The following is a 113,193-nucleotide window of genomic DNA, read 5'->3' on the forward strand; positions in this document are numbered from 1 at the left end:
GATCCACAGGCCAGTCTGCGAAGACTGCGCCGACCCGCTCGGAATTTTTCACCCACGTCTCGGACGCGGGTCGGAGGACGCATGCTCGAGATATCCCACCTGACCGTTCGCTTCGGCGGCATCACCGCCCTGCACGACGTCGGCTTCGCCGTGGCGCCGGGCGAGATGGTCGGCCTGATCGGTCCGAACGGCGCGGGCAAGACCACCTTGTTCAACTGCCTGACCAGGCGCTACCAGCCCACCGAAGGCGCCATGCGCTACCGGGGCGACGACCTGCTGACGGTCCGTCCCGACGCGCTGGCCGGGCTCGGCATCGCCCGCACCTTCCAGAACCTCGGCCTGTTCCCCCGCATGTCGGTCCGGGACAACGTCCTGGTCGGCGCCCACCACCGGGCCCGCGCCGGTTTCGTCTCCGCGAGCCTGCGCCTGCCGGGGGTGCGCCGGGAGGAGCGGCGGCTGCGCGCCGAGGTCGACGCCCTGCTGGAGCGCTTGGACCTCGCCGACGTCGCGGACCATCCGGCCGAAGGACTGCCGTTCGGCACGCTCAAGCGGATCGAACTGGCGCGCGCACTGGCCGTCGGACCGCGACTGCTGCTGCTGGACGAGCCGGTCAATGGACTCAGCCACGGCGAGGTCGACGTGTTCGCCGAACGCCTGCGCGCCCTGCGCGCCGAGTTCGACCTGACGGTGATCGTCGTCGAACACCACATGGGATTCGTGATGGGCACCTGCGACCGCGTGATCTGCCTGGAGTTCGGCAAGGTCATCGCCGAGGGCGAACCCGAAGCGGTGCAACGCGATCCGGCGGTCATCCGGGCCTACCTGGGGACGGCGGCATGAGCGACGAAGCGTTCCTCACCGTCACCGACCTGCGCGCGGGCTATGGCGCCGCCAAGGTGCTGCACGGGTTGAGCTTCTCGGTGGCCCGCGGCGAGGTCTGCGCGATCCTCGGTCCCAACGGCGCGGGCAAGACCACCTTGTTGCGCGCGCTGTGCGGGATGATCCGGGTCCGCGGGGCGGTCCGGCTCGACGATGCCGAGATCACCGGCCGCACCCCCGAGGCGATCGCGCGCCTCGGCGTCGCGCACGTGCCCGAGGGCCGCGGCACCTTCCTGCCGCTGACCGTTGAGGACAACCTGCGCCTCGGCGCCTATCAGCACCGCGACCGCGTCCGCACCGAGGCCGACCTGCGCCGGGTCTTCGACTTCTTCCCCATCCTGCGCGACAAGCTGCGCGAGACCGCGGGCGGACTGTCCGGCGGTCAGCAGCAAATGCTGGCGATCGGCAGGGCGCTCATGTCGCGGCCCCGGCTGCTGTTGCTGGACGAGCCATCGCTCGGCCTCTCGCCGCTGGTCACCCAGGAGCTTTTTCAGATCGTGCACACCATCAACGAAGAGGAGCGCACCACCGTGATCGTCGTCGAGCAGAACGCGCATCTCGCGCTCGGCACCGCGCACCGGGCGCACGTCCTGGAAACGGGCCGAATCGTCTTGTCCGGCACCGCGGCCCAGATCAAGGCCGACAAGCAGGTCGCCGAATCCTATCTCGGATATCGGGTGTGACCGTGGCCGGATTTCTGCAACAACTCATCGAAGGCCTCACGACCGGGGCGATCTACGCCGGACTCGCTCTCGCGCTCGTGCTCATCTATCGGTTCACCGGCATCGTCAATTTCGCACAGGGCGAGCTCGCCATGTTCTCGGCCTTCCTGGCCTGGCAGTTCGTCCAGAGCGGATTGCCGTTCTGGCTGGCGCTGCCCGCCACACTGGTGGTGTCGTTCCTCGGCGGCATGCTGATCGAACGCGTGATCATCCGGCCCGTCGAGGGCGCGCCGGAATTGACGCTGGTGATCGTCACCGTCGGCCTGTTCTTCTTCGTCAACGCCGCGGCGGGCTGGATCTGGTCCTATCAGGTCAAGTCCTTCCCGAACCCGTTCCCGGAGGGCGCTTTCCGCGCAGGCGGGGTCACCGCCGGGTACGGCAGCATCGGCGTGCTCGCGGTGGTCGCCGCGGTGATGGGGCTGCTGTACTTGCTGTTCCGCTACACCAAGATCGGCCTGGCGATGCGGGCGGTCGCCTGCAACCCGCAGTCGGCGCGCTTGGTCGGCATCAAAGTGGGCACGGTGCTCGCGCTGGGCTGGGGCCTGGCCGCACTGGTCGGCGCGGTGTCCGGCGTGCTGTCGGCGCCGCTGCTGTTCCTCGAGCCGAACATGATGGGCGGCGTGCTGATCTACGCCTTCGCGGCGGCGACGCTCGGCGGCTTCGACAGCCCGGGCGGCGCGGTGGCGGGCGGACTGATCGTCGGCGTCGCCGAAACCCTCACCGGCGCTTATCTCGACGTCATCGGCACCGAACTCAAGATCGGCGTGCCGCTGGTGATCATCCTCGGCGTCCTGCTGCTCCGGCCGCAGGGTCTCTTCGGTCACGCGGTGGTGGAACGGGTATGAGTGACATGGGAACTCAACACACTGCACTCGCGGCGGAGGAAGTGACTCCGACGCCCGAAGCCCCCTCGCGCACCGCGTCGCGGCGTCTTCCGTTGCCGCACTGGTCGTGGCTCGGGATCGGAGCACTGCTCCTGCTCGCCTGTCTCGCACCGTTCCAGCTGGTGCCGTTCCGCACCTTCCAGCTGGCGCTCGCGATGATCTACGCGGTCGCACTGCTCGGCTTGAACCTGCTGGTCGGGCACACCGGCCAGATCTCGCTGGGGCACGGCGCGTTCTTCGCCGTCGGCGCGTACACCAGCGCCGTGCTGCTCGACCGTTGGGACACACCGTATTTCGCAACGCTGCCGGTCGCGGCGGCGGTGGCCTTCGCGCTCGGCTTCGCCCTCGGCATCCCGGCGCTGCGGCTGCGCGGACTGTATCTGGCACTGGTCACCCTCGCGATCGCGATCTTCCTGGTGCCGCTGCTCAAGCGTTTCGAGTCGCTCACCGGCGGTTCCATGGGACTCACGCTGACCAAACCCGCGCCGCCCGCGTGGACCGAACTGGCCGAGGATCAGTGGCTGTACTTCCTGGCGCTGCTCGTCACCGTCGTCAGCTTCCTCCTGGTGGCCGGGTTGCTGCGGTCGCGGGTCGGCCGTGCGCTGCACGCGATCCGCGACAACGAGATCGCCGCCGAGGTGATGGGCGTGTGCTTGGCCTTCTACAAGACGCTCGCCTTCGCGTGTGGCGCCATGCTCGCCGGAGCGGCGGGCTGCGTCTACACCTGGGTGATCGGGTTCGTCTCGCCGGACTCCTTCGCCGTCGGGTTGTCCATCACGCTGCTGGCCGGACTGGTCGTCGGCGGGCTCGGCGGCCTGTGGGGACCGCTCCTCGGCGGGCTGTTCGTGATGTACGTCCCGAGCTTCGCCCAGGACCTGAACCAGGCCGCACCGGGAGTGATCTTCGGACTGCTGATCATCGCGGTCATGTACCTCGCGCCGAACGGATTGGCCGGACTCCTCGGCCGCACGGCGCGCTGGCTCGAACGTCTCGTTCGGAAAGGGAAGAACAATGCGTACTAAGGCAATCCGCGCCGCCGGCGTCGCGGCCGCCGTCCTACTCGCGGTCTCCGGCTGCGGCGGCCGCGGCGATACGGGCAGCACCGTCGGGCAGGGCGAGTGCAGCGGTCAGCAGACCACCGGCATCACCGACAGCAGCATCAAGCTGGGCGGGGTCTACCCGCTGTCGGGACCCGCCTCGGCATACGGCGAACTGCCCAAGGGCGTCCGCGCCTACTTCGACTACCTGAATGCCGAACACGGCGGCATCGGCGGCCGCACCGTCGAGTACCTGGTTCGCGACGACGGCTACCAGCCGCCGAAGACCGTCGAGGAAACCCGGCGGCTGGTGGAGCAGGACCAGGTGTTCGCCGTCTTCCAGACGCTGGGCACCCCCACCTCCTCCGCGGTGTGGGACTACCTGAACCAGCGCACGGTGCCGCAGGTGTTCGTCGCGGGCGGTGCGACGAAGTGGGGTGCGGACGAGAAGCATCCGTGGACCATCGGCTGGCAGCCCAGCTACCGCGCCGAAGGCCGCGCCTTCGCGCAGTACGTCAGGCAGCAGCGCGCCGACGCGACGGTGGCGGTGCTCTACCAGAACGACGACTTCGGCAAAGATCTGCTGAACAGCTTCACCGAGGCCGTCGCGGGCAGCGGCGTCCGGGTGGTGGCCGAGCAGAGCTACGAAGTCACCGACCCGACCGTGGAACCGCAGGTGCGCAATTTGGCCAGCTCGAAAGCCGATGTGCTGCTGAACTTCTCCACACCGAAGTTCGCTTCGCAGGCGCTGGCCGCCGAGCGTCGCAACGCCGAGTGGAACCCGCTGCACATCCTGACCCAGGTCGCGAACACCGTCAGCACGCTGAAGCCGGTCGGCCTGGAGAACGCCCAGGGCGTGGTGTCGGCGGCGTTCACCAAGGACCCGTCCGACCCGCAGTGGGCCGGCGACCCCGCGATGCGCGGCTACCAGGAGAAGCTGGCCAAGTACGCGCCCGGCGCCGACCCGACCAACCAGTACACCCTGGTCGGCTGGTCGGCCGCCGAGAGCTTCCACAAGACGATGGAAGCCGCGAAATGCCCCACCCGCGAGGGACTTCGGGACGCCATGCGCTCGCTGGACGATGTCGGCATCGACCTGCTGCTGCCCGGCATCACGCTGAAGACCGGCGAAGGCGACGCCTTCCCGATGGAGTCCCTGCGCATCCAGAGGTTCGAGGGTGACCACTGGGTGCTGACCGGCGACGTCATCAACACCGGCAGGTAACACTCCCCCACTACGTGCCGCGGCGCACTCCGGCGTCGTCGGCAAGCACGAAGAAAACCGATCGATGAGGATCAACAATGAAACTGCGAAACAGCGTCGTGACCGCAGCTATGGCGGCCGTTGCCGTCGGTGTCTGCGGCGCGGGCGTCACCAACGCCCAGCCCGCCGAGGAACAGGCTGCGGTGCACTACGAGGTCACCCGCCAGGGTGATTCCGCCGTGGTGACCATCGGCGACGGCAAGTTGCGCGTCGTCGCGGACCAGCTGGTGGTCACCGACACGCACGACACCCCGGTCGCGGCCGTGCCGCTCACCTACCGCATGGACGCCATGGCGTACCCGATCGCGGCGCGGGTCGAGGGTGACCGCGCGATCCTGACGCCGTCCCGCGAGGGCGGAACGCCGGTGGCCGCCGTGTCGCCGAACGAGGTCATCAGCACGGATCAAGCGGCCAAGCAGGTCGCTGAATCCTTCACCCCGCGTGACCAATCCGCGCTCGGCGTGTTCGCCCAGCGGATGACCATCAGCGCCGCGGTGAGCGCCGTCGTCGGCGCGGTGCTCGGCGGCGGCGTCGGCTGCCTGCTGGGCGGAGCGGCGGGCGCCACCGTCGCCAGCCCGGTGATCGCGCTGCTGCTCCCCTGGGTCGGCGCCACCATCGCCGGGTGCGTGCTCGGCGCAGCGACGCTGGGCGCGGTGGGCGCCATGGTCGGTCTGATCACGGTGGGCGGTCCGATCGCGCTGTTCTCGGCGTTCCAGTACTTCTCCACCATCATCGCCCCCTGCCCGGCGGAACTGCCCTACTGCAAGGACCCCTCGGTTCCGGCTCCCCCGAAGTAACACCGCAAGAAAAGATCCCGCAGGCCTGTCCGGCGCACAACCGGGCAGGCCTGCGCGGCGGTGCCAGGCGCCGCCCGACGAGGAAGGAAATCATCGTGCGCAGAACAGTTTTCGAGGCCGACCACGAGGCGTTCCGGGAGACCGTCCGGTCCTTCATCGAATCCGAGGTCGTCCCGGAGTACGACAAGTGGTACGCCGACGGCATCGTGCCGCGCGACTTCTACCGCAAGCTCGGCGAACTCGGCGTGTTCGGCATCGAGGTCCCCACCGAATACGGCGGCGCCGGGATCGAGTCGTTCTCCTTCCAGGCGGTCCTGACCGAGGAGATCGCGCGCGCCGCGGTGTCCTTCGGCGGCTCCAGCGTGCATGTGTCGCTGTGCCTTCCGTACCTGAAAGCACTGGCCACCGAGGAGCAGAAGCAGCGCTGGCTGCCCGGATTCGTCAGCGGCGACATCATGTTCGCCATCGCCATGACCGAACCGGGCACCGGCTCGGATCTCGCGGGCATCCGCACCACCGCGACCCTGTCCGAGGACGGCACGCACTACGTGCTCAACGGCTCCAAGACCTTCATCACCGGCGGCGTGCACGCGGACCGGGTCATCGTGTGCGCGCGCACCGCTCCGACCAAGGCGGAGGACCGCCGCTACGGCCTGTCTCTGCTCGTGGTGGACACCGCCTCGCCCGGCTACTCCGTCGGCCGCAAGCTGGACAAGCTGGGCCTGAAGGTCTCCGACACCGCCGAGCTGACCTTCACCGATGTCCGGGTGCCTGTCGAGGATCTGCTCGGCGAGGAGCACCGCGGCTTCTCCTACCTGGGCCAGAACCTGCCGCAGGAACGGCTCAGCATCGCCGTCGGCGCCTACGCCCAGGCCAAGGCCGCCGTGCGCTTCGCGCACCAATACACCAGGGACCGTTTGGTATTCGCCAAGCCGGTGGCCAGTTTCCAGAACACCAAGTTCGAGCTGGCCGCCTGCCGCGCCGAGGTGGACGCAGCCGAAGCAGTCGTCGATCGGGCATTGGCCGCGCACGACCGCGGCGAGCTGACCCCCGCCGACGCCGCCTCGGCCAAGCTGTTCTGCACCGAGACCGCCTCCCGCGTGATCGACCGCTGCCTCCAGCTGCACGGCGGCTACGGCTACATCACCGAGTATCCGATCGCCCGGCTCTACGCCGACAACCGCGTCAACCGGATCTACGGCGGGACCAGCGAGGTGATGCGCATGATCATCGCCAAAGACATGGGCCTGTAACGGGTTTCAGCGCGCGCCCGCCGTCGGCTCGGGCGGGGTCGGCAGCACCTCTTCGGCCACCTCGAGCACGGCGGCCAGCGCGCGCGAGGTGTTGTCGGCCCGCCAGGCCAATGCGGAGGCGAGCGCGGGCACATCGCCGCGCAATTCCTTGTAGACCATGCCGGACCGGTGGATGTGCTGCACCGAGGAGACGGTCAACGTCACGCCGACGCCGGCGGCGACCAGGTCGAGGATGGTGTACGAGTCCGGCGCCTCCTGCACGATGCGCGGTGTGAACCCGGCGTCGAGCGCCGTGCGCACCAGGTGGTCGCGCACGCTCGATCCCTGCGTGCCGGGGAAGGTGACGAAGGCGTCGTCGGCGAGGTCGGCGACATCGATGTCGGGGGCGTCGGCGAGCGGATGCTCCGCGGGCAGCGCCGCGACCAGCCGCTCGTACTGGATCACCCGCACAGCGACGCCCTCGCGCCGCACCGGCAGCCGGACGAAGCCGAGATCCAGCTCGCGCGCCGCGACGAGGTTCAGCGCGGCGCCCGCGTAGGTCTGGCCGCGCAGGCGCACCTCGATGCCGGGGTGCGCCGCGCGCACCGCCCTGGTCAGCGTCGGCAGCGACTCGTGGCTGCTGGCGCCCGCGAAGCCGATCGAGACCCGGCCGACCTCGCCGCGGCCGGAGGCGACCGCCGCCCGCCTGGCCAGCTCGAGGTCGTCGAGCACCTTGCGCGCGTGCGGCAACAGCACCTCGCCCGCGGCGGTGAGCCGCACCGAGCGGGTGTTCCGCTCGAACAGCGCGACCCCGAGTTCCTTCTCCAACGCGCGGATCTGCTGGCTCAGCGGCGGCTGGGCCATGTGCAGGCGCTCGGCCGCGCGGCCGAAGTGCAACTCCTCGGCGACCGCGACGAACCCGGCGAGATGACGGAACTCCACGACGTCCCCATTCGGTAAGAAACGGTATCACTGCATTGCGAATTGAGTATTGGACTATATCGGTCGAACAAGGCACGGTGAGGACAGTTCCGAGCGAAGGAGCCCGATGCCCCGGTCCAAACAGCTGACGATGCGCGAGGCCGTCGCCGCGTTCGTCGACGACGGCGCGACCGTGGCCTTGGAAGGATTCACGCATCTGATCCCGGTCGCCGCTGGTCACGAGTTGATTCGCCAGCGCAGGCGAGATCTGACGCTGGTCCGCATGACGCCCGATATCGTCTTCGACCAGCTGATCGCGGCGGGCGCGGCACGAAAGATGATCTTCTCGTTCACCGGCAACAGCTCGGTCGGCTCGCTGCACGCCATCCGCCGGGCCGTGGAGCACCGTGAACCGCGCGGCATCGAGATCGAGGAGTACAGCCACTTCGGCCTGCTCACCCGCTATCTCGCCGGAGCCGCGAATCTTCCCTTCTACCCGCTGCATTCGTACGCGGGCAGCGATCTGCCCGCGCACAATCCACGCATCGCCAAGGTGGTGTCGCCGTTCGCCGCACCGGACGGCGGGGTCGAGGAGATCTACGTGGTGCCGCCGATCCGGCCCGATGTCGCGATCCTGCACGCGCAGCGCGCCGACCGCGCGGGCAACGTCCAGGCGTGGGGCATCCTCGGCCCGCTGCAGGAGGTGGCGTTCGCATCGACCCGCACCATCGTGGTGGTCGAGGAGATCGTCGACGACGAGGTGATCCGCGCCGACCCGAACCGCACCGTGATCCCCGGCTTCGCGGTCGACGCGGTCGTGGAGTGCCCGCGCGGCGCGCATCCCTCCTTCGTGCAGGGCTACTACGACCGCGACAACGACTTCTACCGGTCCTGGCCCGCGATCAGCAAGGATCCGGCCGCGCTGGACCGCTGGCTGCACGAATGGATCCACGACCTGCCCGATCACGCCGCCTACCTGGACAAGCTCGGCCCCGGCTACTTCGACCGCCTGGTTCCCGAGCCCGCGATGTCCCACCCCGTCGACTACGGATGCACACTGTGACGACCGCGCGCCCCACCGATCGGGCCCACACCACGAGCGAGCTGCTCACCGTCCTCAGCGCCCGCCACCTGCACGGCAAACGGCGAGTCTTCGCCGGTATCGGCCTGCCGACCCTCGCCGTCGCGCTCGCGCAGGCGACCACCTCGCCCGACCTCGAGCAGGTGTACGAATCCGGCGTCTGCGGCGCGCATCCCCCGCGCCTGCCGCAGACCATCGGCGACGCCCCGTTGGCCACCGGGGCCGAGGCGATCCTCGGGATGCACGCGCTCTTCGGATACGTTCTGCAGGGCGGCTATATCGACGTCGGCTTTCTCGGCGCGGCCCAGATCGATCGCTTCGGCAGCCTCAACAGCACCGTGATCGGCGACTACGCGGCCCCGGCCGCCCGGTTGCCCGGCGCGGGCGGCGCCGCCGAGGTGATGGCGAACGCGGACGAGGTCTTCGTGGTGCTGCGGCGCCACGACCGGCGATCGTTCGTCGACCGGCTCGATTTCACCACCAGCCCGGCGCCCGCGGTGGCGCGCCGGGCCGAACCGCGGGTACGCACCCGCGGCCGCGGCGTGGCGACCGTGATCACCCCGCTCGGCGTGCTCACCGCGGACGCCGACGGCGAATTGCGGCTCGGCGCAGTCCATCCCGGCGTCTCCGTCGACCGGGTGCTGGATGCCACCGGCTGGCCGCTCCGCGTCGGCGACACCGTCACCGTCACCGCACCACCTACCGCGGCGGAACTCGATCTGCTGCGCACCACCATCGATCCGACCAGGGTGTATCTCCGATGAACGAATCCACCGTCCTGCGCACCGATCTGTCCGGCGAGCACGCAGGCATCCGCATTCTGCGCATCTCCCGGCCGCAGGCCCGCAACGCATTGAACTCTGCCACGAAAATCCTTCTTGCCGAGGAGCTTTCGTACGCCGACGCGGATCCGGCCGTGCGCGTCATCGTCCTCACCGGCGACGCCGGTGTGTTCGTCGCCGGAACGGACCTGAAGGAGATGAGCACGTACCGGCCCACCGATCTGCTCGCGGGCGAGACCGGCAAGGTGTTCTCGGTGCTCGACGAGCTCGGCACGCCGGTGCTCGCCGCCGTCGAAGGCTATGCGTTCGGCGGCGGATGCGAACTCGCGATGGCGTGCGATCTCGTGGTCGCCGGCGCGTCGGCGCGGTTCGGGCAGCCGGAGATCCGGGTCGGGCTCATCCCGGGCGCGGGCGGGCTGAGCCGCCTGGTGCAGCGAGCCGGACGCGCCCGCGCGCTGCGCATGGTGCTGACCGGCGAGCCGATCGACGCCGTCACCGCGCAGCAGATCGGGATCGTCGCCGACATCGTGCCCGACGGCGCCGCGCTCGACGCCGCCGTCGACATCGCGGCGACCATCCTGCGTCAGCCCCCGTTGAACATCCGCGCCATTCGCGGTGTGGCGCGGCACGCGGAGAACGCCCCGCTGAACACCGCGATCGCTTTGGAACGCACGACTTTTCAGGTGTTGTTCGACACCGCCGACCACGCCGAGGGCATCGCCGCCTTCCTCGGCAAACGCTCCCCGACCTACGAAGGACACTGATGGAACCGATCGAACGCATCCGCATCGTCGGCGCGGGCGCGATGGGCCGCGGCATCGCGCAGGTCGCCGCGACCGCCGGATACCGAGTCGAGCTGACCGACACCGACGACGCCGCGGTGCGCGCCGCGCTCGAGTTCGTCGCGGCGATGATTCACCGGTCCGTCGACAAAGGCATACGCGACGCCGACGAGGGCGCGGCCATCCTGGCACGGCTCACGGCGGGCGCGGCCCCGACCGCACCCGCCGCCGACATCGATCTGGTGATCGAGGCCGTGGTCGAGAGACTTCCGGTGAAGCAGGCGATCTTCGCCGAACTGGAGACCGCGACGCCGAACGCCGTGCTCGCTTCCAACACCAGTTCGCTGTCCATCACCGCGATCGCGTCGGCGCTGCACGACCCCTCGCGGCTGATCGGGCTGCACTTCTTCAACCCGGTGCCGCTCATGTCGCTGGTGGAGGTCGTTTCCGGCCTGCGCACCGCGCCCGAATTGGTCGACACCGCAACGTCTTTCGTGACACGCCTGGGCCACACCCCGATCCTGGCGCGAGACACCCCCGGGTTCCTCGTCAACCACCTCGGGCGCGCCCTGCCCAGCGAGGCGCTGGCCATCCTGTCCGAACAGATCGCCGCGCCGGCCGATATCGACCGCATCGTCCGCGACACGCTCGGCTTGCGGATGGGCCCGTTCGAGCTGATGGATCTCACCGGATTGGACGTCAGCCATACCGTGATGGAGACCGTCTCCGCGGGGTTCTACGGTGATCCGCGGCTGCGGCCCTCCCCGATCGCGGCCGCCCGCGTCGCCGCCGGTCTGCTCGGCCGCAAAACGGGCGAAGGGTTCTACCGCTACCAGGACGGCGCGCCTGCGCTGCCCGCCGAGCCCTTGATCGTGCCGGATGCCGAGGCCACCCCGGTCCACGTCCACAATCACCCCGATTTCGCGGCGGCGCTGCGCCGATCCGGCGCGACGGTGCTCGAATCTCCCGATGCCGAGGCGGTTTCCCTCGTCCTACCGATCGGCGAACCGACTTATCGGGTCGCCGCCCGCTACGGTCTCGACCCCGCCCGCACCCTCGGCATCGATCCGCTCGGGATCGATCGCCGCCGCCTCACCGTGATCGTGCCCGGCGCTGTCGACCCGGTCGTCGCCGCGCCCGTATTGCGCGTCCTGGCCGCCGCCGGTTACCTCCCGACGCCGACTGCGGACGTCACCGCCCCTGTGGCGCAACGGATTCTGGCCGCCATCGTGAACCTCTCCTGCGCCCTCGCCGAACACGGCATCGGCACCCCCGAGGACATCGACCGCGGCGCGCGCCTCGGCCTCGGCTACCCGATCGGACCGCTGGAACTCGGCGAATCCACCGGAAGCGAGCGCGTCACCGCGATACTCGACGGCCTCTACGCCTACACCCGCGATCCACGCTATCGCGTGAGCAGCTGGCTGCGCGCCCGCGCCGAGCAGCGAATTCCCCTGCACACCAGGGGCACCCGCCCCGAAGACCTGCTCCCGAACCGAGGAACCGATGTTCGTTCTCGATGACATGCACCGCGAAATCCGGGCGATGGCCGCCGATTTCGTCGACAGCGAGATCACCCCGCGCGCCCGCGACTGGGACCTCGCCGAAAGCGTCGACCTGTCCATCGTCGAACAGCTGGGCGAGCTCGGATTCCTCGGGCTCGGCATCGCCGAGGAATACGGCGGCACCGAGGTCGACATGCTCTCCTACGTCCTGGTCTGCGAGGAACTGGGACGGGGCGATTCAGCCGTGCGCGGCATCGTCTCGGTGTCGCTCGGCCTGGTCACCAAGTCCATCGCCGCGCACGGCACCGAGGAGCAGAAACGCGCCTGGCTTCCGCGGCTCACCGCGGGACGCGCGCTCGGCTGTTTCGCGCTCACCGAACCCGACAGCGGCTCCGACGCGGCCTCGCTGCGCACCAGGGCGGTGCGCGACGGCGACGACTGGGTGCTCTCCGGCGAGAAGATGTTCATCACCAACGGCACCTGGGCCGAGGTCGCCCTGGTCTTCGCGCGCACCTCGGCCGACGGCGGCAAAGGCCTCACCGCCTTCCTCGTCCCCACGGACACACTGGGTTTCACGGCGACGACCATCCACGGCAAACTCGGACTGCGCGGGCAAGCGACAGCGGCGCTGACGCTCCAGGACGTCCGGGTGCCCGACTCGGCGCGGCTCGGCGCGGTGGGCAAGGGTCTCGGCATCGCCTTGGGCGCCTTGGCCAAAGGCCGCATCTCCGTGGCGGCGGGCAGCGTCGGTGTCGCGCAGGCGGCCCTCGACGCCGCGGTGCGCTACTCGACCGAGCGCATCCAGTTCGGACAACCCATCGCCGCCAAACAGCTCGTGCAGGAACTGCTCGCCGACTCCGCGGTGGACATCGAATCGGCGCGCCTGCTGACCTGGAAGGCCGCCGCGCTGGTCGACGCCGGGGCGTCGCGGGAGGAGGTGCAGCTCGCCTCGTCCATGGCCAAGCTCGCCGCGGGCGAGACCGCCGTGCGGGTGAGCAACAACTGCCTGCAGGTGTTCGGCGGCTACGGCTTCATCGACGAGTACCCGGTGGGCAAATACCTGCGCGACGCGCGCGTGCTCACCCTCTACGAAGGCACCAGCCAGCTCCAGAAGCTCATCATCGGCCGCGCTCTCACCGGCGTCGACGCGATGTGACCGCCACTCCCGAAGGACAACCCATGCCCGACGCAGTCATCTGCGAACCGCTCCGCACTCCCGTCGGCCGCTTCGGCGGCGTGTTGAAAGACATTCCGCCGCAACAGCTCGCCAGCACGCTCGTCGCGGAACTGGTGCGGCGCACCGGCATCGACGGCAGCCGGGTCGACGACGTGATTCTCGGGCAGGCCTCGCCCAACGGCGAGGCGCCCGCCATCGGCCGGATCGCCGCGCTCGACGCTGGTCTCGGCATCGATGTGCCCGGCCTGCAAGTCGACCGGCGCTGCGGCTCCGGACTCCAGGCGGTCATCCAGGCGTGCCTGCAAGTCGGTTCCGGCGGAAGCGATCTCGTGTTGGCGGGCGGCGTGGAGTCGATGAGCCAGACCGAGTTCTACGCGACCGGAATGCGGTGGGGCGTCAAAGGCGACGGCGTCGCGCTCGCGGACCGGCTCGCACGGGCGCGCGTCACCGCGGGCGGACGTGACTTCCCTGTGCCGGGAGGCATGATCGAGACCGCGGAGAACCTGCGCGCCGAATTCGCGATCAGCCGGGCGGATCAGGACGAGCTGGCCGCGCTCTCGCATCACCGCGCCGTCGCCGCCCAGGGCGAAGGACGATTCGCCGACGAGATCGTCGGAATTCCTGTTCCACAGCGCCGCTCGGCACCTTTGCTGGTCGACACCGACGAGCACCCACGCGCCGACACCACGGTCGCGGCGCTGTCCGCACTGCGTCCGATCCGAGCCTCCGTCGACCCCGACGCCACCGTCACCGCGGGCAATGCCAGCGGCCAGAACGACGGCGCGGCACTGTGCCTCGTCACCACCCCGGAGCACGCCCGCAAGCTCGGTCTGCGCCCCCTCGCCCGCTTGGCCTCCTGGGCGGTGGCGGGCGTCGCGCCGCGCACCATGGGAATCGGTCCGGTTCCCGCGACCGAGCGGGCTCTCGCCCAGGCCGGGCTCACCCTCGCGGATATGGATGTCATCGAACTGAACGAAGCCTTCGCAGCCCAGGTGCTCGCCGTACTGCGCCGGTGGGACGTCGAGCCCGACGATCCCCGTCTGAACCCCAACGGTTCCGGCATCTCCCTCGGCCATCCCGTCGGCGCGACCGGAGCCCGCATCCTCGCGACCCTGCTGCGCGAAATGGACCGGCGCGAGGCGCGATACGGCCTCGAGACGATGTGCATCGGCGGCGGACAAGGCCTGGCCGCCGTCTTCGAGCGACTCTCCTGAACGAGTAAGTCCTCCAACCAGTCAGCTGCCGCTGCCGCCATTGGATCCGCCGCCGAGACCACCGCGCTCCGTGGTGGTCGGGGGTTTGGTCCCAATCGGCTGCTGCGGAAGCGTCGTCCGCGGCGGCGACAGGGTAGGCATCCGTGGCCGGCTGAGCCTACTCGCCAACGTGTCCGGATGCCTTGCACTGCAAGGCATCCGGACATGTCGGAGCCTTCATTTGCCCTAGACGAAAGACACTGCAGCTCTATCGGCTGCTCGGCCTTGTTCGCAGCGACGGCCAGCCGGGGATCGATGACGCCTGCCGCCACGCCCTCGACGCCGAGGCTACAGATCGCCTGCGACGATGTTCGCGATATTGCGTTCCGCCAGAGCTGTAATGGTGACGAATGGATTGACGCTGGTATTGCCCGGGATCAGCGAACCGTCGATGACGTAGAGCCCGGTGTAGCCGGGGAGCCGACCGTAGTTGTCGGTCGCCTCGTTCAGCACGCAACCGCCGAGCGGGTGATAGGTGAAGTCGTCGCCCCAGGTCTTGTAGACGCCGAAGAGGTCGGTCCGGTAGATCGTCCCCTCCTTCTTGTTGATCTTGTCGAAGATGCGCTTGGCGGCATCGATGGCGTACTGGTTCTGCGCGGTCTGCCAGCTCAGATCGACCTTGCCGGTACCGGAGTCGAAGGTGAACTGCCCGCGATTGGGGTTCTTGGTGATCGCCAGGTACAGGCTGACGTAGGTCTCCAGCCCCGCAGGGAAGGGCGCGACCTCGGCGAAGGCCGGGCCACCCGCATCGGCCCAGTTGTCGATACCCAGGCACGGCATGCTGGATTGCAGTACGCCGGTGCCGTCCCACATGTGATTGGCGCGGCCCACCATCACATTGCCGTTGTTGCCCCACTTCTTGCCGACGGCATCGGGCAGGTCCGGCAGTTTGCCCTGCGCCTTCATGGCCACCAGCAGCTTCGAGGTGCCGATACTGCCCGCCGCGAAGAACACCTTCTGCGCCACAACGGCTTTGGTCGCCACCGTGGCACCGCTGGTGTCGATCTCGTTCATCTCCACCCGATAGCCGCCCTCCGCGGGCGATACGGCGGTGACGATATGCATGGGCGTGATACGCACCTTGCCGGTCCCGGTGGCCGCGGCCAGATAGGTCTTGTCCAGCGACCGCTTGCCGTGGTTGTTGCCGTAGATGACCTCACCAGCCAGTGCCGACCGGGTGACCTGCTGGGCCTGTTCCTTCTTCATGTACTCGAAGTCGTAGACATTCGGCACGAAGGTCCAGCCGAAGCCGGAGCGTTCTGCGTGTTTGCGCCCCACGCGGGCGAACTGGTAGCACTCCGCGCTCTCGAACCAGGTCTGGTCGATATTGTTCACGCCGAGACCGGCATTGGCGCGCGGGTAGTAGATGTCGTACATCTCATCGGCGTTCACCGAGGGCAAGATGGCCGCGAAGTTCTCCCGCTTGGGCGTCACCGCCATACCGCCGTTGACCAACGAGCCACCGCCGACGCCCCGGCCCTGGTAGACGCGAATCCCGCTGAAGCGCTCGGAATCCAAGACGCCCGTGTACCTTTCGATGTCTTTGTTGTAGCTGCTGCCCGCGAAGTAGCCGACCGGCTGATCGGTGCGGTCGCGCAGCCAGTAGGACCGCCCATCGGGTTTCAGCACGGGACAGAAGATCTTGCCGTCGGAGCCGGGCGTCGTCCACGACCTGCCCATCTCCACCACGGTCACCTCCACACCCGCCTGCGCGAGCCGCAGTGCGGCGACCGATCCCCCGTATCCGCTGCCGATGACGAGCGCGGGAACCTTCTCCCCATCCGCCAGCGGTGCCGCGGTTGCCCGCGCCATCGACCTCCCCACCAGCGCGCCAGCAAAGGTGAAACCTGTTGCAGCTAGAAATCCGCGCCTGCTCACCCCCCAGGACCGATTACCAACAGGCATTTCATGAGTGCGAACAGGCAACGCAGGCTCCTCATCGAGATTTTGATTGGAACCTGTTATAGCGATGTGAAACGCGACCGCGCGGAACTTTCCGGACAAGCCGGAAAATTTTCGATCTCCCTGGGCGATCCGCCGCCGGACCGTTCGGCCCTACGACGCTACCGGCGATGTCGCGTAGTCATTGCGGGACAGCGGCACACGAGATTTCGGCGACATCGTGCAGACGCTGCCGAGACGCGCCGAGGCGGCTCAGCTGGATCAGCCCCTGGGACACCAGCACGATGTGAGCGCTGAGCGTCGCTAGTTCGTTCTCGTCCAGGACTTTTCGCGGAATATCGGCGCGGAGCCGTTCGGCGACGTCGGTCTCCATCCGCGCGGTCGTCCGGTCGCCGATGGCGACGACCTCGGGGACCCGATGCCCCAGCTGGGCGACGCTGTTGATCATCAGGCACCCGCGCCGGTTCGGGTACGCGAGACAGTCGGCGATCACCGCGTCGAAGAACGCGCGCACCACCGTGCGCGGCGGGCCGGGAGCGGCGTGCAGCGCGGCGTGCACATACTCGGCTCGCCGCTCGCAGTATCGGCGGAAAGCCGTGAGAAACAGGCCCATCTTGCTGCCGTAGGCGGCGTAGATACTGCCGTTGCCGACACCCGAGACGCTGGACACGCCCTCCACCGAGGTGCTGTCGAACCCGTCGGTCCAGAACAGTTCGATGGCGACGTCGAGCAGCGCCGACTCGTCGAACTGCCGTGGACGCCCCATTCGTCCACGCTAGCAACGCCATCGATCGACCGCGCGCGAGGCCCGAGCGAGCATGAAACGCGGCACATGCGGGCCGCCTCGTTTGATTATGGAGTCGCGCCTCCACAATAATCGGCGGATGAATTCCAGAGCGGTCACCTCGTCGCGGCGGCGGATCGGGATCTTGGTCTTCGACGGCGTGAAGATGCTCGATTTCGCGGGTCCGGCCGAGGTGTTCGTCGAGGCGAATCAGTCGCTGCCCGCCTACGACGTGGTGCTGGTCTCGGCCGACGGCAACGACGTGCAGACCTCGATCGGCGCGCGCGTCGCCGTGGCGCACGCGGCGGCGGACGCGGGCCGCTTCGACACCGTCGTCATCCCCGGCAGCGAGCTGCCCGCCGCCGAGTTCGTGACGCCGGAGGTGCTGCGGGCCACCCGCCATCTCGCCGAGCACACCCGCAGGCTCGCGTCGATCTGCAGCGGGGCCGCCATCCTCGCCCACCTCGGCCTGCTGGATGGACGCCGCGCCACCACGCACTGGAAATTCGTCAAGGATCTCGGCCGCCAGTTTCCCGCGGTCGACGTGGACCCCGACGCGATCTTCGTGCGCGACGGGCACATCTACAGCTCCGCGGGCGTCGCCGCGGGCATCGATCTCGCGCTCGCGCTCGTCGAGGAGGACCACGGCGCCGCGGTGGCGCGCCGGGTCGCCCAGTCGTTGCTGGTGTACATGCAGCGGGCCGGCGGCCAGTCGCAATTCTCGGCGGCGCTCAGCGGACCGGTTCCGCGCAGCCCGCTCGTCCGCGCGGTCGCCAACCTGATCTGCGCCGATCCGGCCCAGCCGTACACGGTGCGAACGCTCGCCGCACACGCCGGGGTGAGCCCGCGACACCTGACCCGGCTGTTCAGGGCGGAACTGGAAAGCACACCCGCGGAGTACGTCGCCTTCGTCCGATTCGCTTACGCCAGAGACAAACTCGACGCGGGCTACAGCGTGACCGAGGCCGCGATGGCCGCCGGATACGGCAGCGGCGAGGCGATGCGCCGCGCCTTCATCGCGCGCCTGGGCGTCTCGCCGCGCAAGTACCAGCAGCGCTTCCGCTCGACGGCGTACGCGACCGGCGGCTGATCCCGGTCGCGGATTTGCTGTCCGGTGTCTCAAATCGTGCGGATACTTGGCCCGATGGGTGGGGCGCGCGGACGCCCGGTTCACGAAAACTGGAGGCTCCCCTCAACAACGACGCCGAAAAGGTAGGAACCATGGCAGGGAACCCCCTCGGTCTATCGCTGGAGCCGGCCGCCCAGGAGTTCGTCGACGCGACCTCCGAACCGCCGTTCCTGTACCAGCTGCCCCCGGAAGAGGGCCGCAAAGCGGTCGACGGCGTCCAGGACAGCCCGATCTTCAAGCCGGAGATCGACGAGGAGTGGATCACCGTCGACGGCGGCCCCACCGGCTCGGTCCCGGTGCGGATCGTGAAACCGGTCGGCGCGACCGGACCGCTCCCCGTCATCCTCTACACGCACGGCGCGGGCTGGGTCTTCGGTGACGCGCACACCCACGATCGGCTCGTGCGTGACCTCGCGGTCGGGGTGAACGCCGCCGTGGTGTTCCCCGAGTACGACCGCTCGCCGGAGGTGCGCTACCCGGTGGCGAACGAACAGTCCTACCGGGTCGCCCAGTGGATCACCACGGCGGGCGGCGCGAAGGGCCTGGATTCCTCGCGCCTCGCGGTCGCGGGCGACTCGGTCGGCGGCAATATGGCCATCGCGCTGACGCTGATGGCCAAGGAGCGCGGCGACGTCTCCTTCGTGCAGCAGGTGCTGTTCTACCCGGTGACCGACGCGAACTTCGATACCGGCTCGTACCGCGAGTTCGCCGAGGGGTACTTCCTGACCCTGGACGGAATGCGCTGGTTCTGGGATCAGTACACCACCAGCGAAGCGGATCGGGCGCAGATCACCGCGTCGCCGTTGCGCGCGAGCACCGAACAGCTGGCCGGACTGCCGCCCGCGCTGGTCATCACCGCGGAGGCCGACGTGCTGCGCGACGAGGGCGAGGCCTTCGCGGGCAAGCTGCGCCGGGCGGGCGTCCCGGTGACGCAGACCCGCTACGGCGGGATCGTCCACGACTTCGTGATGGTCAACGCCCTGCACGACACCCACGCGGCCAAGGCCGCGATCGCCCAAGCCGTCGCGACCTTGTCCGCGGCGCTGCACGGCTGAGTCGCGGCATCCGCCACGACTTCCGAATCCTTTCGATCGACAGGACGATTCACGATGTCGACTGCCTCGACCTCCATCGACGAGCAGGCCCGCGCCCAGATCGACCAGGCCAATGCGAGCGGGCGCACGCCGGTGGTGTTCATCCACGGGCTGTGGTTGCTCGCAGGCAGCTGGGACCGCTGGGCCGCGGTCTTCGCCGACGCTGGCTACGCGCCGGTGACCGCGGGCTGGCCCGACGACCCGCGGACGGTGGCGGAGGCGCGTGAACATCCCGAGGTGTTCGCGGGCAAGACCGTCGGCCAGGTCGCCGATCACTATGCATCGGTGATTCGCGCACTCGACCGCAAGCCCGCGGTGATCGGGCATTCCTTCGGCGGGTTGCTCACCCAGATCCTGGCCGGGCGCGGGCTGTCCGCGGCTTCGGTGGCCATCGACGCCGCACCGTTCCGCGGGGTCCTTGCGCTGCCGATCTCTTCGCTGCGCGCCGCCGCGCCGGTGTTGAGCAATCCGGCGAATCGGCGCCGCGCGGTGCCGTTGACCTACGAACAGTTCCGCTACAGCTTCGCCAATGCGGTGGACGAGGACGAAGCCAGGAGCCTGTTCGAGATATACGCCGTCGCCGCGCCGGGGGCGCCGCTGTTCCAGGCCGCGGCCGCGAACCTCAACCCGTGGTCGGAGACCCGGGTCGATACCGAGAATCCCGAGCGGGGACCGCTGTTGATCCTCTCGGGCGAGAAGGACAACACGGTACCACGGGCGATCACGCATGCCGAATACGTCAAGCAGAAGCGCAATCCCGGCGTCACCGAGTTCGTCGAGCTGCCGGGGCGGGGTCACGCGTTGACGATCGATTCCGGGTGGCGCGAGGTCGCCGAGACGGCGTTGCGGTTCATCCAACGGTTCGTTTGATCGAGGCCCGTCGCGGTCGGGACACCCGGCCGCGGCGGGCGCGGCGGAAAGATCGCCCTCTTCACCACGATGCCCGCCCGCGCCGAAAGGGCTACTACCGCAGGCGGTATCGAACAACCGGACGGCACTCGGCGATCAGGCGACGCTCAGAGATCGCGAGGCTGTGGCGATCGGGCCCCGGTCAGCACCCGGGAAGGTAGTCCCCGAACTCGTCCAGGAAGTCCGGTACCGGGTCGACGCCCACACTGTGGTGGACGAGGCGGCCGCCGACGAACAGGCCCAGGGTGGGGAAAGCCCGCACCCGGTACCGCTCGGCCAGCTCGGGGTGCTCTTCCACGTTCACGCTGACGACGACGAGCTGATCGGAGAGCTCGTCGGCGAGCAGGCGCAGCCGCGGCGTCGACCGACGGCATGGGCCGCACCACGGCGCGGAGAACACGACCAGCACCGGCTTACCGGCACCGAGCACGGTCTCGGCGAAGGTCTCGGTCGATACGGCGCGCACACCGTTCATCGGTTCTCTCCTCGACACCTCGCTCAGTTACCGGGTTACCGGTCGGCATCGCGCCAAACACCCCTGGGCCGACCTCCCCTTCAGCCACTTCGAAATCTACCGCCCGTACCACCGCGACAAGGTCCTCGCCGACCAGACCGACTTCTTGCGCCAGGTTCTTCCCGGAGTGTGACACGGGTGTTCCGTACGGTGTAAGAATCGCATAGTGTGGCGGCGGATACAGTCCGTCGAAAGGAAGCGCACGTGTCGGTCGCCGCCGCGGTCAAGAAGCAGGTCCAGGAACTCGGCGGGGGATTCATGTTCTCCCGGGAGACCAAGGAATTCGGGCACAGCACCGGAGTCGACGGGTTCTTCGGTCCGTACACCCGCGGCAGGGGCGGCGTGCTCGGCGACGTGGACGCCGACGTCGTCACCGCGGCCTTCGGCTTCTTCCCCGCCCATTCCATCCGCAAGGCCTGGGAGTCGGTCCCCATGCCCGCCGCCAAGGCCGCCGACGGCTACCTGGCCGCTTGTCAGGACTTCGGCCGCCGCAAACTCGGCGATTTCGAGCAGGCCGATCGTCTCGCGCAATTGCTGGAAGTCGTTGTCGCCGCGGCCGATCCGGCCGGTCTGCCACTGTTCGCCGGCTGGCGCGCCCTGCCGCTGGCCACCGACGCGCCCGCGCGAGTCACGCAACTCACGCACATCCTGCGCGAACTCCGCGGCGGACTGCACCTGCTCGCGATCCGCGCCAGCGGCATCACCCCGCTGCAAGCTGTCCTGATCTCGGGCTCCCCGTTCAACGACGGCCCCGGCCAGGCCCGCTGGTACGGCTGGCCCGAACCCTTCGAAGACCTCACCCCCACGGTGCACGACCGCTGGCAACGCGCCGAAGCCCTGACCGACACCCTCATCGCCCCCGCCTTCGCCGTCCTCGACGGCGCCGCGAGCACGGAACTCACCACCCTGCTCACCGCCGCCCACGCGAAGGTTTTCGCCCGCTAGGACCGGTCGCACGTATCAACCGAGCGAGCCGCGATCCACCCGACCGATCCGGAGACCCGCCTGCGGCCGAAAACCAGTACACCCCACTGGCTTCCGACCGCAGGCGACCCGCTCCGGGACGCACGAGCGTCCCGTCTCGTCGACCTCGAGACAACCTGGTCGATCCGAGAGTTCCTGCGTCACAGGTGTTTCGAGGGGAACGGGTTGTCGCGACCTTCGCGAGGGTCCTCCGCAACGAGGGAGCTCGCGCCCGGACACGGCGGATCAGTGACGCGGCGAATCAGTGTAGAGCGCCGACGACGGTGACGGTGCCTGCGAGGATCGCGACAGCGGTGATACCGACAGTGAGCACCCACAGGTCGCGCTCATCGGGCATCTCGGCACCGGATTCCAGGGCTTGCCGCACCTGCAACCACCGGCGCAAACCGGCGATCGGCGCGACGACCGCCAGCAGGATCATCATGGTACCCAGCAGGGTCCGTGCCCACCCGGTGCTGAATTCGGGGACCAGATGCACCATGGCGATCCCACCGGCGAGTAGACCGAGCGAGGTGCGAATCCAGGCCAGAAAGGTCCGCTCGCTGGCGAGCGTGAAGCGCTCATCCGGTCGCGAATTGTGTTCGGCGAGAGGCGTATCTGCCACGATCACATCCTCACAGTAGGTCTGAGCCGCCGTCGGGTCCATGGCCGTTCGAATCGTGATCTTCCAGGTGGGTGGCCGAGTAGCGTTCGCGTAGTACGGACTTCTTGAACTTGCCGGTGGCCGTGCGCGGGATGACATCGACGAACTCGAAGCGTTCCGGCAGCTGCCATCGCGCGAAGTCGGTGGCCAGATGCTCACGTAGTTCTTCGGGATCGGTCCGCGCCCCGTCCTTCAGCGTCAGAACCGCCAGGGGACGCTCACCCCACCGCTCGTCGGGTACCGCCACCACCGCGGCCTCGGCCACCGCCGGATGCGCCATGAGGTGGTTCTCCAGATCGACCGAGGAGATCCACTCCCCACCGGACTTGACGAGGTCCTTGGCCCGGTCGCAGATGCGCAGGCAGCCGCGGTGGTCGATGCGGACGATGTCGCCGGTGCGGAACCATCCGTCCGGCGTGAAGCTGTCGGGGGCTTGTCCGTTGTGATAGGCCGCCGCCACCCAGGGACCACGCACCTCGAGCTCGCCCATCGCCGTGTCGTCCCACGCGACCAGCTCGCCGTCGTCATCACGGGCGCGGATATCCATGAACGGCACAGCGATCCCCTGACGTGCCCGGAACGCGTACCGCTCATCCGATTCCCCGGCGTCGAGATCCTCGGGCAGGCGGCCGACGCTGCCCAGTGGCGCCGTCTCGGTCATGCCCCACGCCTGGATCACCGTGAGGCCATGCCGGTCGTACCCTTCCAGGAGGCTGCGCGGCACCGCGGCGCCGCCGACGATCAGCCGGTCGAGGCGACCGAGGTCCCATCGCCGCGGCTCGGCGTCGAGAGCGGCCAGCATTCCCATCCACACCGTCGGGACGCCTGCGGTCACCGTAACCCGTTCGCCGGCAAGCAGATCGAGCACGCTGCCCGGATCGAGGCGCGGCCCGGGCAGCACCAGCCGGGCCCCGATCAGCGCCGCCGCATAGGGCAGACCCCATGCGTTGGCGTGGAACATCGGCACCACCGGCAGCAGCGTGTCGCGGGCCGACACGCCCAGTTGGTCGGGCAACGCCGCCGCCATCGAATGCAGCACCAGAGCGCGATGCGAATAGATCACCCCCTTCGGCCTGCCCGTGGTGCCCGAGGTGTAACACAGTGCGGCGGCGCGTCGTTCATCGAGCACCGGCCACGCCACCGGCGCCCCACTGCCGATCAAGTCCTCGTAGTCCGCCATCCCGTCCGGCACCGCCCCGCCGTGCGTGACGACGATGACGTGCTCGAAGGGGTGCGTATCGCCGAAGCCTGCGAAGACCTCGAGCAGAGACTCGTCGACCACGATGACCCGGTCCTGCGCGTCGGCCGCGATGAACGCGAGCTCGTCCGGGTGCAGTCTCGGGTTCAGTGTGTGCACCACCGCCCCCATCGCCGGGACCGCGAAGTACAGCTCGAGGTGCTCGGCCTGGTTCCACAGCAGGGTGGCCACTCGATCTCCGTCGCCGACGCCCAGCCCGGCCAGCGCGGACGCCAACCGCCGCGCCCGCCTCCCGCAGGCACCGAGGGTGGTCCGGGCGATGCTGCCGTCGGGCCGTCGCGAGATCACCTCCCTCCCGCCGTGGAACCGCTCGGCGCGCTCGACCACATGGGTCAGCGTGAGTGGGTAATCGTCCATGGTCAGAGCATCGATCTGCTGGGTCTGCACGGAGGGCTCCTCGTTGCGTGGGAAGGCTGCGGACCGGCGGGCCACTGCCACGTCACGCTAGGAGAGCCGGATCACATTCTCTCGGCGCTCCGCGCCAACATTCGAAGCACGGATTGTCGTCACGTCACAATTCTGTGGGCCGGGAATGCGTCAGGCCGGGCAGGGTGGGCAGCAGCGCCAGCGCGACCCGCAGCTCCAGCGTCTGGGAGCCGATGCTCCGACCGAGGAGCGCTTCGGCCTGACGAACCCGATAGGTGACCGTGTTGGGATGGACGGTGAGCCGTTCGGCGGCGCGGATGCGACTGGAGTTCTCGTCGAGATACACCGCCAACGTCATCGCCAACCGATAGGTGGTCTCGTCGTCGGCAGCCAGGGGCCCCAGTACACGGGTGACGAATGCGAGCGCGTGATCGCGGTCCGCGGTGCCGAGCGCGGCGACAGCGATGTCGCGGTATCGCGTCAGTGCCTCCCCGCGAGACAGAACCATCGAGGCTACTCGGCGCGCGTGGGCCGCCTCGAAATGGGTGCGACGAAATCCGTCCAGCGCCCGGCCCGGCTCGCCGATGGCGATAGTGACCCCGGGCGTCACGGTGCGCCGACCTCGGCGCGGACGGACAGCGTCGAGGTCAGTGGCGGTGAAGGCGCTGCGACGGCTGACCCAGGCCGCCACGGCGAGCGACCCCAACGGCTGACTGAGGGTGCTCTCGGCCGACAAGGTGCGGGCCAGTTCGGCGATGGACTCGTTGAGCACGTCGAGGGCGTCGCCGCTGTCCGGGGCGCGGTCGACCCAGGCAATAGCCCCGATGTGATGCCGATTCACCTCGTACCGCAACCGCCTCGACGCTCGCTGCCCGTCGCGCTCCCGGCCGGCGAGGACCTCTTCGATGGCCGCGGCGCGGGCCGCTGTGGCACTGCGCACCCACGCCTCGCGCTCCACCTCGTACGCCTGCTCGGCCCGCACCATCGCCCCATCCGCGAAGGCGAAGATCCATCCCGTGACCAGTTCGGCCGCGACAGCCTGCTCTGCCGAATCCCGCGCGGTGGCGGTGATCCGGCCGAACGCCCACTGCCACACCCGTTCCTGAGCCAGCCGATAGAACCGCATCAGATCCGCGAGCGCGACGTGGTGACGCGCCCCGGACCTGGCAATCTCCAGAGTCGACGGCGGCAGCTCCACTCCGCGCGGATCCGCGCCGAGCTCCATGATCTGCGCGAGCTGTCGCAGGCTCGCCTCGGTGCTGACGAGATTCTCCGTGACGGTCTGCGGATCCGAGAACAGCTCGGGCAGTTCCTCCTGCATCCTGGCGACTGCGCTTTCGGCCAGGTCCGCGGCTGACGATCGCATCTCGGCCGCAATCGGCCGCAACACCTCCCGCCACACCCGCTGTGCTGATGGCTCCCGAGCCGGCGGCCACTCGATCTTCATGCCGGGAAAACCTACTCACCTTTGTCGTGCGGTCACAACGAGTCGCGCACACGTTGGCGCGCGCTCACGAGCGCTCCCCCGCACACCCACCCTAACTTGTGACCATGATCACGGTACCTTCGCGAACCAAAGCCCCGGACCTGTCCGGCCGGGTCGTGGCCATCACCGGAGCCGGCAGCGGAATCGGGCGTGAGCTCGCCATACTGTGCGCCGCCCGCGGCGCGTACCTCTCGCTGTGCGACATCAACGAGGCCGGGCTTGTCGACACCGCCGACGCGGTGCGATCCGCCGGCAGTGAGGTCTTCACCAGCCGGGTGGACATTGCCGACGCCGAGCAGATGGCCACGTTCGCCGAAGCCACCGACGACCATTTCGGTGGCGTGGACATGGTGGTCAACAACGCCGGGGTCGGTCTCGTCGGCGGGTTCCTCGACACCAGCCTCGAGGACTGGGAGTGGCTGGTCTCGATCAACGTGATGGGCGTCGTGCACGGCTGCCACGCATTCGTGCCGTCGATGGTCGACCGCGGCCGCGGTGGCCACATCGTCAACCTCTCGTCGGCGGCGGGCTTGCTCGCCAACCCCCAGCTCTCTGCCTACAGCGCAACCAAATTCGCTGTCCTCGGCCTGTCCGAGGCGCTGCGCATGGAACTCGCGCCGCACGGAATCGGGGTTACCGCGATCTGTCCCGGTGTCATCGACACGGCGATCACCCAGACCAGCCCGATCCGGGGTGGAGACGCCGATGAGCGGCGCAAGAACATGGCCGCGGTCTACCGGAAGCGCGGCTACACCGCCGAGCGCGTCGCTCGCAACATCCTGCGCGCCGTCGACCGCAACCGCGCTGTCGCCCCGGTCGCCGCGGAGGCCCACATCATGTACGCGCTGTCCCGTGCCACCCCGCCGGTGGCCCGATGGGTCGCGGCGAAGCTCGCCGCCGTCGCCGAGTGAGCGCGCAGTGAGACCGATCTCCTCTCCGCCCCTGCGTGTTTCGGTATCCGATCGGCTCGAACGTCTGCCGGTATGTCGCTGGCACTACATGGTCTGTGCCCTGATGATCGGCGCTTTCATGTTCGAGTTGATCGACCTCTATTCGTTCGCGTTCAGCGCGCCGGCACTGATCGAGCACCATGGATTCACGGTGCGTGATGTCGGCGCCATTACCGCTGCCACCGGCATCGGTTCGTTCGTCGGAGCGTTCGCCGGTGGATGGGCGGCCGGTCGGTTCGGCCGCAAACCGGCACTCGTCGCCTGCCTGGTGCTGTTCTCGGCGCCGTCGTTGATCAACGCCGCAGTCTCGGCACCCGAGTGGTTCCTGGTCCTGAGGTTCCTCACCGGAATCGGGTATCAGGGGATGACGGTGGTCGGTGCGGTCCTGCTGACAGAGCTCGTCCCCGGCCGGGTGCGTGGCCGCGCCATCGCGTGGGTGATCACCATCGCCGGAGTCGGTCCTACGTTGCTCGCGTGGCTCGCATTCGCCCTGGTACCCAACTTCGACTGGGGATGGCGTGCGCTGTTCGTCCTCGGTGGGTTGGGGCTGGTGCTGGTGGTCCCCTTCCTTCGGCACCTGCCGGAATCACCGCGCTGGCTCGAGTCCCGCGCGCACCTGGCCCGCGCCGATTCGATCATGAACGACATCGAGGAAGCGGTGCGCGCAGCCGGACACACGATCGCGCCCGTGCCTGCACCTGCGCCCGCCAAGAGTGCGACCTCCACCCAGGTAGACGATCGCGGTAGCGGAATTCGGGCGCTTTTCCGGGAGGGACACGGCCGACGATTCGTGGTCACCGGCGCACTGTGGACGCTCGGTGTGGTCGCCTACTTCGGGTTCACCGGATGGCTGTCGACGCTGCTGAAACTGCAGGGGTACGACCTCGGTCAATCGACACTGATCACCGCGGTCGTCACCACCGTCGGCCTGCTGGGATTCTTCGCCAGCACCGTGGTGACCGATCGCTGGCAACGCAAGTATTCCCTCGCCGTCGTCGGCACCGTGTTGGGCGTAGTCGCATTGCTGTTCACCGCGGGAAGCTCGACCTCCTACGTCCTGGCAATCGGTTGCGTGCTCCAGGTCCTGTTCCAGTTGGTCGTACCGCTCACGCAGACGTATTCGGCCGAGGTCTTCCCCACCCGCTTCCGATCGATAGGCTCGGGCTGGGCCAGCGCCTCGGCCCGGATCGGCAACATCGTCGGCGCCTTCGCCATCACAGCGATTCTGGATCACTGGGGAATCCCCGCGGTCTTCTACTTCATCGCTGCCCTCATGTTCATCCTCGCCATGGTCATGGTGTCCCTCGGGGAGTCGACGAGCGGCTCCCTCGAACGGTCCGATGAACATGCCGACTCCGAGAGCGCGGTCCCAGTGGGCGGGAACTGACGCCGGACAGTCGCACGGATCGTCAGCACCCGATCCGGCCCGTCGACTGACGCGCCCATCGCGCAAAGAACCCATTTCGACAGCGTTTTCGCCAGCGCTGACCAGAGGAGCAATGAATGGCATTGAACGAGTACACCCCTGGCACCGCCTTTCCGGGAGCGGTCGGAACCACCATCGACCAATCGAGTCCCGCCTGGCCGAGGCCGGTCCGTGCCGCTCCGGGCGCACCGAATGTGCTGCTGATCGTGTTCGACGACGTCGGCTATGGACAATTGGGGTGTTACGGCAGCCCGATCGCGACGCCCCACCTCGATGCGCTGGCTGCCGATGGCCTGCTCTACAGCAACATGCACACCACCGCGCTGTGCTCACCGTCGCGCTCGTGCATCATCACCGGACGCAATCATCACGCCAACGGGATGGCGGCGGTCACCGAGTTCGCCACCGGATACCCCGGATACGACGGAAACATCCCGTTCTCCAATGGGTTTCTCTCGGAGATGCTGCTGGCGCGCGGTTACAACACGTACGCGGTCGGCAAGTGGCATCTGACACCCGCCGACCAGGAATCGGCCGCAGGCCCCTACAACCGCTGGCCGCTGGGACGCGGCTTCGAACGCTTCTACGGCTTCCTAGGCGGCGACACCAGTCAGTGGTACCCGGATCTGGTCCACGACAACCACCAGGTCGAGCCGGAACGCACTCCCGAGGAGGGCTACCACCTGAGCGAGGACTTGGCGGACAAGGCAATCCAGTTCGTCGCCGACGCCAAACAGACCGCACCGGACAAGCCGTTCTTCCTCTACTTCTGTCCTGCCGCCGCACATGCTCCGCACCATGTGCCCAGGGAGTGGGCCGACCGCTACAAGGGCCGATTCGACGAGGGCTGGGAGGCCTATCGGGAAATGGTGTTCGACCGGCAGAAGCAACTGGGCATCATCCCCGCCGATGCCGAGCTGTCCGAACGGGATCCCGATGTGCCGGAATGGAACTCACTGAGTCCCGACGCGCGCCGGCTGGCAGCCCGGATGATGGAGGTGTACGCCGGGTTCCTCACCCACACCGACCACCACATCGGCCGCGTGCTGGACTTCCTGAAGGAGATCGGCGAATTCGACAACACGATCGTCGCCGTGGTTTCCGACAATGGCGCCAGCTCGGAGGGCGGTGTCACCGGCACGACCAACGAGCTGCAGTTCTTCAACAACGCGCAGGAGACACTCCAGGAAAGCCTCAGGGACATCGACGAACTCGGCGGCCCCGCCACCTTCAACCACTATCCGTGGGGCTGGACCTGGGCGGGCAATACCCCGTTCCGGCGGTGGAAGCGTGAGACCTACCGCGGCGGCACCAGCGACCCGTTCCTGATCCACTGGCCGCGCGGCATCGCGTCTCGCGGCGAGGTGCGCACCCAGTACGCGCATCTGATCGACATCGTGCCCACCGTGCTCGACCTGCTCGACCTCGAGCCGCCCGAGACGATCAACGGTGTGGGGCAAACCCCGCTGCACGGCATCAGCTTCGCCCACACCCTCGACGATCCCACCGCGCCGACCCGCCGCCACACCCAGTACTTCGAGATGCTCGGCCACCGCGCGATCGATCACGACGGCTGGCGAGCGGTATGTCCTTGGCCCGGTCCGTCTTTCGCCGAGTCCGAGCGACCGTTCGGCACCCCGATCACGGCCGAGGACCTCACCGACCTGGATGCCGGACACTGGGAGCTGTACCACGTGGCCGAGGACTTCGCCGAGAACCACGATGTGGCCGCCCAGCACCCCGACAAGCTCGCCGAACTGATCCGGCTGTGGTACGCCGAGGCAGGCAAGTACCAGGTCCTTCCCGTCGACGGCAGAGCGATGGCCCGACTGCTCGACGAGCGACCTCAACTCACCGAGAACCGCACCAGCTACACCCTCCGGCCTGGCACCCAGATGCTGCCCGCGGCGGTCGCACCCCGGCTGTTCAACCGGCCGCACAGCATCACCGCCGAGGTGACCATCTCCACCGACGGGGCGGAGGGAGTGCTGCTGTGCGAGGGCGGCTACACCGGCGGTTGGTCGTTCTACCTGCAGCACGGCCGACTGCACTACACGCACAACTATGTGCGCCGGTCCTGGCTCACCGTGTCCTCCGAGGAAGAGATTCCGGCCGGGCGTCACAGGCTCGGCTTCGAGTTCCAACCCACCGGACTCCCCGACTTCACGCAAGGTAAAGGCGCGCCCGGTCGTGCGTTGCTGTACCTCGACGACCGCCTTGTCGGCCAGGCCGATTTCCCGGTCACCACACCGATCATCTTCAACCCGGGCGGCCTGCGCTGCGGCGCCAACCCGGGGTCGGTGGTGACGTCCGAGTACCGCGCGCCGTTCCGATTCACCGGCACCTTGCACAGCGTGACCGTCGACATCTCCGGCACGCCGATCAGCGATGCCGCAAGCGAACTGCGCGCGGCCATGGCCCGGCAGTAGTCGCCGAGCGCTGAACGTCACGGGTGCGCGTTCGCACTCGTTCATCAGATCCCCCCACAGAGGCATCGGGCGGCACGGTGACAACCGCCGCGGCGCCCGCCTTCGTCGACCCCTCCGATCCAAGATGAGGAAACAAGCAATGAGAATCCGATGGTCAGCCCTCGGGGCCGCCTCGACAGTCGTCGGCATCGCGCTGACAGGAGCGACCGCGACAGCCGCGCCGACCGACATTCCCGCGGTGTCGTACCGGGCACAACTGACAACCGACCGATCGGTGGTCACCAGCCTGGAGAACGGGACCTTCGCGCTGTCGGACGATGGCAGCGCGGTCTCGGTCTTCGACACTGCGGGACGCGTCCTGGACGCTCTGCCGTTGCGGGTCCGAATCGACGACCAAACGCTACCGGTCCGGCACCTGATCGCGCCTGACGGTCGCACTCTCACGCTGACCCCGGACGTCGCCGCAATTCGACGCGACGAACTGAAACCCGTGGCGTCACCGGTCGAGAATCAGCTTGCGATGAACGACCTCATCAACGCCGTCAGCATCGGCACGTCGGTGGGAAGCCTGATCGGCACCGCCGTCGGAGCGGTTCTCGGCGTGGGCGTCGGCGTCGCGCTCGCGGGCGCGTCCTGTGTGGTGCTGAGCCTCGGATGTGTTGTCGCCGTCCTGCCCATCGTCGCCCTCGCCGGAGGCGTCGGCGGGATGGCGGGCCTCGTCCTCGGCGGCGGTCCGACGACGGCGATCGCGGTGTACCAGTACCTCACCACACTCAACGCCCCGCCTGGAACCAGCAAGTACGCACCGGACCTGCAAGCTCGTGCCGAATCCCCCTCAGCCACAACAGGAGCCACGCGATGATCGCGCGAAACGAGGGGCACCCTGTCTCACAACGCGCGTGTTGGCTGGGTGTCCTGATGGCCGTCGTCGCTTCGGGGATCGCCGCACCGCCCGCACTCGCCGAGGCACCGGCGCCGCCATCGGTGCAGTACCGCATCGAGGTCGTGGGCGACCGTGTGATGACCACGGTCGACAACGCCCACTTCGCTGTCGCGGAGAGTCGTCACCAGATCGAACTGCGCGACTCCGCCGGTCGAGTGCTGGAGTCGCTGCCGATGGCCTATTCGATCGACGGTGTGGTTCATCCCCTTGCGGAGTCGATCTCCGACGACGCGCGCACCCTGACGCTGAGACCCGATGTGAGCCAGGTCGAACGTGCGCCACGAACCGTCGCGTCCCCGTTGGAGGAACAGCGCGCCCTGACCGAACTGTCCAACTCGCTCACCCGCGGCCCACTGCTCGGAACAGTGGTGGGGACCGTGGTCGGCGCTGTGGTCGGCGCGGCGATCGGCGCCGCCTCGTGCCTCGTCGTCGGACCCGCCTGCCTCGCCACCGTCCCGGCGGCCGCGCTGGCTTTCGCCGCCGCGGGCGGGGTGGCCGGCACGCTGGTCGGCGGCGGCGTCGCGCTGGCCGACGGCCTGTGGAAGTACCTCACGACCATTCAGTCACCGCCCGGGCAGAGTCCTTACGCCGACAGCACGGTGAACACACCGGATGGCGTCGTCATCCCCGACGCCAACCTGCGGTTACCGAGCGGGTCCGCGAGCGGCATCCGCACCGGGTCGTCCTCCGGTTCTGCGCGCTGACGACAGAGGAACATCCCCGGCCCCGGCGAACCATCGCCGGGGCCGATTCCGGTGAATGGTCGACCGCAGAAGTTCTACCGCGGTGGCCCGCTCCCACGCCACATCGGCCGCAGTGCGTGACAACAGCATCGTGGCTGTTGCCAATGCGCCCAACAGGATTCCCACCTCGCTCGTTGTGCTCACGTCACAGTTCGTCGGGACGGGGACGCGCGAGGCCGGGGCGAGCGGGGAGCATCGCCAGCGCGACCTGAACGTCCAAGAAGTCGGTGGCGACGCTGCGTCCGAGCAGTGCCTCGGCTTGGTGGACTCGGTAGCTGACCGTGTTGGGATGAACCATGAGCCGCTCGGCAGCGCGACTGCGGCTGCGATTTTCGTCGAGATAGACCGACAGCGTCATCGCCAGCCGGAATGTGGCTTCGTCGTCGGCGGCCAGCGGCCCGAGCACCCGGGTGATGAACGACAGTGTGTGATCGCGGTCGGCGATGCCGAGCGCCGCAACGGCGACGCTGCGGTAGCAAGTGATCGTTGCCCCGCGCGGCCCCGCCAGCGACGCGACCCGCCGCGCGTGGTCTGCTTCGAGATGGGTGCGGCGAAGGCCCTCCAGGCCGCGGCCCTGCTCGCCCACGGCAATCCTGACACCGGGCTTCACACCCGGCACCCGGTCACCACGACCCACAGCATCGAGCTTGTCGGAGGTGAAGGAGTCCCTGCGGCTCATCCAGCCCGCGACGGCAAGCGAGCCCAGGGAATGGATGAGGGTGGTCTCGGCGCCCAGCGTGTGGGCGAGCGCCGTGAGAGCCTCGCCCAGAGCTGCGTGGGTTTCGCCGCCTTCGGAAGCCTGCTCGACCCAGGCGATGGCCCCGACGTGACGCCGATTCACGTCGTAGCGCAGTCGTTTCGATGCCCGCTGTTCATTGCGCTCACGGTCGGCCAGAATCTCCTCGACCGCGGCCGCGCGGACCGCGGCGGCACTGCGTAGCCAGGCGTCGCGCTCGACCTCGTACGCTCTCTCGACTCGGACCATCGCCTCGTCGACGTAGGCGAACAGCCACCCCGTGGCCAGATCCAGCCCTACCGCCTGATCGGCTGCGTCCGACGCTTTGTCGACAATGTGCGCGAACATCCACTGCCACACCCGTTCCTGAGCCAGCCGGTAGAGCCGCATCAAATCCGCGAGCGCGACCTGTCGGTGCACAGCTGACCGTGCGATGGCCAGAGTCGACGGCGGTAATTCGACCTGCCGGGGGTCGCCTGCGAGTTCGATGATCTGAGCCAGCTGCCGCAGGCTCGCCTCCGTGCTGACGAGGTTCTCCTGGACGTTCTGCAGATCCGGGAACAGTTCCGGCAACTCGGTCTGCATCCGAGCGACCGCCCGCTGCGCGAGGTCCTTGGCGGACGCGCGCATCTGCGCCGCCATCGGCCGCAACACCTCCCGCCAGACCCGCTGCGCAGACGGCTCACGCGCCGGCGGCCATTCGACCTCCATGACGGCCGAATATAGTCACCGTTGTCGCGCCACGACAATCAGCCGTGACCACGCCGGCACACGAGTGCTCCGCCCCGAAATTCGCGGGCCGATCGCACGAGCGCACGGAACTCATTCAGGCGCCTCGAGACCAAACGATCGGCCTTCTCACGAATCTCGGGCGGGTAGCGCTTCGACAGGATGGCGACCATCCGCCTCACGAAAAGAAGCGGCCCCGAACCCGGCCTCGGTTACGACGCGAGTGGTTGCGTCCGGCCGGTGAAGGGATTGTAGGCCGGGAGTGGCTTGATGAGCGGGGCGAGCAGTCTGCCGGACTGCTCGACGGTGAGGACCTCACTCGGGTCGAGCGGGATGACTTCGCGCAGCGACTCGTCGTATTCCCAGACGTCCTCGCCGACCAACCGGCCCTCGTCGTCGTAGGGCCAGATCATGTGCTCCCGGGTTTTCATCAAATAGGTGGCGTCGGGGTCGACTGGGACGCCCGCGGCCTCGAGGATGCTGCCCGGCGTCTGCTGGTACAGCGTGGCCGACGAGACGATCATGGTGTCGCTTACCGCCAATTTCTCGTCGCCCCCGGTGTAGAAGACGCACTGCGCCGTGCCGGTCCAGTCGCGATAGACCTCTTTGACGGCCTCGGCTCCGACGAGCGTGGTGTTCATGCCGAACAAGTTGAAGTGGTAGACGGGCTCCTCGACCGTCATGTCGGCGGCGAAGATCTCTTCGAAGCGGCCCGCCATCTCCAAATATCGGTGCCGGTTGTAGGCGTGCAGCAGGTACAGGTGGCGGGGGTTCTCCGTGGTCTCGATCAGTCGCTCCACGGCGATGTTGGTCTGGGTGATATCGAAGCGGCTCATTTATCGATTCCTTTGTGCCGGATTATTGTTTGATGTCGAGCTCACGGCGGGATGGTGGTCAGGCTGATGAAACGGTCGCCAAAAACTCGACGACGTGCCTGGCGAGTTCCTCACCGGCGTCCTCCTGCAGGAAATGGCCCGCACCACGGATGACCGGGTGTTCGATGCCGTGAGCGCCACGCATCTCGGTTTGCAGGATGCCCCCCATCGGGCCGGTGATCGGATCGGAGTCGCTGAACGCCACCAACATCGGTGTGGCGCTCTGGCACAGCGTCACCCAGGCCGCCCGGTTGGCAGGCGCGGCCGGGTCATCGGGTGAGGTGGGCACCAGGCCGGGCATCGCCCGCGGGCCCGCGCAGTAGCTGTCGTCGGGGAACGGCGCGTCGTATGCGGCGCGTACCTCGTCGCTCATCACCTGGGTGCAACCCCACTGGATGAATCCGCCGACATCAATTGCCGGTTGGCTCTGGATGGCTTTCCTGAACTGCCACCAGATCTCGGGCATCGGGAAGTCACCGGTCGGCAGACCGGTGTTGGCGGTCACGATGCGCGAAAACCGTTCGGGATGTTCGGCGGCCAGCCGCAACCCGATCAATCCACCCCAGTCCTGGCCGACCAGGGTGACGTTACGTAGGTCCAACGTGTCGAAGGCGAGCGCGCGCACCCATTCGACATGCCGGGCGTAGGTGTGATCTTCGAGGCGGGCCGGTTTGTCGGAGCGACCGAAGCCGACCAGATCGGGGCAGATGACCCGATGACCGGCCGCAGCAACGATCGGGATCATCCGCCTGTACAAGAACGACCACGACGGCTCGCCGTGCAGCATCAGGACCGGGTCTGCGTCCTCGGGGCCGGCCTCGACCCACGCCATACGCAACGATCCACCCTCGGTGTCGTCGATCTCGCAATACCGAGGAGGGTAGGGAAAGTCGGGCAGCTCGGCGAACCGCTCCTCGGGGGTGCGCAGCGTCAGCATGGCCGAACCAGGTCGGCAGGCTTGTCCACGATATGCATCGAATTCTCCTTGCTTCTGTTTCACGGCGGCTATTGGCCGCCGACCCGAAGGTAGGTGGCCGTATACCAATTGTCTCGGCGCTTTGCGCCAAAATTCGGCGCCAACGTTGTGCCCGCGCCACAAGCCAGCGGATTGGGCATCGGCACCGAGCAGCAGCTCGATTTCCCTGGTGCGCCGCTCTGAAGTTCGGTTCGCAATTTCCCGGATAGGCCGAGGACGGCGAGCTTCTTGGCGCTGCATGTGGACAGATGTGGTTTTGCGAGCAGGATGTGTGATGCGAGCACAATTTACATCGGGAAGATTGTTTTCCCGCAACGAGCGGATTGCGAACTGCGTCTCCTACTGTGGCGTGTCGTGGCCGATCGGTCACGTTCTCTTCGAAGGTCTCACGCAGATGTCCTGCGGCCCGCAGACCCTCGCATGACGCCGTTGATCGGTGGCAGGAAGGAACCACGACATGAGCCGGTTCGACATCACCAAGACCAACCTCGCTGTGGAGCGGCTGATCGAGATCACCGACAATCCGCGCCACCTGTACCTGCTGCACGCCTACAACCGGCACCGCTACCTGGAGATGGCCGGCCGCTGGAAAGAGATCTTCGACCCGGAGATGACCGTCGCGCACCCCGTCTACCACTTCAACGTGTTCGGCATCAACACCGTCTTGGACGGGGCCGAAGCAGTACAGGCCGTCTACAACGAATGGGCCGCCACCGGACAGTGCATCTTCTACGTCGACGACGAAAAGCTCGCGGTCGGCGACAACACGATCTGCTCGACCGCGGCGATCTATCAGCAGACACCCGGCGTCATCCTCGCCGAGGCCGGCGCGGACGTGAACACGGACGCCACCTATCTCGTCAAGAACGTCGAGCACATGATCTGGCCCTACGACGACCAGGGCCGTCTGGTCGGAGAGGACGTGTGGGAGATCGACGAATCCCAGCGCGAGATCATCGAACTCGACCCGTCGGAGGTGCTCACGATCGAGCAGTCCAGCATCCTGCTGGCCCCGCTGATCAAGCCACTACCCGCCCGCACATTCTGATCGCGGACGATCGGGCCATCCGGGCGCTACGAAGCGGTCGACGTCCGCCCCGAGCACACCTTCGAACTGCGCTAGGTCGCCGGCTTCCCTGCAGGAGGCGGGGAGCAAGCCGGCTCCGAATCGAACCTCAGCAGGCAGACAAATAGCCGAACATCGATGCAGGCGTGAAGGTTCCATGCAATGGTCGGGTCTATGACCGATCGCAGTCCTGGCGGTTCCGGCGCACCTGTGATCAACCTCGTCGTCGTCAGCGCTCTCGTCGTACCGCTTGTGATGGTGACCGGAAATGCGTGGTATGCCCTCACGGTGGTGCCCGGTCTCTGGTTGGTGGGCCGGATCCGACCCCCGGTCTGGTACGTGCTGGCGGCCGAGCGACGCTGGGTGGCCGTGCTGGCCGGATGGATGTTCATCCTGGCCGGGATTGCGGTGACCGTCGCGGTGGCAAGCGAGCTTCTGGGCGGATCGCCCTGGTTCTGGCCCGTAGCCGTGGTGAGCGCGTTGGTTGTCGGGCCCTCCGTGTGGCTCGCTGTGACTTCAGTGGTCAGCGTCTCGTGGCTGAGAAAGCACCTCTACGACTACTATTCGCTCCTCGATTGGCTCGACCGCGTCCCGCTCGGCGCGAGATACCCCGAGGGCGAGGTGGATCAGGCCCTCGCCATAGCCGACCGGATCCGTCATGTGATCGATCTACGGCGGCCGCCGTTCACGACGACCCTCCATTCAGAGGTCATGGCGAGGATCGCCACCTTCTATCTGGGGCTGGCGATCGAACTCAGCCTGCCCGAAGACGAAGTCGACGTCGAGCAGGTGCTGTCATAGCGCGAGGCGTCCTGCGCCGCGGGCCGCCACGCCACGGGAGGGTTCACGGGCGCCCTGCATCTGGGGCTGTACCAACGTTGTCTTTCCTTCCGGGCCCTATGCCTGGCACAGGCCGACAGGCTCGTCGAGGCCGTGATCAGCATCCGCCCGGCCGGAACGGGCATGTGCAGCTTGCCGATTCGAGCGCCATCCCGCGGTAGCGATCCGAAATCTAGCAACGCTAGACAGGCTAGCGGGCGGATGCTATCGTTGCTCCAGTTTCTAGCGATGCTAGATTTTGGAAGGGAAGCCGAAAATGCTCATTGTCACCGGCCAGATCATTGCCGCCGCCGCCGTTCTCGCCAATGCCGTCGTCTATGGCACCGATGTCTGCGGAGCCGTGATCACTCGGTCCGTGTACCGCAAGCTCGATGACGCGACCGTGACCATCAGCGCGGGATGGGGTCACTATTACGGCGACAAGCGCATGCCGGTTGTCGGTGCGGGCGGTGTGGTCACCGCAGTGCTCACGCTGCTGATCGCAGTGTTGGCCGGGCAGATCGGCGCCGCTGTCGCGGCGGGGATCACGGTGGCGGCGCTGCTCACCTGGCTCGCCTTCTACGTCCGCATCGCCAAGCCGATCAATTCCCAGCAGACCGCCGCCGCCCAGAGCGGCATCATCCCGGCCAATGCCCGTGCGCTGCAAGACAAGTGGGACAGCATCCTGAAATACCGGGTCACCCTGCAGTTCATTGCCATCGCCGGACTGTGCGCCGCACTGATCCTGTTCTGATCTCAGAACCGATATCGAATTCACCGAGGAGTAACTGACATGACCTTCACCATCAACGAACAGCAGTTCCTCGCGGAGGCCGGGATCGGTCGGCTGGCCACGGTATCGCCCGACGGCGTTGTGCAGAACAACCCGACCAGCTATCGGGTGAACGCCGACGGCACGATCGACATCGGGGGCATGCGGATGCGTGCCAGTCGAAAGTACCGCAATGTCGAGGCGGGCAGCCGGGTGTCGTTCGTCATCGACCAACAGGTTTCATTGGAGCCATACGTGATTCGCGGCATCGAGATACGCGGCACGGCCGAGGCGCTCGATGACGAGGAGCCACCGTTCCAACACCAGGAACGTGCGGTCATCCGAATTCACCCCGAACGGGTCATCTCCTGGGGCATCGACGGCGGATCCTTCGACTTCACCAGTCGCGGCGCCGAGTCGTTCGATGGCCAGTGAACGAGAACGGGGGCATGTGTGGGATATGTTGTTGCCGCGCACCATGGGCCGCTGATTCGCAGGAAAGCCCGCCGCTCACAGCCGACTACCAGACTCGTCGCACCGCGGTCACAGCACTGCGGCCTTCGATAGAAGGCGTGAGTCACCGCGACTCACGCTCCGAGAGAAGGGATTCCGAGTGCTTTCCAAGACGAACATGCGCCGAGGAGCGGTCCGGGTCGCCGTGGCCGGTGCCCTGGTGACGATTCCGATGGCCGCCGTGGCCGCGACGGCCAGTGCCGAAGCGCCCGCCGATACGCAAGTCACGCAAGTGTCGGAGGGCATCGCGCTGGACGACGTCAGCCGTCCGCATCCGGGGCCCCACGAATTCCCCGGCCACCCTGGCCCGGGCGGACCGCGGGTGGAGTTCCGCGGGCCGGACCCCGGCTTCCCCGGCCCAGGCCCCCGCATCTTCCGGCAGGCGCTCCCGCCCACCGGATCGTTCGGCAGCAGCTAGCCCCACAGCCGTAGCAGCTGTCCGTCCCACCTCGAAATGCCGAAGGCCACCTCCCGCTGCGCCGGGAGGTGGCCTTCGCTGCGGCCGCGCTCACCCGACCTTCACCCAGAGGCAATGTCGCGGTGGCCGTGGAGGTTTGGGCAGCTGGTTCGAGCCGGAGGAGCTACCCGCTCGAGCGTTGCGTAGCCTGCTGGCTCCCAGGTCGGTTTGCCCCCGGGCAGACCACGCCTACCGTTCTGCCCAATCCTGATCAGGCCCAGGGCGCGCAGGACAGCCCAGCCACGGGCCCGGGTGATGGTCGCTTCGTCGGCCTGTCCATAGGCGTCGAAGAACCGGCTCGCCGCTCCGGCAGGCAACAGGATCCAGGCGGCTGAAAGATCGGTCGCGGGGTCGCCCGCGCACATTTCGCCGAAGTCGATCACCCCGGCGAGCAACCCGTCCCGGAAGATCACGTTCGCCGGATGCAGGTCACCGTGCAGCCACAGCGGCGCGCCCTGCCAGACGGGCGCTGCTACCGCCTTCTCCCAGATTTCCCGCGCACTGTCAGCGCTCGCGTGGTCGGCAATGACCTCGAACCCGATGTCGACCCCGTCTTGCAATCCGGCCAGAGGGATGCCGCGCGTAGGGTTGGCAACGCGCCCTGCCCCGCCAACTCCACCCGCGTCACCGACGGCTCACCCAGACGAAGCACGACCGGCCAGAGCACGCCCGCAGAATCAACCGCCGTCAGGTGCACAACCTCCGACATCCGACTCCCATCATCGCCGAGGATCCTACCTACGCCGAGTCCTCGACCGAGCCCGCCAAGTGGGGCCGAACTCGCCGGTAGTCATGCAACCCGTGGCCCCTAGTCGGCCGAACTCATGGATCGGTATGTCGGCATGATCAAGTGGTGCACATCGAGCGTGTCAGTATCGTCGACTACGACCCGTCGTGGCCTGTGCAGGCGGCAGAAGCGATTTCGGAGCTGTGCGCCGTGTGGCCCGACCTGTTGAGCGAAGTCGAGCACATCGGTTCGACCGCGGTCCCCGGCTTGGCGGCAAAGCCTGTCATCGACCTCATGGCCGCGGTTGTCGATCTGACCGAGGTGCAAAACCGAGAGACCGAACTCGCGGCACTGGGCTATCGGCGCCACCGCAACGGCATGAAGGACAGGATGCTGTATGTGCGAACCCGCGCGGGGGTTCGGACCCATATCCTGCATGTCGTCGACCTCGTGAGCTGGCCACATCGAAATCAGCGCCTACTGCGCGACTATCTGCGTGAACACCCGCGAGACGCTGCGCGGTACGCCGACCTGAAACGTCGCATCGTGGCCGCGGGCATCCCACCGCAAGATTATGCGCGGGCGAAGACAGGACTCATTCAAGAACTCACCGACCGAGCACGCGCAGAGCGAGGGCTGCCACCGATCCCAGTCTGGGAAAAGTGACCGAGTAGCACCGCCCGATCATCCGCCCGCACCCGGAACAGCGCACCGCGCGGTGCCTCGCCAACGATCGTTCACGAGACCCTCTACTCGCGATCAGCATCCCGAGTGCCAGCACGGCGCACTCACTGCGGCCGGCATCAACCGCATCGTCGAAGGTGTCCACGAGGCGACGACATGATCTGATGGATCAACGTCCAGCAAGGGGAGGGCCACATGAACCAGTTGCCGATGCTGTCCGCCGTCCAGATCGCAACCGACCGGGTCCTGCTGCGCAAGGCGCGCGACGCCGATCGGGAAAGACTCATCGAGCTACGCACCGACCCGGAGGTCGGGACCTACATCGGAGGCCCGCGTCTGCGGGAGGATGTCGAGCAGTTCCTCGACGCGATCGGCGGCACAGCCAACGCCACCGCCACTCCCGGCACCTTCGTCATCGCCGACAAAACCACCGACGACCTCCTCGGAACATTCGAGCTCAAACGGCGCGCCGCCGACCAGCCCGGTCATGTCACCGAAGACGGCCAGGAACTGGAACTGGGTTACCTGATGCGGCCCGACGCCTGGGGCGCGGGACTGGCGTTCGAAGCCGCCACCGCCGTATTACGCGCAGCCGCAGACGAACTCCCCGACCAGCCGGTCCTCATCGCGACCCAGACGGCCAACAAACGCTCACTCAGACTCGCGGTCCGCCTGGGATTCCAGCCCGTCAGCACCTTCGAATGGTTCGACGCCGAGCAGTCCCTGTGCCTGGCCAGCCTGCACTCGTTCAAAGCCTGAGGTCTGCGACACGCCGAGCAGGTGACATCACTTTCCACCGACACAACGCGACCCCGAAGCCGGTCGACGACAACAGGATTCACCGACAAACGACATCGACATTCACCTCCTAGCCAGGTCGGGGAACATTCGCGAGAGTCACGCTGACGAGTTACCGCAGATCGTGACTCCACTATCTGCGGCAACTCTCGTGTCGACTCGGCTGAACACGCCAGGGCATCTGCACCGAAACTATCTGCGGTAGACGATGTTCCGAATCGATCGGATGGTAGGAATCCCTGTAATCGGATGCGAGCTTCTCGGTGACTTCTGGTCCGCCTGGACCCCACGGGCCGGTCAGTACACGTTGGCGGTGCAGAGCACTTCGCTGATCTCCGCTCCCGACTTGTCCGCGGAACCGACATTGGCCAGCATCGCCGGCGGGTGGTACTGGGCGAGGCTGGCGTAGGCATAGGCCAGCGCGGTCGAGCGGTCGGGGCCCGCACCGGTGCCCACCGCGTCATCGCTGTAGACGAGCGCGCCGCAGCCGTCCGACCAGTCCACCAAGACGACGCAGTCGGAGGCGCCGTCCAGACTGCACGCGGCGATCGCCTCGTCGAGGGCCTCGTCGCGGCTGAACGCATCGATGCTGGTGCTGTAGCTCCAGTCCTCGGCACTGAACGCGATCGCCCCGTGGAGACCGGCCGCATTCGCCGTGGCTGCACCGATCACCGACCCGGCCGCAAGACCCACTGCCGCGACAGCGACGGCGGTCTTACCCATGAGCTTCATCAAGCACTTTCCTCTGTGAACATGAAGGGCGGATATGAACCCGACGAATCATGGCGGATCACTATCCGATTCGCCCAATTCGACTGAAGGATCACACTGCCCGCCGACGGCTATCGGGGTCGGGAGCATCAGCTGGAAATCCGGGACAGCCGTAGCCGAGAAGCGATCCGGAGACCCAACAGACCGCCTGCTCGGCTTGCCATGCGGATCGCGCGAGCGACACCTTCGCCGAAACAGCAAGGCGCGGATCGACGGGTTCAAAGCGTCCGACAACGCGTTCATCACTGTGGATTCATGGGTCGGCATCGTTCGTCGAAGCTGGATAGCGATGGCCACGCCGGCCAGCTCACCACCGAGACTGGTCACTAAATGTGTTGCCTGCCTGCAGCAATGGCGAGGTAGGCTGTGGCGGCCATGAGGAGTCGCGACGAAATCACGCACCGAATCGATCAGGTGTTCACGGGCTCGATGCCGCTCACCGAGGACGAACTCGCACCGCCGAGCATCGATGCGCCGTACGTCATCGCGCATTTTCACGGCCGCTCGCGGGCGGACATCGACCGCTCGAACTTTCTGCCCGGCCTGCACATGGAAGACTTCGCGTACATGACCGCGCAGGCCGTCGAGTACTACCTCCCGGCGGTGCTGAAGCTGATGCTGATCCAACCGTCCGACTTCGAGCTCTGGATCCATCTCAGCAGCTTTCTCGGCAGTGCGCGACGAGACGACGAGACGACCCTGCGCGGCCTCCGCCCCGCACAGCACGCGGCGATCGCGGACTGGCTCGAACTCCTGTCCCGCGAGATCGACGAGGGGTTCGGGGTCGATCGCAAGGACGCCGCGAAACTGGCGCGGCTCTATCGGCAGCTTGCGAACGCCGCGACGTAGCCAGGCGCTCGCGCCCGCCGAGCTCGGCGGATGGCGCTGCGCTCAAATGCTCAGCGCATCAACGCTGTTGAGGTGTCCACTGTAGACCTCCGCGGGATTGCGGTAGCCGTGGATCTTGCGGGGCCGGTGGTTGAGTTCGGCGGCAGCCTCGAGGCCTCCGGGAGGCTCCCCGACCGGTGTCCGACCCCGCGTCCAGCTCGCGCTAACCGAGGACCGGGAAGTTCGATCGGAACACGCTGTGCGGGTCGCGAACTCGCTTGAGCTCACGTAGGCGGGCCAGAGTCGTCTCGTCGAATGCCTCGGCCGCCCGTTCCCCCGGGGCGAGGAAGGTGAGTGGCTTGGTGGCACCGATGTGGCCGCGCAATTCGCCCAGGATCTCGCCCTGCCGAGCCAGCACCGCGTCGGTGAGATGTGGAAGTCCGAGGCCGAGCAGATTGAGAACGAACGGCTCCCCGATCGGGCCACGCGCGCCCGGGACCACTGCCGGTTCGGCGAAAGCACCGCCCAGGTGGCGGATTTGGATGACCGTGAGCGGGGCGACCGGGCCGTCGATCAGGAGATCGGTGACCGTACTGCCGAGGTCGCTGAGCAGGGCGCCGCGACACAGCGCCGGGCTGGGATCGGTGGGCTCGGCACAGATATCGCCGACACTCGCGACCGGCAACACGCCGCGCGTGTCGAGCACCGCGCCGCCGAGGGTGTCCAGGGCGGCGAGCAAGGACTTACCCTCGGCCGGATCACCGAGATGGGCGGCGTCGATGCCCACCATGGGCGGCGCGTCCGGGAACTGGACCCGCTGGAACCAGAGGGACAGCGCGTCGGGCGCGGCCGCGGTGAGAGCGACGAAGGCATCGAATACATCGCGGGTCCGGTCGCCCGGCCACAGCACCCGGCCGCCGTACAGACCGGGGGCCGCGAACAGGTCGAGCTCCAGCGCGGTCACTATCGCGAAGTCGCCGCCGCCGCCACGCAGGGCCCAGAACATTTCCGGGTCGGTGCCGGGGTCGACGCGCGCGGCATTGCCGTCCACATCCACGATCTCGAAGGCGCGCACTGCATCCGAGGCCAAGCCGTGCGCGCGGCCGAACCAGCTGAGCCCACCGCCGAGGACATAACCCGTCACCCCGACCACCGCGCTGCTGCCCGACAGGCCGGTGAGTCCGTGCGCACCCGCCGCGGCCTGCACCTGCGCCCAGTTCGCGCCCGCACCGACCCGCGCCACCCGCCGTTCGGCGTCGATTTCGATGTCGTCGAGGCGACCGGTGCGCAACAGGATCACTCCGTCGACGTCGCCGGAGGCACCGTGACCGGTGGGCTGGGTCGCGACGGTGAGTCCGGCCCGCCTCGCGTAGCCGACCAGCGCCGCCACATCGACCGCATCCAGGGCCTCGACCACCGCAGCCACCGGCTGCGCGACCGTCACATTCCACGGCATGGCGGCGGCCTCGAATCCCGCATCCCCGGCCAGCAGCACCCGGCCCCGCACAACCTCGCGCACATCTTCGTAGCGCACCTTGGATATCCCTTCTCCACACTGCGCGCCCCCACGACGCGCTCTCTCGTAATTGGGCGGCGCGCCGAAAGTGTGAACACGCACCCGAAATCCGTGATACACAACACATCTCGCGACCGGCGTATTCGCGCTGTCGATGGTCAGCGGTCGGACTTGCACTCCGGCTCCCACGGCAGATGCAGCGAGAGCGGGGCCGGTACCACCTTCCGCGTCGATTCAGCCTCGGCGGCGGTCCGCGCATGCTCGACATCGGGTTTGCCCGCGATCAGGTCCTGAATGAAGATCTTGGCGCGGCCACTCTGACGAGTGCGACCTCCAAGCAATGGCCTGAGCGCCCGCCCGAGGCGTACCCTCGTTACACCAACGGACCCGGAGCCGGCAATGGATATGCACCTGATTCGACTCGGCATCCTGCTGTTCCTGCTCGGCCTGCTCACCGGACTGGCCGTGCCGAAACTGAAGAACCCGCGAATGGGCTTGTCCAGCCACCTCGAAGGAGCCATGAACGGCACCTTCCTGGTGATTGTCGGTCTGATCTGGTCGCGGCTCGAGCTGTCGCACGCGTGGTTGATTGTCACCTTCTGGCTCGTTGTGTACGCCGCATACGCCAACTGGTTGGCCACGCTGCTCGCAGCGGCCTGGGGTGCCGGGGCCCCGCTGATGCCGATCGCTGCGGCAGACCGCATGGGTAGCGCATCACAGGAGCGCGTGATCCGCATATTGCTCATCTCAGTGGCAGTGTCCATCATCGCCGGGTGTGTGCTGATCCTCGTCGGCCTCACCCTCTGAGTTCCGTGAGGGACGAAGCGCGGCGGCGCCGAGCTGGCTCACCGTGTACGTGATCGAGCTGCGACGGAACGCCCTCAACGAGGACACCACACTCCGCCGAGAACTCGCGGTCTACTTCAACTAGAACGAAGCCTTCGGCGAAGCCGGTGACGAGCAGTCCGAGCAAGATGCACACGATCCGCCCACGCCTGCGCACGACTTCCTGAAGGTCGCCGCGTCCTCGCAGGGCATGACGCCCCGTACTGACGGCCGCCACAAACCTGGTGGTTCCGGACGACGGTGCTGTGACAACGGCCAGTGAAGATTGGCTCGCAACCGCTCGGGGGATAATGGTGGTGTCGGGTGTGGCAGATTTGTATCCGCTCCGCCTTGCGACCGGCCAATGCGGTCTCCGGCATCCGTGCCGAGCCGGATAGGTGCGAACAATGAGTTCCAGGTCCGAATTGAGTTCCAGCGCCTCCGGCGGAGGTCGGTCGGCGAACGGAATCGAACTCGGTGCGGTGGCCGCCTTCGACACCGCCTGGGAAACCAGCGCGCATCCGCCCGAGATCGCCGCGTACATGCCCGATGAGCGCACGTTGCGAGTAGCCGCGCTGATCGAATTGATCCGGGCGGATATGCGGCATCGCTGGCTGGGCCCGAGGCGGCAGGCGTTGCCGGTGGGCGAACAGCCCGCACTGCGCAAGAGGCTGATCGACTACTGTGCCGAATTTGCGGAACTCGATGTGCGCAGCATTCCGGCCGGGCTGGTGTTCGAAGAGTTCGCGATCCGCCGGCGCAGCGGCGAGCGGGTGGATCCGCGGACCTACCTGCAGGAGTATCCGTATCAGGCAGATGAGCTGAGCGAGATGCTCGACGCGGACGGCGAGGGCCAGAGCACCCGCCGTGCGACACCCGACGACTCCTCGGTGATGTTCGCCCTCCCGGACCGCACCGTGGCACAGGGCAACGTCACCGTCGGCGCGGACGAGACTCGGGATACCTCCGACTTCACCGCATCGATCGGCACCGCGCCCGGCATCGACGAGACACTCGACCGCATCGATGTCGGTCAGCGAATCGAGGATTTCGATCTGCTCACCAACCTGGGCAGCGGAGCCTTCGCCCGAGTCTTCCTGGCCCGGCAGCGGTCCCTCCAGCGGATGGTCGCGGTGAAGATTTCCGCCGACCACGGCACCGAACCGCAGACCCTCGCGCAGCTGGACCATGACTACATCGTCCGGGTCTTCGACCAGCGGCTGCTGGCCGGCGCGACTCTCGGCGGGGCTTCGGCCCGGCGGCTGCGATTGCTCTACATGCAATTCCTGCCCGGCGGCACACTGCTCGACGTGCTGCGCTGGGTGCGCACGACCTCGCCCGCCGAGCGCAGCGGGCAACTGCTGCTGGACGCGGTCGACGCGGCGATGGAGGAGAAGGGCGAGATCCGTCCGACCGATTCCAGCATGCGCGCCGAGATCGCGGCATTGAGTTGGCCGGAAACCGTTGCGTGGCTGGGGCGCCGGCTCGCCGAGGCGCTCGAGTACGCGGACGCGCGCGGGGTGTTGCACCGCGATGTGAAGCCGGCGAACGTGCTGCTCACCGCGGAGGCGGTGCCGAAACTGGCCGACTTCAACATCAGCTTCAGCCGAAACGTCGAGGGCACCAGCCCCGTTGCGTACTTCGGTGGCTCGCTGTCGTACATGTCGCCCGAACAGCTGGAGGCCTGCCATTCCCGTCACCACCGCGACGCCGCCGACCTGGACACTCGCTCCGACATCTACTCACTGGGGGTGGTGCTGTGGGAATTGCTCACCGGAGCGAAGCCGTTCGACGACAGTACTGCGGGCGCGGACGGACGCAGCGACGAGACGACCCTGGAGGCGATGCTGGAGCGCCGGCGCGGTGGGGTGCAGGCGCAGGAGCGGGTGCCCCCGGAGTGCCCGGCCGCGCTGCGCCGCGTGCTGCTGACCTGCCTGGCGCCGGAGCGCGAAGCACGCTGGGACAACGGCGGACTATTGGCCAAACAGCTCCATGTGTGCCTGGACGAGCGAGCTCGGGACCTGGTCGACCCGCCCGCACGCAGCTGGCGGCTGCGACTGCGGCCGTGGCTGATTCCGGTGCTGGTGCTGGCCGTCGGGCTGCCGAATGCGATTGCCTCGTTGTACAACATCCAGCACAACCAGTCGCTGATCACCAGCCGGCTCACCGCGGACGCGCAACACGCGTTCCTGGTCGACCGGGCGGTCATCAATGCGGTGTTCTTCCCCTTGGGCACGGCTGTGATCATCTACCTGGCCCGGTATGTGATCTCGGTTCCGCGGGGACTGCGCAAGGGCAGAAGTTACGACCCGCAAACACTGCAACGGGCCCGCGCCGATGCGCTGGCCCTGAGCGAACGGATCGTGGTCGTGGGGTTCTCGCTATGGACAGTGTCCGGCATTACCTTCCCGATCAGCCTGCAACTGGCAGCAGGCCACATTCCGGCAAACGCCGTCGTGCACTTCCTCGTGTCGCTGGCGGTGTGCGGCGGCATCGCGGTGGCGTACCCGTTCTTCCTGGTGACGTTCTACGTGGTGCGCAGCATCTATCCGGTGTTCCTCCAACATGGGGACATCAGCGCAGAGGATGTCGGGTGGTTGCGCCACTTGGACCAGCGGTGCACCGGCTACCTGGCGATCGCGGCATCGGTGCCGTTGCTGACGGTGGCCGGCGCGACATTCCTGCCGCCGACGGATATTCCAGCGGTGATCGTCGCGGTCCGCGTGGTCTGCGTCGGCGGAATCGTCGCGTTCGTGGCCGCCTACCTGCTGTTCCGCGCGCTGGAGGCCGACCTGCGAGCCCTGGAGCGGGTGATCGATCCGAGTGGTGTGCGCCTCGCGGCGGATAAACGGGCGAAACGCGGATCGACCAACCACAGTCCCCTCTCACGTGCGCGCTGGCACTTCGTCGCGCACTGAGCCCAACGGATCGCCAGGGCAGTCGGCGCACGCTCGAGCCTGCCGCGAGCCAGCTGATTCCTTGCGCGGTCCCACCCACATCCAGTCGGCGACCTCCCCCGGGGAGGCAGGCGACTGCGCGGCATCGACCCTAGCGTGCGTTCTGCCTCGGGATGCCGCCTCGGAGGAGTTCATGCGCCGAAGGTGTGTCTGTGGTGAGCCAGAGTCGAAGTAGATGCCGTCGGCGAACGGGGTCGTCATGATCTGTGTACTGTTCGCGCGAGTGCAGCACCGTGCTGTTGTTGAGCAGCTGAATATCACCTGGATGGAAGTCCATTTCGATATAGAAGGCCGGATCGTTGGCGATGGTCTCTACCAGATCGAGCGCTGCTGACTGGTCATCGGTGAGCCGGGGCGCACTCGAATGGTGTTGCGAGTCACGGATGTACCAGGCGATGAAGAAGAGCCGGGGCACCCGGTTGATATCAGTGAACGGCGCGAGCTCGAAGAACGGTGCTTGCCCCGGGCTCTCCTCGCCGTTGCGTGACCATGGCATCGGCTGGTACATGACGTCGACCAGGTGCGGGGCCCGGCGCAGCATCTCGTTGTAGACGGCGTGCGCGCTGACGATCTTCGACTCGCCGCCCGTCTTGGCCGGATGTAGACACAGCAGTCCGACGAGGTCGGATCCGTCGCTGTGGAAGTCCTGTCGCAGATTGGTCCGGTACTTACGCACGCCGGGTCCCGGCGTGATTCGCTCGTCGCGGATGTGCGTGATGATGCTGGCGTCGCGGTCCTGCCCAACGGGTTGGCCGAGCAGTGTTCCCAGTCCGAGGTATGCGTGTTCGATCTCGGGTTCGGTGAGTGCGTCAGTCGGGAAGTTACGCAGCCGGAGAAACCCCGGTCCCTCGTTGAGCAGATCCGTCCAACGGGCCACCGCGGGGCCGAACTGGTGGGACAGGACTTGGCTCGCCCCGCCACGACCGTAGTCGATCAAGGCTTGCCGGTCATCGGCGGACAGGTCGAAGGACCAGGTGGTCTCGTCGGGGAAGTCGGTCGGCGTCCACACCGACGACGAATCGGTTGCAACGAACGTTCTCATAGAACTACTCCTTCTCGATGATGCTTTTTATTTGCCTGTAATGCCCCGCTACGTTCAGCAGCAGAAGACCAAGCCGCCGCATAACGCCTCCAATGCGGCGATGTGAGCCCGGTGGTCGGCAGGATCGATATGAGCCGGATCCTCGCAACGTCTCGAGCCGCAGTACCAGCGACGTCACGTGGCTCGTGCCGGCGCCCGGCGTCGAGAAGCGTTGTGGTGCAGCAGTTTGTCGACGACGTAGGCCGCGTCGCGGCCGACTCCGCGCAGTGATGCCGACGACAGCGAGCGCTGCCATTCCAGCCCGACGTAGCCCAGCCCGCGGTGGGTGGTGGACAGGCCGCGGCGCTGCCGCGGCGTACCTGTCTCGTCGCACGCAGCCAGGTGGGTGAGGTAGTCCACGGCGGGTCGGTAGCCGGTGGCGAACAACAGCGTGTCGACGCGTTCTCGCGAGCCGTCCGGCCACACCACGGTATCCCCGTCGATGCGACCGAACATCGGTCGCCGATCGGGCAGCCCAGCGCGCAGGGCGCCACGGTAGCGGCCCTCATCGAAGACCGGGGCGGTGGGCGCACGCCGCAGCCACGGCCCCACGGGTGCAGTGTCCACGCCGGTGACGGAGTACCAGAAATGCATATCGCGGCCCAGCGGGCGCTGCGACACAAACCTGACCGGTGTGCGGCTGGCGATGGTGACGTCGGCGACCTCGGCGAGTTCGGCGCCGATTTGCACCGCCGAGTTCCCGGCTCCGACGATCACGATCCGTTGCCCGGCGAAGGCACGGGGCTCGCGGTATCGGCTGGCGTGCAACAGCTGTCCGGTGAATGTATCGAGCCCGGAAAGTGCTGGGGTGTAGGGGTTTCCGAAGCCGCCGGAGGCGGCGATGAGGATTGGTGCAGACAGCTGCTCGCCGTCGGCGGTGGTGACCGCGAACAGGTCCCCATGCTGCTCGACAGCGGTGACATGGCAACCGGTGCGAATTCCGACGTCGAGCCGGTCGGCGTAGCTGCGTAGGTAGTCGGTGACCTCGTCGCGGTGCGGATAGCGGTCCGGGTCGCCGGGGAAGGGCAAGCCGGGCAGGGCGCTGTAGCGGGCGGGGCTGAACAGGGTGAGGCTGTCGTAGTAGCGCGGCCACGACCCGCCCGGTTCGTCATGGGCTTCCAGCACCACCGGGTGCAATCCGCGCCGCCGCAGCGCCCATGCCGCGGCGAGACCGGATTGGCCGGCGCCGATGACGATGGCGTCGTCGGGTGTCGGAATACTCATCGGTACGACTGCTCCGTCGACGATGCCGAGAATTGCAACCCGTGCTCGAGCAGGTGCGACGCCGCGGCCGGCCCCTGCGGTCCGGCACCTACTACCACAACAGGCATATTCGACATCTCCAACTCCTCGTATCGACCGCTATCGATGCATCGACGAACTGCTCAATCGTCTCCTGCATGCCGTCACGCCGACACCACTCCTTGGGTGCGGAAATCCCCACCCCAGCGGGAACCAGGAATCACCCGCGGGCCACTCGGCGCCCGGGGCTACCCCGGCTTTCGGCCGATTGCTCGACTTGTCGTTCGATTCAACCTCCCGCTTGGTCTGTGGTGACCGGTTGTTCGGCGGGTTTGCCGAGGTCGGGGCGTGGTGCGGGCACACGGGCTCGGACCCTCGGCCGCTGTGACAGTGAGAACCCGCGCCAAGCGCAAGGAATCGGCGGGCACGTCGCTCGGAATCCCAGATCGAGCTTCCGGCCCCGGGCCCGAGGTGCGGTCACGCGGCCTCGGGCCCGCCTCCGAAAGCTGTTCGGCCGAAGCGGTATTCACGCCCACCGGCGGATTCCACCGTGACACCGGAGTTCGAGAAGGACCAGAGCGTGGACGCCGAGGCGGGCTCGGTCGGAGCGGCAGGCGCGCCGAATTGTGGCGCTCGCCGCGGGTGTGGTTCTGGTGATCAGGGGTTGAGTGGCCGCTCGCTTCAGCAACGCTCGAGTTCGACCTGCTCGGCCTCGCGCGCGACGACTTCTGGACGTTGCGGAGCGAACCAGGTTCGGTAGAACACGACAGACAGTGCGGTGAGAATGCCGAGGATCGCGATGCCGAAGGGGACCGGGTAGGTCGCCATCGGCATCGCGAAGTAACGGATGCACAGCAGCACTCCCGTGAACGTGGCGATCCCCATCGCCACCACCCGCACACGCGGACGGTCCCAGCCTCGGTCGGGGTCGCGCAGGGCGGACTCGATCGTCAGGCAGAGTGCGGCGCCCGCCACGAGGTCGACGCCGTAGTGTGCCCCGAGGCCGAGCGTCGCGATGAGAGTGCACACCAGCCAGAAAGCACCGCCCCAGCGCAACCAGCCAGGCCCGCGTCGTGAGTGGATGAACAGCGCGAGTGCCCACGCCGTATGCAGCGACGGCATACAGTTGCGCGGTGTGATGCCGTCGAAGGGCATCGATTCGACCGAGGCGGGAAGCGCCGGAACGAGATTCGGCCAGACGTCGGCGAGTTCCATGCCGTGCCCCTGCGGTCCGAACGCGAGCACAGGCCCCACCACCGGGAAGATCACGTAAAAGATCGGGCCGATGAGGCCGAGTACCAAGAACGTGCGCACCAAGTGGTGCCGCGGCCACGAACCCGTGGTCACACCGCGCAACTGCCAGATGGCGACGACGATGGCCGCCACCGGAAGCTCGAAGTACACCCAGCGCACCAGCCCCACCGGTACCGGCCCAGCCAGATCGAGCGCATGCCCGACGACCCAGGACGGATTGCCGAGCGCTCGATCGGCCAGCTCCACATACGGGTCGAGGACCTGCGGACAGGACCAAGCCGTGATGTCCAACCAGATTTCGCCGACCTTCGTCGCGAGGATGAGCAGCGCTCCGAGCGCGATCGTGTGCAGTGCCGTCTGGCGTCGCACACCGCTCCACCGTAGGGCGGCGATCACCGCCAGCGCCGTCAGCACAATCGTCGGTCCGTTACCGACGGTGAACGGCCGACCGTCGAATGTCCGAACCGCCACGAAGATCAGATCGATGGCGACCGCGGCGGCGAGGGCGCTCACCCGTACCCGGACAGTGACACCGATCAGTGCCAGCAGGAAACCCGCCCACGGTGTCGTCGCCGACTTGGGTGTCCCGGCGTAGTCGCGAAAGAGGCTGGTCAATGGGCCGAGAGCATGGATGTGAACGGCCATGAGCTGACCCGCGACAAGCACCAGCACCGCGGCGGCAATGCCGCCCCACACCACGAACGGCCGAAATCGACGCTCCTGGAGTCGCTCAACTCCCGCTGGCTCCGGGGGTGAGGTCGAACTGCCGTGCGCGTCGTGAATAAGCATTCGGACATCGTAAATACGCCGTGAACACGGCTTGACGGGGCACTTAACGCAGACCGACATCGGGCGATCGAGTACGAAAACTCATGCGCGCCTGCCGAAGCCCATCACCGCACGTCCCGGGGCCGGGGACGTGTGATCGGCTCCCGATCCGTGGACAGGTGAGCGCCGGGGCGGCTGTGTGCAAGGAGCCTTCGCGAAGCTTGGGGTCCGCTCGGTCCGATCAAGCGGGGTAGGTGTGGATTTCGGCGGCTTCGAGGGAAGCCCAGAGGCGGGCGCCCGGTTGGATGCGGAGTTCGGCGACGGTCGCGGGGGTGAAGTCGGCGAGGATCGGTGGGCTGCCGTCGAGGCGGACGCGGGTGGTGTGGGCGCGTTGTTCGAGTCCGGTGACGATGACGGGCCAACTGTTTCGCTGGCTGCCGGTGGGTTGGTCCTGGTGCAGGCTGACGGCGTTCGGTCCGCCGAGGCGCAGGTACCGAGGTCGACCACGCCTACGACGACCCGAGCCGGGCCACCCGCCAACTGGGCAACACCGAGGCGATCGCCCGGAAGCACTGCATCGATATCCCCGAGACCGTGCCCTACAGCAGGGAGGTGCTCGAACGATGGGCCAGAGGCGGATGAGCAGCCAAAATGTGACTTATCTGTGGAGTGGTCTCGAATCACAGCCGTGGCATTAACAACAGAAAACCCCTTCCGACCTGGTCGGAAGGGGTTTTCTCTGTCGGGCTGACAGGATTTGAACCTGCGACCACTTGACCCCCAGTTATCCTGAGCCAGCGTTCACGCACGTCATGCGCCCTGCGTATCCGGCAATGAATCCTCCAAAGTGCTTACTGTGCAGGGCCGCTCGTAGCGTGTGGCCCCAAATTGGCCCCGACCGCACGAGGGGCTCGTAGCGATGATCGTCATCGAGCTTCTGCCAGATCGGTCGCCACCAGGTTCCTAATCCGCGACCACCTGCGCGTGGAAGGCGCACATAGCGCCATCGCAAAGCAGCCAATCAGAGAGACGCTGTTGAGGACCAGTGGAGGGCGCAGGCTCCGAGCGGGATACTGCTAGCGTCGCGTACTGTTCACATGAGTACGCCCTTGGAGCGTGTGGTCCGCTGAGTGTCGACGACTGAACCGCTTCCTCGCTTCTCCAAGGTGCGCAGAGCCGCCTCGTAGCGCTTCTTTGCATCCGACGCCTGCCTTTGGAGGAAGGCTGAAGCACCACCGGTAACGAGGACAGCGGCTGCGTGAGCGATCGCCTGCACTGGCGTCGCGAAGTCGTCGGATACGAGTCGCCAGAGTGAGAATATCAACACCGCGGCGGCTGCGGCCGTGAGTGTGAGTACGAGAAATTCAAAGGCGACATAGAACCGACGCTGAGTGCGGGCGTGGATCTCGAGCTCGTCGCGGCCTCGGACATGTTTGCACAAGCCGGAGCCTTGGCTAGGCTGCATGCGGACTCCAATGTTCTGCTGAGATGGGCATCTGGATCCATTGCCGCCTCACCTGCGCCAACAGGTGGGGCGGCGCTTTTGTGTGCGGAGCTCTCGGCTGAGTAACCCCATTGCGGGACGATAGCACCCTATTGATGGTGCGACGCGAAATAATTCAGACCTACCGGTCGGATCGAATTCCTGCCGTAGGCACCGTAATCTGCGGCGTTGAACCCTGGATCGGATCCGCAACAAGTTGCAAATCTGTACTGTCACAGTGCACATCCGCACACGCTCGCGAAGCTTGACGCCCGCCATCCCGGAGTCGCATGGGGCGTCATTGGGGGCGTGGGTGACGCAGGATCGCAATGCAGGTCGACCCGAGCCAGTGCCGCCGACCACGCGCATCTTAGTTCCGAACTAAGGGGCAGTCGCGAACGCGGACATGCCTCTATGATACCGAGTTAACAAGTAGCGCAGAGTATTCCGCGTTGCACAGACCTCCTGGCATACTCTCGCGCATGGTCTTGTTTTCGGTCGAGGTCTGGGGCACTGTCGGCCAGTGGTTTGGAGCAGTCGGCACCAGCGCCTCCGTAGCGGCAGCGGCGGGCTACTACATCGCCGACCAACGTCGGAATGGGCGGGAGCAAAGCCGACAGGTGAAGATACTTTTGTTCGGCACAAACCCGACTCTCAGGGTGAAGCTACATAACCACTCAGACAAGCCTATCTATGGAGTGAAAGCCTATTCCGAGAAGGTTTCGTTCTCTAAAATGGCCGCTCGAAAGGATTTTTGGATTTACGATCCCGGCGATTACATTGATTTGGAAGATAAAAGTGAAAGTGAAGCCAGTTTCATGTTTAGATACTGGAATTCTGCTAATTACTTATACAAGGCAAACGGTAATATTGGTATAAGCGACTACCTCGACCCTCACGATTCGATTGAGTTCGACTTCGAAGAACGGCTGCATGCCGCGATGGACTACTGGGTTGAATACACCGATGCTCGAGGTCAGAGGTGGAGAATTGAGCTTGGTGAAGCCAAGCAGAAGAGAGTTCGAGGGGTCAAGCCGTACGGCACTCGCGAGCCCTCCTTCGTCGACCGGGTAGTCGGCGGCTATGACTCCCAAGTTCGGCGTATTGAGGCTTGGCGGTGGTGGAAGAGGCGAGGAGAGGGAGACTAGCCGATCTGCGACGTTACTTTCCGCCGATGCCAGACGATCTCAGGCTCCGTCGACCGGCGTAAAGTTCGCCGATGACCAACGACGGAATTCGGCAGCGTAGCCACACGATCGAGATCGAAAACGCGGAATTGACGTCATGAGACACCACACCTAGGCCGTGTCTCCCAATAGATTTCGCGCCGCCTTTGCGGCCGATCGATTCACTGGATCGTTTCGTCGGCGAGGCGTTGCAGGTAGCTGGCGAATTGGCGGCGGTCGTGTTCGTTCCATGCCGCGGTGAGCTGGTCGAAGCAGCGGCGTTGCCAGTCGTGGGATGCGGTCAGCAGCTCGTGTCCGTTGTCGGTGAGTTGAACGACGACGCGGCGACGGTCGTGAGTGGAGTCGCTGCGGGCAAGGTATCCGGCGGCGACGGCGTCACGCACCATGCGGCTGGCGCCGGAGTGGTCGAGACCGAGCTGCTCGGCAACATCGGTGACTGCTGCTTCCTCACCCGTCCGTAGCGCGGCGGCGACGGCTTCTACGACCTGAATGTGCTGCACCCGCCGCAGCTCTCCAGCCGGTTCCCGGGTGGCTCGCGTGAGTGCCTGGTTGCTCCAGCGACGCGACCAGAAACGGACCAGCCGAAACAGTGCCGGACCACCCTCGACCGCATCGCCGAACATCGCGGTGTCGGCCGTGGTCGGGGTGTTTCGAGCGTCACGTGTGCCCACCCTCGACATTGTATGCGATACACACCTATATTTGTATGCATATCGCATACAAATGACCTTTTCGGGGTCCACGGCACAGGAGGCCGCGATGTCCATCGTTCTCAATCACACGATCGTCCCGGCGACCGACAAGCAGGCCGCGGCAACGTTCTTCGCCGAGCTGATGGGGCTGGAGGTATCCGCTCCGAGCGGACCGTTCGCGCCCGTGCGAGTCAACGACGATCTGACGCTCGACTTCGACGACCGCGGGCGGGTCGAGCCCGGTCATTACGCCTTCCTTATTGATGACGACACCTTCGATGCCGTGCTGGGGCGGCTGGCGACCTGGCCTGCCGTGGAGTACGGCTCCGGCCCGGAACACGGGTGGGACCGGCAGATCAACCACCTGGCCGGCGGGCGCGGCGTCTACGTGCACGCCCCCGACAGCCACAGCTACGAGCTGTTCACCGCCGTTCCCTGAGCCACACAGTCGAGGACGGGATATCTGCGGATCGCATCGAGAAGATGACGGACGGTTCGGCGTGGGTGGCGCGGTTGCTGGTCGTGTCAGGTTCTGACCGACCAGCAGTGGGAATTGCTGGAACGGCTGTTGCCGAGGTCCGAGGGGTGGGTCGGCCGCAATTTCGCCAACAACCGCCGCGTGGTCGAGGGGATGTTGTATCGGTTACGGACCGGGATCCCCTGGCGGGATCTGCCAGAGGTGTTCGGGCCATGGCCAAACGGCGTGGAAGCGGCACCGTCGCTACGCCGGTGACGGCACGTGGGACAGGGTGCTCACAGCGATGCTGGCATTGGCGGATGCGACCGGAAACCTGGATTGGGTGGCTTCGATCGACTCTTCCATCGTGCGCGTCCATCAACATGGCGCGAGCTTGCCCCGCCACGCAGGGGTCTCCTCGAATTACGAGAACCTTCTGGACGAACCGGCGGACCATGCGATCGGCCGCTCTCGGGGCGGTCTGACAACCAAGGCCCACTTGGTCGTCGACGGAAACGGGCGGGGTTTGTCGCTGCTGCTCACGCCGGGGCAGGCCGGAGACAGTCCGATGCTGCCGCAGGTCCTCGACGGGATCGTGGTGCCCCGCCTCGACAGCGGGGCGCCACGGCGGACCCCTGAGCAGCTGATCGCGGACAAGGCGTACTCCTCGTCAGCGAACCGTAACCTGCTGCGGCACAAGAGAATAAGCATCGTTATCCCCGAAAGGTCCGACCAGATAGCCAACCGCAAACGCCGAGGCAGCGCAGGTGGCCGGCCTCCGGAACTCGACCGGACCACCTACAAACGCCGAAATGTGGTCGAACGAGCCTTCAACAAAATTAAGCAGTGGCGCGCCATCGCTACCAGGTACGACAAACTTGCCCTGGCCTACCGCGCAGGGCTGCTCCTGGCACTGATCATCGAATGGCTCCGACTATTGGGAGACATTGCCTAGGAGCGTTCTCTCAATGGAAGAAGCCTATGAAACTCTCCCGTCCAAGAGTTCTTTCAGTTGACGGTGCGCCTTCAGCATCCGAGTTGGGATTGGCCTCGGCAGGCGCAGCGTTTCGAGGAACGACTGTAGTGTGACTGGGATGGCATTTGTGCAGGACCTTCGCCATGAGACTATCAGTTTGGCAATATCTCTTCGGCCTTCGAATAGTTCGGCGAGGCCCTCAAGTATCAGAAGGCTGGACAGTGGCAGTATCGTGGGCGGATATATGTTCCCATCGAATTCTTGAAGGCTGCTTTTGCTTCGGTATTGGAAATCGAAGTCGGTGAGCGCCAGATTGGGTAGACCATTATCGGGTATTACGATGATTGGAACGAAAATTGCGTTGTGCGGTACCCCGAATTCCTCCCGCCCCTTGGAGCGAAGTTGTCGCATTGTAGCGGCGAGTTGTTGCAGCTTCTTGTCGACCAGGTGTTTCTCTAGCTCAGCCTCGAATTCTTCTACAGACCCCACGCCTTGCGAAAGATTGGCATTGAGATGATGGTTGGTTGCATCAATTACAAAGCATACCCTTCCTGCGGTAATCACCCAGTCGCACGCCTTTGGGAGCTGACCGGCTCGCTCTGTCCAGTATGCTTGCAATTCGGACTCCGTAATGAGTCGAGTCATGGCCGGACTGAAGCTGACGATCCTTTCCAAGCTTTCCCCTACTCGACGCTCAAAGACGTAGTTCATCGCTTGGCTGAAAGCTTCCGATGGAGACCCGCGCTCCAATCTGCCGAAATTGAAGAAGGTATCCCAGTACAAGGGATTTCCGAAAAATCTGTCAATACCCCACTGGTGCCGCAACAAAAGGGCAGTGTTGTCGTCGAGTATTAGGAATGGCCGCTCGGTCATTGTGTAGCGTTGATTCGCGACCGCCCCTCTGCTCCGGTCCCTCGAAAGCCGAGAGCGGTACTTCCGCAAGGTTAACGCCATGCTATTCCAGAGGAATTCAACCGCTTCTTCTGATGCGCCAGCGGCAAGGAGTTTGTCCCTACCAAACTCTACTAGACCCTTCTTCGAAAGGTTTGAGACAATGTGACCCAACGTTAAAATATCGAGAAATTCGACTTTGTTTGAGGCTGCGAAAGCTGCCGCAGGAGTTTCGCCAAGAGGCTCTAGTCCATTTCTGCCCGGCGGCCATGGCTTCAGCCAGATATCTTGCACGCTTGCGTGAAGAATCTCCAGCTTCTCAGGGGCGTCATATAGGAGGGTTGCCACCTGGTCGAGCATTAGCTCGCGCAACATCGTCAACGACTGTTCGGCATCGAGATTGCTTACCTCGGCTTGTATTCGTTGAACTGCCTCGCTTGTGGCCAGGCCTGTATCGCTAAACTCCGTGCGACTGTTCTCAGTCGTAATCGAGATAGCAAAGTGGCCTAGCATGTCTTCATCGATACCGGGTGCTGAATCGTCGGTGGACGAATTCTCAATAATTTCCCTTGTCAACTGACCAAGCGACCGCGGCAGAAGAACTCGATCACCGCGGTCAAGCCTCGCTCTCGCCCGACTTGCCCACGGTTTCGGTATCGCGGTGAGAAAGTCTTTCTCAACCCGTCTCTCGCTCCAGTCCGTAGTCGCGGCGACGTCGAGCTTGGCCTGTAGCGCCGCGAGCAGCCTGAGCGACTTGCGTAGTCCAAGTCCTTGCAGGGTCGCGGCGCGATCTTCCGACTCAACTGGCATCAGCCCCACATGCGCACACAGCACGACAGTCGGCTGCTGCTCTGCCTCCCTTACGAGGCCGTCGGTGAGGTCGGGATGGGTGCTGCCTACAAAGCCTAGCGGTCGGTCGGCCGAAGTCCGCTTCTTCGCTAGTCGCTTCTCTGTACGAGCCTGCGCGCGTCGCTCTTTACGATTTGGCACGATTGCTTCTTCGCGGATTGCTGAATCAATGTTTCATCGCCGGCGATCCAGGCAGCCGACCTTTGATTCAGGCGCTGCTCGCCGGGACTGTGCCGGGAGAAGGCCGGGACTGTGCCGGGACTCGCTAAGTCCCGGCGCGGTCCCAGCGAAACCGAACGAAAACCCAGCTGAGCTGGCATGTTTGGCGCTGCCCCTCCCCGCTCGGCTTCCCAACTCTCTCCGGCTTCGCTGATCGAAGAGAGTTGGGAAGCCGAGCGGGGAGGGTCATCACCAAACAAGAGGGGAAGGAGAGATGAGAGGGAATGGGAGAGAAGACCACAAGAGGGGACCACAAAGGGGGCTGGCTTGGCAGGGTGCTTGCGCTGAGGAGCGCCCGTTGCGTTCACGACGTACTCGGCATCGTGGTCGAGTCAGGTGGGCGGCTGCGGTCGCGTACGCGACTGATCGGTTGGTTGATCTAGGCAACGCAGTGCGGTTGAGCACGCCGTACGGAGCGTGCCCGCCGAGGCGGTGCGGTGCCGTCCACGTTCAGCGACCACAAAGAAGGAGTGGCGGCGGTGCGGTGACCGACGGCCGTGCAAATACGGGGCATTGCCGCGGTCGTCTCAGCGATCAGCTTGAGGAATGCGGGCTGCCTGGTTTCGCTACGAGAACGGCGGATACCGTAGCCGTATGACCGACGAGCTAGTCGCATGGGCTGAGCGGATCGCACGCGCGAATCTTCGCGATCTGCCGCAGCGGCTACGTCATGTCGAAGGGGTCGTCCGCCGCGCTGAGCTTGTCTGTGACGTGGTCGACGACCCTCACATGTTGCTCGCGGCGGCTTGGCTGCACGATGTCGGCTATTGCCCAGCACTCGCCCGGACCGGATTCCATCCCCTTGATGGTGCCGATTATCTCGAGACCCAAGACGCGCCGGCCCGGCTCTGCGCCCTGGTCGCGAATCACTCCTGCGCGCGCGTGGAGGCGAAACGTCGCCAACTCACCATCCAGTGGCCGGACGAGCGCACCCTGCTTCGAGATGCATTGTGGTGGGCTGACATGACCACAACGCCGACAGGAGACTCGACGGACGTTCGGACCCGAATTGCCGAGGTCCAACAGCGCTACGGGCCTGACCACGTCGTTTCGGCATCGGTGGCCGAGGCGGCGCCACAGCTGCTCGACGCAGCGGCAAGGACTGAGGCCGCCGCAAACGTACCGCTCAGGTGAAGTACGGATCAGTGCCGGGCTCGAGGCCGCGTTCGATGCGCAATTGGATCGAGGGGTGGACGTCGAGGGCGGGTACTGCGTCGGGTTCGACCCATTCAACGCGTTTCGATTCCGAACTGGTTCGGAGTTCACCGCCGATCGGTTCGGCGCGGAAGCAGATCGAAAATTCTTGGCGGACCTCGCCGTCGTCGTAGGCGATGACGTGATCGGGATTCGAAAATATGCCCACCAGCGTCGTAACGCGGATGTCGATCCCGGTCTCCTCTTTGACCTCTCGCACCACGGCGCCGGTCACCGTCTCGCCTGCTTCCAGTCCCCCACCCGGAATGGAGTACAGGTTGTTGTCCGTGCGGTGAATCATCAGGATTCGGCCGCGCGCGTCCAGGACGACGGCGCTCACGGCGACTTTGATGCTGTTGGCACTCGGAGCTGTCGGATCGTTCAGATAGTCAGTTCGCCCCATGGTCACCACCTTTCGCCGATGCTTTCGACCACACGTGCTCGAAACTCGTCATATACGTCTCGAAGAGGTCGCCTGCTGGCAGCTGGCGAAGGTGAAGTGCGGGCGCATGCGCGCCGGGCATTCCGTACACGTGCGCGTTGACGATCATCTCGTCATCGAACCGGAAGATCGAGTTATACAGAGTCGTGTCGTGGTAACGCAGGTCCACGCCGTCGAGGCTCGCCAGCGGCTCGACGAGCGCTAGCGCGTTGTTGATACGCGAGGGCACGGTGCCCGCGGCTAGCCGTTCCTCGGCGCTACGCTTGTCAGCTTCCGGTGCCTCTGGACGACCGAACAGCAATCGAACCTTGAGCCCTGCTCGCGTCTTCGTGCGGACGGTTCGAGCGAACTCAGGTTCCTCGGCGAGGAATAGACCTGCGAGCACGAGGATGTCGAGTTGCTCGGTGGTGGACGCCAAGAGCCGACGCCACAGCTCTGACGGAATGACGCTTCGGTGCGGGTAGACCTTGAGCACTTCTGATTCCGCGACCTCGATCTTGCGGTCTGGCGCAAGGGCGTCCGGCCACAGGTAGTTCTCCGTCTCGCGGACCATGGCCGCGAGTGCATGGCGATGGCGCGGATAGGGCGTGCGGCCCTGAGTGATCCACCGCTCGACCGTTTTCGGCTCTACACCAACGGTTTCGGCTACCTGCGGAATGTCGAGACCGTTGCGGAGCAGTGCGTCGCGAAGGCGTTCGTTCGCCATGTCTTCCTCCAGGGACGACTAGGGACGTCTTCAAAGTACAGCAGACGTCTGCCGAAGTCCACCTATGCGGTGCTCGTGCAGCCCGATTTCTCGAAAAGTGGGGAATTGCAAGGAATTTCCACATTTGGAGGGAGGCGAGAGCCCATGGACAAGGCCACAGCGGAGGCGCGAAACCTCATCAGTCTGAAGACCGCGGCGGCGTTGGTCGACGTGGACGCGAAGACGATCCGGAACTGGATCGCCGCAGGCGATATCGCGGCGTACCGCGTGAACGGCAGGCTGCTGCGCGTCGAACGCGACGAGCTGCTGTCGCTGATCCGGCCGGCGAGCGTTCTTGAAGGCGGTGCGGCGTGAGCACCCCGGTCAAAAGGACGTTGCGGGCGCGGACGTCGGACCGTGCGGTCAAAACCCGCGACGCGATGCAGAGCAAGTTCGACCGCTTGGTGGACCCCGACGGGCTGCTGAGCCCGGAGGAGCGCGCATACCGCGCGGAGCACGCGCGTCGAGCACACAACGCGCGTCGTCTGCGCGGTCGGAACGGGCGCAAGGGCGGTGACCAGTGATGCGGCCCCGGACGTTCTTCCTGGCCGTGGCAGCGGTGGCCGTCGGCTACCTCGTGCTGACCGCGCCGGAGCTGATCGGGTTCACGGTGATGCTGTTCGGCGCGGTGGCGCTGTGGCGGTCCTCGCGGCGGTGGGGGGTGCGGCGATGAACGCGCCCGAACCGTTCTACGACCCGGTCGAGTTGGCCGACGAGTTGGACGACATCATCCGTGCCCAGGAGTTGTTGCGGCAGAGGACGATCGCGTTGCAGGCCCGCTACCAGGCGTTGCAGTCGCACGCCGACCAGGGCCGCTACGACAAGCCCGGGAAGTACGACTACTCGACGCCGGAGGAGTTCGGCAGCGTCAACGTCAACTCGACAGCGAACCGCCTCGGGTACGTCCACGAGACCTACATGAACGCTCCTTTGACTTTCCTGCGCTCGGCGCTGGAGACGGCGGTGAAGGTGCGCGAGTACCCGCGCCCGGAGTCGGTGCAGGTCGAGCGGGTTCGCCCGGATCGGAGGCGGTCACGGTGATGCGGCGAGAGCAGTTGCCGGAACGTCTTCCGTCGGGGTACGCGGTGGCCCGGGCGGATCGCAACGTCGGCCATCACACGCTGGATTCGCTTGCGGGGCCGGAGTTCACGTCGCCGTGGTCAGCGTACGCGCCGTTGAAGGCGTTGCCGCTGACCGCGCAGGCCGCGGTGCTGGGGCTGCTGTTGGCGGTCTCGATGGTGGGGTGCTCGATCGCGTGGGTCGACTACCAGGACTACACGCCGTCGCCGAACGTGTGCCGGTCTGCGGATTCCGGTGTGCCCGCTGAACGTCCGGGTTCGTGCATTCCGCGCGAGCACCTGCAGCAGGGGGTGCGCTGATGGGTGACATGAGCGCCGAGCGGAGGAGCTGGGCGGAGTACAAACGCCTGGCCACCGTCGAGGACCTGCTGTCGGACATCAACGACTCGGCGTGGATCTCGATGGAACGCAAGGACTTCGCGGGTGCGTCCACCGAGCTGGCGAAACTCGACGCCATCAAGGCCGCGCAGCAGGTGTGTGCGGAAGCCAGCGCCGCTCTCGCGCAGTTTCGTGCCGATCTGGACGAACGGCGGCGGATCGAGCGGTCGCGATGAGCAGGTTTCTGGACCCGGAGGGCAAGAAGTTCGGCTTGCCGACGTGGCCGTGGCGGATGGCGCCGCAACATTTGCGGACCCGTCGTCAGTTGGCGAATGCGGGTCTGCGGCCGGGCGGTGAGTACGAGGGCCAGGTTCGCGGGTCGGCGCGTCGAGGTCCGTTGCAGGCGTACCTGTACGACGCCGAGACCGCGGTGCCCAAGCGCGAGCCTTCGGCGGCCCAGTTGGAGGCGTTGCAGATCGCGCGCTGGACGCGGTCGGCGGATGCGACCGAGCGCCGCGGGATCGACGCGACCGATATGCGCGAGCTGATCGAGCAGGCCCGCCGCGATCTGGCAGTCCGCCGCGTCGAGCGCGGCCAGCCGAGCCCGGGTCGAGGCCAGGGAAGGGAGCGAAGCAGGTGAACCACAACACGAAGGCCCGCTACGCCGAGCTGGAGTTGCAGCACCGGCCGCAGCTGGTGGACGGGCTGCGCCGTACGGGGATGTCCTACCGGGAGATCGCTCGCACGCTGGAGATCTCGGCGCGCAAGGTCGAAGCCGTGCTCGGTGAGGCCGCCGCGCTGCGCGCCGGCGGGCACAGCCACGCGGAGATCGGCCGGATCATCGGCCTGGCCCGCACGACCGTGCAGGACATGCTGCGCGAGCCGAAACGGGCGTCGCTGACCGGCCGCAAGACCGCCGTGGTCGAGGCGCTGGTGGAGATGCACGCCATGCAGATCGATGTGCTCGCCCGCTTTCTCGACACCGGCCGCAATCACACCTACGTGCTGGTCGCCGAGCTGGAGCGGGCGAAGTTGGTGCGGCCGTTGCAGCAGGTGCAGCCGGGTGCGAAATGGGTTGTGCCGACGCGGGATACGGCGGCGCGATATCTGGGGTGGCGGCCGAAGGATTGGACGCCGCCGCTGATGTACGCCAATCACTATCGGGCGGTCGCGCAGGCGCGGATCATGCTGGTCGGCCCGGACCCGTCCCGCTGGATCTCCGAGCGTCGCTTGCGCCACGACGCCGAGCAGGCAGTCCGCGACGGCGTGGTCAGCACCGGGCGGGCGCCGAGTTCGGATCGCCCGCACGTGCACGACGGCCGGTTCCTGCGCCACACGCGAGACGGCCGCCAGTGGTGGGCCGTCGAGGTCGAACTCACTCGCAAGACCCGCGAGGCCATGGATCTCGCGTTGCGCGGTGCGATCCGCGCGGCGCGCGATGCCGAGCCGGACCCGTGCCTGGGCGTGCTCTACCTGTGCCGGTCGGCCGCGGTGATCGACGGCGTCCACGCCGCAGCCGATCGGCTTCCGGCCGAATTCGTCGCGCTGGACATGGATTTGGTTGTTCAGGACTTCGACGACCAATGGACGGAGTTCCTGACCGGACTGAACAAGAACAAGGCGGCGCGCGCCGCCAGCGCCCGTCACGGGCTGCATGTCACCAGGGAAGCGTCATGACCTGCACTCCTATCATCACCCCGACCGACTGCGGGCCCACCGCCACACCGGAACCGGCACCGCTGCCGTCGATCTCGCCGCAGCCGCCGCCCGGATTGCCGGAGCTTCCTGCCCCGCCGCCGGTCACCGAATGGAGCCTGCCGGACGCCTCCGGGCTGGTTGACGCCGCGGGGACGTCGGCGGTGATCGCGGTCGCGACCATCGCGATCCTGATCATGACCGTCGCCGTCGCCGCCGCGTGGCCGCTGGATCCGGGCCGCCTGCGCAACTTCGCCCTTGCCGCCTTGGCGCTTCCTGCGTGCTCGATGGCTGCGGGCGGTTCGTGGACCACTCCGCTGTCGCTGCTGTGGTCGGGGGCCGAAACCCTCACTGAGGGTGATTGGTCCGGGCTGGCGCCGATGCTGGCCGTCACCCTGCCCGCGGGCATGCTGCTGGCGACCTGCTGGTGGGCGAATTTCCTGATCAAGAACGCTTCGGTGGGTCAGAAGTCGCTCGCCCGCACCGAGCGGGTGAAAGCGGCCATGGCCGAGCGCCGTACCCGTGCGGCGGCGCGTACCGCGAAGGCCGGCGCCCCTTACACCGAAGGCGATTCCATCGTGCTCGGGGTGCTCGCCGAGCACGTCTGCGCCGCGCCGCTGGGGATGTGGCGGTCATTGACCGCCCGGCACATGCAGTGGCTGACGGTTCCGCATTCCGATGTTCGTCGGCATCGGGCGATTGTCGCGACCACCGGCGCGGGCAAGACCACCATGTTGGAGCGCGATGCGCTGGCGGTGCTGAGCAGCGAGTGGCGGGCCTGGTACCGCTGGCGCGACGTGCCTGGCATGCGCGCCAAGTACCCGCGCCCGCAGCTGGTGCTGATCTCCTGCAAGGGCGGTAAAGACGACCTGGCCCTGGGGGAGACGATCCGCGACGATGCGCTCGCGCTGGGTATCGACCGGGATCGGATCGGCATGGTCGTGCCGGGCGGGGACCGGCTCGACGTGTGGGACATGCCCGCCCGCGATCTGCGCGCGGTCCTGACCGACCTGATGGTGGCTGGGGAAGCGAGCACGTCGGAGGGGCAGCACTTCGACGAGATGCGCAAACGCATCGTCTCCCTTGTGGTCGATGCCCCTGCCGGGCCGCCGCGAAGCTCGGCGGAGTTCCTGGCCCGGCTGACCGAGCAGACCCTGATCGATGCCTGGGGCGGGGCGCCTGACGTGGTGCGGCAGGTAGCGGCGTTGCAGGCGGAGAAGGTGCCGCAGCTCGACGACGCGCTGATCAAGATGTCGAATTTGTTCGACCAGCTCAAAGACCACGACGGGCAGATGGTGTTCGATGGCGGCCGCGACCTCGACGAGCTGGACGTGCTGTTCGTGACCGTGCCCGGCATGGACGCCGATGCCGGGCGCGCGCAGGTCGCCGCGATCATCCGCATGGTCATGCAACGCGCTGGTCGCACTGCCGCCGCCGCTCGCCGGTCGGTGTCGCTGTACATCGACGAAGCCTCTGCCGTCGCGACCGCGCAAGGCTCGCTCGGGTTGGAGCAGGTGGCCGAACGTGGGCGCTCCCAAGGGGTCTCGGTCACCTTCGCCGCCCAATCCCCGGAGGGGCTGGCGCGGGATCAGTGGTCGCTGAACCGGTTGCTGAAGGCGTGCGCGGGCGGGGTGATCCTCGGCTACTGCGAGAACGCCGGAGACCTGTGCAAGCACTTCGGGTCCATCCGCAGAGCGCTGCCGTCGCGGCACCTGATCAAGGGCCAGCGCCACGGCGACGAAGGCCAAATTTCCTACGGCGAGGAATGGCTGGTCGACCCCGACCGCGTCCGCCAGCTCGCCACCGGCGAAGTCGTCTACGCCAAAGCCGGACACGCCTACTACGGGCGCGTCGTGCCCGTCGACCGCACCCAGCTACGCCCCCTGCCCGGCACCCGATCGGCTCGCACGACGGACGCCGCGCCGGTTGCCACCGGCGAAACTGCCACCGCCTGAACCACTCTCACGAACGGAGCCGCTCCCGATGCGTATTGCCCGCAACTTCGACAACGACCCCGACGACGACCCCAACGACAAGGATCAGGTCGAGCAGGCCGTCGAACTGCTCATCGACGAGGCCGAGGACTTCCTCGCCGAACACGCCGCGGCCAACCCATACCACCCCGACACCGACACCGAACCGACCGCCGTGACGGAGCCGCAGCCGCCGCGTCCGGCACCGCGGTTGCGCCTGGTCAAGCCCCCCAGCCCGGCGGCGCCGGTCGAGGACGAGCACCTGCCGCCCGCCCTGCGCCCCACCGTCACCGCCCCACCCCGCCGGCGGGTGCCGCGCTGGGTGCGCACCGCGCTGCCCGGCTCCCTCCTTGTGGTCCTGGCCGTCGCCGTGCTGGCGAACGGGCAGCCGGGTGTCGTGGCCGCGCCGATCACGGCCTACGCCGCCGGGTGGGTCGCGTTCCTGGCTTGGAACGCCGCCTACCGACCCCCGCTGGCCCAGGTCGCCGCCGCCACGACCTCGCTGCTCGCCCGCACGATCGCGGCCGTCATCGGCGGCACCATCCGCACCGCCCGCGCGGTCGTCGACCGGATCGACACCGCCCGCCAGCGCACCGAAGCCACCCGCACCGCCCACTGAGAAAGGAACAGCCCCTCATGCCCACCCAGACCGGAATCGATCTGATCAACCAAGCATTCTCCCTCGACGGCCCACACACCGCCGACACCGTGATCGCCGCGGCCGCCGCGATCGCGGAACTGTGGCGCTACCTCGGGCACGCCACCATCGGCGGCACCCGGAACCTGCTGGCCGACCCCGCCGACGCCTACAGCGTGGTCGGTCTGCTCAGCGTCGCCGACCGCCGCGCCACCGACGTTCTGGAACGCCTCGCCGGCTACGCGGTCAACGTCGGCGACGAGTCCACCTACACCAAGCATTTCGGCCACGACGACCCTGACGGCAGTCCCGATCAGATCCAGGCCGGAATGCACTACGCCGCAACAGAACTGCGTCAAGCCGCAAACAGCCGCCGTTGGAGCGCGAGCGAGCTCGACCGCGCTGCGGGCTGGCTGTCCCACATCTACCGCAACACCACCACCAGTGATGAGGGCGCCGCCCTCGGAGAGGAGAACTGATCATGTCCGATCGCAGTGTCGAGGACGAAATCGCCGCTGAGGGACGCAAGTTCATGCACGCGATGCAGGCCGTGTTGTCCCAGCACGCCCAAGCGGCGAACTGGCTGGAGCGGCGCCGGGTGCGCAAGCAGATCAAGCAGGCGTGGCGGCGGGAGCTGTATCGCCAGGATGTCGACCGTGCCCACCAGTTGACCTGGACGCAGTCGATGGTCGACCGTTACCGCGTCCACTCGCTGGCGGTCGCCCAGCGGGCGAATGACCCGAGTGTCGACCACACCCGCCGCGCCCGCGACGCCCGCGCGCTGACCGAGCACGCTGACGAGCTGCGTGGTCGTGTCATCATCAACGGCCGGTTGACCGAGGTCGAGCGCGGTATCGCTCTCGACGGGATCGACGCCGCCACCACCTACCCCGAGTTCGAGCCCGGACGGCTGTTCCACCGCGCTGACCGCATCAAAGGTGTTGACGCGCTGAGGTATCGGGCACAGGTCGCCCGCACCGCCCGCGGACTCGGCATCGACCGCGACAGCGTGCGGGCCCCGTACGCTCATGTGGCCTCGCGGCCGCTGGAGATCGGCAACCGCATCGATGAGGGCCGCTCGGCACCGGCCAACCGCGAGGACGGGGTCGACCCCCGGTTCGTCGCCGAGCTGGGCCGGACCGCGCCGGACGGCTCGATCACCATCGAGCGGCGCACGTTCGCCTCCGAGTTGGCTGCCACCAGCTGGGCGAACGACACCGTGTCCCGAAGCCGATGGGAGAACGGCACCAAGCTGGCCGCGCGGATCGAGGACACCCACGCCACCTCGGTACACACCCAGATCCCGTTCTGGGCCGGGGGCCAGCCGGAGACGGTCGCCTACCGGCTGAGGGACCGAGAGGAACTGCTGAGCCGGGACGCCCTGCGAGCTGCCGGACAGTCGTTCACCCGCGAAGCCGACGGCGCCGACCACGCACGGCAGCCGGACCGGGCCGAGCACGACCGCCAGCCGGAGACCACCAGGCAGGCCGGCGAGGCATTGTCGCCGAGTGCGGACCGGCTGGCCGAGCTGGAGCGCAAGGTCGCGACGTTGCAACGCGGTCTAGATGCGGTCACCGCCGACCGGGATGGGTTGCGCGGCAAGCTGACCGAAGCCGAGGCCCGCGAGGGGCGGTTGAAGAACCGCAACCTCAAGCTCGCCGCCGAGATCGACCACAAGCGCAACCAGGCCACGACCCCGACCCTCGACGAGCTGTCGAAGGCCATCGGCGAGCGCAACAAGTACAAGCGCGAACGCGACCAGGCCGTCGCCAAGCTGGCCGAACGCACCGCACCGACCGAGCGCCTCGGATCCCCGGAGCGGCAGGCGGCCGCACTGCGCGGTGGCGCCGACCAGCCGCCCGACAAGCAGGCCGATCGCCAGCTCCCACCCCAGGCCGAGGGGGACAACACCCAGCCGTGGCCGCGGGAAGCCGTCGAACGCGCCGTCAACGCAGCGACCCGCAACGGACACGGCCGCAACGGAATCGAGAGGAGCCGCTGACATGCAGCGCGAACACGAAGAGGCCATGCGCGCCGATTACACCGAGCACGACGCGCTCGGCCGGCAGATGTTCGCCGACGGCGTGACCGATGCCGACATCGACCGCATCGACACTCAGCGCGTCGAGATCGAGAAGCGGTGGCACAGCGGTCCGCACGCCGAGCACTGGGCGTATCTGTCCGACGCGCACGAGGACTGGCGGCAGGCGCCGAAGACAATGCAGCGGATGCTGGCCGACGCCGATCACAACGGCCCCGGCTACGGGCTGACCGACATCGAACGGCGCAGCCAGGAACAGGCCCGCGCCCTGACCGGTCACGACCGGCTCGCCCGGTCACAGATCGCGCGAGAGCGCTGATCATGGACCCGCACTCGCACCACCCCTCCGGTCGCAGCTGGGAGACGATCATCACCGCGTTGGAACGCGGCGGCTACGGTCCCGGCAAGGGCAACGGCGCCCCGGAGTCCTGGCAGCGATACCTGTGCCCGGTCCACGAAGGCGACGGACGACACCACACGCCGAGTTTGGGCGTGCGCTACGACCCGAAGCAGGCCAAGACCATCGTCCGCTGCTTCTCCCGTTGCGATGACGAGCAGGTCCTGACCCGGATCGGGCTGCGGGTGCGGGACATGTTCGACCGCCTGCCCGAACGCACCAATCAGGGGTTCGCCCGCCCCGGCGGACGGGTACCTGGCCAGGTCGCCTCACCGGTCGAGCGGGCGATCCTCGGTGCCCGCTTCCCGATCCCCGCAAAACGGGATCTCGGCGCCCAGACCGGTCGCCCGGAAGTCGTCGATTCCTACATCTACCGGTGGCCGAACGAACGCGTCGAAGGCGCCGTCCACCGGGTGCACACCCCGCACGAGAACGGGCACACCAAAAGCTTCTGGCAGGCCCGCTGGACCGGAACCGAGTGGGAGAAGGGCGGATTCGCCCCACTACCGTGGCGCCTCGCCGACATCCGCGAAGCACTCGACACCGGCCGCGAAGTCTATGTCGTCGAGGGGGAAAAAGACGTGCAGCGGGCGAACCGGGCCGGGCTGATCGCGACCTGCAACGCCATGGGTGCCGGGAAATGGACCCCCGACCACGCCAAATGGTTGCGCGGCGCGGCCCGCGTGATCGTGGTCGCCGACCGTGACCAGCCCGGCTACCGGCACGCCGACAAGGTCGCGAACTCGGTGGCCGGTCGTGTCGGTGAGGTCCGGGTGGTCCAAGCCCGCGGCGGCAAGGACCTCGCCGACCACTTCGACGCCGGATACGACCTTTCCGACCTGGAACCGGTCCCGTTCCTGGACCGCCACTACCGCCAGCTCTCACCCCACCAGCAGCGGGAGGGTGCGTTTCGGCCCTTTCGCGACCGCACCCGAACCCGTTGAACCACAACACGAAGGAGACAGACCCATGACCAGCACGCTCACCAACCGATTCCGCCGCGCCGCCCGACCCCCGGCCGCGTTCGGCAAGAACACCCCGCCCGGCACCACCGTCACCGGCTACATCACCGCCATCGCCGAGGAGCCCAAGCTCAAATTCGGCGGCGCCCCCGACGAGGTCGAGCTCGACGAGAACGGCCAGCCCGTCACCCAACTCGTCATCACCGTCCACACCCCGGCCGGGCCGCGGCTGCTGTTCGTGTCCTGGCGCATGGAACAGGCCATCGGCCAAGCCCTCGAAGCCGCCGGGGACGCCGAGTTCGAGACCGGCGCGACCCTGTCGGTCACCTTCACCGGACCCGACCCGGACTACCCGAAGGCTCGGATGTTCACCGCCAGCTACACCCCCGCACAGCACACCAACCGCGGCCAGTAGCACCACCACCCACCCGACACGGCCGGGGACACCGCCACCAACGGACGGTCCCCGGCCCCATGGACACCGTTTCGACCGGCCCGATTCGAGAGGACCACCCGATGCCCGCGACACCCGCGTCGCCCACGACGACAGCAGGCGACAACCGTGCGACACATACCGCTCGACCGGCGACACCGGGCGAGCGCGGGGCGACGGCGGTGTCGCTTCGCCGGTTCGACCCTGCCGAAATCACCGCACTGCTGATGACGATCGTCATCGGCGCCGGAGCGTTCGCCTGGTCGTTCGCAGCACTCTCCGATCTATCGGACATGGCCGGAATCACCCCGAAACTCGCCTGGATCGGCCCCGTGTTCGTCGACGGCGCGATCATCCAATCCACCGTCGCCCTGGTCTCGCTACAACGCCGCCGCAAGACCGGCGTCACCGTCCCCACCACGACCACCGGATTCTTCTGGACACAACTGCTGTTCGCCGAACTGGTCTCCATCATCGGAAACGGCCTGCACGCAGCCGAATCCGGCGAACGCATCCTGCCCGCCACCATCGCCGCCTGCGTCGCTGGCGCCGCCCCGGTCGCCGGACTCGCCGCCACCCACGGCCTCACCGCCCTGCTCGAAGTACCCCGCCACACCGAACCCGCACCGACCACCCAGACTGACCACGTCGGCACCCTTCCGGAGACGAACGCCGATAGCTCGGCAACGCCAGGCGACACCCAGGCGACGGGAAGCGACAGCCAAGCGACACCAGGCGACACCCAGGCGACAGCCGCTGTCGACCCGGCGACAGCGGGCGACACCACGACACCGGTCGACCGCGACACCCACATCCTCGCCCTCGCCGATGCCGGGCACTCGACCCGCGAAATCGGCGCCGCTGTCGGCCTGCACCACGCCACTGTCGCCAAGATCATCGCCCGCCACCGCGCCAGCGACACCGACCCGAACGCCGACACCGGACTGCGCCTCATCACCGGCAGCCACTGACCCTTAACGAGATAGCGAAGGAATAACCATGCTCACCATGACCGACCTGTTCTGCGGGGCCGGCGGATCCAGCTCCGGCGCCGTGCAGGTCCCCGGCGTTGCGGTCCGCCTCGCGGCCAACCACTGGCCGCTGGCCGTGGAAACCCACAACAGCAACCACCCGACCACCGACCACGACTGCGCCGACCTGTCCCAGGTCGACCCCCGCCGCTACCCGCACACCGACCTGCTGTGGGCATCCCCGGAGTGCACCAACCACTCGGTGGCCCGCGGTCGGCGCCGCAACATCGACGCCACCCCGGACCTGTTCGGCGATGTTCTGCCCAACGAGGCCGCCGAACGCTCGCGGGCGACCATGTGGGACGTGGTCCGTTTCACCGAGCACCACCGGTATCGGGCCGTGATCGTGGAGAACGTCGTCGACGCCGCCCGGTGGATACTGTTCCCCGCCTGGCTGACCGCGATGACCGCGCTTGGCTACGACCATCGCATCGTCTACCTGAACTCGATGCACGCCCACGCAGCCGGCGACCCGGCTGCACAGTCCCGCGACCGCCTGTATGCGGTGTTCGTGCGGCACGGCGCCCCAGCCCCCGACCTGGACCGGTGGACCCGACCCACCGCCTGGTGCGCCACCTGTGACCGCACGGTGTCGGCGGTGCAGGCGTGGAAGAACCCCACCCGGCCGTGGGGCCGCTACCGCGCCCAATACATGTGGCGGTGCCCGTCGATCCGCTGCCGCAACACCGTCGTCGAACCCGACTGGGTACCGGCGTCGGCGATCATCGACTGGAACCTGCGCGGGCAGCGGATCGGCGACCGATCGAAACCGTTGGCGGCCAAGACGATCGCGCGAATCGAGGCCGGGCTGGCGAAGTTCGCTGGCGGCGCGTGCCTTGTCCCGGCGGGCGGAACGTGGCGCACCCCAGGAGTTTCGGTCGACGAGCCCATGCCCACTCGCACCACGCGGGAGACCGATGCCCTCTTGGTGCCGGTCGAAGGCCGCGACGGCAAGGCCGCCCAGCCGGTCACCGTGCCAATGCGGACGATGACCACGCGCTCCGAGACCGCGGTACTCGTGCCCTACTACGGCAACGGCACACCCCGCACCGCAGCCGAGCCGCACGGCACCATGACCACCCGTGACCGCTGGGCCATGGTCGTCCCACTGCGAAATCACAACACCGCGAAATCCACCACCGAACCACTCGACACCATCGCCGCCGCAGGCAACCACCACGGCCTGACAGTCCCCGCCGCCAAGGTCGAGGACTGCGAGTTCCGCATGCTCGAACCCTACGAGATCAAACAGGCCATGGCCTTCGACCGCGACTACCTCATGCTCGGCAACCGCCGCGAACAAGTCCGCCTAGCCGGAAACGCCGTCACCCCACCCGCCGCCCGCGATCTCATCACCGCCGTCGCAGAAGCCCTCGGCCACCACGTCGACACCGCCGCATAACCACAACGAAAGGAGCAGCCCGCGATGCCTCGCTTGATGTCGGTCTCCTTGACCGAAGACCAGGTCCGGGCCAGGACCAAGACCGTCACCCGACGTACCGGTTGGACCATGCTCCAGCCGGGAGATCATCTCGCCTTGTGCCGCAAGGTCATGGGCCGTCGGCCCGGAGAGCCTATCGTCCGAATCGCCACAGTCGAAGTCGTCTCCACCCGCCGCGAACCGCTGTCCGCGATCACCCATGACGACCTCGCCGCCGAAGGGTTTCCCGAGATGGACGCCGCAGAGTTCATCGCGTTCTTCTGCGCGAGCCATCGCGGATGCCAGCCCGACACCATCGTCACGCGCATCGAATGGCGCTACGTGGATGAGGGCGCAAGCGGAAGAGAGGCGCTGTGATGAGCGACGAGCAGGTTCGTGACCTGCGCGAAGCGGGGTGGTACACCACCGACGAAGTTGCCGCACTGCTCCGCGTAGACGCGTCGAGTCTGCGCCGCTGGCGGACGGCGAGCCCGCCGCAGGGGCCGCCGTTCGTGCAGCTGTCCGACCGCGTGACCCGCTACAGCGGCGCTGACGTGATCGCCTACCTCCAGCGCCGCCGAATCGACCCGACGGCGGCATGATGAACTCGCCTATCAACCCGGTGCCGCTCGGCGTGGAGGTTCGCGGCTACGTCGAGCAACGCGGCAAAACCGGTCGTCACCGGGCGCGAATCCGGTGGACCGATCCCACGACCAAGCGGCGGGATTCGAAGTCGGAGTCGTTCGACACCGAGGAAGAAGCCCGTGAGTGGATCGAGCGCATCGAGCGCGCGGCCGCCCGCGGCGTCGATCCGAAGACCGCGACGGCGACGCTGAAGGAATACGGCGAAGCGCACTGGGCCACCGCCATGCGTGGGGTCGAGCCCAAAACACTCGATCCGTACCGGGCAGGCTGGCGACGCCGCATCGTGCCGACACTGGGGCACCTGCCGGTCACGATGATCACCAACGGTTTGGCCGATCGCGCCGTCACGAGGTGGATCGAGGACGGAAACGGCGTTTCCACGATCAAGAACACTCTCGCGGCCCTGGCGCGGGTGTTCGATCAGGCGGTGCGCGATGAGGTCATCCCGCGCAACGTCGTGAAAGTCGCCAATTGGCAGCGCCAGTTCGACAAGCACGAGGACGAGATCGACGATCCGCGGGCTCTTGCTTTGCCGGACTGGGATACCCTGCAACGCCTTTCCGCTGCCCTGGTCGCCGCGTCGACGGGCGAATACCAGGGCTGGGGTGACGTAGTGGTGTTCGCCGCGTGCACCGCGACCCGCATCGGTGAGGTATCCGGTTGCCGCGTAGGCGATATCGACACCGACAAGTGGATGTGGACGTTGCGACGTCAGACCACGCCCGGCCCCGGCGGACTCAAGGACAAGGGCACCAAAGGAAAGCGGGCGCGGACCATACCGCTGATCGAGGAAATACGGTCGCTCATCCTGCAACGGATGAACGCCGCCCGCGCACGGGTCGAGTCGGACCCTCGCCTGCGAGACGCCACCGACGAAGCACGGCGGTCGGCGTGGCTGACCGCGCGGTTGTTTGTCGGGCCGCGTGGTGGACGGATCGCTACCGGCGTGCTGCGGGACGCGACGCACTGGGACGAAGTCGTGACCGAGCTGGGTTACGAGCACCTGCGGCGGCACGATCTGCGGCACACCGGGTTGACCTGGTTCGCAGACTCCGGGGTGCCGCTACACCGGTTGCAGCGCATCGCCGGGCACGTAGACCCACGTATCACGCAGCGCTATCTCCACCCGGACGTGGACGGGCTGCGCGAGGACGGCGAGAAGCTCTCCCAGCACCTACGCGGGGCAATCGGCCCCAAATTGGCCCCAAGTCTCCGGGCGGTCCGATAAAGCAAAAACCCCTTCCGACCTGGTCGGAAGGGGTTTTCTGTGTCGGGCTGACAGGATTTGAACCTGCGACCACTTGACCCCCAGCTGCGGGAATTTGGCATTTGCGCACGTGCAAAACGATGTGCCGCAGCTATTCTCACGCCTTATGCGCTAGTCGTTCACTACCACGCATTCCGTGTGGTCCCAATTCGGTCCCAATCCTGACCTGCACGGGCTCCCGTCGCAGGTTCGCGCCCTGGGCGGGGCACATCGAAGATGGGAACGGGGACGACCTGCGGTTTTCGCGCGGTCAGTTGAGGATCGAAGCTGACTACCAACTATAGGCTGGCCCAGCGGTGATCATGAGATTGAATCGCCTGTAAGTGTTGGAGGTGGCTGGCCCGGGGCTGGCTGACAGGATCGGTGCCGTCGCTGCATCCGGTGTGACTCGTGAATCGCTTTGCCTCTTGGAGTGCACTTCTCGGGATCTGTCCACTGGTTGTGGCGGCGACGCCGGCCCGGTCTTGCTTCGGTGGCTTGATCAGAGGCCTGCCCGACCCCGTTGCCGCAGGGTCGTGGCCCATTACAGGCCTGCCTCGAAGTTCTCCTTCCGGGCCGACGCCGACCAACGACGTCGCCCATCGAAAGGACAACCGCCGCAGTGCCCATCGTCTCAGAACAGTACGAACTCGTCATTGGCGTCGACACGCATGCCGCAAACCATGCTCTGTCGGTCGTCGCCGCCGCGACCGGCGCCGCAGTCGATGCGGCGAGCTTCCCCGCCAGCGCGGCCGGGCTGGATCGGGCCCGGACATGGATCACACGTCGGGCCGGTGAACACGCCACCCTTGTGGTCATCGAGGGCATCGGCTCATACGGCGCCGGCCTGGCCGAGCGCCTGCTCGCGGCGGGGCTGCCGGTGGTGGAGCCCTCAGCGATGGCGGCCGCCGATCGGCGCGGGACAGGCAAAACCGACGAGCTCGATGCTGTGCGCATCGCCAGATCGGTGCTGTCGGTCGATATCGATCGACTGCGCCAACCGCGTGCTGACGGGCCCCGAGTCGCGATGCGCGTTCTCGTGATCGCCCGCGAACAGATGACCAGCGAACGCACCCGCACCGTCAATGCGTTGACCGCACTGGTTCGCACCGTGGAGCTCGGCATCGACGCGCGGAAACCGTTGACAGGCAAGCAGATCGAAGTCATGGCGGCTTGGCGGACGCGCCCCGCCGACGATGCCGCCACGCGAACCTGCCGGGCCGAGGCGGTGCGGCTGGCCACCCGGATCAGGGCGCTGGACATCGAGCTGCGCGACAACCGCAAAGCCCTCGACACGCTTGTCGAAACCACCGCACCGGACCTGACCGCGACACCGGCGTCGGGGCCGTCGTCGCCGCCTCCGTCCTGATCGCCTGGTCACATCCCGGACGAGTACGGTCCGAGGCTGCCTTCGCAGCGCTCGCCGGAACCTGCCCGATCCCGGCATCATCGGGAAACACGGTGCGCCACAGGCTCAACCGCGGCGGCGACCGCCGCCTGAACCGAGCTTTGACCACCGTCGTTATCGTGCGGATGCGCATCGATCCCGCCACCCGCGCCTACGTCGCCCGCCGACGAGCCGAGGGCCGCACGACCAAAGAGATCATGCGCAGCCTGAAACGCTACATCTCCAGGCAACTCTTCCGAATCCTCACCTCTGCGCACCAAACACCCAGCACAGCTTGACAAATATAGCCGAACTGCTGAGTGGGGGTCAGGGGTTCGAGTCCCCTTAGCTCCACAGAAATAGCAGGTCAGGCCCGGTCAATGACTGGGCCTGACCTGTTTTCCGGTCCTGGCCGAGGAATTGTCAAAACCTGTGGATAGGTTTGTTTCAGGCGACCTCCGTTCGGGTGGTCTCGGCCACGCCGGTTGACGGCGGCGGGGTGATGTCGCGAGGCCGTTCGAGGAGCCTGCCTTTGTGGAACAGGGCGCCGTTGCGGACGAGCGCGACGAGTTCGGGGGCGTTGACCTTGCGCCAGCGGGTCTGGGCTGCCTCGATCAGCTTGTAGGCCACGGCGATTCCGGCTGCGCGGGAACCCGGCCCCTTGGTGACTTTCGTCCGCAGCCGGACCGAGGCGAAGGTCGACTCGATCGGGTTGGTGGTGCGCAGGTGGATCCAGTGCTCGGCTGGGTATTTGTAGAATTCCAGCAACACGTCGGCGTCGTCGACGATTTTCGCCACGGCTTTGGGATATTTGGCGCCGTAATCGATTCCGAACGCCTTGATCGCGATCTGGGCGTGGTCGATGTCTTCGGCGTTGTAGATCTCCTTCATCGCCACGATCGCGCCCGGATGCGCTGATTTCGGCAGTGCGGCAAGAACATTCGCTGACTTGTGGAACCAGCAGCGCTGTTCCCGAGTTTCGGGGAACACATCGCGCAGCGCTTTCCAGAACCCGAGTGCGCCGTCCCCGATGGCCAGGACCGGGGCGGTCATGCCGCGGCGGCGGCAATCGCGCAGCAGATCGGCCCATGATTCGGTCGATTCCCGGTAGCCGTCGCTGATCGCGACCAGCTCCTTACGGCCGTCGGCGCGGACCCCCAGCATCACCAGCAGACACAATTTCTCCTGTTCGAGGCGCACTTTTGTGTGGATGCCATCGACCCAGAGATAGACATAGTCGGTGCCCGAGAGATCTCGGGAGGCGAACGCTCGCGCCTCGTCCTGCCACGACGCGGTCAGCCGCGTGATCGACGCCGCCGACAGTCCCGCCCCGGAGCCGAGGAACTGCTCGAGCGCCGGACCGAAGTCGCCGGTGGACAGTCCGTGCAGGTACAGCAGCGGCAGCACCTCGCTCACCTGCGGGGAGCGGCGGCACCAAGCGGGCAGGATCGCCGAGGAAAACCGTTGCCGCTCACCGGTGTCCGGATCCACGCGCTTGTCGTTGACACGCGGCGCCGCCACGGTGACCGCGCCGGCGGCCGTCATGACCTGCCGTTCGGCGTGGTAGCCGTTGCGCACCACCAATCGGCGGCCGTTCTCGTCGAGCTGGTCGGCGAACCTGTCGACATAGGCGGCGACTTCGGCTCGCAACGCCGCGGCCAGCATCTGCCGCGCGCCCTCGCGCACGATCTCGTCGATCGGCGAACCCGACACCGGACCTGCCGCGCCGTCCTGGTTGGACTCGGCGCCGCCGTCGATTACCTTGAGCATGGGACGTACCTTCCCGCCCGGCGTTGGCGCGCCAGACGATCGAAACCCGTTGTCTTTCAGATCATCCGGGAAGGTACTCCCTCCCGGTCATCCACAGGTTTCGATCATTGCTGGTCCTGGCCCCCCGTAAACCCCCCGTTTTTGGTTGTGTGTTTGATGGATGCGGCGTGCGGACCGCCCTGTCGTGGTTCCGATCCGTCGCGATGGGCGATGCGGCCGCAGTCGACAGTGAGAACCTGTCCGGGATCTCACTCCGCCGTCCAGTGATTGTTTTCGGTCGCGGGATGGAATTCTGGGGCGGGTCAAGTTCGCCGCACGGTCTTGCGGCGTCGCCCGCTGGTGACCATAGGTTCTGGTGTCGGGTCCACCTCTAGGACTGCGACATCCAAGGTCGCATGCACGCCACGGACATGAGCAACCCGCAATTCCTCTCCGGAGACCCCTCGCCAGACCACAGTGATGTCATGGTCCATCGGTGGACCCACCCGTGCGCATTTGGGTAAAGACGTGGGCCGATCTCATCGACGAGCGCGAAGAGCAACTCCGCTTCTTCAAGGACGCGCTCAACTACGACGCCTCGCGTGAGCACGCCATCGACTACGTCAACACGAACTTCCCCGAACAGGTGGTGCCGCCGACCCTCCGTGTAGCAAACGAGTAACGGCACCGCCATCGGCTCGCGTCAGCGCGACACCTTCCGAGAACTACGCAGGGCAGCACCGCTGACCAGGTCGGTGGGTGATGCCCATCGTGGCCGACATCGCCCTCGACGTGTTCGGAAATAGCGAGGCGGCTGGCGCTCTTCGGTTGCTGCGTGCTAACAGCTCGGCGCTATCGGATGACCGTAATGGCGGCCGAGTGCATGTGCTCGGGTGTGCCAGCGCTGGCGAAGCAGCTTCAGGCCGCGCGGGTGATCAACCCTGCCAAAGAACCCGGAGCTGTTCGGTGCGTACCTGAACCTGTGCGACCCCGACAGGGATCGGCGGGTGAAACACCTCGACGCGGTCTTTGGTCGTCCTGGCGAGTCCCCGATATCGAGTCCGCCCGGAGATAGAGCCGGGTTGTTTTCGATCCAGGTTCAGTTGATGATGCAGGCCACGGGGTGGTGGGTGTGGCTGCAGCGGGCAGCGTACTCGGCCGGGGTCAGGTAGCCCAGCGCCGAGTGACGATGCCGCAGGTTGTGCTCGGTCTTGAAGTCCGATGACCACGCGTGCTTCCAGGAGGGTGCTCCAGTGGTTGCGGTTGAGGCATTCAGCGCGTAGCCGCCGGTTGAACGATTCGATGTAGCCGTTGTTCCATGGTGTCCCGGGTGGGATGTAGGACAAGCCCACCCGGTCGGCGCAGAACTGTTGCAGCGCTTGGGAAATCATCTCCGGCCCGTTGTCCATGCGCAGCACCATCGGCGGGCCACCCCGGGCGGTGAACACCTTCTCCAACTCGGCCACCAGCTTCTCGGCGGTGATCGAGCGTTCCACCAGGTGCAGCAGCGATTCGCGGGTGTGCTCGTCGATCATCGACGCGATCTTCACCGCCCGCCCGTCGACGGTCGATTCGAACTGGAAATCCAACGCCCACACCACCTTCGGCGCATCGGCGTCGATCCGCGGCACCGACGAACACCCGGCTCGCTTGCGTGGGGAATGCGCGCGCACCTGCAAGCCCTCCTCGCGCCAGAGCCGGTGGATCTTCTTCTTGTTCACCTCGGCACCTTCGTCGTGGCGCAGCGCCGCCCAGGCACGCCGGAACCCGTGGCCGGGGTGTTTCGCGGCATAGGTGCGCAGCCAAGCCCGCAACCCGGCGTCCGGATCGGCGGATGTCTGCGCCAGCGGAGTGCGACGATAGGTCGCTCGGGCGAGCCCAACCACCTTGCACGCGAACCGTTCCGACATGCTCAACACATCCTGCAGCATGTCCACGGCGCGGCGTTTGGTGGCAGGGCTCAGAATTTTCCCTTCGCGATCTCCCGCAGCGCGTCCTTCTCCAACTCCGCATCGGCCAGTAACCGCTTCAACCGAGCGTTCTGCTCACGCAGTTCCTTGAGCTCCTTGGCAGCGTCGGTGTCCATGCCACCGAACTGGCGGCGCCAGTTGTACATCGTCGCTGCCGACACCCCAGCTCAGCGGCGATCTGTTCGCCGGTCTTGCCTTCGGCGGCCAACTCATCGGCGCGACGCAGCTTGCGCACGATGTCCTCCGCGGAATGCCGCTTGCGACCAGCCATGTTGTTCATCGTCCCTTCCAGCCCTCATCGGGCCAACAGGACTCTAATACCGGGCGGTCTCATTCATCAAGGACGGGCCAGGACTCCTGACTGAGGTCAGGGGCCAACCCACCGGGATTCGGTCACGAAGCCTACGGTCGCTGACGAGCCTTCTGGCGCTTGGGTCGCGCCGCAATAGGCAATACGCTACGGCGCACCTTCAACAAGTTCTCGTCTTTCGTATTCTCGCGCACCGTGAGACCACTCAGGATTCGTTGCTGTGTTTCCGGTGTCCAGAACACCTCGAGGCGCTTACGAGCTCGTGTGATCGCGGTGTAGAAGATGTTGTGGGAGATGCTCTCCTCGTTGGCGTCGGTGATGACGACCTTGACCGAGTCGTACTCGAGGCCTTGTGCCTTGTGGATCGAGACGGCATACGCGATCTGGAAGGGCACCATCGTGTTAACGGTGTCGTCGTCGTTATCGGTGTTCCCACGCTCGAAGACGTCGAACTGGACGATCGAGCCCTCTACCCAGCGCAGATCTGTGCTGGACACATCGACCGCTGCGACGTCCCGTTCGAGCTTCACGTCGAATGTGATGCGGCCAGGCAACCGATCGATCTGTACGATCTCGCCCTTCATGTTGTTGAAAATCACTGGTCGAAACCGATCAGTCTCGTTGAAGAGGACAGGGTCGCCGACCTTGTAGGTAGAATCGTTCCAGGTAACGGCCGGGTTTGGATTGCTCGCCTGCAGGAAGCGATTCACGTTGTTGATGCCGTAGAGGCCGTCATAGTTCAGGCAGAGCACGATCTCGTCGGCACCGTGATGTTGGAATAGCGAGGCTCCCAGCACCGCCGAGTAGCCGTTCTTGGAGAGTGATTCCTCGATGCGGTCGTCCAAGTTTCGCACCCTGTTCCATAGGGTGAGCAACGCTTCGTCGGTGGTCCTGAAGGGCTTGGTCAGCTCGAATACTGACTCTTTCGGGATGTAGGAACGGATGATGCCGAACCAGTTACCGAACTCGATCGACTCGATCTGGTAGACGTCGCCGACGAGCACGAGAAGGTCGAACGAGGTCTTCTCGAGCACGCTGAGCAAGCTCGCGTTGCTCACGATGCTGCATTCGTCGATCACTAGTACGTCGTACGTCGCGCCCAACGACGAGCTGCTGCGCACGTGCTTGCTGATCGTGCTGAACTCTGTGTTCGGTGCTTGTACCCGCCGCTTCAAATTGTCGACCGCCGGGTGCGTGTGCGCGAGGAAGAGCTTTCGCTTATCTGCGAAGTAACTGGCGATGGTATTCACCATCGTCGACTTCCCCGTGCCGGCCGCACCATAGACGACCGCGACCTTCGAGTGTTCGAAGAGCGCTTTCAACGCGTCAGCCTTCAACTCGTCATCGATGGCACGAGGGTTCGCGTCGATCCACTGCTGCACGTCGTCGCGGTGTTCGTCAACGCCCTCAGCCGCGATCTTCTGTAGCTTCTCGATGATCGTGACGGTGTCGTCCTCGTATCCGACGATGAACACGTGCCTGTTTGCGTGCGTCAGCTTGCGAGGCGCGTGTCGTGCGGTAGGCGGGAGCTCGCTGTTGTATTGGGCGATCAGTGCGTCGACGTCACCCAAGTCTTCGAGTTCCGAGGTCGGTGTGTAGATGGCACCGTGCTGCTCGACGTTGTTCCTGACACGTCGCGCCAGCAATTCGTGTGGTCTACTCGTCGCGTTGAAGCTCTCCGCGAGGTCCGCGAAGCGCGGGTTGTGCCCGCGCGGTGATGTGCAGAACGGCATCGTGTCGAATGGCCTGCACCCGTGTGATACTCGAAGGTCCGACAACGGTCTGCATGGATCCGGATCGAACTGGGCCTTGATAACTTGGTTGTTCATCCGAAGCATCAGATATCGCAGCAGACGAGATCCTGACTGATTGGCGCGGATCAATGCCCGTGCTCGGTCGAGCACGGGAAAGATGACTGAATCTCGTCGGGAGTTATCGAGCGCTCTGGTGCGAATCTGGGCATAGCGCGCGTCGGTCATGTCCACGAGATCGAGGAGATTCGAGCGGGTTGTCGTGAGGTATTGCATTAGCTTGCGGTACTCGGTGTGGTTCGACTGAACTTGTATCGTCTGGCCGAAGAAGCGCGCGAAGTTATTGAACTCGCACGGGCGGATCGACACCTCCCACGAGCGGATGATCGCGATGGGCATCGTCTGACCGAGCACGGTGATCGTGTCGGGCTCTAGTTCCAGGCTGGCAGCATATTTGTCGGTGATATCGATGTCGGTGAATCCGATGATGCGGTCGAACTTGCTTGTCCGATTGTGGGCGAGGTAGAACGTCACCTCGTAGTAGATACGTCCGCCAATGAAGAACGGCCGCGAGCTGTGGATGTAGTACCGCTCGCGGTGAGGGTCCGATGAGAGAATCGTCCGCCGTACGTCGATGCGCGCCGCGATCTTCTCGTAGTACTCCCGAAGTGACGGGTCGAGGTCGACCGGGAACTTCTCTAGGTTGCTGAGAAGCGCGATGCCGAATTGCTCTTTCGCCAGGGCGCGGGTCCGGAGCAAGTACTCGTAGTACTTGAGCATCAGACGCTCGGATGGGTCACGATCCAGCGTGTAGTGCGAAACGCTCGCCTGGAGTAGATCGTGAAACCTGCTCAAAAGCCTGAACTCCTCGGTCGCCCTGGTGGTGGCCAACGCCGGTCCGACCAGGTTGTAGTGAAATTCAGTCGAGGAATTGTTGAGGTGTGCCCAGACGATGAGCCCTTCGACGAGGTTTCGCAGCTGCGCTAGCACGTTCTGCGATAGGAATCCTCGGTCGTCGGTAAAGGTGTCAAGATTCTGACAGATCACTCTGTCGGCGACTTGTACCTGGTGCTCTACTGACGCCATTGTTCCCGCTCACTCTTCAGAAGAAGCCTACTTGGGCGCGTCGGCGACGGCCTCATCGTCCCATCCGCTCGCCGGTTTTCGCTGCCAACCCGGCAAGGTGCCGATTCTAACCCGGTCACCCCAGTGGCAGGCAAAATTGTTGTGGCAGTTGCGGATCGAGTCGATATGTACCTAAACCTCCGCGTGTCATACTTGTTCCCCTACCTGCCAGACTCGTGTGAGACCGATTGGTCTGCAAGTTTGTTGGAGGGCGAGGTCAGGACGTTCGTGCAGGTGATGTTGAGTGCGGCTGATCTGCCCGTCGAGGAGCACGGTGCTAGCCGTGTGCGCATGACCGCAGTTACACAGATCTGGGTGCGCGGAAAGGGACGCTGCGCTCAAATGGTCAGCGTATCACCGCTGTTGAGGTGTTCAGCGTAGACCTCTGCGGGACTGCGGTAGCCGTGGATCTTGCGGGGTCGGCGGTTGAGCTCGGCGGTGATCGCGTCGAGGTCGGCTTGACTGAACCGTCGCAGATCGGCGTTCTTCGGCAGGTATTGGCGCAGTAGGCGGTTGGTGTTCTCGTTTGTGCATCGCTGCCAGGGGCTGCGGGGTTTGCGCAGGTAGATTGGCATCTTCGTGGCTGCGGTCTGCGACGAGACAACCTTGAGTCAGGAAACTATGCGAACGCCTTTGCCCTTCTAGTCGAAGGCGGCGGCGCGACGGCCCGAGCCGACGCCGAGCAGCTCGCATCGGTGCTCGGACTCGAAGTCTGACAACGTCGAGGTTCTCATAACCTGTGAGTCTCCGTTGCCGTCGGCTTCAGATCAGCACGGGCAGTTGACCTTCGCGCCCCGTGCTGGCCGGTTCGGTCAGCACGCCACGCGGCAAAATAGTGCGTTCGTCTTGAGCCGGTTGCCCAGCCCGTTACCGAATGCCGAAGGCCGCTATCTCAGGGTCGAAGCCGTTGAGCCCGTTGTTGAACGCAGATTCCTCCAGGTCGGTCGGTAGCTGAACCTGCGGCATCCGTGCCAGCGCATCGCTGATGAGTCCGGCGAGTTCGAGAAACTCGTCGGAGTCAGCCGCTACGGAGATCTCGCGATGCCAATTCCCGGTATCGGCGTTCAAAGGGTCCAGCCGGACTCGGTCATCGCGGCGATGCCGGCGGCTGTAAAGCCTGGATGTGGACGGGCACGGCGAGCCTGTCCACGCTGCGTGAAAATATGACGAAGCCTGGTCAGCTCCCGTCATAGGCAACCTGCACTCGTATGGTGCCCTTGGCTGTGTGCAGGAAGGCATCGCCCTGTCCGGCCAGAGCTTCGGCTCCGGACTCGTCCAGAATGATACGGCTGTCGGTCGCGGTCTTGACCCGCAGGGCGAGTTGGGCCGGGAAATTGGACCGGATAGTCGTCGAGATAACATCCGCGCTTGGGCGCTGCGTGGCTGCGATGACATGGATGCCCGCAGCGCGGGCCTTCTGCGTCAGGCGCTTGAGTAGCGCTTCGATTTGCTTCTTCTCCTCGGGATCGCTTGTGAGGTCGGCGTACTCGTCCAGGACGATGACGATCCAGGGCTTTCGGTCTGCTTTGTCGACCTTGGCGTTGTACTCGACCAGTTTGCGTGTGCGGATCGCCTTCATGTCTTTGTAACGCGCAGCCATCTCTTCGACGGTTTCCTCGAGAATGTCGATGGCGTCGGCGGCGTCCATGCCGATCATGCCATCAAGGTGAGGGTCATCCTCGAAGCCGACAAGCTCGGTGCCCTTGGGATCAACGAGGCGGAGTCGCAGAGTCTTTGTGTCGTACCGGACCAAGCCCTTGAGGATCGTGTCCAGGGCGACGGACTTTCCCGATCCGGTCGTGCCAGCCACCAACAAGTGCGGTGAGTCCGTGGAGGACAGGTCGATGGTGACCGGGTTGCCTTCGATGTCGGCGCCCAGCGGGGCGATGAGGCTCTCGGGATCGGCCGGGCACCGCTGCCACAGCGCCTTGGCGTCGACACCGTACTTCTCGCCGTCGATCTTGGGGATCTCGAAGAGCACGGCGCCGCGGTCGCTGCGGGTACGAATGCTGAACCCGGAGGGCAGTGCCAGGGCCAGGAAGATCTCGTCGCGTCGGTTGATCAACTTGTCCACGGTGACCCCAGGACTGGGGATAAACCGGAAGATGTAGAAGCCGGGTCCTTCCTGCCACTTGCCGACCTCCGGGGCCGTTACCGCGACCTTGTGGAGGACGAAGACCTCGACAACCTTGTTGTATCGAAGCCTCAGCTCCTCCTCGGCGAGCGCGCCGCGCTGAGCTTTGAGAGGGACAGGGTCTATCTCTGCGGCGGGGTGATGCTCCTCGGCAGGCACCGTCGGTACTTCCGCAGTGGGTAGTACGGCGGAAATGCCTGCGGAGGAGGGCTTGACGACCGCGTCGGGGACCTGCACAGTCCCGATGCGGTCCCCGGAGACAACAAGGGGGTCGGCATTGGTGGGATCATGGTTAGCGCGCAGAGCGCCGATGAGGTTCAGCAACTCGTGCTTGTTCAGCCTCACCAGGGTGTGCCTGCCGAGACTTCCGAGCGCAGGGGCTGGCCGATCGTCCTCGGCGGAGATAGCCACGGCAACGCCAGTGACTCGACCGAGCTGGACATCCTCGGAGCGCAGCGCGTCAAGGACTTTCGCCTCGACCTGTCGAGGGTCCTCGTTGCCGATAATAGTGCGTGCTGGAAGGTCTGCGGCCTGTAGGGCGCTTCCACTGGTCTGAGCGATCGCGGCTGCGAGCTCGTCCAGCCAAAAGGGACGGTCATGGCGAGCCTCGCCGTCCGAGCGGAAGGCATCCGCGCACAAGTCGGTGGTGCGATTGAGCTGTTCCGCGGCCGAGCCGACGTCGAAAGTCTGGCGGAACTTGGACTCGACAACCAGGACATCCAGCTGAATCGTGCCGTCGTCCCGAACGGTCAGCACGAACCGGCCCAGATCGGCTCGGGTTTTTTGGCCGCGGCCGAACCAACGGTGGTGCTCGTCAAAGCTGATCCAGGTGACCAGGCTCGTGCCCTGCCGAGGGACCGGGAACTGCTGGTCGATGACAAACCGGGTGGCGACCAAGCCGACGACTTCGTTGACTGTGGTGCCGATACCGAGCGAGCGCAGCACTGCGCCAGGGGCCACATTGCGGCCGACCTCGTAGATACGCTTGGCAGTGCCTTCGGAATCCTGCGGGGTGACGACCCCGATCTGCTCCAGCCGACGCCGCAGTCGCCGGACGACGAACTGCTTACCGGTTTGGGAGCTGACGATAAGGGTGTAGGACTCGTTCTTGCCGACGCTGGGCTTGACGAGGATCACGTCAGGACGGTTACGCAGGGCATCGATCTGCTCGCGACCGATGAAGCTGTCGAGGGTGACGACCCAATGGGCCACACAGTGCAGGGTGGCGAACAAATCCAGGTGCTGGTCGAACCGCACCTGCATCTCGAAGTAGTCGATGCCCTCGACGCTCTCACGGGCGACCGGGGAACGGCGGTCGTAGCGCACGCACAATGTCGACCAGGACTCAAGAGTCTCGTCAGCGGTCTCGGGCAACAGTGCCCTTACAACGTTCTCGCTGGTCTGAGCCAGGTTGTGTGAAGCTGGGTGCTTCCAGGAGTTGAAGGAGCCGGACAGGGATTCCTTCTGGGTGCTCTCCTTGATACTGGTCTGGGTGCCGAACAGCGCGGGAGCCAAAGCGAGGTCGATAGTGTTTTCCAGCCCGGACAGATCTGCTTCCTGGTCGGGCTCCCATGCCTGCAGGATGAGTTGGACGTCGGGCAGGAAGCTGTCCTTGGACATCTCCGCGCCGGAGAACTGCAGGTCGAAACCCTGGATGATCTCGTGATGGGTCGCTTGGGGAGCCAGCACGACCAGATCGACCTTCAGTCGAGGGTTCTTGGCCCGCATCTGCTTTGCCACGCGCATGGGCAGGACAGGGTCGCCGTTGCGGTCCAGAAGCAGGACACGTAGACCGTCGAGCTTATGAGGGTAGGTCGTCAAGTAGTCGGTGATGACACGGACCATCTCGTCAATCGCGGTCTCGTCCACGCTTGAGAGCCAGTCCTTGGACTCGTTGCCGCCGTAGCGGATCGGCGCGTACTCCTCGTGCCCGGCCGATTCCCGCATAGGAATGGCGATGGTGCCGCCGGGCCCGACGAGGACCGCCGGTGTCCCATGTGGGGAGATACGCTCGATGGCGTCGAAAAAGAGGTCCTCGTTCTCCTGGTTGAGGCTAAGACCTCCCTCCTTGTTCAGGGCGGTCTCGATGCTGCCGGCGGTCTCGGCGTAGTTCTTCGCCAGCCAGCGCAACTTCAGCGGGTGGGTGGCCAGCATCATCATGCGGTGATCGGCCAGTCCGACGACATCGGTCAGGACGACCGCCTCGAGGTCAGCGTCCGGAGCGTTGTTGGGAACCAAGGTGGTGCGAGCTTCGCGGAGTACGCGTTCCCACTCGCGTACATAATCACTGATCTTCCCGGCGTCAAGCCCGTCGAAGAACCGCTCGAAGTGCTCGAGCTTGAGGCGCTCCAGCTGACCGGCGAAATGTGTCGCGGGGACCGGCACAGGTTCGCCTGCCTGCCACAGCCGGGGGTCATTGAACTTCCCGAGGAAGGTGTCGAAGGTCATATCGCTGGCATAGCCAGGTGGGTATCGCCGACCGTGGATGAGGGCCGCCAGTGCGATCTGCCCGGGGATGCCCAGCGGGTCCCAGCGAAAACGTCGCTGGGCTGCCCCCTCCATCTCGACCACGATGCGCAGCGGGGCCCACTCGGTGTTCGCGTCGAACGGCTCGCCCTCCACCGGCAGGGGTGGCTTGGTCAGGCCCAGCAGGCAGTCCTTGACCTCCAGGGTCAGGCGAAGTCCGGTGGAGTCCTGGATATCACGCAGGGTGCGTGCGTAGAGGAAAGCGAACAGCCAACGGCTCCACTGCCCGGCGGTCTGGTTGCCTTCAAGCCCGACAACGACAGAGCCTTCCTCTTCGTCGGCGAAGTAGGTCAGCTCACGCAGCAGGGCCCGCAGTGGGTCCTGGACGAACTGAGAGTCCGGGAAGGCAAGCCTCTCGACCTTGCGGCGCGACCGCTTGGACAGCAGGTCGGCCCCGCCGGCGGGAGCCTCGTCAAGGAAGCGCTGTGCGGATTCCTGGTCTCCGCGGTCGAGCGCGTCTTCGATCAACATGGCGTCGAACTCGTCGACCCGCTCTGGGGCGGTCCTCTCGATCTCCTGCCGGACCTGCTGGCCCAGGCCGATCTTCTTGGATTTCTGCTCGAAGACTTCAAGCCAGAGCGTCAGGTCCTGCTCGCAGCGCAGCTGACGAGGATCCTGCGGGGTAGAACCACTGCGATTGAGGTCGAGTACGAGGCTGCGCATGCGCGTTTTGGCAGTCGCGGAGTCCGTACCGATGTGGTCCAGGGACTCCTCGCTGAACTCGGTCGCGGCGATGCGGTCTATCAAGTCGTCTTCGGTGATCTCCTTGCCGGTGGGCTGTTTGAAGGCACTCACCGAGACGTTCTTTTTGAGCCGGGCGGGCAGCGCGGCGGCCTTGACGAAGAGTCCTCGGTCCGGGAAGAGATCGAGAGCGGGCAGGGCCGCAGAGATCTCGGAGTGGACCGCGTCGGGGGTGCGGACCGCAATCGCCGCGACTTTCTGCGCGGTCTCGACCAGGAAGGCGGCCCAGCGGTGCAAGGACCGGGGCTCCTCCTCGGTTACGGCACGCCAGATCGCTGGTAGAGAGGTGGACATCACAGCGGGAACGGTGTTGTTGCCACCGGCCTCGCGCCATGCTTCTGCCATCAACCTGTCGAACCCCCGCTCGCCGACGGTGTCGTGGTGGTCACCCAGGATCGTGGCATCGTCAAGGGCGTTCATGGCCGCCAACCCTTGTGCGTCTGGCGACTCCCCCCACTCGAACAGCAACACCGCCCTACCCTGTGCCGAATTTCGCCACTTGGTGAGCAGTTCGTGCCGATCCAGCAGGTATTGAGCGGGTACGCCTATGATCGGCTCTGAGGTGCCGACCTTGACGACTACCTGGTGGTCCGGCGACTGCGACAGACTCTGGGCGATGCGACGAAGAGCCTCGGTCACGGTCGGCCGATCGAACCCGCTGACTCGCAGGCCAGCGCGGGCTCCGCTGATCTCAGTGACCTTGCGGAGTGCTTCGTCGGCGACGAACCGACCAAGCGCTCGGACACTGCTGTCGGTCACTGGGGCTCCCCTCGAACCATGCTGGTCGCATCTGAATATTGATTGAGCAGACCGATAGCGGCCAGCTTTTCCCTGAATGCCCTACCGTTGTGGTCAAGGACCGATGGGTCGACCTCGTAGGCCAACGGGCCCGAAGCCGCGACCCTGTTCTCCACCACAAGCCCGTACCTCTCGTACAGCAGTGCGCAGAACTGGTCGAACTCCATCTCCGTGCCCTGCGGGACGGTGGCGGATACCAGACCCTCGAGCATCGCGGGTTTCATGGTGAAGTGTCGGCGCCCGACCGTCGCGTTCAGGGCACCTACAGCGGCGAGGGTCTCACTGAAGAACGCTCGGGGCGAGGCGACCGCGCTTCCCGGCTTGGTGAATCTCTCGTAGCTACGCTGCTTGTCCTCATCGCCCTGGGCGTCGGCGATCATTTCCCGAGCCTGGACGTTGATCGCCTCGACGATGGCATTGCGGCAGCCACTGAAGTTCTTCTGCGATTCTCTGCGGAGTGGGGTTGCCTCGTTGCCGAAGTCCAACAGGATCGACTCGCGATCGGCAGCATCGAGCTTCGTGCGTGCCAGGTGCAATTGGTGGCGTGCCAGGCAGTAAGGGACCCAGTGCATGAGGCTCTCGATGCGCTTGGCCCGGGGGACCGTCCGAGTGACGATGTTGCGGGTTCCTTCCCGCAGCAGTTCAGGCCACGGACTGAGTTTCCCGTGCAGCTCTATTTCTGCGTCTGAGCCCTTCACGGGCGCTTCGTCGTAGTCGAAGTCGTGCGCGCTGAGGGCCTTGGCAAGGTTGCCCAGTGGGGTGCCGCTGTCCCGTACGAGCTCGATAAGGCCCTGGCGGGTCGCTTCCTTGCGGTCAGGATTCAGGTCGCTGCGGAGGACCTTGTAGGCCCAGCTCCCACCATCGCGGAAGAGGTAGCGCTCGATTCTCGGAGCATTGATGCCAGCACTGACCTTGGTGGCCTGCGCACGCTTCTTGATGCTCATCCTGAGGGAGGCATCGCCTTGCTTGATTCGTCGTTCGACCGCGTCATAGTGGATGAGCTCACCGACGAACGGATAGAAGTGCGCGCCGAACCAGCTGGGTTGGGTACGACGCCCAGGGATCTCGACCAACAGCGACGAGAACAGGGCGTGGAGTGTTGCCAACGTCTCGGGAGAGTCCAGCTCGATGGCCTTGCCGAGTTCTTCGTCGCCCTCGACGATGCGGGTCTTGGTGGCGATCCGCCGGGCTAGGTCGTGTGAGGTCCTCTTGTAAGCCGTGTCGGCTCCGTCATCCAGGAGTCCTGCGACCTTCTCCGGGTCTTCCTGATGTGCCAGGTAGACCCCGCGGGCGATCGTGAGCATCTCAAGCGGTACGTAGAAGCCGCGGCCGTGCTCTTCGAGATTCACCCCGAAGAGGCCACGGACGACCTCGGACCTGGAACGGTCAGCCATCACGCACGCACCGACCTAATCTTGTCGCCGACGTCAATCATGAGCTTTCTCATGACGTTGCCCACCAGTACTTGGATATCGTCGTCTTTGTTCGACGAGTCAGCCAGATCTGCCAGGGATCCACTCAGGCCGCGGATCTCTGCCTCGTGCTGGACCTCGCTACGCAGGCCCGCGGCCCACCGTGTCAGCATCTCGAAGCGCAGAAGGTCCGCTTCCACCGAGACTGCGTCATGGTCAGGGGCGACGGCCGGGATACGGATGTAGATGGCCCGGTTGAGCCACTCGACGGCCTTTCGCATCTCGGGGGTGATCTCCGTTCGGCCTTCCCTCTGCCACTGGGTGACCTGGTCGACGACCTCGACGCCCTTGCTGGGCACTCGCCGAGAGATCACGGCTGCGCGGGCGCGGTGGGTGAAGAAGGCCGGGTCAAGTATGAAGAAGTCAGGGTTGCTCCCCGCTCGGTGGATGCCCTGGACGGCTTCCAGGCCCTTGAGGAAGCGGTCTCGCACCCTGGTGTCTGCCATGTCCCGGTTCTTGTCCTGGACACTGACGAAGTCGTCTCCGGCCTCCAGACCCATGCGGGCGAACCGGTCCTTATCATCGTCGCAGTTGAAAAAGTCAGCTCGTCGCAGGAACGTGTACAAGCCCCGCAACTGTTCGGCCTGCTTCTGAACGTCCCGACTCGTACGGACCTTCTGCAGGTAGCTGCTGGCGTCCGCGGGAGGGAAGTCGCCCGCCGTGTCCGGGTCCAGTCGGTCATCGACCTGGCGACGGGAAACCCTGCCCGGGTCCAGCTTTCGTAGCGCGAAGAAGGCAGGAACCAGATGACGCTGTTGCTGGGTCAGCCGGTCACCGAAGAGAGCCTGGTGGTACAGGTGGGGAGCCTGCCACAACCTATTCGAGTGCGACCGCTGGTACCTGGCGTGGACGTCCTCGCAGGACAGGCCGCCCGTGAGCATGTAGCTGGTCACCGATAGCGCCTGACGGGTCGTGACTACGGCCCCGGTGCGCTCGGCCGCGGCGAACACGTCCCGGATAGCGGCCCGGCGCTGAGGCCCGCGGGTGGGATCGCATAGTTCGTTGCGGTTGGCCAGGATTGGGCAGACCTTCCGAGCATCACAGGTCTCGCAGGGCTTCCATCGTGGTTGCACCGTCCATTGCTTCAGGACCCAAGAGATGAGCCCGCCGTTGGGGCTGTCGGCCGCTACAGACTGGTAGTTGAGGTTGATGACAGTGACCGTGCCATCGGGGTCGCTGACCTGCCCGCGCATGATGCCTTCCGCGAGAGTTGTCACCAGAATCTTCGCGCGCCCGCTGCCGTCTTCGGCGGCGCACTTGCGTAGCTGGCCCTCGTTCGCACAGATGATCGCGACACCCTCGTCCGGAGGATCAAGCAGCTTCACAAGCGTGTCAGCGCCTTTCGACACGCTGAGCTCGCTGAGATCTCTGATGATGTACAGCGGGCGCCCGCTACGGGTCCGGCCGATAGGGCGGCGGGCGTCGCCGGCATCCGACAACTCACGGAAGACTGCCTTCCGGGCAGCTTCTGGTGTGACAGGCTCGGCATCGGTCCGCAGCTTGGTCAGGAGGCTGGCGCACAGGCTCGTCTTGCCATGCCCGGCGTCCCCGGTCAGGACGATGGTTTTCGTTGTCGGTCTCTCGATGACCTCCCGCAGATAGGTGAGCGTCACGACGGGAAACAGCGACTGCGTGCAGTCTGCCTGCTGCTCGTAGATCATCTCGGAGGTATCGGCGTCGAACGGCTGGTAACCACGTATGCGTTCGACGTGTTTGTTGACCTCTAGCGACATGCTGCCGTCCTTCATCGACCGACCCTGGAGCGCTGCGAAATTCTAGCCGCAAGTCCCCCTTACGGAAGTTCAAATTCCCTGTCGGAGAGTTGAAATGCTTCTTTCAGAGCAGCGGTGTACTGAGGTTCCCCGGGTCTCCGGACACCGATCGTGAGGCGGGATACTCACCTCCGGAAGGAGTCCGCATGCCTCCAGCACATCCGCGTGAGTTCCGGAAACGAGCGATCGAGTTGGCGCGCGCAGGTGTGGCTACACGGGTGAATCTCGGCGGGGTTTGCTGACGGATCTCGCCGGACAACCCCACACCGCCACCGACCCCCTCACCCCCGACGCCATCACCATCCTCGACAACCTCGAAATCCCCCACACCTGAACACGATTGGCACACTAAAACGGTGCAAGTCAAACACGAGAATGCCACGGCGGCAGGTACATTCACCTCGCGCACGGCAACATCGTGCCGTCGGGGCTCGGCTGTCTCGAAGCCGTCGGATCGTCCCTTCGATCCGCGCTGCCGCGTCTGTGGGGTCTTCATGCTCCCAGACGCGAATGACTGTCCACCCGGCGTCGATGAGCTTGCTGGACGTGTCGCGATCACGACTCTGATTGGACTGGATCTTCTGAACCCAGAAGGCCGAGTTCTTGGTCGCGGGACGGTGGTGTAAGGGGCATCCGTGCCAGAAGCATCCGTCGACGAAGACGGCTACACGATCGGCGGCGAAGACAATGTCGGCTGTACGACCGAGCTGCGCAAGTGGCCTTACGTCAACTCGGTAGCGCAGGCCGCGGCTGTAGAGGCGCCTGCGCAAAGCTAGCTCGGGAGCGGTATCCCGTCGTCGGTTCGCGCGCATGACAGCGCGCACCGACGGTGATGAGGCACTCGAATCGGATGGTAGTGGTCGATCGATCACAAGGTTCTGCTCGCGGGCCCGGCGCCATGCCTGGACTAGGTTGTCCTTCCTCGAGTCATGGGTGACCTCGCAGATGTACCTTTCCTCGGACTTGCCGTCGCGTGACCAACGCAGGTAGGCGCGGGTCCGGCGAGTACGTCGATACACCCGGAGCGACACGGACGCTCAGTCGAAGCGTCCGTCACCCAGATCGACGCTGCGGCGGTCGCGGCCGCCCGCCGCGCGGTCTTGTTCTACCGCGGGAGACACGGCTCCCACCCGCCGAGCCTGTTGAAGTTGTGGGGGTACCAGATCCCGCCGTCACGGGTGAGGAAGACCAGATCCAGCGTTGTCGACAGCTTCAGCTTCGACCCGGCGGAGGGTTTCGACGACGAAATGGGTAGCACCACTGTCCGGTAGCCGGAGTCGGTCTTGGGCCATTCCTGGCGGATCAAGTCTTTGCCTTTGATGCGGATGATGGTGCCGGAGAAGGTGATCCGCGCCGGTTCGCTGTCGAGGTCGACATCGGACCAGCGCAGGGCGAGCGCTTCGCCGGGGTGCGGGCCCGTTCCGAGCTCGACGTCGGCTACGTCCAGGACCTTGGATTGCGTTTGGGACCGTAGGTGTAGGTGGGAGCCCATCGAGTGGCTCTCGATCCACCCACCCCTGTAGCTGGGCTCGAAGCGAGGGTCTCGAGATCGACAGAACGGGGCTTCTGACGCTTGCGGGGGAGGTCGGCGAGTAGAATCCGGAGAGGATATGGCAGCTGTGTGAGCCCGGGCCGGGTTGGCTGCGATCAGCATCTCCACGGCGAGCCATTGTGTCCAGATACCGACGGTTGGTGAATTCAGCACGCACTTCACAGCGAAGCTACCCAGATCAGCACGGCGGCGGCGGCAGTCAGCGCAAAGACGCAGATACACATCCGCCAAGTGCTTCCCCAGTCGCCGATTGCCTTCCGCACGGTCTTGCCGATCTCGGCCCACATGTCGCCTCCCAACGTCGACGGCGGTGCAGATCCGCACCGCCTCACCGACCAGAGACCACGACTGCGCTCGTGTCCAAAATAGTTCGGACAGTTGAAGTCTCGATCCGCAGGTAGTTCACCAGTTACGATCTATGTCTCGGACAACCGGACACTCGCCGGACGAGGTGGCACATGCTACTGAGGGGAATAGATTTGGCGTCGCAACCGGTCACCGACGAGGATCTTGCCCGTGTGCGGACCCTGGGCGACCTGGGGGACCTGATCCCCCGAGTGCTGGCTCACTCGAAGCTGACATATCGCCAGGCCGAGAAGAAGGCTGCAGAGAGGGTCAACGCCGACAGCAACGGCAATCGAATCACCCTGAAAAGGTCCACGATCAGTGACATGCGCAGCGGCCGCGCAATCACCGAAGATCGATTGCGACTGCTTTTGTTCGTCTGCGACGTACCGCAAAGACAGGTAAGGAAGTGGCTGACAGCGTTAGATCAGGTTGCCGACCGGCCGGCCCAGCAAGCCGCCCAGCCTGGCCAAAGCGCGGCAAATAGCCAAAGCAGCTGGACACCAACCTATCCTGCAGTCGCAAGATCCCACGCTGACATAGAAGTCGGTCTTAACGTCGCGATTTCCGCTTCTGCACATGAGGCTGCGCCGCCACGTCCGGTGGTGACGACGGCATTGGGCCGGGATGTGGCACAGTTTTTCGGGCGCCACAACGAGTTGCAGCGGATCGTGACCGCGGCCGAGGCAGGGCGGGGCAACCCGATCTACACTGTCGACGGGATGCCCGGTGTCGGCAAAACGGCTCTCGTCACGCATGCCGCCCACAAGTTGGCGCCGCAATATCCTGACGGCCAATATTTCGTTGAGCTGCATGCCCACACCGCCGGGCGAGTTCCTGCTGACCCCGCGGAGGTCCTGGCAGGACTGCTCAGTGGATTGGGTATCGATCCTCGAAGTATCCCCGACACGCTGCACGGACGACGCGATCTGTGGCGTGACCAGCTCACAGGTAAAAAAGTACTGCTGGTTCTCGACGACGCCCGCGACCACGACCAAATCGAACCGTTGCTCCCCTCAGGAACAGGTTGTCTCACCTTAGTCACTAGCCGCAGCCGCCTAGTTGCACTCGACGGTGCGACCCCACTCGCGTTGAATGCACTCGACCCCGTATCGGCGGCGGACCTGTTCATCACGCTGGCTGGCCGCGCCGAAACTGACACTGAAAGGGCAGCGGTCGACCGGATCGTAAGGTTGTGCGGGCACTTGCCCTTGGCGATCGTGGTGCTGGCTGGACGTTTGGCACATCACCCCCTTTGGACGATCGCCAAGTTGGCGGATGAATTCGCCACCACGACCGATCGGCTCGCTGAACTCGGGACCAGGAATCGTGCGGTGCGTGCTGCGTTCATACTGTCCTATCAAGACTTGCCAGCTGAGCGGCAGCAGCTATTTCGGTGGCTTGGGCTGAACCCGGGAGTTGATGTCGATGCTATTGCGGTGGCCGCGCTGGCCTGCATCTCTGTCGAATCAGCTCGGTCGGAATTGGAGGACCTTTACAACGATCACCTGCTCGACGAGACGACCAAAGGGCGATACACGCTACACGACTTACTGCGCGTATTCGCTGGAGAGCTGGCCGCCGCAGATCCCGCCGAGGACACCGACAGTGCTGTAGATCGATTGCTGGACTATTACCACCACACTGCTGCGAACCTCTTAGGTGCGATAGCGCGCGAGTCTGGCGATCAGGCAAGCGCCCGATCATGGATCCGCAGTGAGCACGCCAACCTCATAGCCTGTCTCGACTATGCAATTACAAACCGGCCCACTCAGGCAATCACGTACGCAAAGACGCTGGCAGTAGTGCTGATCCAGTACGGCCCATGGCCTACCGCTGTCCAGCTGTACGAGCGAACATGCATTGTGGCGAGCGACCTCAGAGATCAGCTCGGTGAAGCTAACACACTCAACTACCTCGGCATCATGCAGAAGCTAGCCGGGAACTACACCGATGCCGCCAACTCGCACCTAAAGGCTTTGGGGCTATACCGTGAGCTCGGCATGCGAGGGAGCGAGGCCCTCGCCCTGCACCTACTCGGCGGTGTGCGGGCGTTCACTGAAGACCATGCCGAGGCCGCTAACCTGAATCAACAAGCTCTCAACCTCTATCGCGAACTCAGAATTCCTCGCGGTGAAGCTCTCATCCTCGAAACCCTCGGTACTGTGCAACAGGCGGCTGGAAACTACACCACAGCGAGGAGCCTGTACGAACAAGCGCTCATCATTTGCCGCGCGATCGGCGAACAGCTTACGGAAGCCCACATTATCTTTAGCCTCGGCACCCTGCAGCGCTTGGTCGGGAACGACATCGAGGCCACTACCCTGCACCACGAGGCACTGGCCCTTTACCGTAGGCTCGACCACCCGCTCGGCGAAGCGAACACCCTGGACAGCCTCGGCGCTGCACTCCGGACCACCGGAGATTATGCAGAAGCCGTCGACCTGTACCAGCGGGCGCTGTCAATTTATCGCGGACTCGGCAGCCAGCTCAGCGAAGCCCGCACCCTCGATACCCTCGGCGCCCTACAAAATTTGACCGGGAATTTCGCTGAGGCCATCACCCTCCACCAACAGGCGCTAGTCATACACCAACGAACCGGCGAACAGCTCGGCGAAGCCAATGCCCGGTACAACCTCGGTAGCCTGCACAAGCTGACCGGCGACTTCGCTCAAGCCATTGATCTGTTTCAACAGGCCCTGCCCCTGTACCGCAAACTCGGCAACAAAACGGCCGAAGCCAACACCCTTGGCAGCCTCGGCACCTTACAAAATTTGACCGGGAATTCCGCTGAGGCCATCACCCTTCATCAGCAGGCGCTAGCTCTCTACTTCGAACTCGGCAGCCAGCTCGGCGAAGCCAATGCCCGGTACAACCTCGGTAGCCTGCACAAGCTGACCGGCGACTTCGCTCAAGCCATTGATCTGTTTCAACAGGCCCTGCCCCTGTACCGCAAACTCGGCAACAAAACGGCCGAAGCCAACACCCTTGACCGCCTTGGCACCTCGCAGCTGGTGACCGTATCCAGTGCCGAAGCCACCAACCTGCACCAACAAGCACTCAACCTCTATCGCGAACTCGGCAATAAGCAGGGCGAGGCGAACGCCCTGGACCATTTGGGCACCGCACAACAGGTCGCTGGAAACTACGCCAAAGCCACCGAACTTCACCAACAGGCACTAGGTCTCTACCGCGAACTCAACAACCAGCTCGGCGAGGCGATAGCCCTCGACAACCTCGGCACGGTGCAACGATTGACCGGAAGCTACACCGAAGCAACTAAACTGCACCGACGAGCACTCAACCTCTTCCGCAAACTCGGCGATCGCTTTGGCAGCGCCCAATCCCTCCGCCGTCTCGGGGTCGTCCAACGATTGACCGGAAACTACACCGAAGCCACCGAACTTCACCAACAGGCACTCAGCCTCTACCGCGAGCTCGGCAGCCGGTTCGGCGAGGCGCTCTCCCTCGGCCACCTCGGTACCATGCAACGATTGACCGGAAACTACACCGAAGCCGCCAAACTACACCAGCAGGCACTGATCCGCTGTCGTGCGATTGGGAGTCGGCTGTGGGAGGCTGCAAACCTCAATGAGTTCGGAACGCTGTTGATTGCGACCGGTAAATTCAGCTTGGCACAGGACAGTTTCGCCGATGCACTCACGTCCGCACGCCTGATTGGTAGCCAGCTTGAACAAGCGTACGCGTTCGAAGGCATTGCTCGTTGCCATGCGGGTTCCGGCGCAACCAGGGCTGCCGTCGTCGAACTCACAAAGGCTATCGCGATCTACCGACGTCTGGGCGCTCCTGAGCTCGGATCGGCCACAACCTATCTCGCAGGCATTGCCCCTGACATGAATTCAGTGGGCATGTCGGCCGTGCTGGAGCCCTTCGACTCCGAGGCGTTCACTGTACCGAGCGCTGCCCTTGACGGTGATACTTCCCCAGGCTGACAACATCATCCACGCGAACTCTGTCACCAGCCTGAACCCGTGACGGTTCAGCCAGCCCAGTTGGCTATTGCCAGTGAACCTGCAGGGTGCATCGAGATGTCGTGCGTTCCCACTTGACCCCTAACCGCATGCCCACACCAATACTTGGGTATCACTGAGGTGCCGGAAAGCCTTCGGACAGCGAGTGTTTAGTTTCTCAGGCTGCTCTATCGCGTTCGAGCCATTCGGACTCTACCTCGTTCGGTGTCCGGTATCCAAGTGCCGCGTGAAGCCGTATCCGGTTGTACCGCAACTCGATATAGCGTGTGATGTCTTTTCTCGCGTCTTGACGGGTCAGGTATTGCGTGCGAACGAACCCGCTCGTTCTTCAGAGTGCCGTTGAACGATTCCCTGGCGACCGTCGCCCGACGGGCGAACAAGACCGGCTTCTGGGTGAACGCCGTCCAAGGCGACTTCCACCAATCGCCTTTACCTGGTGCGGGATTCGATGTCCTCGTCGCAGCATTCTGTCTCTACCACTCACAGCGACCACGCGATGTCATAGCCGAAGTCGCCCACTGCCTCGCCCCGGGCGGACGGGCCGTTCTGGCAACCAAATCGATCGACAGCTACCACGAGATAGACCAACTGATGTGCGACACCGACCTCGACCCGCGGGCAACCACCCGACCCGAGCTGTATGAGGCCTCCCACAGCGGCGACGCGACCGACATCGTTGCGACCGGCCTCGACGTCGAAGCCGTCATACACCGCGAACACACCTTCCGGGCCAACGACTTCTTCCACCTAGCGTCGTACGCCGCGACCATCCCCAAATATTAACTGCCTCAGAAGTTCACAATGAGACCGCGAGACATCGTGGGGTTACTGCGGCTGTCGGGTGGACGACCGGTGATCGAAGCCGATTTACCGACAGTAGACGGCCACCTGCCAGAGCGGTCGACCTCGCCGGTGTCGAGGCCGCCGCCGGGAACGCCATCGCTGATCCAACCGTCGGCCGGTACTTGACCGGCGCGCGCACAACAGTCGGGATCACTCGTTGTAGAGATCGAGTTGGTCCTCGGCCGGTCCGCCGTTCGAGGTGGTCTCCGGCTCGGCGTCGTCGACTACGCCAGCCCGGTAGTACCGCCACGCGCTCTTGTACTGTTTCGACTCCTGGTACATGATCACGTAACCCATGAGCGCCGTGATCTGCCACTTCGCGGCCAGGGCCTCGGACACGATGCGAAACGCGTCGTCGGCGGACAACGCCGCGCGCGGGAGGTCCACGAATATCTGCTTGGAGTCGGTCGGGTCGGTGTACCGGAAGTTGTAGGGCAGACCGGCCTTCAGTGCTTTGAGGAACGCGTGAAGGGATATGCGACCGGCTTGGAGCCCTTTCACCAGTGTGCGCGGGTCGATGGGGAACTCGACGTCGAAGTGGGTGTTCTTCAGCCTCGTGGTGTCGCGTTCACGTCCTGGGTCCTTGTTGCCGAAGCCGTTGTTGTTCCATGGAATATTCCCGAGCCCCTTGTGGTGGTTGATGAGCAGCCGTTCGGGAGCGAGGGCGGAGAAGTCCTCGGCGACGTAAAGGCATGAGAAGCTGACGCTGGCGAGGTCGATGTTGCGCCGTCCCGAGATCTTGCGCAGGTGGTCACCGAGGCGGGCGGGCAACGACGCGTCGGCTTTGCCGACATAGACGAACTCGCCGTCGAGGTAGAGCTGGTACACCCCCGGCCGGTCGTGGAGACGCGCCACGCTGGCCGCGTCGAGCGGCGCGGTCCCTAGCCGCCCGAGAGCTTCGGAGAGTTGGTCACCAAGGGCCTTGGTGATGCTCAAACGGAAGTCTTGGTGGTACCCGCCCCCGGTCACCGGCATGGCGCCTTGTGTCATTCGGCCCCGTCCTCCGATCGTTCACGATCAACGAGAACAACTCTATGGGCTTCGACACTCGCGGTCGAATCCGCGTCATCGATGCCATTACGGTGTCAACACCGCGGTATGGTTTGCCCATGGGTGACCAGGCACAAGAGACGGGGAAGGCACGAACCAGTGTCGAGTTGTTCGCGGGTGGTGGTGGTCTCGCGATGGCTGTTCACCAAGCTGGTTTTCGTCCTCTGCTGTTCAACGAGTTCAACAAGCGGGCTTGTGAGACCCTAGTCGCCAGCGCGACCAGGACGCTCGGTGTGGACGGCCTGACGGTCATTGAGCATCCTCGTTTCGAGGTACCAGAGGAAGGGCAACCCGCCCCCTTATATCCGGGAGATGTGCAGGACCTCGACTTCACCGCCCTCAAGGGCCGGGTAGACGTGCTCGCGGGAGGACCGCCCTGCCAGCCGTTCAGCGCCGGCGGGGTCGCCAAGGGGGACGAGGACAAACGCAATATGTTCCCCGCGATGTTCAAGGCTATTTGCGATATCAGGCCAAAAGCCGTGATCTGCGAGAATGTTCGAGGCCTGCTCCGGCCGTCGTTCGCTGATTACTTCCAGTACATCGTGAACGAGCTGCGCCTGCCCTTCGAGAAGCGTCGAGACGATACCCGGTGGCAGGATCACAACGCCGACCTGACTCGGATCCTCGGGAAACTGTCCGATGACGACGACAATCCCGACCATTACAAGGTCCTCGTGGTACCCGTCAACGCTGCGGACTACGGAGTACCGCAGGTGCGAAATCGTGTGGTGATCATCGCTTTCCGCGCCGATGTGGGTGTGGACATGGAGTCGTTCGAGAAGTATGTCAAGACTCCCCCATTCTCCGAGGCGGCGCTCTACCGTTCCATTCGCGATGGAGAGTACTGGCGGCGCCACGACGACGTGCCCGCTCACGTGCGCGCTCGGGTCGAAGCCCGGATACCCGCGGTCCCGAAAGAGGACGACTGCTTGCCGTGGCGAACTCTGCGTGACGCGATCAAAGGCTACGGCACTGACGTTCGCCTGCCGGAACTGCCGCCGATCGATCTGGGCAGACTCGATGAGAAGTTCGACTTCGGGTCGAGAATCGGTGTGAAGGACCACGTCGGATGGCCCGGCGCGCGAATCTACAAGGGCCACACTCCCAACGAACTGGATCGCCCGGCCAAGACGGTCAAAGCGGGCGTCCACGGTGTGCCCGGTGGTGAGTCGGTGATGCTGCTGGACGACCGAGTCCGCGACCCGGAGGCCCCTGGGGGCTGGACCTACCGCCACCGGTATATGACGGTGCGCGAGACGGCGCGGGTCATGACCTTCCCGGACGAGTGGCTGGGCTCTGGCCCACGTGGCGAGCAGATGCGGCAGTTGGGCAACGCCGTCCCCGTCGTCCTCGGTGAGTTCTTCGCGAATGCTGTCGCCGAGGCTCTTTCCTCGGCGGAGAGATCGAAGGCGCTCGCCGAGGGCGCGTTGGTCACGACATCCTGAATCGTGGCGGATGAGATGGATGGCCCACGCTGGAGCGATCACATGCCCCCGGACCGCGCCTACAAGCGGCGTGCGGGGGCGATATCGCCCGCCGTCGAACAGGACCGGGCCGCAGGCGGGCGCGACCGCCGCACGATCGATCTCGGCGACGGAAGCGTCGCGCGCGCGTCGGTCGTACTCCGCGTATATCACCGAACTCGGAGGATCCGCGCATACCTGCGTTGGTCGCGAGGCGGTAGGGCGGAGGAAAAATACATCTGCGAGGTCACCGGTGATCTGCGGGCGAAGAACCTGAGACAAGCCTGGCGACAGGCTCGATCCATGGGAATCGTGCCCGAGCTGTCGTTGCCAGCCGGATCGCGAGCGTCATCGCCGGAAGCCCGCGCGGTCATGCGCGCGAATCGTCGCAGAGATACGACGCCGGAGCTGGCTCTTCGTAAGCTCCTCTATCACCGCGGACTTCGCTATCGAGTCGACGCCTCACCGATCCAGAAGATCCGACGCAAGGCCGACATCGTGTTCTCCGCCGATCAGGTCGCCGTATTCGTTGATGGGTGCTTCTGGCACGGATGTGAAGTCCACCACCGACCAGCGGTCAAGAACGCGGACTTCTGGCGCCAAAAGATAGCGGCCAACCAGACGAGGGACCGGGAGACGAACGACGCCCTTCGGTCGGCCGGCTGGATGGTGATACGCGTGTGGGAGCACGAGGACCCCATCGCGGCGGCCGATCGCATCGAGCAGGCGATCATGCGGCTACGCGAAACCCGGACGCCTTCAGGAGAGGCGCGCGGGCGGCGAACGGCGCGCGAAGCGCCGAAACCACCACGCAGGACCATGATCTCGCGCGAAGGGAATCCTGACCTGGCGATCAGAGGCCCGGCGGGGGGATCGTCGAATCATGGTTCGAAACGCTGAAACACGTTGCGCGAGATGGCTATCCAGCTACGTCTAGGATTCGCACTGGCACACGTCATATGACGGTGGCACCGAGTCCCGTAAGTTGCGGATCGCGGCGTCGACCGCGATGTCGAATGAGTCGACGTCGTGACCCGCCGCGAGCGCGTCGCCCCCCTCGTGTCCGTCGTACAGGCCCGCGTACCAATGGACGATCTCGGAACGCTCGTCTGCCAACCCCAGGTCGGCGGTCGTGACGAGCAGTTCCAACTTGTGATCGCCGCCAGGGACGGTGCCCAGGATAGCTTCGATCGCCGTGACCCCGCCCCCGGTATTCGTGATTGTGCCGACTACGTCGAAGCGGCGCGCCAATGACGCCAGCTCCGGAGCGTAGACCTGAGCGAGATGGGCTTCATATTCCGCGATGCGCTGTTCGCGCTGCCGCCACTCGTCGTCGAGGCTCATCGTGTTCTCACAACCCTTCTCCTGATCCAGAAACCAACAATTGGCCGGACAGCCGACGGCCGAGTGGCCGCCGTCACCTGCGCAGCCCAGGTCCTTTCGACGCCAGCCTACTGCTACTCCATGTTGCTAAGGGTTGGGGTCAGCTTGCGACTGATGTGGGCGATCAGGAGGCCGCAGCGCTCGGCGACGGCCTTCTGAAAGTCCTGATGCTGGGTCAATTGCGGATGCCCCGTGCGAGTGGTGACGACGACTAGTGGCGTTTCGGATGAGTGGACAGCCTCGCCGAGGGCAGCCCAAATCAGATCCTTGAAGGTGTGGGGCGCGCCCCAGCAGACGTAGCGCTTGTGTTCTCCGTCGGTGGCCACGCAATGCATGGGCTTTTCCTTCACCGACTTGGGTACCAGAGCCCAGGAATCGCCGAGACCCTGTCTTACGAGCGTGTCGTGCGGAGGAAACCGCTTGGTGGCGCAGGCGGCGTAGGTGCCGATCCCTTCCAACGCCCTGACGTATTCCTTCATCGGCCCGTCTTTGATCCACACACGGATATCGCCAACAGGGAGGTACGAGGCTAGGATTCCGCCAATCTCGGCGTCATCTACCCACTTCGCGTAGTACTGAGCTCGTTCGCGGTCGGTGAGCAGATCCCAGTCGATGTCCTCGGCTCGTTGGTACAGCTCGGTAGCGACTTGGACCTGGATGGTCTTGGGCACTTTCGGGGGCATTGATCACCACTGACTGGTCATGGTTGGGTCAGGGAACTGGAGTCGGACCTCGTCGTAGGCTGTCTCGAGACTCGCGGCGTCGTTGATCCATTCTTCCATGAGGGAAGCCACTCGCTGGTCGGTGAACTCGATACGGGACGGGGTGATGCCCCGGAGTTCCTCGGTATCCCCGGAGTCCGCGACCGTGCGTTTGATGCTCAGGGCGGCCGCCACGCGCCGAAGATCACTGACGAAGTCTAGGACGGTTACGCGTTCCTTTCCCTCGCGCATGCGCAGGCCGCGGCCGAGTTGCTGGATGAAGATGCGGCGACTGTGAGTGACACGGGCGAAGCACAGGATGTTGACATCCGGTACGTCGACGCCTTCGTTGAGGATGTCCACGGAGGTCAGGATCGGGACCTCGCCGGAGCGGAACGCCAAGAGGCGGGATTGGCGTTCGCGTTTGGAGAGCCCGGCGTGGATGGCGAGGGCGCCCGCCCAATTCGGACTGCGGCGCAGGAGGTCGGCGAGTCTTTCCGCGTGGTCGATGGTGCGACAGAACACCAGGGCACGCGGGTCGGATGTGGTTCCCCACACGGCCGCCAGCTCATCGCGGACGGCCTCGTCGCGTTGGGGGAGGAAGAGTCTGGCGTTGAGTTCGCCCAGGCTGTAGTTGTGTTGGCTCGCCGAACGGACCATGTCCCAGTCGACGTTGTCCACGAAGAGGCGGTAGTCGACCTGGGCGAGGTAGCCCCGGCGCATGCCCTCTTCGATGCCGATCTTCACGACGGGTTCGCCGAATCGGTGAGTGATGTCGTACTCGTCGCCGCGCCACGGTGTCGCCGTCAGACCCATTTGTCGCGCGTCAGTGAGTAGGTCGAGCAGTTCCCCGTACTGGCCGTCTTCCGCGACATGGTGAGCCTCGTCCACCACTACCAGAGAGGGGCGGTATCCGCGCCGAACCATGTAGAGCGCGCTACCGAGGGTGGCGCAGGTGACGCCGGAAAGGTCGTCCGGGCGCTCCTCGCCTGTGACCAGTCGGGTTTTGACGGTCTTGGGCAGGTGTCTCCAGAGAGCGCGTTCGAGTTGGTCGACGAGATCCTTCGTGTGGGCGACGACCAGGACCAGATCGTCTGGGCGGGCGCGCAGGTGCCCGTCGATGACTTCGGCTCCGACGACGGTCTTGCCCAAACCGGTGGCCAGGATGACCAGGGCTCGGTTTGTGGCGTCCAGCGCGGAGCTGGCGTTGTCGATCGCGAGCCGCTGATAGTCACGCGGGGTGACGGCCGCGAAGCGCTCCGGGACCTTGGACCAGGCTCTCCGGAGGGTATCGCCGGGCCACTCGTGTATCCGGGGGCCGATCAGTGCGAGCCGATCGATGCGGCGTTTGGCGTCCAGGCCGAGGACCGTGTTCGTGACGACCGCAGCCTTGTCTCGCCGGTAGTGTTCGCGGGCCCGAGCGACCTCATCGACGCCGGCTGCGGAAATGGGGCCCTGCTTCCGCCACTTGCACTGCAGAACCCAGTCCTGCCCCGAGGTCCTGGCCAGGATGTCGCCGCCCTGGTCGCCGGAGCCGTCGATATTGGCGACTTCGGCGAATCCCATGTGCCACAGCAATCTCTCGATCTGACGGGGGAACTGGTTGGGGCCCACCTCACGCAGGAAACTGGGATCGAGGAATCCGTCAGTCATCGTCGACGGTCCTCACTCGGTGTCGGCGAGGTCGCGCTCGACCAACAGGCAACTGAGCCGGATGCGCGCCAGTTCGTCGAGGTCGAGTTTCGGCTGATGCTCGGCCATCACCGCGAGGTCGCTGACCAGGCCGGTTAGGCGCGTGAGCACCAAGGCACGTGACTCCTGATCGGTCAGGTTGGAATAGGGGCGGTGGAACACCTTTCCGTCGAGAAACGCCTCGGCGCGCCGTTCCAGCAGCCGTACGACGGCATTGGGGGGCAGGAACGCGACGAAGTCCCCCGACTCGATAGCGGACTCCCACCCACCGGTGCCGCCCTCGACGACGAATCTTTGCTGCGCGCGGACCTTCTCGGAATCCTGAAGCATGTCCCAGTAGCTGGTGGGCGCGCCACCCTTGATTTCGCGTTGCATCGCCTCCCTGACACGGTCGAGGAGGCGGCTCGCGCGGGCGGCCAGCGCCTCTGCCGTGACCTTTTGGTCGGTGGCGCGGCTCTTCAAATCCACCAGGACGGTCGACAATTGTTTGGTCTCCGCGCCCCGTGCGATCCTGATCCACTCGGCCAGTTCCACCATCGCCATGTCGCGAAAATCGACACCGTACTCGGTGAACAGGGAATGCGTGATATCGACGAAGACCTCGACCTCGGGCGCTTTGCGGAGGTGAACGAACAGCGGCACCTCCATTTCCTGCTGGTTGGCGAGGGGGACGCCCTTGACCGCCCACACGGTCAACGACAGCGAGCCGTGGCCTTTCACTTCGTACTCGCCCGACAGATCCACGACTTGCGCACCGGCTGCCCGGTAGCCGGCCAGCCGCTCGTCAAGTGTTTTGGAAGGGGTAGCTGGGGTCGTGGGTGCCGGGGTAGGCGAGGTGTCAGTAGGCGTAGCGGTAGGCCCCTGGCTGAGTCCCATGGCCTCGAATGGGTCCTCGTCGTCGGTGGCGGGATCGACCGTCACCGGGTGATCGTTGCGGTAGGCGGCCTCATACCACATGTCGTCGGTTTGGTAGGCGGGGTCACCCTTGCGGAATTTGTCCGCCCACTCGATGGCCTTCTCGAACAGCGCCTTGGTTCCATCTCCGGGAACCAGGTAGTTCAGGCCGGGGTCGTCGCGCCGGAATCCCGTATAGAGCCGACTGAGGGGGCTGTCGTTGGTCCGCCGGTAGAGCTGCAGTGCCTTCCTCTCTTTCAGCGGGAGGTTGCCTCGAATCACGCGCACCAGCTTGATCCATTCAGGGCTTTCCTCGATGAATCGGGTCTTGGTGTAGTACACCGGCACGTGATCGCAGTGGATTTCCCCGACGATGCGCCCTTTGCCGCCACGGATACTGTCTATTGGGTATTCGAGGTCGGGACCTTCCACACCGTCAGGGTCTTCCCACGAGAAGAGCTTCTTGTCGCGGGTCAAGATCTTTCGTCCGTTGCGTAGGAAGTCGAGGCCGTAGTCGTTAACGTGGTGGTACCGCTGAATGCCAATCCAGCCCCAGATCCGGCGTTCCCGCTCCTGGATGTTCGTGCTCCCGCAGTCGTCGCAGCTATCAACGCCTTTGGGGCTCCACCAGCCGCAATTGAAGCAGGCCATAGCTGGGAGCAGCTTTTCGTTGAGTTCGATGACGGCGGGGATGGTGTTGCCCTTGCGCGTCACCGTTCGGGTGGCGTCCCAGACGCAGGGCAACCTTGGTTGGACCTTCTTGCCGTTCACGGTGATCAGGAAGCCGCGCTCCCGCAACAGGTAGGAATAGACGTCCCCCAACTGTTCCCGCAACCGGTCGCCGCGGCGCTTCAGTTCCTGCAACTGGTCGGACTTCAGGTTCTTGATGATGATCTGCGTACCATGCTCGTCGAGCGACGCCTTGGGCTCTTGCCGCGCCGGCACGTTGTAGCTGCCGCCCTTGACCAACGCGTCGAGGTCGAGGTCGAGTACGGTCCAGGAAGGGTCGCCAGCTCGGGTCGTCCGGATGGTCGTGAGGCGTCCGAGGCGAGCAGTCGCGATGTTGAAGCCCATCCCGTAGAGACCAAGCGCCCCGTAGCGGGCGTTACCCGACCATCCCGCCCGTACGGCGTTGTTGAGCGTGGGCAGGTCCATGCCTCGCCCGTTATCGGTGACCCACACTTCCGCGGTGCGCGCGTCCCCATCCTTGCCAGGGAGGCTGACGCTGACGGTGGGCCGGTCACCGTTAGCGGCCGGATGCGACAGGAACTCGTCGAACGCGTTGTCGACCAGTTCTGACAGGCACTGCAATGGGCTGAACTCGATGTCTCCCAACACCGTTAGGATCCGCGGATGCGGCTCGATGTTGACGAACTGCTCTGTCACTGGTCTCCCCTTCTGCCCGCCCACCGTGGCTTGCCGCCACAGGCTAGCGTCCGGCACCGACAAGCCGCAGCGGCGCATGGCTACCTCGCCCAAAGTGCTAGACATCGCCAGCGGCACGGCCACACAGATGGGACTGGTGCAGTGACAGTGAATCACCTGTAAGTGTTGGTGGCGGCTGGCCTGGGACTGGCTGGATGTTGCTGTGCCCAAGCCCTACCCCGCGAGTTCCGTGACGATGTCGTCCGGGTGGGCTCGTAACCGTGATGACGGGGTGACGTTGGAACAGGTCGCCGCCGATTTCGGGATCTATCCGATGACGCTGTCGAATTGGATGTGCGAGCCGGGTGAACGACGGACCGATGGCTTCAGATGCCCCTGCGTGATCGACAGCCATCGCGCCATGTCCTGCTGAGTTATCCGCCCCGCCGGTGGTGCGGATGATGCCGGTACGCGCGGATCACCTTCCCCGATGCCGCGAGCATCGAGCGCCTGGTGAAGCCCCCCGGAGGCCCATGCGCGATCGAGCAATCGTGGAACCCGGTCACACTCTGGACAGCTCAGACAGGCGAGCTTGAGCGTCGCGTGCGCGGCGCATCGCGATATCGGCCGCGCCCCGGATCGAATTCGGCCATCACACAAGCCTTCTCCCTGGATTGGTATGACTATGCCTCGGATGCATAAAGACCATGCGCGTTCGGCGCTTCTCCAACGAAGGCGAGGTCCACACAATCGAAGAAGCGCACTTCCCGTGGCCGTCCCGGCCGGGCTGGGACCAGCCCGAAACCGGCCATCAGGACTCCCGCCCGCAAGGGACGCGCAGCGCCGCAACTCTGAAAGAGTTACAGCACAACGGTATTGACTCCACTCCATCTCACCGAACCGCGCGTATCCCCTCGACGGGGACGTGAGTAGGCTTCGACCAGTTCATGCGCAAGGCAACCACTGGAGTCGGCTTCACCGCCTGTGTGTTTCGCCTGTTTCATCCCACTCACTCTCGGAGAGGACTACTCCCATGCCCGAAAAGGTCAGCAAGGACAAAGTGCTGGTCTACATCGTGCGGGACGGCAAACTGCTGGTCTTCCGCCACACCGACTACACCTACGAGGAGGTCGGCATCCAAGTCCCCGCAGGCAGCATCTGCCCCGGTGAATCGCCGGAGGACGCCGCGCTGCGAGAAGCCCGCGAGGAGACGGGGCTGACCGAGTTCAAAGTTGTCCGCAAGCTGGGCGAATACACCTACGACATCTCCCCGTATCGGTGGGAGTTGCAGCAGCGGCACGTATTCGAGCTGGAGTTGCGCGAAGCCGCGCCCGAACGCTGGAGCAGCCAGGAAGACCACGACGGCCAAGGCGAACCCACCCACTTCGAATGCTTCTGGGTGCCGCTGGAAGCCGCGCACATCCTCCAATCCGGACAAGGCGCCCTGCTGGGGCGACTGTTCGAATGACCATGTAACCGATCGCAGGGGGCAAGTATCATGCACGCGCACACCATCACAACGGGGCCGCACCATACTTATGCGGGACTGGACGAGACTACCGAGACCGCTGTCTCAGTGATCGTCAAACTGCGTGGCGAGACGTGACAGCACCCGGTCGCCGAAGTGCCGCGCACCGAGAACTCGCACGGACGTGCCGCGCAATTCGCCCGCAATCCCTCACGCGATGGCCGGGCTAAATGACCACAGCCTGCACTGACTCTACGACCTCGGCCGGATCATCATGTGTTCACTCGCACCCACCGCACGGCAGCTGCCGAGGCACCAGTCCCGAAGGTGTCATCGGTCTCGCTGGCGACACCGCGTGGGTTCATCCCAGAGCCAGGGCGGCAACATGTGCTGTTTGACCGCTTCGTCATCGGCCAGTTCGCCGTTCGGACCCCGATACTCCGGCCAGTCGAACATGAGCGATCGCAACAGGCGTACGTCCAGGCTTCGGATGCGCGCCAACACTGTTGACAGAGAGGTCATCTCTTCTCCTGCCGCTGGGCGAGTCGGTAGTATTCGCCGAGTCGGTTGGCCAGGTGCTGATCCAGTTCGCCCAACTGCTGCGAAGCCTGGAAGGGCTCGGGCGCCGCAGTGCTAGGCGGCCAGGCGTGATGGCTACTCATCGCCACGATCGCATCCTCGATACCGAGTTCGCCGGGGTTGGTGAGGCAGTCGGCGAAACCGGCCACCTCATCGGTCTCGGTCGCAGTTCGCCGCGTCACGACAGCACCGATCGCACACGGTCATCGCACGAAAGTTCGCCACCGGGACCATCCACACAGCAGCGCTGGGCATGGCACCGCAGTCAACCGGTTCGCGGTGTCGAACTCGGCGCGCCCGCAGTCGGCGTGCAGCCGCACGTATCCAATGATCGGTCGCGGCGCAGCGGTGGGGCCGGTGTGCCGATGTGTGTCGAGCCAGCTCCGCCAGTTCACGGGCACACCGCCTGGTGCATCCAGTCGAGGAACCCGTCGTAGTCGACAGCGCAGGAGAACTCGATTGGTCGGCCGTCGGGGTCGTGGTGGAGGCGGGCATCGCGGCCGATGCGGATCGGTTCGCGGCGGAAGGTGACGCAGGGCAAGTCGAGCGCGGCGCTGAGGGTGAGTGGGTCGTGCATCCAGCTGCCGGGTTGGCGCGCGAACCACATGCAAAAGTGGGTTGCCAGCAGGTGTGCCCATGCTGGTGCGCTCCATGCGGAGAGTCGACGCACCAGCGCCCAGTCGCTGGTGATCTGGATGTATGGGGAGTTGGTGTGCTCGGACAGGACCAGCCGTAGTGTGGGCAGCGCTCGCAGGGTGAGTCCGGCGGAGGCGGGGTCGGTGTGGAAGTTGTGTGAGGCGCGGGTTTTGTTGTGGTAGTGGTCGATCCATCCGCCCATCTGGGTCACCGTCAATCGGTCGGCCATGTCGGGGACATTGGAGATGACGGCGTTGAGGTTGGTCATCGGGCCCGTCCCGACCCAGCGGATTGAGCCGGTCGCCGTCGCGAACAGCCGGGTGAGTTCGGTATTGAACCGCTCGAGCCGGTCGAGCAGCTCTTCTCCGGTGGTGTCGGGATGCCGCGGGGCACCCTGACCCCGATCACCCAGGAACCGGTGCTCGCCGCCGAGGTCGAGTCCGGCGATGACGGGGACGTCGGTGCGGTCGAGCAGGTCCAGGACGTGGCGAGCCAAGCTGGCGCGGCGCCCGCAGGTCTCATCGGCGGTGATGACCGCAAAGTGGGGCACCTTGCGCGCGGCAATCACGAGGGCCACCAAATCGTCGGGGTCGTAGCCGATGTCGGTATCGAGGATCACCAGGTCCTCGCTGGGGCCGGTGGCCGTGTCGGGTGCGGGGAGTGATCCCGGTTGCTGCACGCTGGGAAGGTGTGGGTTGTCGAGCATGCGATGATGCATTCCTTGTTGAATGGGATGCCGGGTTCGCGGCGGATCGAGCCGTATTGCCTCGGTCGGCGTTCGTGGCGGTATGGAAGATGCTGGGAGACAGCTGGTTACGGTGTGTTCGTGGTCACCGGTAGTCGGCGGATGCCTTGGGCGAGTTCCTCGGCGAGGAACTCGTAGCCGTCGGCGAGTTCGTCGAGGAAGTCGGTGGAGTCGTAGAACACCTCGTCGTAGGCGGCCGAGAGCGCGATGTAGGTGAGGACGGTCAGCTGGGCGAGACGGTCGATAACCTGCCCCATCGTGTGGGTATGCACTCGCGCCGCCGCGAACGGAACCGGCGTCACCATCCGCACCCAGCAGTCGATGGTGCTCATCAACTCGCCGCGATGCCGGTCGAGGCCGGCCAGCCCAGAGATCGGGGTCTGCTCGCGGGACTGGTGCAGCACCGCGAGTTCGGCGGCGGCGTCGAGGATCGGGTCGTCCTGGACCGGTGGGAAGCCTCGGCAGGCGGCCAGGATCGCGTCCTTGTTCGGGAGCCCATGGGTCATAAGCGGTGATCTCCCAGGGCGGGTAGGCGACGCGCTCGTTGTGTCACCCCGGTGATCAGGTCGGTGTAGCCGTCGACCAGCTCAGCGAGCCGATACCAGGCCGCGTGCACGATCGGGTCGGCCGGATCGACGGTCATCAACAGGTGGTAGGCGTACACCTGCGCTTCGGCGAGCCGGTCGATCACCGCGCCCAGCGTTTCGGTGTGCAGGGTCGCGGTCGGATGCGGAACCGGAAGGTGATCGGCCACCCACACATCCACCGCAAGCAGGAATTCCAGCCTGCTGCAACGGCATTCATCAAACAGTCCAGTGAGTCGGTGCTGATGCAGCAGCCCGAACTGGTGGGCGAACTTCTCCAGCGGGTGGACGCCGACGTGATGACCGCGGATCGCCGACAACAGCGCCTCACCCGAGGGGAACAACCCCTTGGCAGCCGGTCCGGTGCGACCCAGGCCCTGTGCGGTCCGGACTGGACCTGGCGTGGGGCGCATCGGTCACCACCGCACCGGGGCGGGCTGTGGCCGATCCGTAAACCGGCGGGCAACGGTGATCACCGAAGTCCGCGACGGCATCTTCTCCACGTTCACCGGCTGCGACACCCAATACCACCCGGTCGGGTGATCGGTCATCGGCAACCATATACGCTGTCCGGATTCCAGGATCCGCACCCCGCGCTCCTCAAGCTGCGCCAGAGTGTGCGCACCGAGTGGTCGGCCCCAGGCCGAGCCGACCAGAAAGACCCATTCGCGTTGCGGCCGTTGATAGCTCAGGATCGGAATCGCCGACAATCGGCTGTCCTCCTCAAGCTCTGCACGCACATGCGCGCCGAGATCCGCGGGCATCGCCACCGCACCCAGGGCGAGTGTTGCGGTCAGCCACACCCGCCCGTAGCTGCACGACACCGCAAACCCCAAATTGCGATACACGAACGCCACCTCGTGAGCGGAATGGCAACGCTCGAA

At 65.7% G+C, this 113,193-nt stretch carries 103 protein-coding genes and 3 pseudogenes; 63 read left to right on the plus strand and 43 right to left on the minus strand.

Features of this window, described 5'->3' with window-relative positions; genetic code table 11:
• Positions 1–81: 81 nt before the first annotated feature.
• The 7 genes from AC3EO7_RS07095 (at position 82) to AC3EO7_RS07125 (ending at position 6,836) form a co-directional block, all read left to right on the plus strand.
• Complete coding sequence (locus AC3EO7_RS07095; RefSeq protein ID WP_431969648.1) at positions 82–840, plus strand: ABC transporter ATP-binding protein; 759 nt, start codon at positions 82–84, stop codon at positions 838–840.
• Positions 837–1,562 (plus strand): ABC transporter ATP-binding protein, encoded by a 726-nt coding sequence (locus AC3EO7_RS07100; protein WP_431969647.1) that lies wholly within the window; start codon positions 837–839, stop codon positions 1,560–1,562. The genes AC3EO7_RS07095 and AC3EO7_RS07100 overlap by 4 nt, the downstream gene beginning before the upstream one ends.
• The gene (locus AC3EO7_RS07105) at positions 1,559–2,446 is read left to right on the plus strand and encodes a branched-chain amino acid ABC transporter permease (protein WP_431969646.1); all 888 of its coding nucleotides are present in this window, start codon (positions 1,559–1,561) and stop codon (positions 2,444–2,446) included. The genes AC3EO7_RS07100 and AC3EO7_RS07105 overlap by 4 nt, the downstream gene beginning before the upstream one ends.
• Complete coding sequence (locus AC3EO7_RS07110) at positions 2,443–3,507, plus strand: branched-chain amino acid ABC transporter permease (protein WP_435590744.1); 1,065 nt, start codon at positions 2,443–2,445, stop codon at positions 3,505–3,507. The genes AC3EO7_RS07105 and AC3EO7_RS07110 overlap by 4 nt, the downstream gene beginning before the upstream one ends.
• The gene (locus tag AC3EO7_RS07115) at positions 3,497–4,747 is read left to right on the plus strand and encodes an ABC transporter substrate-binding protein (RefSeq protein ID WP_435590745.1); all 1,251 of its coding nucleotides are present in this window, start codon (positions 3,497–3,499) and stop codon (positions 4,745–4,747) included. Before AC3EO7_RS07110 ends, AC3EO7_RS07115 begins: the two co-directional genes overlap by 11 nt.
• A gap of 77 nt (positions 4,748–4,824) precedes the next feature.
• Positions 4,825–5,583: a DUF8020 domain-containing protein gene (locus AC3EO7_RS07120; protein ID WP_435590746.1), complete on the plus strand. Its 759-nt coding sequence runs from the start codon at positions 4,825–4,827 to the stop codon at positions 5,581–5,583.
• Between the two features lie 95 nt (positions 5,584–5,678).
• A complete protein-coding gene (locus tag AC3EO7_RS07125) occupies positions 5,679–6,836 on the plus strand; it encodes an acyl-CoA dehydrogenase family protein (RefSeq protein WP_431969642.1) in 1,158 nt (385 codons plus the stop codon).
• Positions 6,837–6,842: 6 nt separating this feature from the next.
• Here AC3EO7_RS07125 and AC3EO7_RS07130 read toward each other — a convergent pair whose 3' ends face one another.
• Positions 6,843–7,757, minus strand: a complete 915-nt coding sequence (locus AC3EO7_RS07130; RefSeq protein ID WP_431969641.1) for a LysR substrate-binding domain-containing protein — start codon at positions 7,755–7,757, stop codon at positions 6,843–6,845.
• Between the two features lie 106 nt (positions 7,758–7,863).
• Here AC3EO7_RS07130 and AC3EO7_RS07135 point away from each other — a divergent pair, with 106 nt between their 5' ends.
• From AC3EO7_RS07135 to AC3EO7_RS07160, 6 genes are read left to right on the plus strand one after another with little or no spacing between them, the layout of a single operon-like run.
• A complete protein-coding gene (locus tag AC3EO7_RS07135) occupies positions 7,864–8,799 on the plus strand; it encodes a CoA transferase subunit A (protein ID WP_435590747.1) in 936 nt (311 codons plus the stop codon).
• The gene (locus tag AC3EO7_RS07140; RefSeq protein WP_431969639.1) at positions 8,787–9,581 is read left to right on the plus strand and encodes a CoA-transferase subunit beta; all 795 of its coding nucleotides are present in this window, start codon (positions 8,787–8,789) and stop codon (positions 9,579–9,581) included. The genes AC3EO7_RS07135 and AC3EO7_RS07140 overlap by 13 nt, the downstream gene beginning before the upstream one ends.
• On the plus strand, positions 9,578–10,363 hold the full coding sequence (locus AC3EO7_RS07145; RefSeq protein WP_431969638.1) for an enoyl-CoA hydratase-related protein: 786 nt from the start codon (positions 9,578–9,580) through the stop codon (positions 10,361–10,363). The genes AC3EO7_RS07140 and AC3EO7_RS07145 overlap by 4 nt, the downstream gene beginning before the upstream one ends.
• A complete protein-coding gene (locus AC3EO7_RS07150) occupies positions 10,363–11,904 on the plus strand; it encodes a 3-hydroxyacyl-CoA dehydrogenase (protein WP_431969637.1) in 1,542 nt (513 codons plus the stop codon). Before AC3EO7_RS07145 ends, AC3EO7_RS07150 begins: the two co-directional genes overlap by 1 nt.
• A complete protein-coding gene (locus AC3EO7_RS07155; protein ID WP_435590748.1) occupies positions 11,888–13,042 on the plus strand; it encodes an acyl-CoA dehydrogenase family protein in 1,155 nt (384 codons plus the stop codon). Before AC3EO7_RS07150 ends, AC3EO7_RS07155 begins: the two co-directional genes overlap by 17 nt.
• A 23-nt stretch (positions 13,043–13,065) precedes the next feature.
• Positions 13,066–14,277, plus strand: a complete 1,212-nt coding sequence (locus tag AC3EO7_RS07160; protein ID WP_435590749.1) for an acetyl-CoA C-acetyltransferase — start codon at positions 13,066–13,068, stop codon at positions 14,275–14,277.
• 327 nt (positions 14,278–14,604) lie between these two features.
• Here the strand turns inward: AC3EO7_RS07160 and AC3EO7_RS07165 are convergent, their stop codons facing one another.
• Positions 14,605–16,320 (minus strand): GMC oxidoreductase, encoded by a 1,716-nt coding sequence (locus AC3EO7_RS07165; protein WP_435590750.1) that lies wholly within the window; start codon positions 16,318–16,320, stop codon positions 14,605–14,607.
• A gap of 79 nt (positions 16,321–16,399) precedes the next feature.
• Positions 16,400–16,984: a TetR/AcrR family transcriptional regulator gene (locus AC3EO7_RS07170; RefSeq protein ID WP_435590751.1), complete on the minus strand. Its 585-nt coding sequence runs from the start codon at positions 16,982–16,984 to the stop codon at positions 16,400–16,402.
• Between the two features lie 118 nt (positions 16,985–17,102).
• Here AC3EO7_RS07170 and AC3EO7_RS07175 point away from each other — a divergent pair, with 118 nt between their 5' ends.
• The 3 genes from AC3EO7_RS07175 to AC3EO7_RS07185 all read left to right on the plus strand — a co-directional run bounded on the left by AC3EO7_RS07175 (position 17,103) and on the right by AC3EO7_RS07185 (position 20,095).
• Positions 17,103–18,092: a GlxA family transcriptional regulator gene (locus AC3EO7_RS07175; RefSeq protein WP_431969632.1), complete on the plus strand. Its 990-nt coding sequence runs from the start codon at positions 17,103–17,105 to the stop codon at positions 18,090–18,092.
• 131 nt (positions 18,093–18,223) lie between these two features.
• The gene (locus tag AC3EO7_RS07180) at positions 18,224–19,186 is read left to right on the plus strand and encodes an alpha/beta hydrolase (RefSeq protein ID WP_431969631.1); all 963 of its coding nucleotides are present in this window, start codon (positions 18,224–18,226) and stop codon (positions 19,184–19,186) included.
• 54 nt (positions 19,187–19,240) lie between these two features.
• Positions 19,241–20,095 carry an alpha/beta hydrolase gene (locus AC3EO7_RS07185; protein WP_435590752.1) on the plus strand — a complete coding sequence of 285 codons (855 nt, stop codon included), beginning with the start codon at positions 19,241–19,243 and terminating at the stop codon, positions 20,093–20,095.
• 181 nt (positions 20,096–20,276) lie between these two features.
• Here AC3EO7_RS07185 and AC3EO7_RS07190 read toward each other — a convergent pair whose 3' ends face one another.
• Positions 20,277–20,609, minus strand: a complete 333-nt coding sequence (locus AC3EO7_RS07190; RefSeq protein WP_431969629.1) for a thioredoxin family protein — start codon at positions 20,607–20,609, stop codon at positions 20,277–20,279.
• Positions 20,610–20,852: 243 nt separating this feature from the next.
• Here AC3EO7_RS07190 and AC3EO7_RS07195 point away from each other — a divergent pair, with 243 nt between their 5' ends.
• A complete protein-coding gene (locus AC3EO7_RS07195; protein WP_431969628.1) occupies positions 20,853–21,593 on the plus strand; it encodes an SCO6745 family protein in 741 nt (246 codons plus the stop codon).
• Between the two features lie 280 nt (positions 21,594–21,873).
• Here AC3EO7_RS07195 and AC3EO7_RS07200 read toward each other — a convergent pair whose 3' ends face one another.
• From AC3EO7_RS07200 to AC3EO7_RS07210, 3 genes are all read right to left on the minus strand, one after another.
• Complete coding sequence (locus tag AC3EO7_RS07200) at positions 21,874–22,278, minus strand: YidH family protein (protein ID WP_431969627.1); 405 nt, start codon at positions 22,276–22,278, stop codon at positions 21,874–21,876.
• Complete coding sequence (locus AC3EO7_RS07205) at positions 22,247–23,890, minus strand: long-chain fatty acid--CoA ligase (protein WP_435590823.1); 1,644 nt, start codon at positions 23,888–23,890, stop codon at positions 22,247–22,249. The genes AC3EO7_RS07200 and AC3EO7_RS07205 overlap by 32 nt, the downstream gene beginning before the upstream one ends.
• 154 nt (positions 23,891–24,044) lie before the next feature.
• Positions 24,045–25,265: a PucR family transcriptional regulator gene (locus AC3EO7_RS07210; RefSeq protein ID WP_435590753.1), complete on the minus strand. Its 1,221-nt coding sequence runs from the start codon at positions 25,263–25,265 to the stop codon at positions 24,045–24,047.
• A gap of 185 nt (positions 25,266–25,450) precedes the next feature.
• Here AC3EO7_RS07210 and AC3EO7_RS07215 point away from each other — a divergent pair, with 185 nt between their 5' ends.
• The 5 genes from AC3EO7_RS07215 to AC3EO7_RS07235 all read left to right on the plus strand — a co-directional run bounded on the left by AC3EO7_RS07215 (position 25,451) and on the right by AC3EO7_RS07235 (position 31,837).
• The gene (locus tag AC3EO7_RS07215; RefSeq protein ID WP_431969625.1) at positions 25,451–26,296 is read left to right on the plus strand and encodes an SDR family NAD(P)-dependent oxidoreductase; all 846 of its coding nucleotides are present in this window, start codon (positions 25,451–25,453) and stop codon (positions 26,294–26,296) included.
• Positions 26,297–26,414: 118 nt separating this feature from the next.
• Entirely contained in the window at positions 26,415–27,722 is a 1,308-nt protein-coding gene (locus tag AC3EO7_RS07220; RefSeq protein WP_431969624.1) for an MFS transporter, read from the plus strand.
• A gap of 116 nt (positions 27,723–27,838) precedes the next feature.
• Positions 27,839–30,190: an arylsulfatase gene (locus AC3EO7_RS07225; RefSeq protein WP_435590754.1), complete on the plus strand. Its 2,352-nt coding sequence runs from the start codon at positions 27,839–27,841 to the stop codon at positions 30,188–30,190.
• Positions 30,191–30,329: 139 nt separating this feature from the next.
• Complete coding sequence (locus AC3EO7_RS07230; RefSeq protein ID WP_431969622.1) at positions 30,330–31,052, plus strand: DUF8020 domain-containing protein; 723 nt, start codon at positions 30,330–30,332, stop codon at positions 31,050–31,052.
• A 56-nt stretch (positions 31,053–31,108) separates the two neighbouring features.
• Positions 31,109–31,837 (plus strand): DUF8020 domain-containing protein, encoded by a 729-nt coding sequence (locus AC3EO7_RS07235; RefSeq protein ID WP_431969621.1) that lies wholly within the window; start codon positions 31,109–31,111, stop codon positions 31,835–31,837.
• Positions 31,838–32,021: 184 nt separating this feature from the next.
• Here the strand turns inward: AC3EO7_RS07235 and AC3EO7_RS07240 are convergent, their stop codons facing one another.
• The 3 genes from AC3EO7_RS07240 to AC3EO7_RS07250 all read right to left on the minus strand — a co-directional run bounded on the left by AC3EO7_RS07240 (position 32,022) and on the right by AC3EO7_RS07250 (position 35,153).
• Positions 32,022–33,323 (minus strand): PucR family transcriptional regulator, encoded by a 1,302-nt coding sequence (locus tag AC3EO7_RS07240; RefSeq protein WP_435590755.1) that lies wholly within the window; start codon positions 33,321–33,323, stop codon positions 32,022–32,024.
• Positions 33,324–33,553: 230 nt separating this feature from the next.
• Entirely contained in the window at positions 33,554–34,177 is a 624-nt protein-coding gene (locus AC3EO7_RS07245) for a hypothetical protein (protein WP_435590756.1), read from the minus strand.
• 58 nt (positions 34,178–34,235) lie between these two features.
• Complete coding sequence (locus AC3EO7_RS07250) at positions 34,236–35,153, minus strand: haloalkane dehalogenase (protein ID WP_435590824.1); 918 nt, start codon at positions 35,151–35,153, stop codon at positions 34,236–34,238.
• Between the two features lie 496 nt (positions 35,154–35,649).
• Between AC3EO7_RS07250 and AC3EO7_RS07255 the strand changes: the two genes are divergently transcribed.
• From AC3EO7_RS07255 to AC3EO7_RS07275, 5 genes are all read left to right on the plus strand, one after another.
• Positions 35,650–36,240: a hypothetical protein gene (locus tag AC3EO7_RS07255; RefSeq protein WP_435590757.1), complete on the plus strand. Its 591-nt coding sequence runs from the start codon at positions 35,650–35,652 to the stop codon at positions 36,238–36,240.
• 192 nt (positions 36,241–36,432) lie between these two features.
• Positions 36,433–37,059, plus strand: a complete 627-nt coding sequence (locus tag AC3EO7_RS07260) for a hypothetical protein (RefSeq protein WP_435590758.1) — start codon at positions 36,433–36,435, stop codon at positions 37,057–37,059.
• 295 nt (positions 37,060–37,354) lie between these two features.
• On the plus strand, positions 37,355–37,831 hold the full coding sequence (locus AC3EO7_RS07265) for a DUF1772 domain-containing protein (RefSeq protein WP_431969615.1): 477 nt from the start codon (positions 37,355–37,357) through the stop codon (positions 37,829–37,831).
• Between the two features lie 39 nt (positions 37,832–37,870).
• A complete protein-coding gene (locus tag AC3EO7_RS07270) occupies positions 37,871–38,284 on the plus strand; it encodes a PPOX class F420-dependent oxidoreductase (RefSeq protein WP_431969614.1) in 414 nt (137 codons plus the stop codon).
• 178 nt (positions 38,285–38,462) lie between these two features.
• A complete protein-coding gene (locus AC3EO7_RS07275) occupies positions 38,463–38,780 on the plus strand; it encodes a hypothetical protein (RefSeq protein ID WP_431969613.1) in 318 nt (105 codons plus the stop codon).
• A gap of 101 nt (positions 38,781–38,881) precedes the next feature.
• Here AC3EO7_RS07275 and AC3EO7_RS07280 read toward each other — a convergent pair whose 3' ends face one another.
• Entirely contained in the window at positions 38,882–39,379 is a 498-nt protein-coding gene (locus AC3EO7_RS07280) for a phosphotransferase (protein ID WP_435590759.1), read from the minus strand.
• A 293-nt stretch (positions 39,380–39,672) separates the two neighbouring features.
• On the opposite strand from AC3EO7_RS07280, the gene AC3EO7_RS07285 reads away from it, so the two are divergent.
• Together AC3EO7_RS07285 and AC3EO7_RS07290 are read left to right on the plus strand one after the other, a co-directional pair.
• The gene (locus AC3EO7_RS07285; protein ID WP_431969611.1) at positions 39,673–40,212 is read left to right on the plus strand and encodes a GrpB family protein; all 540 of its coding nucleotides are present in this window, start codon (positions 39,673–39,675) and stop codon (positions 40,210–40,212) included.
• Between the two features lie 213 nt (positions 40,213–40,425).
• Positions 40,426–40,989 (plus strand): GNAT family N-acetyltransferase, encoded by a 564-nt coding sequence (locus AC3EO7_RS07290; protein ID WP_435590760.1) that lies wholly within the window; start codon positions 40,426–40,428, stop codon positions 40,987–40,989.
• A 336-nt stretch (positions 40,990–41,325) separates the two neighbouring features.
• Here AC3EO7_RS07290 and AC3EO7_RS07295 read toward each other — a convergent pair whose 3' ends face one another.
• The gene (locus tag AC3EO7_RS07295; RefSeq protein WP_435590761.1) at positions 41,326–41,760 is read right to left on the minus strand and encodes a DUF4189 domain-containing protein; all 435 of its coding nucleotides are present in this window, start codon (positions 41,758–41,760) and stop codon (positions 41,326–41,328) included.
• Positions 41,761–42,174: 414 nt separating this feature from the next.
• On the opposite strand from AC3EO7_RS07295, the gene AC3EO7_RS07300 reads away from it, so the two are divergent.
• Positions 42,175–42,648, plus strand: coding sequence for a hypothetical protein (locus tag AC3EO7_RS07300; RefSeq protein ID WP_435590762.1), 474 nt, complete (start codon positions 42,175–42,177; stop codon positions 42,646–42,648).
• Positions 42,649–42,850: 202 nt separating this feature from the next.
• On the opposite strand, the gene AC3EO7_RS07305 is transcribed toward AC3EO7_RS07300, so the two are convergent.
• On the minus strand, positions 42,851–44,161 hold the full coding sequence (locus AC3EO7_RS07305) for an FAD-binding oxidoreductase (protein WP_435590763.1): 1,311 nt from the start codon (positions 44,159–44,161) through the stop codon (positions 42,851–42,853).
• Positions 44,162–44,542: 381 nt separating this feature from the next.
• Here AC3EO7_RS07305 and AC3EO7_RS07310 point away from each other — a divergent pair, with 381 nt between their 5' ends.
• Entirely contained in the window at positions 44,543–44,950 is a 408-nt protein-coding gene (locus tag AC3EO7_RS07310; protein WP_431969605.1) for a styrene oxide isomerase, read from the plus strand.
• Positions 44,951–45,375: 425 nt separating this feature from the next.
• The gene (locus AC3EO7_RS07315; protein ID WP_435590764.1) at positions 45,376–47,886 is read left to right on the plus strand and encodes a serine/threonine-protein kinase; all 2,511 of its coding nucleotides are present in this window, start codon (positions 45,376–45,378) and stop codon (positions 47,884–47,886) included.
• A gap of 130 nt (positions 47,887–48,016) precedes the next feature.
• On the opposite strand, the gene AC3EO7_RS07320 is transcribed toward AC3EO7_RS07315, so the two are convergent.
• The 4 genes from AC3EO7_RS07320 to AC3EO7_RS07335 all read right to left on the minus strand — a co-directional run bounded on the left by AC3EO7_RS07320 (position 48,017) and on the right by AC3EO7_RS07335 (position 52,916).
• A complete protein-coding gene (locus AC3EO7_RS07320; RefSeq protein WP_435590765.1) occupies positions 48,017–48,967 on the minus strand; it encodes a TauD/TfdA family dioxygenase in 951 nt (316 codons plus the stop codon).
• A gap of 174 nt (positions 48,968–49,141) precedes the next feature.
• Positions 49,142–50,230 (minus strand): flavin-containing monooxygenase, encoded by a 1,089-nt coding sequence (locus AC3EO7_RS07325; RefSeq protein ID WP_435590766.1) that lies wholly within the window; start codon positions 50,228–50,230, stop codon positions 49,142–49,144.
• A gap of 699 nt (positions 50,231–50,929) precedes the next feature.
• Complete coding sequence (locus AC3EO7_RS07330; RefSeq protein ID WP_435590767.1) at positions 50,930–52,291, minus strand: phosphatase PAP2 family protein; 1,362 nt, start codon at positions 52,289–52,291, stop codon at positions 50,930–50,932.
• A gap of 220 nt (positions 52,292–52,511) precedes the next feature.
• The gene (locus AC3EO7_RS07335; RefSeq protein WP_435590825.1) at positions 52,512–52,916 is read right to left on the minus strand and encodes a TOBE domain-containing protein; all 405 of its coding nucleotides are present in this window, start codon (positions 52,914–52,916) and stop codon (positions 52,512–52,514) included.
• A 1,319-nt stretch (positions 52,917–54,235) separates the two neighbouring features.
• Here AC3EO7_RS07335 and AC3EO7_RS07340 point away from each other — a divergent pair.
• Entirely contained in the window at positions 54,236–54,901 is a 666-nt protein-coding gene (locus AC3EO7_RS07340) for a hypothetical protein (protein WP_435590768.1), read from the plus strand.
• A 200-nt stretch (positions 54,902–55,101) separates the two neighbouring features.
• Here AC3EO7_RS07340 and AC3EO7_RS07345 read toward each other — a convergent pair whose 3' ends face one another.
• The gene (locus AC3EO7_RS07345) at positions 55,102–55,611 is read right to left on the minus strand and encodes a MarR family winged helix-turn-helix transcriptional regulator (protein WP_435590769.1); all 510 of its coding nucleotides are present in this window, start codon (positions 55,609–55,611) and stop codon (positions 55,102–55,104) included.
• A gap of 88 nt (positions 55,612–55,699) precedes the next feature.
• Between AC3EO7_RS07345 and AC3EO7_RS07350 the strand changes: the two genes are divergently transcribed.
• Both AC3EO7_RS07350 and AC3EO7_RS07355 read left to right on the plus strand, forming a co-directional pair.
• Positions 55,700–56,071, plus strand: coding sequence for a VOC family protein (locus AC3EO7_RS07350; RefSeq protein WP_435590770.1), 372 nt, complete (start codon positions 55,700–55,702; stop codon positions 56,069–56,071).
• Positions 56,072–56,164: 93 nt separating this feature from the next.
• Positions 56,165–57,044 (plus strand): IS5 family transposase gene (locus tag AC3EO7_RS07355; protein ID WP_435590826.1). Its coding sequence is split into 2 segments (ribosomal slippage): positions 56,165–56,326 and positions 56,328–57,044, totalling 879 coding nucleotides; the frame shifts between segments, so codons are not numbered across the junction.
• A 24-nt stretch (positions 57,045–57,068) separates the two neighbouring features.
• On the opposite strand, the gene AC3EO7_RS07360 is transcribed toward AC3EO7_RS07355, so the two are convergent.
• Positions 57,069–58,946 (minus strand): hypothetical protein, encoded by a 1,878-nt coding sequence (locus AC3EO7_RS07360; protein ID WP_435590771.1) that lies wholly within the window; start codon positions 58,944–58,946, stop codon positions 57,069–57,071.
• 672 nt (positions 58,947–59,618) lie between these two features.
• Here AC3EO7_RS07360 and AC3EO7_RS07365 point away from each other — a divergent pair.
• Entirely contained in the window at positions 59,619–60,158 is a 540-nt protein-coding gene (locus tag AC3EO7_RS07365) for an HD domain-containing protein (RefSeq protein WP_435590772.1), read from the plus strand.
• On the opposite strand, the gene AC3EO7_RS07370 is transcribed toward AC3EO7_RS07365, so the two are convergent.
• Together AC3EO7_RS07370 and AC3EO7_RS07375 are read right to left on the minus strand one after the other, a co-directional pair.
• Positions 60,151–60,621 carry an NUDIX hydrolase gene (locus AC3EO7_RS07370; RefSeq protein WP_435590773.1) on the minus strand — a complete coding sequence of 157 codons (471 nt, stop codon included), beginning with the start codon at positions 60,619–60,621 and terminating at the stop codon, positions 60,151–60,153. The two genes, AC3EO7_RS07365 and AC3EO7_RS07370, sit on opposite strands and share 8 nt — an antisense overlap.
• The gene (locus AC3EO7_RS07375) at positions 60,608–61,366 is read right to left on the minus strand and encodes an XRE family transcriptional regulator (RefSeq protein ID WP_435590774.1); all 759 of its coding nucleotides are present in this window, start codon (positions 61,364–61,366) and stop codon (positions 60,608–60,610) included. Before AC3EO7_RS07375 ends, AC3EO7_RS07370 begins: the two co-directional genes overlap by 14 nt.
• A gap of 144 nt (positions 61,367–61,510) precedes the next feature.
• Between AC3EO7_RS07375 and AC3EO7_RS07380 the strand changes: the two genes are divergently transcribed.
• The 21 genes and pseudogenes from AC3EO7_RS07380 to AC3EO7_RS07480 all read left to right on the plus strand — a co-directional run bounded on the left by AC3EO7_RS07380 (position 61,511) and on the right by AC3EO7_RS07480 (position 76,968).
• Positions 61,511–61,720, plus strand: coding sequence for a helix-turn-helix domain-containing protein (locus AC3EO7_RS07380; protein WP_435590775.1), 210 nt, complete (start codon positions 61,511–61,513; stop codon positions 61,718–61,720).
• Positions 61,717–61,929 (plus strand): hypothetical protein, encoded by a 213-nt coding sequence (locus tag AC3EO7_RS07385; protein ID WP_435590776.1) that lies wholly within the window; start codon positions 61,717–61,719, stop codon positions 61,927–61,929. The genes AC3EO7_RS07380 and AC3EO7_RS07385 overlap by 4 nt, the downstream gene beginning before the upstream one ends.
• Positions 61,929–62,078: a hypothetical protein gene (locus AC3EO7_RS07390; protein ID WP_435590777.1), complete on the plus strand. Its 150-nt coding sequence runs from the start codon at positions 61,929–61,931 to the stop codon at positions 62,076–62,078. The genes AC3EO7_RS07385 and AC3EO7_RS07390 overlap by 1 nt, the downstream gene beginning before the upstream one ends.
• Positions 62,075–62,446, plus strand: a complete 372-nt coding sequence (locus AC3EO7_RS07395; protein WP_435590778.1) for a hypothetical protein — start codon at positions 62,075–62,077, stop codon at positions 62,444–62,446. Before AC3EO7_RS07390 ends, AC3EO7_RS07395 begins: the two co-directional genes overlap by 4 nt.
• Positions 62,446–62,784 (plus strand): hypothetical protein, encoded by a 339-nt coding sequence (locus AC3EO7_RS07400; RefSeq protein ID WP_435590779.1) that lies wholly within the window; start codon positions 62,446–62,448, stop codon positions 62,782–62,784. Before AC3EO7_RS07395 ends, AC3EO7_RS07400 begins: the two co-directional genes overlap by 1 nt.
• The gene (locus tag AC3EO7_RS07405; RefSeq protein WP_435590780.1) at positions 62,784–63,038 is read left to right on the plus strand and encodes a hypothetical protein; all 255 of its coding nucleotides are present in this window, start codon (positions 62,784–62,786) and stop codon (positions 63,036–63,038) included. The genes AC3EO7_RS07400 and AC3EO7_RS07405 overlap by 1 nt, the downstream gene beginning before the upstream one ends.
• A complete protein-coding gene (locus AC3EO7_RS07410) occupies positions 63,035–63,442 on the plus strand; it encodes an RRQRL motif-containing zinc-binding protein (RefSeq protein WP_435590781.1) in 408 nt (135 codons plus the stop codon). The genes AC3EO7_RS07405 and AC3EO7_RS07410 overlap by 4 nt, the downstream gene beginning before the upstream one ends.
• Positions 63,439–64,479: a hypothetical protein gene (locus tag AC3EO7_RS07415; protein WP_435590782.1), complete on the plus strand. Its 1,041-nt coding sequence runs from the start codon at positions 63,439–63,441 to the stop codon at positions 64,477–64,479. The genes AC3EO7_RS07410 and AC3EO7_RS07415 overlap by 4 nt, the downstream gene beginning before the upstream one ends.
• On the plus strand, positions 64,476–66,452 hold the full coding sequence (locus AC3EO7_RS07420) for a type IV secretory system conjugative DNA transfer family protein (RefSeq protein WP_435590783.1): 1,977 nt from the start codon (positions 64,476–64,478) through the stop codon (positions 66,450–66,452). The genes AC3EO7_RS07415 and AC3EO7_RS07420 overlap by 4 nt, the downstream gene beginning before the upstream one ends.
• 28 nt (positions 66,453–66,480) lie before the next feature.
• Positions 66,481–67,089: a hypothetical protein gene (locus tag AC3EO7_RS07425; RefSeq protein WP_435590784.1), complete on the plus strand. Its 609-nt coding sequence runs from the start codon at positions 66,481–66,483 to the stop codon at positions 67,087–67,089.
• Between the two features lie 17 nt (positions 67,090–67,106).
• Positions 67,107–67,586 carry a hypothetical protein gene (locus AC3EO7_RS07430; RefSeq protein WP_435590785.1) on the plus strand — a complete coding sequence of 160 codons (480 nt, stop codon included), beginning with the start codon at positions 67,107–67,109 and terminating at the stop codon, positions 67,584–67,586.
• 2 nt (positions 67,587–67,588) lie between these two features.
• Positions 67,589–69,109, plus strand: coding sequence for a hypothetical protein (locus tag AC3EO7_RS07435; protein ID WP_435590786.1), 1,521 nt, complete (start codon positions 67,589–67,591; stop codon positions 69,107–69,109).
• 1 nt (position 69,110) lies between these two features.
• A complete protein-coding gene (locus tag AC3EO7_RS07440) occupies positions 69,111–69,467 on the plus strand; it encodes a hypothetical protein (RefSeq protein ID WP_435590787.1) in 357 nt (118 codons plus the stop codon).
• A 2-nt stretch (positions 69,468–69,469) separates the two neighbouring features.
• A complete protein-coding gene (locus tag AC3EO7_RS07445) occupies positions 69,470–70,489 on the plus strand; it encodes a toprim domain-containing protein (RefSeq protein ID WP_435590788.1) in 1,020 nt (339 codons plus the stop codon).
• A gap of 25 nt (positions 70,490–70,514) precedes the next feature.
• Complete coding sequence (locus AC3EO7_RS07450) at positions 70,515–70,922, plus strand: hypothetical protein (RefSeq protein ID WP_435590789.1); 408 nt, start codon at positions 70,515–70,517, stop codon at positions 70,920–70,922.
• Between the two features lie 101 nt (positions 70,923–71,023).
• Entirely contained in the window at positions 71,024–71,911 is an 888-nt protein-coding gene (locus AC3EO7_RS07455; RefSeq protein WP_435590790.1) for a DUF2637 domain-containing protein, read from the plus strand.
• 28 nt (positions 71,912–71,939) lie between these two features.
• Complete coding sequence (locus AC3EO7_RS07460; protein ID WP_435590791.1) at positions 71,940–73,373, plus strand: DNA cytosine methyltransferase; 1,434 nt, start codon at positions 71,940–71,942, stop codon at positions 73,371–73,373.
• A gap of 48 nt (positions 73,374–73,421) precedes the next feature.
• The gene (locus tag AC3EO7_RS07465) at positions 73,422–73,769 is read left to right on the plus strand and encodes a hypothetical protein (RefSeq protein ID WP_435590792.1); all 348 of its coding nucleotides are present in this window, start codon (positions 73,422–73,424) and stop codon (positions 73,767–73,769) included.
• Positions 73,769–73,993 (plus strand): helix-turn-helix transcriptional regulator, encoded by a 225-nt coding sequence (locus tag AC3EO7_RS07470; protein ID WP_435590793.1) that lies wholly within the window; start codon positions 73,769–73,771, stop codon positions 73,991–73,993. Before AC3EO7_RS07465 ends, AC3EO7_RS07470 begins: the two co-directional genes overlap by 1 nt.
• Positions 73,993–75,264 (plus strand): tyrosine-type recombinase/integrase, encoded by a 1,272-nt coding sequence (locus AC3EO7_RS07475; RefSeq protein WP_435590794.1) that lies wholly within the window; start codon positions 73,993–73,995, stop codon positions 75,262–75,264. The genes AC3EO7_RS07470 and AC3EO7_RS07475 overlap by 1 nt, the downstream gene beginning before the upstream one ends.
• Positions 75,265–75,904: 640 nt before the next feature.
• Positions 75,905–76,968 (plus strand): annotated as a pseudogene (locus AC3EO7_RS07480) (IS110 family RNA-guided transposase).
• Between the two features lie 148 nt (positions 76,969–77,116).
• On the opposite strand, the gene AC3EO7_RS07485 reads toward AC3EO7_RS07480, so the two are convergent.
• Positions 77,117–78,439: an IS256 family transposase gene (locus AC3EO7_RS07485; protein WP_435590795.1), complete on the minus strand. Its 1,323-nt coding sequence runs from the start codon at positions 78,437–78,439 to the stop codon at positions 77,117–77,119.
• A gap of 487 nt (positions 78,440–78,926) precedes the next feature.
• On the opposite strand from AC3EO7_RS07485, the gene AC3EO7_RS07490 reads away from it, so the two are divergent.
• Positions 78,927–79,100, plus strand: a complete 174-nt coding sequence (locus AC3EO7_RS07490; protein ID WP_435590796.1) for a hypothetical protein — start codon at positions 78,927–78,929, stop codon at positions 79,098–79,100.
• A 417-nt stretch (positions 79,101–79,517) separates the two neighbouring features.
• Here AC3EO7_RS07490 and AC3EO7_RS07495 read toward each other — a convergent pair.
• The 10 genes and pseudogenes from AC3EO7_RS07495 to AC3EO7_RS07540 all read right to left on the minus strand — a co-directional run bounded on the left by AC3EO7_RS07495 (position 79,518) and on the right by AC3EO7_RS07540 (position 94,856).
• A pseudogene (locus AC3EO7_RS07495) lies at positions 79,518–80,659 on the minus strand (IS3 family transposase).
• A gap of 131 nt (positions 80,660–80,790) precedes the next feature.
• Positions 80,791–83,535: an AAA family ATPase gene (locus AC3EO7_RS07500; protein WP_435590797.1), complete on the minus strand. Its 2,745-nt coding sequence runs from the start codon at positions 83,533–83,535 to the stop codon at positions 80,791–80,793.
• 377 nt (positions 83,536–83,912) lie between these two features.
• Positions 83,913–84,155: pseudogene (locus tag AC3EO7_RS07505) on the minus strand (transposase); the annotation flags it as partial.
• A 286-nt stretch (positions 84,156–84,441) separates the two neighbouring features.
• Positions 84,442–84,642, minus strand: a complete 201-nt coding sequence (locus tag AC3EO7_RS07510; protein WP_435590798.1) for a hypothetical protein — start codon at positions 84,640–84,642, stop codon at positions 84,442–84,444.
• 109 nt (positions 84,643–84,751) lie between these two features.
• A complete protein-coding gene (locus AC3EO7_RS07515; RefSeq protein WP_435590799.1) occupies positions 84,752–89,734 on the minus strand; it encodes an FtsK/SpoIIIE domain-containing protein in 4,983 nt (1,660 codons plus the stop codon).
• On the minus strand, positions 89,731–91,122 hold the full coding sequence (locus tag AC3EO7_RS07520) for a hypothetical protein (RefSeq protein WP_435590800.1): 1,392 nt from the start codon (positions 91,120–91,122) through the stop codon (positions 89,731–89,733). The genes AC3EO7_RS07515 and AC3EO7_RS07520 overlap by 4 nt, the downstream gene beginning before the upstream one ends.
• Before the next feature lie 44 nt (positions 91,123–91,166).
• Positions 91,167–92,993 (minus strand): hypothetical protein, encoded by a 1,827-nt coding sequence (locus AC3EO7_RS07525; protein WP_435590801.1) that lies wholly within the window; start codon positions 92,991–92,993, stop codon positions 91,167–91,169.
• A 320-nt stretch (positions 92,994–93,313) separates the two neighbouring features.
• Complete coding sequence (locus tag AC3EO7_RS07530) at positions 93,314–93,829, minus strand: very short patch repair endonuclease (RefSeq protein WP_435590827.1); 516 nt, start codon at positions 93,827–93,829, stop codon at positions 93,314–93,316.
• A gap of 293 nt (positions 93,830–94,122) precedes the next feature.
• Positions 94,123–94,509 carry a site-specific integrase gene (locus tag AC3EO7_RS07535; protein WP_435590802.1) on the minus strand — a complete coding sequence of 129 codons (387 nt, stop codon included), beginning with the start codon at positions 94,507–94,509 and terminating at the stop codon, positions 94,123–94,125.
• 218 nt (positions 94,510–94,727) lie between these two features.
• The gene (locus tag AC3EO7_RS07540) at positions 94,728–94,856 is read right to left on the minus strand and encodes a hypothetical protein (RefSeq protein ID WP_435590803.1); all 129 of its coding nucleotides are present in this window, start codon (positions 94,854–94,856) and stop codon (positions 94,728–94,730) included.
• Between the two features lie 192 nt (positions 94,857–95,048).
• Here AC3EO7_RS07540 and AC3EO7_RS07545 point away from each other — a divergent pair, with 192 nt between their 5' ends.
• Positions 95,049–98,867 (plus strand): tetratricopeptide repeat protein, encoded by a 3,819-nt coding sequence (locus AC3EO7_RS07545; RefSeq protein ID WP_435590804.1) that lies wholly within the window; start codon positions 95,049–95,051, stop codon positions 98,865–98,867.
• 196 nt (positions 98,868–99,063) lie between these two features.
• Here the strand turns inward: AC3EO7_RS07545 and AC3EO7_RS07550 are convergent, their stop codons facing one another.
• Entirely contained in the window at positions 99,064–99,204 is a 141-nt protein-coding gene (locus tag AC3EO7_RS07550) for a hypothetical protein (protein ID WP_435590828.1), read from the minus strand.
• Positions 99,205–99,245: 41 nt separating this feature from the next.
• On the opposite strand from AC3EO7_RS07550, the gene AC3EO7_RS07555 reads away from it, so the two are divergent.
• Positions 99,246–99,689, plus strand: a complete 444-nt coding sequence (locus AC3EO7_RS07555; RefSeq protein ID WP_488186257.1) for a class I SAM-dependent methyltransferase — start codon at positions 99,246–99,248, stop codon at positions 99,687–99,689.
• 210 nt (positions 99,690–99,899) lie between these two features.
• On the opposite strand, the gene AC3EO7_RS07560 is transcribed toward AC3EO7_RS07555, so the two are convergent.
• Entirely contained in the window at positions 99,900–100,739 is an 840-nt protein-coding gene (locus tag AC3EO7_RS07560; RefSeq protein WP_435590806.1) for a GIY-YIG nuclease family protein, read from the minus strand.
• 119 nt (positions 100,740–100,858) lie between these two features.
• Between AC3EO7_RS07560 and AC3EO7_RS07565 the strand changes: the two genes are divergently transcribed.
• Together AC3EO7_RS07565 and AC3EO7_RS07570 are read left to right on the plus strand one after the other, a co-directional pair.
• Positions 100,859–102,244: a DNA cytosine methyltransferase gene (locus AC3EO7_RS07565; protein WP_435590807.1), complete on the plus strand. Its 1,386-nt coding sequence runs from the start codon at positions 100,859–100,861 to the stop codon at positions 102,242–102,244.
• A gap of 321 nt (positions 102,245–102,565) precedes the next feature.
• The gene (locus tag AC3EO7_RS07570; RefSeq protein ID WP_435590808.1) at positions 102,566–103,162 is read left to right on the plus strand and encodes a very short patch repair endonuclease; all 597 of its coding nucleotides are present in this window, start codon (positions 102,566–102,568) and stop codon (positions 103,160–103,162) included.
• 33 nt (positions 103,163–103,195) lie between these two features.
• Here the strand turns inward: AC3EO7_RS07570 and AC3EO7_RS07575 are convergent, their stop codons facing one another.
• From AC3EO7_RS07575 to AC3EO7_RS07590, 4 genes are all read right to left on the minus strand, one after another.
• Entirely contained in the window at positions 103,196–103,606 is a 411-nt protein-coding gene (locus tag AC3EO7_RS07575) for a hypothetical protein (RefSeq protein ID WP_435590809.1), read from the minus strand.
• A 113-nt stretch (positions 103,607–103,719) separates the two neighbouring features.
• Complete coding sequence (locus AC3EO7_RS07580) at positions 103,720–104,316, minus strand: hypothetical protein (RefSeq protein ID WP_435590810.1); 597 nt, start codon at positions 104,314–104,316, stop codon at positions 103,720–103,722.
• Positions 104,317–104,331: 15 nt separating this feature from the next.
• Positions 104,332–105,999 (minus strand): DEAD/DEAH box helicase family protein, encoded by a 1,668-nt coding sequence (locus AC3EO7_RS07585; RefSeq protein WP_435590811.1) that lies wholly within the window; start codon positions 105,997–105,999, stop codon positions 104,332–104,334.
• Positions 106,000–106,011: 12 nt separating this feature from the next.
• A complete protein-coding gene (locus tag AC3EO7_RS07590) occupies positions 106,012–108,318 on the minus strand; it encodes an ATP-binding protein (RefSeq protein WP_435590812.1) in 2,307 nt (768 codons plus the stop codon).
• 1,012 nt (positions 108,319–109,330) lie between these two features.
• On the opposite strand from AC3EO7_RS07590, the gene AC3EO7_RS07595 reads away from it, so the two are divergent.
• A complete protein-coding gene (locus AC3EO7_RS07595) occupies positions 109,331–109,765 on the plus strand; it encodes an NUDIX hydrolase (RefSeq protein ID WP_435590813.1) in 435 nt (144 codons plus the stop codon).
• Positions 109,766–110,283: 518 nt separating this feature from the next.
• On the opposite strand, the gene AC3EO7_RS07600 is transcribed toward AC3EO7_RS07595, so the two are convergent.
• The 5 genes from AC3EO7_RS07600 to AC3EO7_RS07620 form a co-directional block, all read right to left on the minus strand.
• Positions 110,284–110,526: a hypothetical protein gene (locus AC3EO7_RS07600; protein ID WP_435590814.1), complete on the minus strand. Its 243-nt coding sequence runs from the start codon at positions 110,524–110,526 to the stop codon at positions 110,284–110,286.
• A gap of 209 nt (positions 110,527–110,735) precedes the next feature.
• Entirely contained in the window at positions 110,736–111,686 is a 951-nt protein-coding gene (locus AC3EO7_RS07605; RefSeq protein ID WP_435590815.1) for a nucleoside hydrolase, read from the minus strand.
• A gap of 107 nt (positions 111,687–111,793) precedes the next feature.
• Positions 111,794–112,231 carry a hypothetical protein gene (locus AC3EO7_RS07610; protein WP_435590816.1) on the minus strand — a complete coding sequence of 146 codons (438 nt, stop codon included), beginning with the start codon at positions 112,229–112,231 and terminating at the stop codon, positions 111,794–111,796.
• Complete coding sequence (locus AC3EO7_RS07615; protein WP_435590817.1) at positions 112,228–112,722, minus strand: DUF4254 domain-containing protein; 495 nt, start codon at positions 112,720–112,722, stop codon at positions 112,228–112,230. Before AC3EO7_RS07615 ends, AC3EO7_RS07610 begins: the two co-directional genes overlap by 4 nt.
• 3 nt (positions 112,723–112,725) lie before the next feature.
• On the minus strand, positions 112,726–113,193 hold a 468-nt coding region (locus tag AC3EO7_RS07620; RefSeq protein ID WP_435590818.1), incomplete at its 5' end, for a Rossmann-fold NAD(P)-binding domain-containing protein.

This window comes from Nocardia sp. bgisy118, assembly GCF_057708605.1.

Bases quoted from the DNA above. Each gene is read 5' to 3' on its own strand.
- AC3EO7_RS07350 (WP_435590770.1), top strand. From the start codon at position 55,700: ATGTCCATCGTTCTCAATCACACGATCGTCCCGGCGACCGACAAGCAG.
- AC3EO7_RS07365 (WP_435590772.1), top strand. From the start codon at position 59,619: ATGACCGACGAGCTAGTCGCATGGGCTGAGCGGATCGCACGCGCGAAT.
- AC3EO7_RS07230 (WP_431969622.1), top strand. From the start codon at position 30,330: ATGAGAATCCGATGGTCAGCCCTCGGGGCCGCCTCGACAGTCGTCGGC.
- AC3EO7_RS07395 (WP_435590778.1), top strand. From the start codon at position 62,075: ATGAACGCGCCCGAACCGTTCTACGACCCGGTCGAGTTGGCCGACGAG.
- AC3EO7_RS07405 (WP_435590780.1), top strand. From the start codon at position 62,784: ATGGGTGACATGAGCGCCGAGCGGAGGAGCTGGGCGGAGTACAAACGC.
- AC3EO7_RS07245 (WP_435590756.1), bottom strand. From the start codon at position 34,177: ATGAGCCGCTTCGATATCACCCAGACCAACATCGCCGTGGAGCGACTG.
- AC3EO7_RS07585 (WP_435590811.1), bottom strand. From the start codon at position 105,999: ATGACTGACGGATTCCTCGATCCCAGTTTCCTGCGTGAGGTGGGCCCC.
- AC3EO7_RS07135 (WP_435590747.1), top strand. From the start codon at position 7,864: ATGCCCCGGTCCAAACAGCTGACGATGCGCGAGGCCGTCGCCGCGTTC.
- AC3EO7_RS07435 (WP_435590786.1), top strand. From the start codon at position 67,589: ATGTCCGATCGCAGTGTCGAGGACGAAATCGCCGCTGAGGGACGCAAG.
- AC3EO7_RS07375 (WP_435590774.1), bottom strand. From the start codon at position 61,366: ATGGCGAACGAACGCCTTCGCGACGCACTGCTCCGCAACGGTCTCGAC.
- AC3EO7_RS07485 (WP_435590795.1), bottom strand. From the start codon at position 78,439: ATGCTCAAGGTAATCGACGGCGGCGCCGAGTCCAACCAGGACGGCGCG.
- AC3EO7_RS07615 (WP_435590817.1), bottom strand. From the start codon at position 112,722: ATGCGCCCCACGCCAGGTCCAGTCCGGACCGCACAGGGCCTGGGTCGC.
- AC3EO7_RS07390 (WP_435590777.1), top strand. From the start codon at position 61,929: ATGCGGCCCCGGACGTTCTTCCTGGCCGTGGCAGCGGTGGCCGTCGGC.
- AC3EO7_RS07370 (WP_435590773.1), bottom strand. From the start codon at position 60,621: ATGGGGCGAACTGACTATCTGAACGATCCGACAGCTCCGAGTGCCAAC.
- AC3EO7_RS07525 (WP_435590801.1), bottom strand. From the start codon at position 92,993: ATGAAGGACGGCAGCATGTCGCTAGAGGTCAACAAACACGTCGAACGC.
- AC3EO7_RS07175 (WP_431969632.1), top strand. From the start codon at position 17,103: ATGAATTCCAGAGCGGTCACCTCGTCGCGGCGGCGGATCGGGATCTTG.
- AC3EO7_RS07440 (WP_435590787.1), top strand. From the start codon at position 69,111: ATGCAGCGCGAACACGAAGAGGCCATGCGCGCCGATTACACCGAGCAC.
- AC3EO7_RS07610 (WP_435590816.1), bottom strand. From the start codon at position 112,231: ATGACCCATGGGCTCCCGAACAAGGACGCGATCCTGGCCGCCTGCCGA.
- AC3EO7_RS07240 (WP_435590755.1), bottom strand. From the start codon at position 33,323: ATGGAGGTCGAATGGCCGCCGGCGCGTGAGCCGTCTGCGCAGCGGGTC.
- AC3EO7_RS07260 (WP_435590758.1), top strand. From the start codon at position 36,433: ATGACCGATCGCAGTCCTGGCGGTTCCGGCGCACCTGTGATCAACCTC.
- AC3EO7_RS07110 (WP_435590744.1), top strand. From the start codon at position 2,443: ATGAGTGACATGGGAACTCAACACACTGCACTCGCGGCGGAGGAAGTG.
- AC3EO7_RS07455 (WP_435590790.1), top strand. From the start codon at position 71,024: ATGCCCGCGACACCCGCGTCGCCCACGACGACAGCAGGCGACAACCGT.
- AC3EO7_RS07210 (WP_435590753.1), bottom strand. From the start codon at position 25,265: ATGCGATCGTCAGCCGCGGACCTGGCCGAAAGCGCAGTCGCCAGGATG.
- AC3EO7_RS07410 (WP_435590781.1), top strand. From the start codon at position 63,035: ATGAGCAGGTTTCTGGACCCGGAGGGCAAGAAGTTCGGCTTGCCGACG.
- AC3EO7_RS07535 (WP_435590802.1), bottom strand. From the start codon at position 94,509: ATGGGCTCCCACCTACACCTACGGTCCCAAACGCAATCCAAGGTCCTG.
- AC3EO7_RS07140 (WP_431969639.1), top strand. From the start codon at position 8,787: ATGCACACTGTGACGACCGCGCGCCCCACCGATCGGGCCCACACCACG.
- AC3EO7_RS07310 (WP_431969605.1), top strand. From the start codon at position 44,543: ATGGATATGCACCTGATTCGACTCGGCATCCTGCTGTTCCTGCTCGGC.
- AC3EO7_RS07445 (WP_435590788.1), top strand. From the start codon at position 69,470: ATGGACCCGCACTCGCACCACCCCTCCGGTCGCAGCTGGGAGACGATC.
- AC3EO7_RS07430 (WP_435590785.1), top strand. From the start codon at position 67,107: ATGCCCACCCAGACCGGAATCGATCTGATCAACCAAGCATTCTCCCTC.
- AC3EO7_RS07190 (WP_431969629.1), bottom strand. From the start codon at position 20,609: ATGAACGGTGTGCGCGCCGTATCGACCGAGACCTTCGCCGAGACCGTG.
- AC3EO7_RS07595 (WP_435590813.1), top strand. From the start codon at position 109,331: ATGCCCGAAAAGGTCAGCAAGGACAAAGTGCTGGTCTACATCGTGCGG.
- AC3EO7_RS07200 (WP_431969627.1), bottom strand. From the start codon at position 22,278: ATGGACCCGACGGCGGCTCAGACCTACTGTGAGGATGTGATCGTGGCA.
- AC3EO7_RS07425 (WP_435590784.1), top strand. From the start codon at position 66,481: ATGCGTATTGCCCGCAACTTCGACAACGACCCCGACGACGACCCCAAC.
- AC3EO7_RS07380 (WP_435590775.1), top strand. From the start codon at position 61,511: ATGGACAAGGCCACAGCGGAGGCGCGAAACCTCATCAGTCTGAAGACC.
- AC3EO7_RS07315 (WP_435590764.1), top strand. From the start codon at position 45,376: ATGAGTTCCAGGTCCGAATTGAGTTCCAGCGCCTCCGGCGGAGGTCGG.
- AC3EO7_RS07145 (WP_431969638.1), top strand. From the start codon at position 9,578: ATGAACGAATCCACCGTCCTGCGCACCGATCTGTCCGGCGAGCACGCA.
- AC3EO7_RS07420 (WP_435590783.1), top strand. From the start codon at position 64,476: ATGACCTGCACTCCTATCATCACCCCGACCGACTGCGGGCCCACCGCC.
- AC3EO7_RS07605 (WP_435590815.1), bottom strand. From the start codon at position 111,686: ATGCTCGACAACCCACACCTTCCCAGCGTGCAGCAACCGGGATCACTC.
- AC3EO7_RS07185 (WP_435590752.1), top strand. From the start codon at position 19,241: ATGTCGACTGCCTCGACCTCCATCGACGAGCAGGCCCGCGCCCAGATC.
- AC3EO7_RS07295 (WP_435590761.1), bottom strand. From the start codon at position 41,760: ATGAAGCTCATGGGTAAGACCGCCGTCGCTGTCGCGGCAGTGGGTCTT.
- AC3EO7_RS07400 (WP_435590779.1), top strand. From the start codon at position 62,446: ATGCGGCGAGAGCAGTTGCCGGAACGTCTTCCGTCGGGGTACGCGGTG.
- AC3EO7_RS07270 (WP_431969614.1), top strand. From the start codon at position 37,871: ATGACCTTCACCATCAACGAACAGCAGTTCCTCGCGGAGGCCGGGATC.
- AC3EO7_RS07220 (WP_431969624.1), top strand. From the start codon at position 26,415: ATGTTCGAGTTGATCGACCTCTATTCGTTCGCGTTCAGCGCGCCGGCA.
- AC3EO7_RS07470 (WP_435590793.1), top strand. From the start codon at position 73,769: ATGAGCGACGAGCAGGTTCGTGACCTGCGCGAAGCGGGGTGGTACACC.
- AC3EO7_RS07530 (WP_435590827.1), bottom strand. From the start codon at position 93,829: ATGCGCGCGAACCGACGACGGGATACCGCTCCCGAGCTAGCTTTGCGC.
- AC3EO7_RS07500 (WP_435590797.1), bottom strand. From the start codon at position 83,535: ATGGCGTCAGTAGAGCACCAGGTACAAGTCGCCGACAGAGTGATCTGT.
- AC3EO7_RS07205 (WP_435590823.1), bottom strand. From the start codon at position 23,890: ATGGACGATTACCCACTCACGCTGACCCATGTGGTCGAGCGCGCCGAG.
- AC3EO7_RS07575 (WP_435590809.1), bottom strand. From the start codon at position 103,606: ATGAGCCTCGACGACGAGTGGCGGCAGCGCGAACAGCGCATCGCGGAA.
- AC3EO7_RS07095 (WP_431969648.1), top strand. From the start codon at position 82: ATGCTCGAGATATCCCACCTGACCGTTCGCTTCGGCGGCATCACCGCC.
- AC3EO7_RS07300 (WP_435590762.1), top strand. From the start codon at position 42,175: ATGAGGAGTCGCGACGAAATCACGCACCGAATCGATCAGGTGTTCACG.
- AC3EO7_RS07170 (WP_435590751.1), bottom strand. From the start codon at position 16,984: ATGGGGCGTCCACGGCAGTTCGACGAGTCGGCGCTGCTCGACGTCGCC.
- AC3EO7_RS07330 (WP_435590767.1), bottom strand. From the start codon at position 52,291: ATGCTTATTCACGACGCGCACGGCAGTTCGACCTCACCCCCGGAGCCA.
- AC3EO7_RS07450 (WP_435590789.1), top strand. From the start codon at position 70,515: ATGACCAGCACGCTCACCAACCGATTCCGCCGCGCCGCCCGACCCCCG.
- AC3EO7_RS07565 (WP_435590807.1), top strand. From the start codon at position 100,859: ATGGGTGACCAGGCACAAGAGACGGGGAAGGCACGAACCAGTGTCGAG.
- AC3EO7_RS07100 (WP_431969647.1), top strand. From the start codon at position 837: ATGAGCGACGAAGCGTTCCTCACCGTCACCGACCTGCGCGCGGGCTAT.
- AC3EO7_RS07265 (WP_431969615.1), top strand. From the start codon at position 37,355: ATGCTCATTGTCACCGGCCAGATCATTGCCGCCGCCGCCGTTCTCGCC.
- AC3EO7_RS07560 (WP_435590806.1), bottom strand. From the start codon at position 100,739: ATGACACAAGGCGCCATGCCGGTGACCGGGGGCGGGTACCACCAAGAC.
- AC3EO7_RS07120 (WP_435590746.1), top strand. From the start codon at position 4,825: ATGAAACTGCGAAACAGCGTCGTGACCGCAGCTATGGCGGCCGTTGCC.
- AC3EO7_RS07475 (WP_435590794.1), top strand. From the start codon at position 73,993: ATGAACTCGCCTATCAACCCGGTGCCGCTCGGCGTGGAGGTTCGCGGC.
- AC3EO7_RS07180 (WP_431969631.1), top strand. From the start codon at position 18,224: ATGGCAGGGAACCCCCTCGGTCTATCGCTGGAGCCGGCCGCCCAGGAG.
- AC3EO7_RS07325 (WP_435590766.1), bottom strand. From the start codon at position 50,230: ATGAGTATTCCGACACCCGACGACGCCATCGTCATCGGCGCCGGCCAA.
- AC3EO7_RS07340 (WP_435590768.1), top strand. From the start codon at position 54,236: ATGGTCTTGTTTTCGGTCGAGGTCTGGGGCACTGTCGGCCAGTGGTTT.
- AC3EO7_RS07290 (WP_435590760.1), top strand. From the start codon at position 40,426: ATGAACCAGTTGCCGATGCTGTCCGCCGTCCAGATCGCAACCGACCGG.
- AC3EO7_RS07570 (WP_435590808.1), top strand. From the start codon at position 102,566: ATGGGAATCGTGCCCGAGCTGTCGTTGCCAGCCGGATCGCGAGCGTCA.
- AC3EO7_RS07255 (WP_435590757.1), top strand. From the start codon at position 35,650: ATGAGCCGGTTCGACATCACCAAGACCAACCTCGCTGTGGAGCGGCTG.
- AC3EO7_RS07155 (WP_435590748.1), top strand. From the start codon at position 11,888: ATGTTCGTTCTCGATGACATGCACCGCGAAATCCGGGCGATGGCCGCC.
- AC3EO7_RS07215 (WP_431969625.1), top strand. From the start codon at position 25,451: ATGATCACGGTACCTTCGCGAACCAAAGCCCCGGACCTGTCCGGCCGG.
- AC3EO7_RS07320 (WP_435590765.1), bottom strand. From the start codon at position 48,967: ATGAGAACGTTCGTTGCAACCGATTCGTCGTCGGTGTGGACGCCGACC.
- AC3EO7_RS07115 (WP_435590745.1), top strand. From the start codon at position 3,497: ATGCGTACTAAGGCAATCCGCGCCGCCGGCGTCGCGGCCGCCGTCCTA.
- AC3EO7_RS07460 (WP_435590791.1), top strand. From the start codon at position 71,940: ATGCTCACCATGACCGACCTGTTCTGCGGGGCCGGCGGATCCAGCTCC.
- AC3EO7_RS07225 (WP_435590754.1), top strand. From the start codon at position 27,839: ATGGCATTGAACGAGTACACCCCTGGCACCGCCTTTCCGGGAGCGGTC.
- AC3EO7_RS07150 (WP_431969637.1), top strand. From the start codon at position 10,363: ATGGAACCGATCGAACGCATCCGCATCGTCGGCGCGGGCGCGATGGGC.
- AC3EO7_RS07160 (WP_435590749.1), top strand. From the start codon at position 13,066: ATGCCCGACGCAGTCATCTGCGAACCGCTCCGCACTCCCGTCGGCCGC.
- AC3EO7_RS07235 (WP_431969621.1), top strand. From the start codon at position 31,109: ATGGCCGTCGTCGCTTCGGGGATCGCCGCACCGCCCGCACTCGCCGAG.
- AC3EO7_RS07250 (WP_435590824.1), bottom strand. From the start codon at position 35,153: ATGCTGACGCTGCGCACCCCCGAGGAGCGGTTCGCCGAGCTGCCCGAC.
- AC3EO7_RS07540 (WP_435590803.1), bottom strand. From the start codon at position 94,856: ATGTGGGCCGAGATCGGCAAGACCGTGCGGAAGGCAATCGGCGACTGG.